The sequence below is a fragment of the Nesterenkonia sp. K-15-9-6 genome (assembly GCF_052656005.1).
Genome location: NZ_JBQYEY010000001.1, coordinates 1 through 115,343, shown reverse-complemented (window position 1 = coordinate 115,343; position 115,343 = coordinate 1). Strand labels below are relative to the sequence as shown.

Annotated in this window: 97 protein-coding genes and 1 tRNA gene (1 of these 98 running past the window's edge); 22 read left to right on the top strand and 76 right to left on the bottom strand. The window is 69.7% G+C overall.

Annotated elements, in window-relative coordinates:
* The 3 genes in view from SD455_RS00490 to SD455_RS00480 are tightly spaced (at most 60 nt apart) and all read left to right on the top strand, a layout consistent with a single transcriptional unit that may run on beyond the window.
* Window positions 1–92 carry the 3' portion of a hypothetical protein gene (locus SD455_RS00490; RefSeq protein WP_445506948.1) on the top strand. The gene continues 553 nt to the left of window position 1, outside the view, so 92 of the gene's 645 nt are visible here — the last part of the coding sequence; its start codon lies beyond the left edge, outside the window; the stop codon is at window positions 90–92.
* Window positions 93–152: 60 nt separating this feature from the next.
* Window positions 153–1,346, top strand: a complete 1,194-nt coding sequence (locus tag SD455_RS00485; protein WP_445506947.1) for a GDSL-type esterase/lipase family protein — start codon at window positions 153–155, stop codon at window positions 1,344–1,346.
* 9 nt (window positions 1,347–1,355) lie between these two features.
* Window positions 1,356–2,444 carry a VanZ family protein gene (locus tag SD455_RS00480; RefSeq protein WP_311024238.1) on the top strand — a complete coding sequence of 363 codons (1,089 nt, stop codon included), beginning with the start codon at window positions 1,356–1,358 and terminating at the stop codon, window positions 2,442–2,444.
* 35 nt (window positions 2,445–2,479) lie between these two features.
* Here SD455_RS00480 and SD455_RS00475 read toward each other — a convergent pair whose 3' ends face one another.
* From SD455_RS00475 to mptB (SD455_RS00450), 6 genes are all read right to left on the bottom strand, one after another.
* Window positions 2,480–3,235 carry a hypothetical protein gene (locus tag SD455_RS00475; RefSeq protein ID WP_445506946.1) on the bottom strand — a complete coding sequence of 252 codons (756 nt, stop codon included), beginning with the start codon at window positions 3,233–3,235 and terminating at the stop codon, window positions 2,480–2,482.
* 62 nt (window positions 3,236–3,297) lie between these two features.
* Complete coding sequence (locus SD455_RS00470) at window positions 3,298–4,278, bottom strand: AEC family transporter (protein ID WP_445507011.1); 981 nt, start codon at window positions 4,276–4,278, stop codon at window positions 3,298–3,300.
* Between the two features lie 74 nt (window positions 4,279–4,352).
* A complete protein-coding gene (locus SD455_RS00465) occupies window positions 4,353–5,225 on the bottom strand; it encodes an SOS response-associated peptidase (protein WP_237089981.1) in 873 nt (290 codons plus the stop codon).
* A 104-nt stretch (window positions 5,226–5,329) separates the two neighbouring features.
* Window positions 5,330–6,694, bottom strand: coding sequence for a glycosyltransferase family 87 protein (locus tag SD455_RS00460; RefSeq protein WP_070160857.1), 1,365 nt, complete (start codon window positions 6,692–6,694; stop codon window positions 5,330–5,332).
* Complete coding sequence (gene mptB / locus SD455_RS00455) at window positions 6,691–8,379, bottom strand: polyprenol phosphomannose-dependent alpha 1,6 mannosyltransferase MptB (protein ID WP_445506945.1); 1,689 nt, start codon at window positions 8,377–8,379, stop codon at window positions 6,691–6,693. Before mptB (SD455_RS00455) ends, SD455_RS00460 begins: the two co-directional genes overlap by 4 nt.
* Window positions 8,372–10,000 (bottom strand): polyprenol phosphomannose-dependent alpha 1,6 mannosyltransferase MptB, encoded by a 1,629-nt coding sequence (mptB, locus tag SD455_RS00450; RefSeq protein WP_445506944.1) that lies wholly within the window; start codon window positions 9,998–10,000, stop codon window positions 8,372–8,374. The genes mptB (SD455_RS00455) and mptB (SD455_RS00450) overlap by 8 nt, the downstream gene beginning before the upstream one ends.
* A gap of 170 nt (window positions 10,001–10,170) precedes the next feature.
* Here mptB (SD455_RS00450) and orn point away from each other — a divergent pair, with 170 nt between their 5' ends.
* The 4 genes from orn to rpf all read left to right on the top strand — a co-directional run bounded on the left by orn (window position 10,171) and on the right by rpf (window position 13,732).
* Complete coding sequence (gene orn / locus SD455_RS00445) at window positions 10,171–10,701, top strand: oligoribonuclease (protein ID WP_085437298.1); 531 nt, start codon at window positions 10,171–10,173, stop codon at window positions 10,699–10,701.
* Window positions 10,702–10,869: 168 nt separating this feature from the next.
* A tRNA-His gene (locus SD455_RS00440) sits at window positions 10,870–10,945 on the top strand.
* Between the two features lie 328 nt (window positions 10,946–11,273).
* Window positions 11,274–12,593, top strand: a complete 1,320-nt coding sequence (locus SD455_RS00435) for an FAD-binding protein (RefSeq protein ID WP_085437297.1) — start codon at window positions 11,274–11,276, stop codon at window positions 12,591–12,593.
* 392 nt (window positions 12,594–12,985) lie between these two features.
* Window positions 12,986–13,732, top strand: a complete 747-nt coding sequence (rpf, locus tag SD455_RS00430; protein WP_445506943.1) for a resuscitation-promoting factor Rpf — start codon at window positions 12,986–12,988, stop codon at window positions 13,730–13,732.
* A gap of 188 nt (window positions 13,733–13,920) precedes the next feature.
* Here rpf and SD455_RS00425 read toward each other — a convergent pair whose 3' ends face one another.
* From SD455_RS00425 to leuS, 4 genes are all read right to left on the bottom strand, one after another.
* Window positions 13,921–16,635 carry a ComEC/Rec2 family competence protein gene (locus SD455_RS00425; protein ID WP_445506942.1) on the bottom strand — a complete coding sequence of 905 codons (2,715 nt, stop codon included), beginning with the start codon at window positions 16,633–16,635 and terminating at the stop codon, window positions 13,921–13,923.
* Window positions 16,632–17,576, bottom strand: coding sequence for a helix-hairpin-helix domain-containing protein (locus SD455_RS00420; protein ID WP_445506941.1), 945 nt, complete (start codon window positions 17,574–17,576; stop codon window positions 16,632–16,634). The genes SD455_RS00425 and SD455_RS00420 overlap by 4 nt, the downstream gene beginning before the upstream one ends.
* A 208-nt stretch (window positions 17,577–17,784) precedes the next feature.
* A complete protein-coding gene (locus SD455_RS00415; RefSeq protein ID WP_445506940.1) occupies window positions 17,785–18,645 on the bottom strand; it encodes a DegV family protein in 861 nt (286 codons plus the stop codon).
* A 142-nt stretch (window positions 18,646–18,787) separates the two neighbouring features.
* Window positions 18,788–21,313 (bottom strand): leucine--tRNA ligase, encoded by a 2,526-nt coding sequence (gene leuS / locus SD455_RS00410; protein ID WP_311024226.1) that lies wholly within the window; start codon window positions 21,311–21,313, stop codon window positions 18,788–18,790.
* Between the two features lie 282 nt (window positions 21,314–21,595).
* Here leuS and SD455_RS00405 point away from each other — a divergent pair, with 282 nt between their 5' ends.
* Window positions 21,596–22,567: an alpha/beta fold hydrolase gene (locus tag SD455_RS00405; protein ID WP_445506939.1), complete on the top strand. Its 972-nt coding sequence runs from the start codon at window positions 21,596–21,598 to the stop codon at window positions 22,565–22,567.
* A 67-nt stretch (window positions 22,568–22,634) separates the two neighbouring features.
* Here the strand turns inward: SD455_RS00405 and SD455_RS00400 are convergent, their stop codons facing one another.
* The 21 genes from SD455_RS00400 to SD455_RS00300 all read right to left on the bottom strand — a co-directional run bounded on the left by SD455_RS00400 (window position 22,635) and on the right by SD455_RS00300 (window position 46,078).
* Complete coding sequence (locus SD455_RS00400) at window positions 22,635–24,626, bottom strand: primosomal protein N' family DNA-binding protein (RefSeq protein ID WP_445506938.1); 1,992 nt, start codon at window positions 24,624–24,626, stop codon at window positions 22,635–22,637.
* A 218-nt stretch (window positions 24,627–24,844) separates the two neighbouring features.
* Window positions 24,845–26,044 carry a methionine adenosyltransferase gene (metK, locus tag SD455_RS00395; RefSeq protein WP_070160294.1) on the bottom strand — a complete coding sequence of 400 codons (1,200 nt, stop codon included), beginning with the start codon at window positions 26,042–26,044 and terminating at the stop codon, window positions 24,845–24,847.
* An 84-nt stretch (window positions 26,045–26,128) separates the two neighbouring features.
* Entirely contained in the window at window positions 26,129–27,442 is a 1,314-nt protein-coding gene (coaBC, locus tag SD455_RS00390) for a bifunctional phosphopantothenoylcysteine decarboxylase/phosphopantothenate--cysteine ligase CoaBC (protein ID WP_344685611.1), read from the bottom strand.
* Window positions 27,443–27,473: 31 nt separating this feature from the next.
* Window positions 27,474–27,737 carry a DNA-directed RNA polymerase subunit omega gene (gene rpoZ, locus SD455_RS00385; protein ID WP_070160277.1) on the bottom strand — a complete coding sequence of 88 codons (264 nt, stop codon included), beginning with the start codon at window positions 27,735–27,737 and terminating at the stop codon, window positions 27,474–27,476.
* Window positions 27,738–27,778: 41 nt separating this feature from the next.
* Window positions 27,779–28,348 carry a guanylate kinase gene (gene gmk, locus SD455_RS00380; RefSeq protein WP_083277509.1) on the bottom strand — a complete coding sequence of 190 codons (570 nt, stop codon included), beginning with the start codon at window positions 28,346–28,348 and terminating at the stop codon, window positions 27,779–27,781.
* Between the two features lie 195 nt (window positions 28,349–28,543).
* Window positions 28,544–28,864, bottom strand: coding sequence for an integration host factor, actinobacterial type (mihF, locus tag SD455_RS00375; RefSeq protein WP_070160275.1), 321 nt, complete (start codon window positions 28,862–28,864; stop codon window positions 28,544–28,546).
* A 142-nt stretch (window positions 28,865–29,006) separates the two neighbouring features.
* Window positions 29,007–29,855: an orotidine-5'-phosphate decarboxylase gene (gene pyrF / locus SD455_RS00370; RefSeq protein ID WP_070160273.1), complete on the bottom strand. Its 849-nt coding sequence runs from the start codon at window positions 29,853–29,855 to the stop codon at window positions 29,007–29,009.
* Entirely contained in the window at window positions 29,852–33,157 is a 3,306-nt protein-coding gene (gene carB / locus SD455_RS00365; protein ID WP_070160271.1) for a carbamoyl-phosphate synthase large subunit, read from the bottom strand. The genes pyrF and carB overlap by 4 nt, the downstream gene beginning before the upstream one ends.
* Window positions 33,150–34,304, bottom strand: a complete 1,155-nt coding sequence (gene carA, locus SD455_RS00360) for a glutamine-hydrolyzing carbamoyl-phosphate synthase small subunit (RefSeq protein ID WP_070160269.1) — start codon at window positions 34,302–34,304, stop codon at window positions 33,150–33,152. The genes carB and carA overlap by 8 nt, the downstream gene beginning before the upstream one ends.
* An 8-nt stretch (window positions 34,305–34,312) precedes the next feature.
* The gene (locus SD455_RS00355) at window positions 34,313–34,813 is read right to left on the bottom strand and encodes a PH-like domain-containing protein (RefSeq protein WP_070160268.1); all 501 of its coding nucleotides are present in this window, start codon (window positions 34,811–34,813) and stop codon (window positions 34,313–34,315) included.
* Window positions 34,814–34,819: 6 nt separating this feature from the next.
* Window positions 34,820–36,145 (bottom strand): dihydroorotase, encoded by a 1,326-nt coding sequence (locus SD455_RS00350; RefSeq protein WP_445506937.1) that lies wholly within the window; start codon window positions 36,143–36,145, stop codon window positions 34,820–34,822.
* Window positions 36,142–37,131 (bottom strand): aspartate carbamoyltransferase catalytic subunit, encoded by a 990-nt coding sequence (locus SD455_RS00345; protein WP_070160264.1) that lies wholly within the window; start codon window positions 37,129–37,131, stop codon window positions 36,142–36,144. The genes SD455_RS00350 and SD455_RS00345 overlap by 4 nt, the downstream gene beginning before the upstream one ends.
* The gene (gene pyrR, locus SD455_RS00340; protein ID WP_311024439.1) at window positions 37,128–37,703 is read right to left on the bottom strand and encodes a bifunctional pyr operon transcriptional regulator/uracil phosphoribosyltransferase PyrR; all 576 of its coding nucleotides are present in this window, start codon (window positions 37,701–37,703) and stop codon (window positions 37,128–37,130) included. The genes SD455_RS00345 and pyrR overlap by 4 nt, the downstream gene beginning before the upstream one ends.
* 127 nt (window positions 37,704–37,830) lie before the next feature.
* On the bottom strand, window positions 37,831–38,241 hold the full coding sequence (gene nusB, locus SD455_RS00335; protein WP_311024218.1) for a transcription antitermination factor NusB: 411 nt from the start codon (window positions 38,239–38,241) through the stop codon (window positions 37,831–37,833).
* Window positions 38,242–38,244: 3 nt separating this feature from the next.
* On the bottom strand, window positions 38,245–38,808 hold the full coding sequence (efp, locus tag SD455_RS00330; protein ID WP_311024217.1) for an elongation factor P: 564 nt from the start codon (window positions 38,806–38,808) through the stop codon (window positions 38,245–38,247).
* Between the two features lie 78 nt (window positions 38,809–38,886).
* On the bottom strand, window positions 38,887–40,149 hold the full coding sequence (gene aroB, locus SD455_RS00325; RefSeq protein ID WP_311024216.1) for a 3-dehydroquinate synthase: 1,263 nt from the start codon (window positions 40,147–40,149) through the stop codon (window positions 38,887–38,889).
* A 27-nt stretch (window positions 40,150–40,176) separates the two neighbouring features.
* Window positions 40,177–40,713, bottom strand: coding sequence for a shikimate kinase (locus SD455_RS00320; protein WP_311024215.1), 537 nt, complete (start codon window positions 40,711–40,713; stop codon window positions 40,177–40,179).
* Window positions 40,714–40,729: 16 nt separating this feature from the next.
* Window positions 40,730–41,974, bottom strand: a complete 1,245-nt coding sequence (gene aroC / locus SD455_RS00315) for a chorismate synthase (RefSeq protein ID WP_311024214.1) — start codon at window positions 41,972–41,974, stop codon at window positions 40,730–40,732.
* Between the two features lie 124 nt (window positions 41,975–42,098).
* Window positions 42,099–42,962 carry a shikimate dehydrogenase gene (locus SD455_RS00310; protein WP_445506936.1) on the bottom strand — a complete coding sequence of 288 codons (864 nt, stop codon included), beginning with the start codon at window positions 42,960–42,962 and terminating at the stop codon, window positions 42,099–42,101.
* On the bottom strand, window positions 42,959–44,500 hold the full coding sequence (gene mltG, locus SD455_RS00305) for an endolytic transglycosylase MltG (RefSeq protein WP_445506935.1): 1,542 nt from the start codon (window positions 44,498–44,500) through the stop codon (window positions 42,959–42,961). The genes SD455_RS00310 and mltG overlap by 4 nt, the downstream gene beginning before the upstream one ends.
* Window positions 44,501–44,590: 90 nt before the next feature.
* Complete coding sequence (locus tag SD455_RS00300) at window positions 44,591–46,078, bottom strand: DUF349 domain-containing protein (protein ID WP_445506934.1); 1,488 nt, start codon at window positions 46,076–46,078, stop codon at window positions 44,591–44,593.
* 100 nt (window positions 46,079–46,178) lie between these two features.
* Here SD455_RS00300 and hisS point away from each other — a divergent pair, with 100 nt between their 5' ends.
* Together hisS and aspS are read left to right on the top strand one after the other, a co-directional pair.
* Window positions 46,179–47,504: a histidine--tRNA ligase gene (gene hisS, locus SD455_RS00295; protein WP_445506933.1), complete on the top strand. Its 1,326-nt coding sequence runs from the start codon at window positions 46,179–46,181 to the stop codon at window positions 47,502–47,504.
* Window positions 47,505–47,666: 162 nt separating this feature from the next.
* Window positions 47,667–49,478, top strand: a complete 1,812-nt coding sequence (gene aspS / locus SD455_RS00290; protein WP_445506932.1) for an aspartate--tRNA ligase — start codon at window positions 47,667–47,669, stop codon at window positions 49,476–49,478.
* Between the two features lie 156 nt (window positions 49,479–49,634).
* On the opposite strand, the gene dtd is transcribed toward aspS, so the two are convergent.
* Window positions 49,635–50,099, bottom strand: a complete 465-nt coding sequence (dtd, locus tag SD455_RS00285) for a D-aminoacyl-tRNA deacylase (RefSeq protein WP_311024208.1) — start codon at window positions 50,097–50,099, stop codon at window positions 49,635–49,637.
* A gap of 233 nt (window positions 50,100–50,332) precedes the next feature.
* Here dtd and SD455_RS00280 point away from each other — a divergent pair, with 233 nt between their 5' ends.
* The gene (locus tag SD455_RS00280; RefSeq protein WP_445507010.1) at window positions 50,333–51,748 is read left to right on the top strand and encodes a replication-associated recombination protein A; all 1,416 of its coding nucleotides are present in this window, start codon (window positions 50,333–50,335) and stop codon (window positions 51,746–51,748) included.
* Window positions 51,749–51,863: 115 nt separating this feature from the next.
* On the opposite strand, the gene qcrB is transcribed toward SD455_RS00280, so the two are convergent.
* From qcrB to ctaE, 4 genes are all read right to left on the bottom strand, one after another.
* The gene (qcrB, locus tag SD455_RS00275) at window positions 51,864–53,588 is read right to left on the bottom strand and encodes a cytochrome bc1 complex cytochrome b subunit (protein ID WP_445506931.1); all 1,725 of its coding nucleotides are present in this window, start codon (window positions 53,586–53,588) and stop codon (window positions 51,864–51,866) included.
* On the bottom strand, window positions 53,585–54,667 hold the full coding sequence (qcrA, locus tag SD455_RS00270) for a cytochrome bc1 complex Rieske iron-sulfur subunit (protein ID WP_445506930.1): 1,083 nt from the start codon (window positions 54,665–54,667) through the stop codon (window positions 53,585–53,587). Before qcrA ends, qcrB begins: the two co-directional genes overlap by 4 nt.
* 76 nt (window positions 54,668–54,743) lie before the next feature.
* Entirely contained in the window at window positions 54,744–55,541 is a 798-nt protein-coding gene (qcrC, locus tag SD455_RS00265) for a cytochrome bc1 complex diheme cytochrome c subunit (RefSeq protein WP_445506929.1), read from the bottom strand.
* A gap of 104 nt (window positions 55,542–55,645) precedes the next feature.
* A complete protein-coding gene (ctaE, locus tag SD455_RS00260; RefSeq protein WP_445506928.1) occupies window positions 55,646–56,293 on the bottom strand; it encodes an aa3-type cytochrome oxidase subunit III in 648 nt (215 codons plus the stop codon).
* Window positions 56,294–56,486: 193 nt separating this feature from the next.
* Here ctaE and trpD point away from each other — a divergent pair, with 193 nt between their 5' ends.
* Window positions 56,487–57,539: an anthranilate phosphoribosyltransferase gene (gene trpD, locus SD455_RS00255; RefSeq protein ID WP_445506927.1), complete on the top strand. Its 1,053-nt coding sequence runs from the start codon at window positions 56,487–56,489 to the stop codon at window positions 57,537–57,539.
* Between the two features lie 72 nt (window positions 57,540–57,611).
* Here trpD and def read toward each other — a convergent pair whose 3' ends face one another.
* From def to SD455_RS00230, 5 genes are all read right to left on the bottom strand, one after another.
* Entirely contained in the window at window positions 57,612–58,208 is a 597-nt protein-coding gene (gene def / locus SD455_RS00250) for a peptide deformylase (RefSeq protein WP_445506926.1), read from the bottom strand.
* 125 nt (window positions 58,209–58,333) lie between these two features.
* Complete coding sequence (locus tag SD455_RS00245) at window positions 58,334–58,735, bottom strand: cytochrome c oxidase subunit 4 (RefSeq protein WP_311024201.1); 402 nt, start codon at window positions 58,733–58,735, stop codon at window positions 58,334–58,336.
* Window positions 58,735–60,459: an aa3-type cytochrome oxidase subunit I gene (gene ctaD, locus SD455_RS00240; RefSeq protein WP_311024200.1), complete on the bottom strand. Its 1,725-nt coding sequence runs from the start codon at window positions 60,457–60,459 to the stop codon at window positions 58,735–58,737. The genes SD455_RS00245 and ctaD overlap by 1 nt, the downstream gene beginning before the upstream one ends.
* A 2-nt stretch (window positions 60,460–60,461) precedes the next feature.
* A complete protein-coding gene (ctaC, locus tag SD455_RS00235) occupies window positions 60,462–61,331 on the bottom strand; it encodes an aa3-type cytochrome oxidase subunit II (RefSeq protein ID WP_311024199.1) in 870 nt (289 codons plus the stop codon).
* A gap of 532 nt (window positions 61,332–61,863) precedes the next feature.
* On the bottom strand, window positions 61,864–62,271 hold the full coding sequence (locus SD455_RS00230; protein WP_070158576.1) for a HesB/IscA family protein: 408 nt from the start codon (window positions 62,269–62,271) through the stop codon (window positions 61,864–61,866).
* A gap of 105 nt (window positions 62,272–62,376) precedes the next feature.
* Here SD455_RS00230 and SD455_RS00225 point away from each other — a divergent pair, with 105 nt between their 5' ends.
* On the top strand, window positions 62,377–62,979 hold the full coding sequence (locus SD455_RS00225; protein WP_070158577.1) for a DUF3043 domain-containing protein: 603 nt from the start codon (window positions 62,377–62,379) through the stop codon (window positions 62,977–62,979).
* Here the strand turns inward: SD455_RS00225 and SD455_RS00220 are convergent.
* Window positions 62,954–64,171, bottom strand: a complete 1,218-nt coding sequence (locus tag SD455_RS00220) for a quinone-dependent dihydroorotate dehydrogenase (RefSeq protein WP_083277233.1) — start codon at window positions 64,169–64,171, stop codon at window positions 62,954–62,956. The genes SD455_RS00225 and SD455_RS00220 overlap by 26 nt on opposite strands.
* A 202-nt stretch (window positions 64,172–64,373) precedes the next feature.
* Between SD455_RS00220 and SD455_RS00215 the strand changes: the two genes are divergently transcribed.
* Window positions 64,374–65,435 (top strand): alpha/beta hydrolase, encoded by a 1,062-nt coding sequence (locus SD455_RS00215; RefSeq protein WP_070158578.1) that lies wholly within the window; start codon window positions 64,374–64,376, stop codon window positions 65,433–65,435.
* Here the strand turns inward: SD455_RS00215 and SD455_RS00210 are convergent.
* From SD455_RS00210 to hrcA, 10 genes are all read right to left on the bottom strand, one after another.
* On the bottom strand, window positions 65,360–66,214 hold the full coding sequence (locus tag SD455_RS00210) for an isoprenyl transferase (protein WP_070158579.1): 855 nt from the start codon (window positions 66,212–66,214) through the stop codon (window positions 65,360–65,362). The two genes, SD455_RS00215 and SD455_RS00210, sit on opposite strands and share 76 nt — an antisense overlap.
* Before the next feature lie 2 nt (window positions 66,215–66,216).
* Window positions 66,217–66,954, bottom strand: a complete 738-nt coding sequence (gene recO / locus SD455_RS00205; RefSeq protein ID WP_070158580.1) for a DNA repair protein RecO — start codon at window positions 66,952–66,954, stop codon at window positions 66,217–66,219.
* A 9-nt stretch (window positions 66,955–66,963) separates the two neighbouring features.
* Window positions 66,964–68,706: a 2-isopropylmalate synthase gene (gene leuA, locus SD455_RS00200; protein ID WP_445506925.1), complete on the bottom strand. Its 1,743-nt coding sequence runs from the start codon at window positions 68,704–68,706 to the stop codon at window positions 66,964–66,966.
* A 289-nt stretch (window positions 68,707–68,995) separates the two neighbouring features.
* Window positions 68,996–69,970: a GTPase Era gene (era, locus tag SD455_RS00195; RefSeq protein WP_070158582.1), complete on the bottom strand. Its 975-nt coding sequence runs from the start codon at window positions 69,968–69,970 to the stop codon at window positions 68,996–68,998.
* Window positions 69,967–71,517: a CBS domain-containing protein gene (locus SD455_RS00190; protein ID WP_445506924.1), complete on the bottom strand. Its 1,551-nt coding sequence runs from the start codon at window positions 71,515–71,517 to the stop codon at window positions 69,967–69,969. Before SD455_RS00190 ends, era begins: the two co-directional genes overlap by 4 nt.
* A complete protein-coding gene (gene ybeY, locus SD455_RS00185) occupies window positions 71,514–72,038 on the bottom strand; it encodes an rRNA maturation RNase YbeY (RefSeq protein WP_085437052.1) in 525 nt (174 codons plus the stop codon). The genes SD455_RS00190 and ybeY overlap by 4 nt, the downstream gene beginning before the upstream one ends.
* Entirely contained in the window at window positions 72,038–73,180 is a 1,143-nt protein-coding gene (locus SD455_RS00180; RefSeq protein WP_311024185.1) for a PhoH family protein, read from the bottom strand. The genes ybeY and SD455_RS00180 overlap by 1 nt, the downstream gene beginning before the upstream one ends.
* Window positions 73,173–73,985: a 16S rRNA (uracil(1498)-N(3))-methyltransferase gene (locus SD455_RS00175; RefSeq protein ID WP_311024183.1), complete on the bottom strand. Its 813-nt coding sequence runs from the start codon at window positions 73,983–73,985 to the stop codon at window positions 73,173–73,175. The genes SD455_RS00180 and SD455_RS00175 overlap by 8 nt, the downstream gene beginning before the upstream one ends.
* Complete coding sequence (gene dnaJ / locus SD455_RS00170) at window positions 73,982–75,106, bottom strand: molecular chaperone DnaJ (protein ID WP_311024181.1); 1,125 nt, start codon at window positions 75,104–75,106, stop codon at window positions 73,982–73,984. The genes SD455_RS00175 and dnaJ overlap by 4 nt, the downstream gene beginning before the upstream one ends.
* A gap of 3 nt (window positions 75,107–75,109) precedes the next feature.
* A complete protein-coding gene (gene hrcA, locus SD455_RS00165) occupies window positions 75,110–76,135 on the bottom strand; it encodes a heat-inducible transcriptional repressor HrcA (protein ID WP_311024179.1) in 1,026 nt (341 codons plus the stop codon).
* Between the two features lie 164 nt (window positions 76,136–76,299).
* Here hrcA and SD455_RS00160 point away from each other — a divergent pair, with 164 nt between their 5' ends.
* Entirely contained in the window at window positions 76,300–77,121 is an 822-nt protein-coding gene (locus SD455_RS00160) for a DUF3097 family protein (protein ID WP_070158587.1), read from the top strand.
* 134 nt (window positions 77,122–77,255) lie between these two features.
* A complete protein-coding gene (locus tag SD455_RS00155; RefSeq protein WP_070158588.1) occupies window positions 77,256–77,717 on the top strand; it encodes a DUF4870 domain-containing protein in 462 nt (153 codons plus the stop codon).
* On the opposite strand, the gene hemW is transcribed toward SD455_RS00155, so the two are convergent.
* The 7 genes from hemW to SD455_RS00120 all read right to left on the bottom strand — a co-directional run bounded on the left by hemW (window position 77,707) and on the right by SD455_RS00120 (window position 86,465).
* Window positions 77,707–78,978, bottom strand: a complete 1,272-nt coding sequence (hemW, locus tag SD455_RS00150; RefSeq protein WP_085437053.1) for a radical SAM family heme chaperone HemW — start codon at window positions 78,976–78,978, stop codon at window positions 77,707–77,709. The genes SD455_RS00155 and hemW overlap by 11 nt on opposite strands.
* A 3-nt stretch (window positions 78,979–78,981) precedes the next feature.
* Entirely contained in the window at window positions 78,982–80,838 is a 1,857-nt protein-coding gene (gene lepA / locus SD455_RS00145; RefSeq protein ID WP_070158589.1) for a translation elongation factor 4, read from the bottom strand.
* A 200-nt stretch (window positions 80,839–81,038) separates the two neighbouring features.
* Window positions 81,039–81,299 carry a 30S ribosomal protein S20 gene (gene rpsT / locus SD455_RS00140; RefSeq protein WP_070158590.1) on the bottom strand — a complete coding sequence of 87 codons (261 nt, stop codon included), beginning with the start codon at window positions 81,297–81,299 and terminating at the stop codon, window positions 81,039–81,041.
* 246 nt (window positions 81,300–81,545) lie between these two features.
* Window positions 81,546–82,625 carry a DNA polymerase III subunit delta gene (gene holA / locus SD455_RS00135; protein WP_139827546.1) on the bottom strand — a complete coding sequence of 360 codons (1,080 nt, stop codon included), beginning with the start codon at window positions 82,623–82,625 and terminating at the stop codon, window positions 81,546–81,548.
* Between the two features lie 146 nt (window positions 82,626–82,771).
* Window positions 82,772–83,770: a MaoC family dehydratase gene (locus tag SD455_RS00130; protein ID WP_085437054.1), complete on the bottom strand. Its 999-nt coding sequence runs from the start codon at window positions 83,768–83,770 to the stop codon at window positions 82,772–82,774.
* A gap of 6 nt (window positions 83,771–83,776) precedes the next feature.
* Window positions 83,777–85,135, bottom strand: coding sequence for a 3-oxoacyl-ACP reductase (locus SD455_RS00125; RefSeq protein ID WP_085437055.1), 1,359 nt, complete (start codon window positions 85,133–85,135; stop codon window positions 83,777–83,779).
* 7 nt (window positions 85,136–85,142) lie between these two features.
* Entirely contained in the window at window positions 85,143–86,465 is a 1,323-nt protein-coding gene (locus SD455_RS00120; RefSeq protein ID WP_445506923.1) for an acetyl-CoA C-acetyltransferase, read from the bottom strand.
* A gap of 117 nt (window positions 86,466–86,582) precedes the next feature.
* Between SD455_RS00120 and SD455_RS00115 the strand changes: the two genes are divergently transcribed.
* Window positions 86,583–88,679 (top strand): acyl-CoA dehydrogenase family protein, encoded by a 2,097-nt coding sequence (locus SD455_RS00115; protein ID WP_445506922.1) that lies wholly within the window; start codon window positions 86,583–86,585, stop codon window positions 88,677–88,679.
* 133 nt (window positions 88,680–88,812) lie between these two features.
* Window positions 88,813–91,506 carry an aminopeptidase N gene (gene pepN, locus SD455_RS00110; protein WP_445506921.1) on the top strand — a complete coding sequence of 898 codons (2,694 nt, stop codon included), beginning with the start codon at window positions 88,813–88,815 and terminating at the stop codon, window positions 91,504–91,506.
* A 186-nt stretch (window positions 91,507–91,692) separates the two neighbouring features.
* Here the strand turns inward: pepN and tatC are convergent, their stop codons facing one another.
* The 12 genes from tatC to SD455_RS00050 form a co-directional block, all read right to left on the bottom strand.
* Complete coding sequence (gene tatC / locus SD455_RS00105) at window positions 91,693–92,457, bottom strand: twin-arginine translocase subunit TatC (RefSeq protein WP_237089886.1); 765 nt, start codon at window positions 92,455–92,457, stop codon at window positions 91,693–91,695.
* Between the two features lie 93 nt (window positions 92,458–92,550).
* The gene (tatA, locus tag SD455_RS00100; protein ID WP_085437056.1) at window positions 92,551–92,811 is read right to left on the bottom strand and encodes a Sec-independent protein translocase subunit TatA; all 261 of its coding nucleotides are present in this window, start codon (window positions 92,809–92,811) and stop codon (window positions 92,551–92,553) included.
* Window positions 92,808–95,159 (bottom strand): helix-turn-helix transcriptional regulator, encoded by a 2,352-nt coding sequence (locus SD455_RS00095; protein ID WP_445506920.1) that lies wholly within the window; start codon window positions 95,157–95,159, stop codon window positions 92,808–92,810. The genes tatA and SD455_RS00095 overlap by 4 nt, the downstream gene beginning before the upstream one ends.
* A 6-nt stretch (window positions 95,160–95,165) precedes the next feature.
* Entirely contained in the window at window positions 95,166–95,570 is a 405-nt protein-coding gene (locus SD455_RS00090; protein ID WP_070158792.1) for an FKBP-type peptidyl-prolyl cis-trans isomerase, read from the bottom strand.
* A gap of 174 nt (window positions 95,571–95,744) precedes the next feature.
* On the bottom strand, window positions 95,745–96,944 hold the full coding sequence (locus SD455_RS00085) for an FKBP-type peptidyl-prolyl cis-trans isomerase (RefSeq protein ID WP_070158791.1): 1,200 nt from the start codon (window positions 96,942–96,944) through the stop codon (window positions 95,745–95,747).
* A 125-nt stretch (window positions 96,945–97,069) separates the two neighbouring features.
* A complete protein-coding gene (gene pafA, locus SD455_RS00080; RefSeq protein ID WP_070158790.1) occupies window positions 97,070–98,554 on the bottom strand; it encodes a Pup--protein ligase in 1,485 nt (494 codons plus the stop codon).
* Window positions 98,555–98,558: 4 nt separating this feature from the next.
* Entirely contained in the window at window positions 98,559–98,771 is a 213-nt protein-coding gene (locus SD455_RS00075; RefSeq protein WP_070158789.1) for a ubiquitin-like protein Pup, read from the bottom strand.
* Window positions 98,772–98,919: 148 nt separating this feature from the next.
* On the bottom strand, window positions 98,920–100,656 hold the full coding sequence (dop, locus tag SD455_RS00070; RefSeq protein ID WP_344685514.1) for a depupylase/deamidase Dop: 1,737 nt from the start codon (window positions 100,654–100,656) through the stop codon (window positions 98,920–98,922).
* A complete protein-coding gene (gene arc, locus SD455_RS00065; RefSeq protein WP_445506919.1) occupies window positions 100,653–102,386 on the bottom strand; it encodes a proteasome ATPase in 1,734 nt (577 codons plus the stop codon). Before arc ends, dop begins: the two co-directional genes overlap by 4 nt.
* Entirely contained in the window at window positions 102,383–103,528 is a 1,146-nt protein-coding gene (locus tag SD455_RS00060; protein ID WP_445507009.1) for a tRNA (adenine-N1)-methyltransferase, read from the bottom strand. The genes arc and SD455_RS00060 overlap by 4 nt, the downstream gene beginning before the upstream one ends.
* Window positions 103,529–103,675: 147 nt before the next feature.
* Window positions 103,676–104,434 carry a site-2 protease family protein gene (locus SD455_RS00055; protein WP_311024152.1) on the bottom strand — a complete coding sequence of 253 codons (759 nt, stop codon included), beginning with the start codon at window positions 104,432–104,434 and terminating at the stop codon, window positions 103,676–103,678.
* A gap of 38 nt (window positions 104,435–104,472) precedes the next feature.
* Window positions 104,473–105,204, bottom strand: coding sequence for an HAD family hydrolase (locus SD455_RS00050; RefSeq protein ID WP_311024151.1), 732 nt, complete (start codon window positions 105,202–105,204; stop codon window positions 104,473–104,475).
* Between the two features lie 101 nt (window positions 105,205–105,305).
* Between SD455_RS00050 and SD455_RS00045 the strand changes: the two genes are divergently transcribed.
* A complete protein-coding gene (locus SD455_RS00045) occupies window positions 105,306–106,235 on the top strand; it encodes a proteasome assembly chaperone family protein (RefSeq protein WP_070158785.1) in 930 nt (309 codons plus the stop codon).
* Between the two features lie 27 nt (window positions 106,236–106,262).
* Here the strand turns inward: SD455_RS00045 and mshC are convergent, their stop codons facing one another.
* The 3 genes from mshC to SD455_RS00030 form a co-directional block, all read right to left on the bottom strand.
* Window positions 106,263–107,555, bottom strand: a complete 1,293-nt coding sequence (gene mshC / locus SD455_RS00040) for a cysteine--1-D-myo-inosityl 2-amino-2-deoxy-alpha-D-glucopyranoside ligase (protein ID WP_445506918.1) — start codon at window positions 107,553–107,555, stop codon at window positions 106,263–106,265.
* 94 nt (window positions 107,556–107,649) lie between these two features.
* Window positions 107,650–108,477, bottom strand: coding sequence for an undecaprenyl-diphosphate phosphatase (locus SD455_RS00035; protein ID WP_070158783.1), 828 nt, complete (start codon window positions 108,475–108,477; stop codon window positions 107,650–107,652).
* 102 nt (window positions 108,478–108,579) lie between these two features.
* Window positions 108,580–108,915, bottom strand: a complete 336-nt coding sequence (locus tag SD455_RS00030; protein WP_070158782.1) for a primosomal protein — start codon at window positions 108,913–108,915, stop codon at window positions 108,580–108,582.
* Between the two features lie 182 nt (window positions 108,916–109,097).
* Here SD455_RS00030 and SD455_RS00025 point away from each other — a divergent pair, with 182 nt between their 5' ends.
* A complete protein-coding gene (locus tag SD455_RS00025) occupies window positions 109,098–109,349 on the top strand; it encodes a DUF5703 family protein (protein WP_237089889.1) in 252 nt (83 codons plus the stop codon).
* 24 nt (window positions 109,350–109,373) lie between these two features.
* Here SD455_RS00025 and SD455_RS00020 read toward each other — a convergent pair whose 3' ends face one another.
* Both SD455_RS00020 and SD455_RS00015 read right to left on the bottom strand, forming a co-directional pair.
* Window positions 109,374–110,555 carry an acyl-CoA dehydrogenase family protein gene (locus SD455_RS00020; protein ID WP_445506917.1) on the bottom strand — a complete coding sequence of 394 codons (1,182 nt, stop codon included), beginning with the start codon at window positions 110,553–110,555 and terminating at the stop codon, window positions 109,374–109,376.
* A 17-nt stretch (window positions 110,556–110,572) separates the two neighbouring features.
* Window positions 110,573–111,892, bottom strand: a complete 1,320-nt coding sequence (locus tag SD455_RS00015) for a M20/M25/M40 family metallo-hydrolase (protein WP_445506916.1) — start codon at window positions 111,890–111,892, stop codon at window positions 110,573–110,575.
* Window positions 111,893–111,964: 72 nt separating this feature from the next.
* Between SD455_RS00015 and SD455_RS00010 the strand changes: the two genes are divergently transcribed.
* Together SD455_RS00010 and SD455_RS00005 are read left to right on the top strand one after the other, a co-directional pair.
* Window positions 111,965–115,027, top strand: coding sequence for an AfsR/SARP family transcriptional regulator (locus SD455_RS00010; RefSeq protein WP_445506915.1), 3,063 nt, complete (start codon window positions 111,965–111,967; stop codon window positions 115,025–115,027).
* A gap of 218 nt (window positions 115,028–115,245) precedes the next feature.
* Window positions 115,246–115,343, top strand: a 98-nt coding sequence (locus SD455_RS00005) for a transposase-like zinc-binding domain-containing protein (protein ID WP_445507008.1), incomplete at its 3' end; no start/stop codon positions are given.

Here is a 115,343-nt window from a genome sequence, read left to right as displayed (position 1 = left end):
CAGTCGGCGCGGTGACCGGACTGGCCGCCGGCTGCCTGCGGTCGCTGCTGACGCGCTCTGACCGTGAGCCGGTGCGAGGCCGCTCCCGCTGATCCGTCCGTCGGGCGGAGCCGGACCCGTCCACGCCGCAGGGCTCAGTAGACTGTCGATCCATGACCGACGTGTCCTGTGATTCTGCGCTGACGTGTCCGATCGAAGCCCTTCACGTCCACGGCGCGGGGGAGCTCGCCCCGGGTCTCCGCGGAGTGGTCCCGCACCGGCTTCCGGCGCCGGCCCGGCGGCAGATCCATGACCCGGGCACAGCGGCTGTGGCCGCCGCGCCGGCAGGAGTGCGGCTGCGGCTGCGCACGGCGGCCCGGCGGCTGATGGTCACCGTGCTGCCCACCGACATGGGGGCCCGGGATGATCCCACTCGCCCGGCTCCGCTGCATGACGTACTGGTCGACGGCTCCCTGCTGAGCTGTCCTGTCGCTCAGCCGCTCGAGCAGCGTGGGTCGGAGCCAGTCCGGACGGCAGAGGATCCCGGGCTGTGGCAGGTGGACGTCTCCGGATCGGCCCCGGACGGACTGCTCCCCGCGGGCGACAAGCTGGTGGAGATCTGGCTGCCGTATGAGGAGCCGGCGGAGCTGGTGGACATCCATGCGGATGCTCCAGTGGCGCCGGCCCCGTCCGACGGTCCGCGGTGGGTGCACCACGGCAGCTCCATCAGTCACGGATCCGACGCCGAGGGACCGTCACGGGCTTGGCCGGCGGTGGCGGCGCAGGCCGCAGGCCTCGACCTGGTGAACCTGGGGCTGGCCGGCAACGCGATGCTCGACCAGTTCACCGCGCGGACCATCCGGGACCTGCCGGCGGATGTGATCACACTGAAGCTGGGCATCAACGTGGTCAACGGCGATGTGTTCCGGCTGCGCAGCTTCTCCCCTGCGGTCCATGGCTTCCTGGACACGATCCGTGACGGCCATCCGACCACCCCGCTGCATGTGGTGACCCCGTTGTGGTGCGGCATCCAGGAGCACACTCCCGGGCCCGTGGTCGCCACTGATCACGCGGGGCATGACGGCGTCGTGCGCCGCGTCTTCCACGCCGCCGGAGACCCTGCCGAGGTCGAGCAGGGTCGCCTGACGTTGACGGTCGTCCGTGCGGAGCTGGCCCGGATCGTGGGCGAACGCGCCCAGGACGATCCCCATCTGCATCTGGTCGACGGGCTGTCCCTCTATGGGCCCCGAGACGCGGAACGGCTTCCCCTGCCGGACGCTCTCCACCCGGACACTGCCACACACGCGCTCATCGGCGAACGGTTCGCGCGGATCCTGCGGAGCTCGTGGCCCGCATGCCGGCGATAGGCTTCCCCCATGGAGCAGCAGGTCATCCTCGGGGCGCTGGCCATCGGCGTCGGCTTCGCCGCCGCGGTCGCGCTGTTCGTGCCGTTCGTCGTAGTCAGCTATCGGGTGCGGGGGCGGCTGAGCGCGACGCGTCTGTTCGTCTGGTTCGCCGCACTGGTCTATTTCTGGGCCATCTGGTCCTATACGTTGCTGCCCCTACCCTCGCCCGAGACGATCACCTGCGCAGGGACCAATCTGGATCCGCTGCGCTTCGTCGATGACGTCCGAGGCGCGCTGGGCCCGCCGCGCGCCACGCTCACCGACCCCGCCGTGCTTCAGCTGGCGCTGAACGTGCTGCTGTTCGTGCCGCTGGGCTTCTTCATCCGGCTCCTGGGGAACCGGGGGATCCCCACGGCGGCAGTGGTGGGTCTGTGTGTGTCCGCAGTCATCGAGACCACTCAGCTGACCGGCGTCTGGGGCCTCTACCCATGTGCCTACCGGGTCTTCGACGTCGATGATCTGCTGATGAACACTCTGGGCGCCGTCTGCGGATCCGTCATCGCGGTGCTCATCCCCCGCGAACGCCGCGGCATCCGGACCCACGTGGAGGCCGTGATGCCCCGCGAGGTCACACGGGGCCGGCGCCTGCTGGCGATGCTCTGCGACGGCCTCGGTCTCCTCCTCTTCGCGGCCGCCGTGACGATTGCTCTGCGGGCTGGCCTCCTGTACGTCCTGGACGACCGCGAGGCGGCCCTCGGCGAGACCCCGACGACGCTTGGCATGCTGTCCGCCTGCGCCGTCTGGCTGCTGCTCATCCTGGGCACCGGCAGGTCGGTGGGCGACGTCGCCGTGCAGCTGCGCTACACCGGCTCCGTCTTCCCCACACCGGTGACCAGGACGCTGCGGGCCGTGACCGGCGTCGTGGGCTTCGGCGTGCTGATGCTCGCACCCGGCCCCGGGACCGCCGCGGCCTGGGCGTTCGTCCTGCTGAGCGTCATCGCCACCCTCACCACCGATCGCGGACGAGGCCTTCCCGGAGTCCTCTCGCGACAGCGCGTCACCGATGCCCGCCGCGAAGCGTGGCGCGGCGCGGCGCCGTCGTCGGACCTCCGACGGTGAGCGGGGCGATCACCCGCGACCCGCCGTGGGTCGGCTCAGGGCCTGCGCTCGGCAGTCTCGATGCGGTCCAGCAGCTCCGCCAGGAAGTCGGCCGCCTTCGCCACGCGTCCGACGGTCAGTTCGGCCCGGGAGTGGGTCAGCAGGCCGTCGCCCTCGACGCGGACCGGGCACCGGTCGGCCCGCTCCTCCTGGAGGAGCCACGTGCGCACATCCCGGGTCAGGATCTCCTGAGCCTGGTCGGCCGGGACGCCGCCGACGACGAACCTCTCGTCGAACTCCGGGTCCCCGATGGCCTCCGGGCCGACCCCGACCGCCTGGGCGGCCTTGCCGAACAGGCCGCGACGTTCGAGGAAGAACGGCGGCATCGGCTGGTGCAGCCCCAGCACCACGATCTGGTGCTTCTCGGTGACCTGGACGCGCTCCCGTCGGCGTGATCCCGAGGACGTGCCCCGAGCAGTCCCCGACGGCCTCTCGGTGCGGTACCGATACTCGAAGGCCAGCAGAGGCCGGCCCCGATGCTCGCCCTCCAGCACGTGCACCGCGGTGGTCCGGTAATCCACGCGGGCCTGACCGGACAACGGCGTCCTGCCGCGTCGTCCGTACCGGAACGGCCTGCCCTCGAAGCGGCGCGTCAGGGATCGATCGGAGGGACGATACGACCATCCTCGCGCCTCCGCCGCGCTGCGGATCCTGTCCCGCTCCTGCTTCTTCGTCCACCACGCCCAGGCCAGGATCCCGATGAGCACCACTGCTCCGAGGATCGGCCACACATCGCCCAGAAGCTCCTGCATGCGCCCCACCTCCGTGGGGACATCCTATCTGTGAGCTGTCTCACATGCCCGGCGGGTCGTGGTCACACTGTCAGGAACCCGGCCACCAGCGGGATGGTCACGATGGAGGCGAGCGTGCCAGCGACCAGGATCGCCGCGGCAAGCCGACCGTCGCCGTCGTACTCCTCGGAGAAGATGAACACCGTGGTGGAGGACGGCATGGCCGCCATGAGGATCAGGGTCATGGCCCACACCGGTCCGAGGTGATCCAGGAACGGCAGCACCGCCAGCCATGTCAGCAGGGGCAGGGCCAGGATCTTCACCACGGTGCCCAGCAGGATGGAGCGCTTCGGCACCCCGCCGCTGCGGATGCCCTCCACCGCCGGATGCATCGCCAGGCCCACGGCGAACAGGGCCAGCGGCACCGCCGTCTGCCCCACCATGTCCACGCTCTCGGTGACCACGCCGGGGAGCCCCAACGGAGTGAGCACCAGCAGCAGCGCCGCCGCCATGGACAGCGCCACCGGGTTGATCAGCACAGCCCGCTTCACGATCGGCCACAGCCGGCGCCGCCACACGGACGGGAAGTCCCGGCACGCACCGCCGGCCCCAGCGTCCGCCGCCGTGCCGACGACGGTGCGCACCACCGGATAGCCGGTCATGTAGACCATGTTGTGCACCAGGTGGATGATGCCGGCGGCCAGTGCGGCCTCCGGACCTACGGCGCTCAAGGTGATCGGAATTCCGAAGTAGCCCACATTGCCGAAGGTCGCCGCCAGGGACGTCGGGGCCGCCCCCTCGCGGGCCCGCGGCCCCAGCAACAGCGCAATCCCGTAGGTCGCGGCAGACAGCGCCAGCGTCACCACGGCGGCGATGATCACCGCTCCGACCGGGAACCCGTGCCCCAGCGGGGCGTCCACCACGGCAGAGAAGACGAACGCCGGCAGACCGAAGTAGAACACGAAGGCGTTCAGGGCGCCCTGGGCCTGCCGGAAGCGGGCGGCGAATCCGGCCAGGAAGCCGACGACGAGCACGACGAACATCGGGGCGATCGTCATCAGCATGGAGAGCACCCTCAGATCCTAGGTCATCAGGACCTCGACGACGGCCATGCCCGCACCTCAGCTCGGCGGCTGGGTCAGAACATCGTGCCGACCGGCCGGATGAGCTCCGGGGAGTCATGGCGGACGTTGCCGACCGCCCGATCCACCTCGTGGATCCTCCAGCCGCGGGCCACCTGGACCGCATCAGTGCGCAGCGCCCCGACGGCAACCTCCATCTCCTGCTTCGACCGCTCGCCGGGGGTGATCCACTCGGCGGCGGACTGCGGGGACATCGCCAGCGGGAGGCGGTCATGGAGTCCCGCCAGCTCGGTGAGCACCGCCTCACCCTGGGCCGCCCCCTCGTCGTCAGCGGCGACCGCCGCGCCGTCGTCCTCTACGGCGCCCGTCGCGCCGTCATCGTCTGCCTCCGCCGGCTGCGGCGACGGGCCGGTGAGGATCGTCACCGAGAGCACCCAAGCGTCCTGTCCCTCGGCCTCCCGCTGCGGATCCTTCCACCATTCGTAGAGGCCGGCGAAGAGAATCAGCGGCGCCTGGGCGTCCTGGATGAAGAAGGGCGTGCGCACCGGCTTCGAGGCGCCCTCATCCTGGGTCACCTGCCATTCGTAGTACCCCTGGACAGGCACCGCGCAGCGTCTCCTGCGCACCGCAGAGCGGAAGCTGGGTTTGGAGACCACCGTCTCCGAGCGGGCGTTGAAGGTCTTCGAGCTGAACGCCGCACTCTCGGCCCAGCGGGGCAGCAGCCCCCATCGGGCGGCGTGGACCTCACGGCGCCGACCTTCGCCCTCCTCGTAGCGCTCCACCAGGATCGGCACCGTCGAGGTCGGGGCGACGTTCCAGGACAGCCGCCACGGCTGCGCGTCGTCGCCGGGAAGCTCCCCACCCAGCGACACCTCGTCCATGCCGCAGCTCTCCAGCGCGTCGACGAGCTCTCCGGCCCGCAACGCCATCACATACCGTCCACACATAGGTCCCCCTCAGCGTCGGCCTGTCGGCAGGAGCCTACGCGTTCCACCGCAGCGACAGAACCCCACCGGAGCTGCGCACCCCGAGGTCACCAGCGCACGTGCAGCGCCGTCCGGAGACCCAGCCCGGGCAGGGCGACGACGTCGGGACGACCGGCGAGCACCCCGGCCAACGGGTCATAGGCCGTGCCGGGAGAGGCGGGTGTGCTGGTCGCGTCAGAGCGCACCACGTCGAGCTCGGGATGCAGAATCTCGCGGACCACCTGCACCATCAGGTAGATGACCGCGGCCATATGCAGCACGATCCCCAGGCCATAGGCGCCCTCGATGAGGTGATGTCCCGCGCCGATCTCCCCACCCGAAGTGATCTTCGCGCTCATCAGCCAGACGGCGGCCCAATGGAAGACCTCGGCGGCCTGCCAGACCACGAACGCACGCACCCGCGGTCGGGCCAGCACCACCAGCGGGATCAGCCACATCACGAACTGCGGGGAGTAGACCTTGCCGAGCAGGATGAAGCTGGCCACGATCAGGAAGCACAGCTGCGCCATCCGAGGGCGCGTCGGCGCCGCCCAGGCCAGGTAGGCCACTCCGAGGCAGCACAGCAGGAACAATCCGTTGGAGAGCAGCGAGAAACCTTCTCCGTCGAGACCGAGCCAGCCGAAGGCCAGCCACATCGAGGAGAAGCTGACCTCCCGCTCGGAGGAGAACCGGTAGAACGTGGCCCACTGGTCGAAGGAGGTCACCATGAACGGGAGGTTCACCGCTGCCCAGGTCACCACGGCCGCCACCAGGGTGGCCGCCGCCGAGCGCAGCCGGCCCGCCCGCAGGCACAGCACCAGGACGGCGCCGAAGAAGAACAGCGGGTACAGCTTCATGGCCGCTCCCAGCCCGATCAGCACCCCTGCCCAGACGGGGCGGCCGCGGCCCCACAGCAGCAGCGCCAGCGCCCCCAGGAACACCGCCCACATGTCCCAGTTGACCGACAGTGTGAGGATGATCCCCGGTGCCAGGGCCACCAGCAGCGCATCGGACCGGCGGCGCCCCGCGGAGAACGCCGTGGCCAGGACCGTGCCCAGCCAGCAGAGCACCACCAGGGCATGGTTGAGGTCGTAGAAGGCCAGCACCCGTTCGTGGCCCTCTCCGGTGCCGGGCACGAGCATCGAGACCAGCCCTGCCACCACACCGATGAGCACCGGATACTCCATCACCTGGTCGGTCGGCACATCGTCCACGAAGGGGAAGCGTCCGTCGGCCAGGCCTCGTTCGGTGAACAGCAGGGAGAAGTCCGAATAGCACATGTGCACGTGCTGCCCCGGGTCGATCCACCCGTTGACCCGACACCACTGCACCGCCAGCACCGAGAGGGCCGCGCCCAGGACGGTGGCACCGAGCAGCAGCCACAGGATCCGGGAGGAGCGTGGCGTGGAACGGGTCTCGGCAGCAGGGGTCACCGTGGTCCTTCGTGTCGGTCGGGAGTCTGGGGGTCGGCGGACCCCTGCACAGCATCGGCCGCGGGGGCCATGGCCGCAGATCGGCTCAATTCTTGCAGGCCCACCCATCCGGCGGCGGCATTCCAGGCCTGTGAGGGTCGCCGCATGTCGAACAGCTCAGTGGTGTTCGGGTCGAAGATCAGCAGGTACACCAGATACACCACCGCGACGCCGGCGGCGATCCCCTGGACCACCGCGGTGTCGATCCACTGGGCCACCGAGAGCTGCCCGACCAGAGAGAGCAGCACCATCACGGTCAGCAGCAGGCTCACCAGCACCAGGGACCGCCCGCGATGGACGTGCACCACGGCGAACAGCGGCAGGATCCACAGCACGTACCACGGCTGGATGACAGTGGAGCTGAGCACCACCACGGTCAGCCCGACGCCGGCCCACAGCACCGGATTGCCCACCCGCGGCCGCAGCAGCATCCACGCCAGCAGCGCCGCGGAGATCAGCCGCGCCCCGGCGAAGATCCACGTCGCCGTCTGGTCCGCGTCCTGGCCCCAGACGACGGCGGCCGCCAGACCGAGCCCGGTGCCGAGCAGCCCCACCGGCGCCACCGGAGCGATCGCGGACCCGGCTCCCAGGGCTGCGGTGATCCAGCCCAGCCCCACGCCGAGCATGAGCCCCGCTCCGACGAGCAGCCCGGCGGCGAGGGCGCCTGCGAACACCCATTCGCGGATCCTGGCACTGTACTGGCCGGTGATCCGAGTGGGGCCACGCAGACTCAGCAGGACCGCGAAGGGCAGCACCGTCATGGCGATGGGCTTCACGGCCACCGCCGCGGTGAGCAGCAGCACGGCATAGAGGCGCCGGCGGCGCAGCGCGCAGCACATGCCCAGCAGCATCAGACCGATCATCAGCGCATCGTTGTGCGCTGCAGGCAGGAACACCAGCAGGCTCAGCGGGTTCAGCACGCACAGCCACAGCGCCCAGGCCGGTTGGGATCCGAAGGCGCGGGCCAGCCGGGGGATCGCCACCAGCATCAGCGCGATGCCCAGTACGCTGAGCAGGCGGAACAGCGCCACCGAGATCTCCGGGATGCCGCCGGAGAGGAACCAGATGAACTGGGCCAGCAGCAGGAAGAGCGGACCATACGGAGAGGGCGACTGGGCCCACAGTCCGTCAGCGCCCTCCATGAACCAGCCCGGCAGCTCGGAGACCCCCGACTCATACGGGTTCAGCCCGGCGTGCAGCACCCGGCCCTGGGCCAGATAGGAATAGACGTCCCGGGAGAAGATGGGCACGGTGAACAGCAGCGGGGTCCCCCACAGCAGCACGGCACGGCGGATGGTCGACGTCGCGCCGTCGTGCCAGCCGCCCACCCGCTGCGACAGGCGCAGCCAGGAGCGCACCAGAAGCATGGCGCCCAGGCTCAGCAGCACCGCACAGATGATGACACCGGCAGTGGTGGTGCGCAGCGGCAGCAGCAGCGGATGCACCGCCAGCACCGACGACGGCGTCATCGCCAGCCAGCCCACACCCCAGGAGCCCACCATGATCATGAGGGAGGCGAGCAGCCCCTGACGCAACGTGTGCGAGGCGGCGGCCTCCTCGCCGCCGATCAGCCAGGCGGTGCCAGGGAACGCGCCGAGCACCTCGCGGGCGCGCCAGGCGGCCCGCGAGATCAGGGTGTCACGCACGGTCCGCCCTCCGGCCGGTCCCCCACCGTGGACGCTGGAGTCTCAGCGGCGGCAGGTTCCAGCCTTCGTAGACCACCCAGCGCGTCCCCCGGTCGAGGATCCCCATCCACAGCATGCACGCCCAGGACACGGCCAGGGACAGGGCCACCATCTGCTGGTCCATCTCCAGGAACTGCCAGATGGAGAGCTGGTCGGAGGCGCCGAACGCCAGGAAGAACGCGACCGTGAACACGACCCATTTGAACTGCCAGTCCCTCCGGATGCCGGTGACCGCGAACAGGGGCAGCAGCCAGAGCAGGTACCAGGGCTGGATGATGGGCGAGAGCACCACCAGAGCGGTGAAGGCCCAGGTCATCCGCTGGACGACGTGCCGCGGGTCGCCTCGGAACATGAGGAGAAGCACGATCACCACGGACAGCAGCCGCCCGATGAGCTTCAAGGTGTCCAGGGTCCAGTAGGTGGGGATGCCCAGCGATCCCAGCACGGTGGAGAGCATCCCGTCGGCGATCCCCAGCGGCGACCAGAAGACGCTGCCGGTCCCGGTGCCGGCCATCACGGCGAGCCAGCCGAAGCCGTATCCCTGGACGACGCCCACGGCGAGCAGCACTGTGGCCGCGATGCCGGCGGTCCAGGCCCAGTACAGGAATCGCCGTCCCCACCCGGCGGCGGGCCCGGCCCAGAGCAGCCCGATGAACGGCAGCAGCACCATGGAGATGGGCTTCATGCCGATGGAGACGACCACCAGCACCGTGGCCAGCACCCCCTGTCCACGCGCGGCTGCGTAGACCCCTGCCAGTGCGAAGCCGACCATGAGCGCGTCGTTGTGGGCCGAGGAGACGAAGCTGATGATCAGCAGCGGGTTGGCCACGGTGATCCACTGGGCGCGGGCCCCGTCGACCCCGTGCAGCGCCGCCAGCTTCGGCACGTAGACCACGATCAGCACGACGCCGGCCACACAGGCCAGCCGGAACAGCAGGATTGCGAGGTCCGGACTCTCGCCGGCCACCCGCATGACCGCCGCCTCGATCCAGAGGAACAGGGGCCCGTACGGCGTCTCGGACTCGGCCCAGAGGATGTCTGTGCCCAGGTGGAACCAGTTGTCCAGGGAGGAGACCCCGGTCGTATAGGGATCCTCGCCTGCCAGGACCAGGCGCCCTTGGCCCAGATACGCGAAGACGTCCCGGGAGAAGATCGGCAGGGTGATGATCTGCGGCAGCGTCCACAGCAGGACCGCCAGGTTGACGGTGCGCAGGCTGGAGGGTCCGAAGTCTCCCAGTGCCCGTCCCAGGCGCAGCCAGGCGCGGAACATCACCCAGCATCCCAGGGTCAGGGCAAGGGTGCAGACGATGACCCCGGCGGGCTCGGTGCGCAGCGGAATGATCCAGGGATGACGGGCGATCGGCGAGATGCTGACCAGCCAGCCGACGCCGAGGGAGCCGGCGAGGACCAGCAGCGAGCCGAGGAACCCTTCGATGAGCGGTCCGCGAGGGCCTGCCGGGCGGTGGCCGGTGCGTCCCATCTCCGCGAGACGGCGTCCGACGCGGAGTGCGGTGTCGCCGAGGGCTCCACCAGGTCTGCGCTGGGCAGAGGCGGAGTCGTCGGCGTCGGCCACGTCGGTCATCCTCACGAAGATATCACCGCCGCTGCGGCCGCTGAGGCGCCGTCCGACGGGGGCGGCGGGGATAGGGTTGAGCTGTGACTGACAACAGGACTGACACCAGGACCGAGACGGCTGCTGAGAAGAAGGCCTCGCCCGCGGGCGGGAGCGCTGCCGGAGACTGGTCCGGACGCATGGTGTGGATCGACTGCGAGATGACGGGCCTTGACCCCGACACGCATGTGTTGGTGGAGGTGGCCGCGCTGGTCACCGACAGCGAGCTGAACATCCTCGGCGACGGCGTCGACGTCGTCATCCGTCCCCCGGAGGGCTCGCTGGATCGCATGGCCCCGGTGGTGCGTCGCATGCACACCGATTCCGGCCTCCTGGAGGAGCTGGAGGGCGGGGTCAGCCTCGCTGAGGCGGAACGACGCGTGCTCGACTACGTCACGGCCTGGGTCCCCGAGGCCGGAGTCGCCCCCCTGGCCGGCAACTCCGTCCACGCGGACAAGGCGTTCCTGCGCCTGGGGATGCCGAAGCTCACCGAGCACCTGCACTACCGGATCATCGACGTCTCCACGATCAAGGAGCTGGCCGCCCGCTGGTATCCGGAAGCTCGCGACGGGGCCCCGGCGAAGACCGGCAACCACCGGGCCCTGGGTGACATCCGGGACTCCATCGAGGAGCTGAAGCACTACCGGCGCACCGTCTTCCGGGCGCTCTGAGAGTCCTCGCAGCCGATGAGGCGAACATCACACCGGCCTGCGACCGGGGTCGATGTCTCATTCACTCCGAAATGTGTGTAGACTGGTTCGCGCTGCTCGAGCGCTCCGGAGGCCCGGATCGGTCGAGCAGAGATCCGAGAAGGGCCGCCAGGCCGGGACCGGAACATGGTGGGCGTAGCTCAGCTGGTAGAGCATCGCGTTGTGGTCGCGAGGGTCGCGGGTTCAAGCCCCGTCGCTCACCCCATGTCACACGAGGTGTGAACTGCGAAGGAAGAACGCATTCCTCCGCAGTTCACACCTCGTCGTCGTTTCGGGACCTTCTTTCCTGAAGGACCGCCCCGCGTTCACCGGACTCCAGTCGCCGGTCGCCGGTCGCTCCAGGGCATCCTCACCGGACATCCTGTAGATTTCATCGTTGTACATGTCGCGCCTGCGCCGTGCCGACTCCCACGCCACACGTGGACCATGGACCCGGGCCCCGTGGGGTCTGCCTCGCCTGTCGAGGCAGTGCGGGACCACGCCGCCGACGGCAGGACGACCACGCCAGAGAGTACAGCGGGAGGGCACAGCACATGAGCGCAGGGCAAGAGGCCGCAGCGGGCCACGACCAGGACGGTCCCAGCACTTCACAGAAAGCATCGGCGGAGCACAACTGGGCCGGAAACCTGACGTACCAAGCCTCTGAGGTGGCGCATCCGCGATCTGTCGACGAGCTCCATGAGGCGATGACCCGGCCTGGACGCAAGCGCCTGCTGGGCTCGCGCCACAGCTTCAACACCATCGCCGACACCACCGGGACCCTCATCTGCCTCGACCAGATGCCCGCCGTGCTCGAGGTCCACGAGGACTCCGTCACCGTCGCCGGTGGGATGCGCTACGGGGACCTCGCCCCCGCCCTGCATCAGCAGGGCTTCGGGCTGAACAACCTGGCATCTCTGCCACACATCTCCGTGGCCGGTGCCGTGGCCACCGGCACCCACGGGTCCGGCGACCGGGTGGGCACTCTGTCCTCCGCCGTGCGATCCCTGGAGATCATGGCCCCGGACGGGTCCGTGCATACACTGCGGCGCGGCGAGCCGGACTTCGACGGCGCCGTGGTGAATCTGGGCGCACTCGGTGCGGTCATCACCGTGGAGCTGGATGTCGAGCCGACCTACGAGGTGGCCCAGACCGTATTCGAAGCACCCCGGTGGGACGCAGTGATGGAGAACCTGGACGCCGTCACCGGCCTCGGGCGCAGCGTGAGCATCTTCACCACGTGGAGCCGCACCGACGTCGCGGACCAGATGTGGGTCAAGGCTCCCGTCCCTGCCCAGGTGGACCAGGCAGAGACCGATGCGCTCGTCGAGCTGCTCGACGCCCGCGTCGCCGACGGGAAGCGCCATCCGCTGCCGGGAGTCTCGGCGGCGTCCTGCTCGGAACAGGGCGGACTGCCCGGGCCGTGGTACGACCGCCTCCCCCACTTCCAGCTGGAGTTCACACCGTCAGCAGGTGCCGAGCTGCAGAGCGAGTACCTGGTGCCCCGCCAGGACGCCGTCGAGGCATTCGAGGCGGTCCGCGGACTCGCCGACCGTATCCGACCGCTTCTGCAGGCCAATGAGATACGCACGATGCGCGGCGACGACCTGTGGTTGAGCCCCGCTTTCGCCGGTGACACCGTGGGGTTCCATTTCACCTGGCACCCCGACCAGAAAGGTGTGACAGCTCTGCTGCCAGCCCTGGAGGAAGCGTTGCCGGCCTCTGCCCGGCCGCACTGGGGCAAGCTGTTCGCTCTGGACGCCACCGCCCTGCGAGCCCGTTTCCCCCGGTGGGACGACTTCGCGCGGCTACGCCGACACTTCGACCCGGACGGGCGGCTCAGAAACGACTTTCTCGCTTCGGTAGGCCTCTGACCTGGGCCGATGAATGCCTGGCTGCACCGGAGGACAGCCGCCGACACCACTCACATGTTTTTCACAGCAAGTCAGATCACGAGACGATAACGAGCCCGGATCCGCGTCATGGCGCGGATCGTCCTCGTTTCACTGCGTGTCGGCCGGGTTGACGCAATCGTTCTGAGACCTTTTACTGGGTGGCGGACATCTTCCGTGATGTTGACGTGATCTGGACGTACCGGATCGGCGACGTCGGCGTCACGGAAGCGCAGGGGCCGACAGACTCCCCGTCACCGTCCGTTCAGTCGGCCCTGTGTACGTGATCGCGATTCGACGTGAAAGAAGCTGGACGGTGACATGACGACGGCCCGGGAGGGTCCGAGTGTCGGGGACTTCGGAGCTACTGCCTTATGCAGACCACCAAGACTTTCAAGAAGATCGTGGGCGGCGGCCTGGCTGCTGCCACCCTCGCCGGCGTCGGCGTCGCTGCGGCGGCCCCCGCCGCCAACGCCTCGGGCGTCTGGGACCAGCTGGCCCAGTGCGAGTCCGGCGGCAACTGGTCCATCAACACCGGAAACGGCTACTACGGCGGCCTGCAGTTCTCCCTGCAGTCCTGGCAGGCAGTGGGCGGCTCCGGCTACCCGCACCAGGCCTCCAAGCAGGAGCAGATCCACCGGGCCGAGAAGCTCCAGGCCATCCAGGGCTGGGGCGCGTGGCCCGCCTGCACCGCCAGCCTCGGCATCTCCGGCAACCCGGGCACCTCCACCTCCTCCGACGCGGGCAGCGACGAGGCCCCGGCCGAGGAGACTCAGCAGGAGGCCCCGCAGCAGGAGGAGGCCCCGGCTGAGGAGACTCAGCAGGAGGCCCCGCAGCAGGAGGAGGCTCCGGCTCAGGAGACTCAGCAGGAGGCCCCGCAGCAGGAAGAGGCTCCGGCTCAGGAGGAGGCTCCGGCCCCGTCCTCCCCGTCTGCCCAGCCGAACACCGAGGTTGAGGTCTCCGACGAGACCTACACGATCGAGGCGGGCGACTCGCTGTCCTCCATCGCCGACGCCCTGGGCATCGACGACTGGCAGGACCTGTGGGGCGCCAACGTCGACGGCATCGACGACCCGAACCTGATCTTCGTCGGCCAGGAGCTCAAGCTCCCGGTCTTCTGATCAGCTCTCTGATCCCCCAGGACAGCGGTTCATCCCGCTGATCCGCCGCTGCCGCAGCTGAAGGCGGCTCCCCGTAGGCTCCTGACCTGTGGGGAGCCGCCTTCAGTGTGTGTCGGGGACGAATGGCTCAGTCGAGGGCGGTCAGGGCAGCACAGCTCAGGGCAGGGCTCCATGGCTCGGTACGAGCATCACCAGCGCGCCGCCAACGCGTCAGCATGCAGGGCTCCCCCACGCAGGGTCAGCACCACACCGCCGTGCAGATCCGTCCGATACACGGCGGCACCCTCAGTCCGGAGAGCCTGCAGGATCGACGGAGCCGGATGCCCGTAGGTGTTGTCCTGTCCCACGCCGATCAGGGCGACACGGGGACTGGTGTGCTCGATGGTCTCGGTGCCGCCGTTGGCGGCTCCATGATGCGCAACCTTGATGACGTCCACATGCTCCGGCATCGCTCCGGTGAGCACCGCCAGCCGTGCGGCGTCCTCCTCGAGGTCCCCGGTCGCCAGCAGGCGCAGCGGATCCTGCGAGCCGCCCGGCGCCTGAGGCTCCGCGTGGGGGTCCTGCAGCTCGAACAGCACGACGAGCGAGTTGTCGTTCGGCTCCGGATGGTGCTGATGGGCCAACCACACCTGCCACTGCACCTCTGCGACATCGTCCGCTCCCCCGCTGTGTCCGACGACGCCCTGCTCGGCCCGCCGCACGGGCACCTCACCGAGCGCCTCGGCAAGCTCAGACTCGTGATGAGGGGCCCAGTCGGCCGTGCCGCCGTGGAGTACCTCGCCGACGTCCCGTCCTCGCACCACTCCGGGGACCCCTCCGTAGTGATCTCGATGCTCATGAGTGACGAACAGCATGTCCACGGTGCCCACACCGAGACTACTCAGGCATCTGTCGGCGGCCTCCGGGTCCTCCCCCGCATCCACGACGGCGGCGGCAGTCGGCCCGGTGCGCACCACGAGCATGTCGCCCTGCCCGACATCGCACATCGCCGCCGTCCAGTCCTCAGGAGGGACGGTGAGGCCTTCCAGGGGCGCCGGGAGCACCATGGCGGCCAAGGATCCCAGCAGGGCGGCAGACAGCCACACAAGGGCTCCTGTGCGTCGCAATGCTGCCACCCCTCCCCGGGAGGCATCTCCGACGCGCCCTCCGTCCTGCGCACTGCCGGCACCACCGGCACCGCCCGCCTCGCGCCCTCCTGCCATGAGCCGCCGGGCCAGCAGGAGCACCGTCACCACGTACAGACACACCAGGACCGTCCCGGTGAGTCCCTCCGGCCACGCAGCCAGGGCACGCGGCAGGCCCGCCGCCGTCCGGCCGATCCACCCGATGGCGGCCGCCGGAAGGGCGCACAGGCCCAGCAGGCCGCCGGCGACCGGCGGCAGCGCCGGGGCCAGCAGCGCGCCCAGCAGCCCGGGCACGGTCGCCAGCGGCAGCAGCGGGGCCGCGAGCACGTTGGCGAGGACTGTATAGGTGGTCACCCCGCCGGCCAGCGGCAGCAGCAGCGGCGTGACGAACAGCTGAGCGGACACAGCCAGCGCCAGCGGACCGGCGACCACCCCGGGCAGCACCCGGGCGAAGGCCTCCTGGATGCGAGCCCCGGTCAGCACGATCCCGGCGGTCGCCGCCGCTGACAGCTGCATGGCAGCATCCACTGCGTACCAGGGATCCCAGATGAGCATGCCCAGCACGCAGACGCAGAGCAGCGAGAACGAGACCCTCCGACGTCCCGCGAACAGGGACAGTGCCCCGAGCGCGCCCATCACGGCGGCCCGCACCACGCTCGGAGCCTGATCGACCAGGCCGACGTAGAGCATCAGACCCGCCAGGGCGAGCACGAGCCCGGGACCCCGCGGCACCCGCAACAGACGCAGCAGCGCCAGCAGTGCCCCCATGACCAGTGCGCAGTGGGTCCCGCTCACGACTGTCAGATGCGTCATCCCTGCCACCTGCATGGCTTCCGACAGTTCGCGAGACTGAACACTTCTGTCACCGAGGATGAGTCCGGGCAGCAGCTCAGGACCGTCGCCCACCGTCTGCGAGGACAGCTCGATGGTCCCGCGGCGAACGTCGCTCCGCCATCCCTCCCAGGTCTCGGCCGCCCGGGCCGCGATCCCTCCGACCTGTGCTGGCGCATCCGCAACCGGCACCAGAGCACCCTCCCCGAATGGGGTCAGCAATGCTGTGCTCCTGCCTCCCGAGTCCGCAGGGGTCGACCGCACCATTCCTTCGAACCGGACGGCACGATCGGCATGATCCCGGTTGAGCCCAGCGGCCTCCGCTTCAGTGAGCAGCACGACGGCCGCGGCGTCCACCTGGCGCCACGTCGGCTCCTCTTCGCCCGAGCGAGCCGCGCCAGAGCCTGATGGAGAGGCTGAGTCGGGTGGGGAGGCTGAGCTCGGACCACGGGGCCGCTGCGCGTAGGCCCGCACGGTCACCGGCACGATGACTCGAACCGTGCCGTCAGGACCGGGGCGGACCGTCTCCCGCGCGGGCCCTGTCGGCTCGAGCTGCACCTGGACAGGAATGTCCTCGCTGACGGTCGTGGGCCATCCGCTCAGGTCGATCTGCCGCTGAGCGCCGGAACAGCTCAGTGCGACGGCGGCTCCTGCGACGCAGCACACCGCCAGCTGCACCGCCGGGGCTGATGACCGTCGTCCCCGTGGCATGAGGTGGCGCAGCAGCACCAGGACCCCGAGCAGCGCCAGACCGGAGATCCCCAGCAGAGCTCCCAGGGCTGCCGAGATCGCAGAGCTGCTGTGCACTGCGGCCCAGGCCACTGCCCAGGCCGTCGCGGCAGCGGGCAGCAGCCGAAGGTCCACCGGGCGCACAGGACCGGCGGCGTTCCCCGGAGGGTCGGTCGCCCGGCCCGCGGGGTCGTCGTCCCGTCGGTGAGCCGCGATCACCAGGTCACCTGATCGGCCACATCCTCCAGGATCGCCGGTCCGATCCCGCGGACCGCGGCCAGCTCCTCGAGCGAGCCGAAGGGACCGTGCCGGGCCCGGTGCTCCAAGATCCTTTCGGCAAGCGCCGGTCCGATCCCCGGCAACTGTTCGAGCTCTGCGGCCTCGGCCGTGTTGAGGTCCACCACCGGTGTCCCGGGCGCACCACCATCGTGGTGACCGGAGTCGTGCGGCCCCAGGGACTCAGACTCTTTCCCCTCGTCGCCGCCGTGGCCGTCCTGGACCCACGACGCCCCCGGCTCGGCGGCGTCGACGTCAGCGTGGGTCGGGACATGGATCAGCGAGCCGTCCACGAGGGGCGCGGCCAGGTTCACGACCTCCAGCGCCGCGTCCTCCTCGGCCCCGCCGGCCTGCTCCACCGCGTCATGGACCCGCGCCCCCGGGTCAAGCTCGACGACGCCCGGCTCCTGGACTGCGCCGACGACGTGGACCACCAGCTGCCCCCCGTCGTGGTCAGCCCCGTCATGGTCAGCACCGTCGTGGTCAGCTCCGTCGTGGTCAGCTCCGTCGTCACCCGTCTCATCCGAGCGCTGCTCGGGCACCTCATCCGGCCGCGTGCCCTGACCAGGGGCGGGGCCGCCCTCCGCACCGGGCGGCGTCTCCCGCGGACGCGCCTCCCCCCGCCCCGCCTCCTGGGCACCCTCCTGGGCACCCTCCTGTGCGCTGTCGAGCGCCGGCGCCTCCGGCAGCGGCTCAGACGAGGACGGGCTGCTGATCAGCCACGAGACGAGCAGCCAGGCGAGCAGCGCCACCACCAGCGCGACCGCCGCTGTGATCCGCAACCGGGTGCGTGCAGGACGTCGCAGAGCGGCCTCTCGTTCCTGCCTGAGGCGCTCCCGGCGAGAGAGCACCGGCGCCTCGTCCCAGAGCCCATGATCCTCCATGCCGTCAGGCTAGGACCACGGCGATGCACCGTTCAGCCGCGCCCCGAAGGATGTGGAGACGTCGGCGTGTCAGTCCCGCAGAGAACCCCGCTGTGGAGGACACCACAGGGCAGGACACCACAGGGCAGGACACCACAGGGGAGGACACGGTGACTCAGGCGCCCTCCGCCGACGCCGGCCTCCTCAGGACCGGGCCGCGCTCGGCCCCTCACCGCGGCGACGGCGTCAGACACACCGCCAACGCCCCCAGGCCGAGATGCGCTGCGAGCGAGGGAGGCAGGTCGACCACCGGCACCGGCCGGGCCGAGAGCCCCGAGACCCGGTCCGCCAGCTCGAGCGCCTCCGGAAGATTGCCGAAGCCGTGGACCACCAGGCGTGGGTCGTCCATCGCGGAGGCCGCCTCCTCCACGCGGGCCATGAGCCGCTCCATCGCTCGCGGCATCGTGCGGGGCCGCTCCACCAGCTGCACCTCGCCGTCTTCAAGCCCCAGAAGAGGCTTCACCCAGAGCAGGCCGCCCACCAGGGAAGCCAGGGCATTGATCCGGCCGCCTCGCCGCAGCTGCTCCAGATTCGGCACCACGAAGAAAGCGCTCGCCCCACGCGCGCACCGCTCGGCCGCGTCAGCGACGGCGTCGATCGACCCACCGCGACCAGCCACAGCGGCGGCGTCCAGCACGGCGTCCCCCAGTGCGGCGCCGGTGAGCTGCGAGTCGACGACACGCACCGGGACGCCCGCGGCCTCGGCAGCCAGACGCGCGGCGTCCACGGTGCCGGAGAGCTTGGAGGACAGGTGCACCGCCACGATGCCCTCACAGCCGGCCGCCTCGGCAGCGCGGAACGCCTGAAGGAGGCGGCCCGGAGAGGGACGGGAGGTGCGCACCGGTGCACCCTGGGCGACCGCAAGGGCCAGATCGCGCTCCAGTTCGGCACCTTCGCCGCCGCCTGCCGACGCCCCGGTCTCCCCCGCGTAGATCTGATCACCGATCATCACGGGGATCGGCACCGAGGTCACCGGGGGCCGGGCGGCGTTCAGCAGGGCCGGGGGCAGCGAGCAGGAGGAATCCGTCACCACTGCGACGCCGCCCTGCCGTCGCCGCGGCCCCCAGAGCCCGGATCGACGGGGTCCGCCGACCGTGAGGGCGTCTTCACAAGACCGGATCCAGGCTGCCAGGCCTTGGTCCCTGCGCTCCCGCGAGACCTGGTCCATCGGGTCAGCCCGTGACGACGTTGACGAGCTTCGGAGCCCGGACGATCACCTTGCGAACCCCGCCGTCGGCCTCGATGTACTTCTGGATCTTCGGCAGCGCCAGTGCGCGGGCCTCGAGATCGTCCGCCGTGATGTCCGTGGACACCTCCAGCTTGTCCCGCAGCTTGCCCTTGACCTGCACCACGGCGGTGACCGTGTCCTCGACCAGCAGAGCCTCATCGACGGTGGGCCAGGTCGAGTTCGCCACGGAGGCCTCATGCCCGAGCATCGCCCACATGTCCTCAGCGGTGTAGGGGGCCACGAGGCTCAGGATCTGTGCGGTGACCTCCGCCCCCTCCCGCACCGCGGCGTCGGCCGCGCCGGCCCCGGAGTCGATCTCCTTGCGGATGGCGTTGACCAGCTCCATGAGCCGCGCCACGACCACGTTGAACTTCTGGTCCTCGAGCAGCTGCTCCACCTCGTGGACGGTGCGGTGGGTGACCGCACGCAGTGCTGCGGTCCCGCTGGTCGGATCCGTGCCGGGGGCGCTGGCCACATCCTGGGCCACACGCCACGCCCGGGCCAGGAACTTCGCCGACCCGGCCGGCGAGACGTCGGCCCAGTCGACATCGTCCTCGGGCGGTGAGGCGAAGACCATGGTCAGCCGGACCGCGTCGACGCCGTAGGCGTCCAGCTGCTCACCGAGGTCGACACCGTTGCCCAGCGACTTCGACATCGCCTTGCCGCCGTTGAGCACCTGGCCCTGGTTCATCAGCGCCTTGAAGGGCTCGTCGAAGCGGATCAGGCCCATGTCATGGATGACCTTGGTGAAGAAGCGTGCATAGAGCAGATGGAGGATGGCGTGCTCCACGCCGCCCACATACTGGTCCACCGGCATCCATCGGTCGGCCTCGGACGAATCGAAGATGCGCTCGTCGTTCTGCGGGTCCAGGAATCGCAGGAAGTACCAGGAGGAGTCCACGAAGGTGTCCATGGTGTCAGTGTCCCGGGTGGCAGGCTCACCGCACGAGGGGCAGTCCGCCGTGACCCAGTCGCTCGCCGCGGCCAACGGGGACTGGCCCTTCGGAGCCAGCTGCTCGCCTCGCAGGTCGGCCGGCAGCCGCACCGGCAGCTCGTCCTCGGGCACCGGCACCTCGCCGCAGCTGGGGCAGTGCACGATCGGGATCGGGGCGCCCCAGAAACGCTGACGGGACAGCAGCCAGTCGCGCAGCCGGTAGTTCACCGTGGCCTGTCCGAGCTGGCGCTCCGCCAGGACGTCCACCGCGCGAGCGATGGCCTCCTGCTTGCCCAGCCCCTCCCAGGCGGGCGAGTTCACCAACGTCCCTTCGCCGGCCGTGGCCGTGCCGGACACCGCGGGATCCTCTTCTCCGGTGTCCACCACGACGCGGACATCCAGCCCCATCGTCCGGGCGAACTCGAGATCCCGCTGATCATGGGCCGGCACAGCCATGACCGCGCCGGTGCCGTAGTCGGCGAGCACATAGTCCGAGGCCCAGATGGGCAGGCGCTCTCCCGTCAGCGGGTGGGCCGCGTACCGGCCCAGGAACACGCCGGTGCGCTCCCGGTCGGCCGACTGACGCTCGATGTCGGAGACCGAGCCCAGCGCCGCGCGGTAGCGCGCCAGCTCCTCCCGGTGCTCCTCGGTGACCAGCTGCTCGGCCAGCGCCGCATCGGCGGCGACCACCATGAACGTCACCCCGTACAGGGTGTCGGGGCGGGTGGTGAAGACCTCGATCGGCTCGACGTCGGCGCCGTCCTCGGCAGGCTCGACCTCGTACCGGACCGTCGCACCGGTGGAGCGGCCGATCCAGTTGCGCTGCATGCTCAGCACGCGCTCCGGCCATCGTCCGGCCAGCTGCTCCATGTCGTCGAGGAGCCGGTCCGCGTACTCGGTGATCTTGAAGTACCACTGGTTCAGGGCCTTCTTGGTGACCTGAGTGCCGCAGCGCTCACAGGCGCCGTCGACGACCTGCTCATTGGCCAGCACCGTCTGGTCCTTCGGGCACCAGTTCACCGGGGAGTCCTTGCGGTAGGCCAGGCCCCGGCGGTGGAACTGCAGGAACAGCCACTGGGTCCACCGGTAGTAGGACTCGTCCGAGGTGTGCAGGCGCCGCGACCAGTCCGCACTGATGGCATAGCGTTTGAAGGACGCCGCCTGGGTGTCGATGTTGGTGTAGGTCCAGTCCGCCGGGTGCGCGTCGTTCTTGATCGCCGCGTTCTCCGCCGGAAGTCCGAAGGAGTCCCAGCCGATGGGGTGCAGCACGTTGTATCCACGCAGCCGCGCATAGCGGGCCGGGATGTCGCCGATGGCGAAGGCCTCGGCATGCCCCATGTGCAGGTCGCCCGACGGGTACGGGAACATGTCCAGCACATAGCGCCGCTCGCGAGTGTCGTCGGGGTCCACCTCGAACGTGCCGTCCTCCTCCCAGAAGGGCAGCCAGCGCGCCTCGATCTCGGCGACGTCATACTGCTGGGGCTTCTCGGAGGCCTGCGCGGCCTGGGCCGCGGCGGAACCGCTCGCGTTGCTCACCTGGGGGCACCTCGTGGTCGTTCGATGGGATCGGGCAAAGGGCATCTCGGGACGTCATGGACGGGGCTCGCCGCGGTCGGCTCACCCAGCACGGTCGCAGGCAGGACCTCGTCCCGCCCCACGATCCCGTCGGGTTCGACCGCCGGCCTCAGAGACGACGTCCGGCCCACCCAGTCTAAGTGACGATGCCGACCTGAGTGACGATGCCGCCGATGCCGACCTGAGTGACGACGCCGCCGATGCCGCCGACGCCGCCGACGCCCGCACCGCTACCCTGGTGAGGTGCCGCCGTCGACGCCTTCCTCCTCTGACCTGCCCGCCGCTCCCTGGGTGCCGCATCCACGTCGCGAAGGGGAACGCCGCACCGTCCCCGTGCGGGTCCGCCTGTCCGACGGGCGCGCGGCGACCGCTGACATCACCCTGTGGCACTACCGTGCCCGGCATCAGGTCCCCGGGCCGGCGCGCCGGCTGCTGGTCATCCATGGCTTCCGAGGCGACCACCACGGGATGCAGCTGATCGTCGACGCCCTGCCCGACCAGGAGCTGCTGGTCCCCGACCTGCCGGGCTTCGGCGCCACCGCCCCGCTGTCCCACGGCGCCCACGACGCCGAGACCTACGCGCGCGTCGTGGAGGCCCTGGCCCAGGCCCTGGCACTCCACGACCAGGACGTCCTGGTCGGCCACTCCTTCGGATCCATCGTCGCTGCGGCGCACACCGCCTGGCAGCAGGGCATCCCGGAGGGCCGACGCTGGGCGGGGCTGGGACTGCTCAACCCGATCAGCGACGACGTCTTCACCGGGTCGCTGCTGCCCGGCGCCGTCGCCGTGGAAGCCTACTATCGGGTCTGCGGCCGACTGCCTGAGCCCTGGGCGCTCTCCCTGCTGCGCTCACCCCTGATCCTTGCCGTGACGAATCTCACCATGATCGTGTCGCGGGACCGGGACGTGGTCGAGCATGTGCGCCGTGAACACCGGGAGCACTTCGGCGGCTTCGCCGACCGGGACACCGTCCTGCAGGCCTACCGGTCCTCCAGCCGCACCACCGTGACCCAGTTCGCCCGCGAGCTGGACCTGCCGACCCTGCTGGTGGTCGGGGCGCAGGATCAGCTCTCCACCCTGCGCGGACGACAGCTCCTCGCCCGACTGCTCCCCCAGGCCCGACTGGAGGTCCTCCGCGGGGTGGGCCATCTGCTGCACTATGAGAAGCCTGCCCCGACCGCCCGGGCCATCCGCCGCTTCCTCAGCGAGCTCTGAAGGTCTCAAGCGTCCGAGTGTCAGCGTCCCGCCAGACACCCCCAGTCCTCGAGCCCTGAGGAGTGCCTCAGACCTGCAGGGCCGCCACGTCGTCCACGGCGATCCGCACGGCCCGATCTCCACGCTGGGCGCTCTGGGTGCGACGCAGCCGCCGCATCTCCTCAACGACCTCGGCGGCCTGCGCATAGCCGAAGAACAGCAAGTACCGGTGACGACCGTCCTCGAGCGGGCTCGGCCCGATCCAGCTGACGCCCTCGGGCAGGTTCGCCGCCCGGATGAAGGCCTCGGCCTCCTCCGGTTCCGCCGTCAGGCTCAACATGCGCTTCGCCGGGGGAAGACCGAGCTCCAGCCGACGGTAGAGCTCCCGACGGGCATAGGTGACCGGGTCCCAGCGCACCAGCGCCGCGGTGAGCTCCTCGGCCTCCGCGGTGACCACCACCGCCCCCGAGCGTGCCGGGTCAGCTCCGTGCGGCCGGACCAGAGACGCCGCACGGAACCAGCGAGCCAGGACCCTGCGCGGCACGTCCAGTCCCTCACGGCTGAGCTGGGCGTCCCCGTCGAGGAGCAGTGCGGCGGCATATCCTCCAGCGGCCACGGGCTCCACCCCGGGAGTGCTCACCACCACGGCCGGAGCCGCCGAGACCTCACGCACCGGGTGGTCCCCGGTGGAGGAGATCACCGTAGTGTTCGGGAAGGCCCGGCCAAGCTCATGCGCGGTGCGGTCCGCTCCCCTGACACCTGCCCGGAAGCGATCGTGCCCGCACTCCGCGCAGCGGTGGCCCCGGTGATGCAGCCCGCACCAGCGACACCTCAGGGTCCGGGACTGCTCATGGTGGGGCGGCAGGCTCAGCGGCCCATGACAGCTGGGACACTGCTGCCGGACGCGGCAGCGCTCGCACAGCACCGCCGGGACGAAGCCGGCCCGTGCCACCTGCACCAGCACCGGCCCGTGCTGCAGAGCCTGCTGGGCCGTGCGGTACGCCGCGGCCGGAAGCCGCGCCCCGCGTGCCATCGGGTCCCGTTCCGTGTGGTGAGAATCGGCGGTGGCCATCATCAGCGGGGAGGCCTCCCTGCGAGACTCGCGGGACGGGGCGACGTCCTGGAGCCATCCGCGCTCCACGAGGCGCTGCACCTCCAGGCTGCGGGAGGTGGACAGGAACAGCAGGCCGCATCCGGTCAGCACCGTGCGCAGCAGCGCCACCTCACGCACGTGATGGTAGGGCGCGCGCGGCTCGGCATGCGAAGGGTCGTCGTCGTCGACCACGATCAGCTGCCGCAGGCGCGGCACCGGGGCGAAGACGGCCGACCGGGTCCCCACCGCGATGCGAGCCTGCCCGTGGCGCAGGCGCAGGAACGCCCGGTATCGGGGTGTGGGGCCGACGTCGGCGGTCAGCCGGGCCACCTGCTCCGCGCCCCACACGTGCTCGAGCGCCTCCGCCACCTGCCCGACGTCGCGCGCATCGGGCAGGACCACCACGGCATCGCCGTCCTGCTCCAGGCAGCGACGCACCGTGTCCAGGATCTGGGCGACCCAGCTCTGCTCCCCATAGCCGGTCAGCGCCAGGGCCGCCTGGCGGGGTCTCGGGGTCTCGGGGTCGAACACCGGATCCGGGGCGGTCAGCCCGGCGAACTCCTTCTCCACCCGGGCCACGCGCGGGGGGATCGCCGCCCGCAGCACATCCGAGGTGACCCCGGCACCGCGCTCAGCCACCTGCCGGGCCAGCTGGAGCACCTCCGGGGACAGCACCGGGACCGCCGAGACCACCTTGTGGATCAGAGAGAGCCGGGACGCCGTCTCCGCCGCCTCACAGCGCTCGACGACGAAGCCCAGCATCTCGCGACCGGAGAAACGGACCTTCACCCTCCCCCCGGGCACGACGGCGGCGTCGTGGTCCCGCGGCACCACATAGTCGAAGGTTCGGTCCAGATGCGGGACTCCGGAGTCCAGCAGCACCCGCGCCACCGGCAGCTCCGGGGCCGCCCCCGCCGGCAGACGCGCAGGCGGCGGCGGAGCCAGGGCGTCGAGGAGCGCCGGCTGGCTGTCCTCCCGCTCCGTCATCGCCTGTCTCCCTCCACGGCACTGGGACCTGTTCACCGGATGATGCTACGCGCCCGGGCTGACAGGCACGAAGTCCCCGGTGGCCGTCTGGTGCCGGTGCAGACACGGCAGAGGCCGCACTGGACACAGAGGCCGCACCGGACACAGAGGCAGGGAGGACAGCACGCGGCCCCCGCCCTGGGGTGGGCGGGGGCCGCGTGCTGCAGGGTCGCCGGGCCTCAGGCGCCGAAGTACGACTTCAGAGCCTCGACACGGTCGAGACGCTCCCAGGGGAAGTTCTCGCCCTCACGGCCGAAGTGGCCGTTGCGGGCGGTCTCGCGATAGATGGGCCTCTTGAGGTCCAGATCCTCGATGATCCCCAGCGGGCGGAGGTCGAAGATCTCATCGATGGCCGCGGAGATGCGCGCCGGATCCACCGTCTCCGTGCCGAAGGTCTCCACATAGATGCCCACCGGACGCGCCCGGCCGATGGCGTAGGCGATCTGGATCTCGGCGCGCTCGGCCAGCCCGGCGGCGACCACGTTCTTCGCCACCCAGCGCATCGCGTAGGCGGCCGAGCGGTCCACCTTGGAGGGGTCCTTGCCGGAGAACGCGCCGCCTCCGTGCCGAGCGAAGCCGCCGTAGGTGTCGACGATGATCTTGCGGCCGGTGAGTCCGGCATCGCCCACCGGACCACCGACCACGAAGGGCCCAGAGGGGTTGATGATCTCGGAGACCGCGGAGATGTCCAGCCCGGAGGCCTCGATCACCGGCGCCACCACGTGCTCCGACATGTCAGCGTGCAGCTGCTCCTGGGCGGTCTCCTGCGTGTGCTGGGTGGAGACCACCACAGTGTCCAGGCTCACGGGTCGCGCTCCGTCGTAGCCGACCGTCACCTGGGTCTTGCCGTCGGGGCGCAGATAGTCCAGCTCACCCGTCTGCCGGACCTCTGTGAGCCGGGCCGAGAGACGGTGGGCCAGCGCGATGGGCGTCGGCATATAGGTGTCGGTCTCGTTGGTGGCGTAGCCGAACATGATGCCCTGGTCGCCGGCTCCCTGGGCGTCCCGGCGATCTTCGGCTCCGCCGCGGGCCTCCATCGAGTTGAACACGCCGGCGAAGATCTCCGGGGACTGCTGGCCGATGCTGACGGAGACGCCGCAGCGGGCGCCGTCGAAGCCGTTGGCCGAGGAGTCGTAGCCGATGTCCAGCAACGTGGAGCGCACGATCTGCGGGATCTCCACATACCCCGAGGTGGTGACCTCCCCGGCGACATGCACCAGGCCGGTGGTGGTGAGGGTCTCCACCGCGACCCGAGAGTCGGGGTCTACGGCGAGCATCGCATCGAGCACCGCATCGGAGATCTGGTCGCAGATCTTGTCCGGATGACCGATGGTCACGGACTCGGAGCTGAACAGCCGCAGTCCCTGCGGCAGGGGCATGTCAGAAGAGGCAGCGCTGGTGTTGGTCACCGGCTCATCCTACGCGAGCGGCCAGCGTCGAGGCTGGCCGGTCAGCCAGCGGCTTCACAGAGCGTAAGGCGATCGCGCCCGGCGGGAGATCAGCTGCGCGGCACGGTCGACCACGGCCTGCGCGGCCTCCTGCTTGGTGCCCACCACATGGACCGGATCGGCATCACCGAGGAGCCCCTGGACGCCGAAGGACGCCAGGATATGGATCTCTGTGTCGTCCTGACCGAACACCAGGTTCCGGCCCACGCGATTCAGCACGAGCAGCTCGCATCCCTTGCGCAGCAGTTTGGCCTGTGCGAGGTCCAGCGGATCGTTCTCCGCGTCGCCGGTCTCGGCGGCGAAGCCGACGATGACGGTGGGACCGGTCCCTCGCTCGGCGCGCCTCCGCACCGTCGTGGCCAGGATGTCCGGATTGCGCTGCAGGTGGATGACCGGGTCCGTGCCGTCGTCGGTCTTCTTGATCTTGGCCTCGGCATAGTCGGCCGGACGGAAGTCGGCGACTGCCGCCGCCATGAGCAGCAGGTCTGCTGCGGCGGCCGCGGACTCGACGGCGGCATGCAGCTCCTCGGCCGTCTCGACGGTCTCCACCGTCAGCCTGTCCTGAGCCGCCGGTGCCGGGACGTCCATCACCCCGGCGATGAGGTGCACCTGCGCACCCGCGGCCAGCGCGGCCTCGGCCAGTGCCAGTCCCTGTTTCCCGGAGGAGCGGTTGCCCAGGTATCGCACAGGGTCCAGCGGCTCGCGGGTGCCCCCCGCGGTGACGACGACGCGCCGCCCGGACAGCGGGCCCTCCGACGGGGTCACGGCGCCCGACGGCGGCCCCGGGTCTGCGTCACCAGGGCCCTCGGCGAGGACCCTGCGGAGGTGCGCGTGGATGTCGTGGGGCTCGGGCATCCGGCCCGGACCCGAGTCGGCGCCTGTCAGCCGCCCGACAGCGGGCTCCATGACGTCGACCCCGCGCCGACGCAAGGTCTCGACGTTGTCGGCGGTGGCGGCGTTGCGCCACATCTCGGTGTGCATGGCCGGCACGAGCACCACCGGCGCCTCGGTGGCCAACAGCGTGGACGTGAGAAGATCATCGGCCATGCCGGCCCGCACCCGGGCCATCAGGTCGGCGGTGGCCGGTGCCACCACGACCAGGTCCGCCTCCTGGCCGAGGCGGACATGCCGCACCTCGTCCACATGAGAGAAGACGGAGGTGCTCACCTTCCGCCCGCTGATGGCCTCCCACGTGGGACGGCCCACGAACTCTTCCGCGGCGGCGGTCGGAACGACGTCGACCTGATGGCCGTCCTCACGGAGCAGTCGCACCAGGTGCACGGCCTTGTAGGCCGCGATGCCTCCGCTGACTCCCAGGACGATGCGCATCAGGTCGATCGGTGCTCTCCGGACCGTAGGGTCAGGATGCCGGGTTCTCGGCGGGGTGGTTGACCAGCAGGTCCTGGTCGATCTCCCGCAGAGCGATGGACAGAGGCTTCTCGTTGAGCTTCGTGTCCACCAGCGGGCCGACGTACTCGAAGAGCCCCTCGTGGAGCTGCGCGTAGTAGGCGTTGATCTGGCGGGCGCGCTTGGCGGCGAAGAGCACCAGGGCGTACTTCGAGTCGCTCTTGCCCATCAGGGAGTCGATCGGCGGGTCGATGATGCCTTCGAGCTGCTCAGTCACGGAAGAAAGGTCCTTGTCGGTCGCGTGTGGTGGGCCGTCGATCAGACGGCGTCCTTCTGGAAGCCCATGAGGGCGACGAGTTCGGCGGCGGCGCGGTCGAGGTCGTCGTTGATCACGGTGACGTCGAACTCCGATTCTGCCGCAAGCTCCATCTTAGCGGTTTCCAGGCGCCTCTGCTGTTCCTCGGGCCCCTCCGTACCCCGCCCTGTGAGGCGAGACACCATCTCGTCCCACGACGGCGGCGAGAGGAACACGAACTGCGCCTCGGGCATGGTCCGCCGCACCTGCCGGGCCCCCTGGAGGTCGATCTCCAGCAGGACGCTGCGTCCCTGGCCCAGGGCCTCCTCCACGGTGGATCGCAGGGTCCCGTAGCGGTGCCGCCCATGGACGGTGGCCCATTCGAGGAAGGCGCCCTCCTCCACCAGGCGGTCGAACTGCTCGGGCGCGACGAAATGATAGTCGACGCCGTCAGCCTCCCCCGGTCGCGGATCGCGGGTCGTCGCAGAGACCGAGAAGCAGACCTGCGGATAGTTCTCTCGGATGTAGCGGCTCATCGTCGACTTCCCCACAGACGTGGGGCCTGCGAGCACGGTGACCTTGGGCTCGTTCACTGCGGTGGACTCCTCGGCGCGGTCCGAGCCGCTCGACGGCGGCCGCGGAACCTCGGTGTGGTCGGTGGGCCGAGGCGGAACAGTCCCGGCCGGAGCAGGACCGACGCACCTCAAGCCTGGGCATCAGGATGTCGTCCATCCTAACGTCCGGACGAGGCCCCGCCGACCGAGACGCGGGGCAGCACACGGGCCGCTTCAGGCCAGCTGAGCCAGATGTCGGGCCAGAGCGGTCCGCTGCTTGACGCCGAGTCCACCGATGCGCCGGTTCTCGGAGATCCCGAGATCCTCCAGCGTCCGGGCGGCCGTGACCTTCCCCACGCCGGGCAGCGCCTCCAGCAGCTCCACAGTCTTCAGCCGGGCCACCGCCTCGGAGGTCTCGGCCTTGGCCAGCACGTCGTCGAAGCTGATCTTCCCCGCTCCGAAGGCCTCCTTCAGCTCGGCCCGCTCGATCCGGGCCGCGAGGGCCTTCTGCCGGGCGATGTCGCGCTCTTCCTTGCTCAGTTCTCGCAGGGCCACGGTGTTCTCCTCTGCTGCGCCGCCTATGACATGTGGCAGAATCTAGCCTCATTTGTGCCCAGGGGCAATAGCCAGTTCCCCCAGATCAGGCGGCGACAGCCCCGGACGCGGCGCGGTCGAGCGTCCAGACGGACCTGGACGGTCAGTCGCCCAGATCGGCCACGGTGCGGTCGATCGCAGCGGTCAGCGAGGCGACGTCGGGTCCGTGCGCGAGGATCCCTCGGGAGGAGTTGACGACCACCTGCCGGTGAGCCGGGCCGAAGCCTCGCCGCAGGTCCTGCGCCGTCGCCCCCTGCGCCCCGTATCCCGGAGCGAGCAGCGGCATCGCCCCTGCGGTCAGGTCGACACCTGCTTCTTCCGCCAGGCCCGCCGTCGTCGCGCCGACCACCAGGCCGATGTCTCCCAGGGCGCCGTCGTCGACCACGTCGTTCTCCGCGGCGGCCCGAGCGGCGATGCCTGCGGCCACCGTCCCGTGGGCGTCCCGTGCCAGCTGGACCTCCCGCCCTTCGGGGTTCGAGGTCAGCGCCAGCACGAACAGCCCGGCGCCATGGCGGCGGGCCGCCTCGACGGCGGGGCTCAGCGAACCGAAGCCCAGGTACGGGGAGACGGTGAGCGCATCGGCGGCGAGGGCGGCGTCGGGGTCCAGCCACGCCTCGGCGTAGCCGGCCATCGTCGAACCGATGTCGCCCCGTTTCGCATCGGCGATCACCAGCAGCCCCTCCCGGCGGGCGGCCTGCTGCAGCTCGGCCAGCACGCTCAGGCCCGCAGGCCCGAACCGCTCGAAGAAGGCGACCTGCGGCTTGATGATGCCGACCCGACCCACCGCGGCATCCAGCACGCGGCGGCCGAACTCCCGGAGCCCGGCGACGTCGTCGGCCAGGCCCCACTGAGTCAGCAAAGCGGCGTGCGGATCGACGCCGACGCACAGCCGACCGTGGCGACGGATCGCCTCGGCCAGCCGTGCGCCGAACTGCGGAGGGCGCTCGCTCATGAGGAGAGCTCCGCGAGCCGTGCCGCGTGGTCCTGCAGGGAGGTGACCGACCAGCTGAACTGGCGCAGCGCCTCGATCGCCAGGACCGCGGCGCCGAACTCCGCCACCGTGGTGATCACCGGAGTGCCCACCGACGTCGCCGCCGCACGGATCTCGTAGCCGTCGCTGCGGGCGTCCCCACCCGAGGGCGTGTTCACGATCAGGTCGATCTGCCCGGACTCCACGAGGTCGAGGATGGTCTCCCCCTCCCCCGGGGCGTCGGCGATCTTGCGCACCACCGAGGGGTTCAGGCCGTTGCGCCGCAGCACGTCCGCGGTGCCCCCGGTGGAGACGACCTCGAAGCCGAGGTCCACCAGGCGCTTGACGGTCATGATGACGGCGCGCTTGTCCCGGTTGGCCACCGAGACGAAGACCTTGCCGGAGGTCGGCAGCGGGTTGCTCGCCGCCTGCTGAGACTTCGCGAAGGCCGTGTCGAAGTGCTTGTCGATGCCCATGACCTCACCGGTGGAGCGCATCTCCGGACCCAGCAGCGAGTCCACCACACGCCCCTCAGGGGTGCGGAACCGGTTGAACGGCAGTACGGCCTCCTTGACGGACACCGGGGCGCCCGGGGGCAGCAGGGATCCGTCACCGAAGGTCGGCAGCAGCCCGCCTGCCGGGTGGCCGGAGCCCGCCCGCAGCTCGCTGATCGAGACGCCCGTGCCGATCAGCGCGGCGGCCTTGGCCAGCTGCACGCCGGTGGCCTTGGAGACGAACGGCACCGTGCGTGAGGCCCGCGGATTGGCTTCGATGACGTAGAGGACGTCGGAGGCGACGGCGAACTGGATGTTGATCAGGCCACGGACCCCGACGCCGGCGGCGATCGCGGCGGTCGCCTCCCGGACCCGCTCCAGCACGTCCGGTCCCAGGGTGATCGGAGGCAGGGCGCAGGCCGAGTCGCCCGAGTGGATCCCGGCCTCTTCGATGTGCTCCATGACACCGCCCAGGTAGAGGTCCCGGCCGTCGAAGAGGGCGTCGACGTCGACCTCGATCGCGTCCTCCAGGAACCGGTCCACCAGCACGGGATGCTCCGGGGTGACCTCGGTCGCGTTGGCGATGTACCGGGCGAGTCCAGGCTCGTCGTAGACGATCTCCATGCCGCGTCCGCCCAACACATAGGAGGGCCGCACCAGCACGGGATAGCCGATGCCGTCGGCCACCCGCTTGGCGTCCTCGAAGCTCACGGCCGTGCCGTTCTTCGGCGCGATGAGCCCGGCCTGCCGCAGCACCTGGTCGAACTCGCCACGGTCCTCCGCCAGATCGATGGCCTCCGGCGACGTGCCCAGGATCGGCACCCCGGCGTCGGCCAGCTGCTGGGCGAGCTTCAGCGGCGTCTGACCGCCGAGCTGGACGAACACCCCGTGGACGCCGCCGGTCCGCTCCTCGGCGGCGATGACCTCCAGGACGTCCTCCAGGGTCAGCGGCTCGAAGTAGAGCCGTGTGGAGACGTCGTAGTCGGTGGAGACGGTCTCCGGGTTGCAGTTGACCATGACGGTCTCGTAGCCCGCATCCCGCAGCGCCATGGTGGCATGCACGCAGGAATAGTCGAACTCGATGCCCTGGCCGATCCGGTTCGGCCCCGAGCCCAGAATGATGACCGAGGGCTTCTCGTGGTCGCTGATCTCATCCTCACGGTCGTAGGACGAATAGTGGTACGGCGTGTAGGCCTCGAACTCGGCCGCACAGGTGTCCACCGTCTTGAAGACCGGCCGGATGCCCAGTGCGTGGCGCACACCCCGCACCACGGCGGGGTCCATGTGGCGCAGGGCGCCGATCTGCTCGTCCGAGAAGCCGTGCCGCTTGGCGGTGCGCAGCACCTCCGGGCTGAGCTCACGTGCCTCAGCGATCGTCTGGGCGGTCTCGTTGATCAGCTCCAGCTGGTCCAGGAACCACGGGTCGATGGCGGTGATCTCGTGCACCTGCTCCAGGCTGGCCCCGGAGAGCAGCGCACGCTGCACCTGGTGGATACGCTCGGTGGTCGGCGTGGCCATCTTCTCCAGCAGCTCGGCGAGCTCCTCCTGGCCGGCGGGGGTGAAGTCGAACTCCGAGCCCCGCTGCTCCAGGGACCGCTGGGCCTTCTGCAGCGCCTCGCTGAAGTTCCGCCCGATGGCCATCGCCTCACCGACAGACTTCATGGTGGTCGTCAGCGTGGTGTCGGCGGCCGGGAACTTCTCGAAGGCGAAACGTGGGACCTTCACCACCACGTAGTCCAGCGTGGGCTCGAAGCTCGCCGGGGTCTTGCGGGTGATGTCGTTGGGGATCTCGTCGAGGGTGTAGCCCACCGCGAGCTTCGTGGCGATCTTGGCGATGGCGAACCCGGTCGCCTTCGAGGCCAGCGCTGAGGAGCGCGAGACCCGGGGGTTCATCTCGATGACGACCACCCGCCCGGTCGCCGGGTCCACTGCGAACTGGATGTTGCAGCCGCCCGTGTCGACGCCGACCTCGCGGATCACGTTGATCGCGATGTCGCGCAGCTTCTGGTATTCCCGGTCGGTCAGCGTCAGCGCCGGGGCCACGGTGATGGAGTCGCCGGTGTGCACACCCACCGGGTCGAGGTTCTCGATCGAGCAGACGACCACGACGTTGTCGTTGGCGTCGCGCATCATCTCGAGCTCGTACTCCTTCCACCCGAGGATCGACTCCTCCAGGAGCACCTCCGTGGTCGGGCTGTACTGCAGTCCCGTCCCGGCGATGCGCCGCAGGTCCTCGGCGTCGTAGGCGAGCCCGGACCCCAGCCCTCCCATGGTGAACGACGGCCGCACCACCATCGGGTAGCCGAGGTCCTCGGCCGCCTCGAACGCCTCCTCCATGGAATGGACGATCCGCGAACGGGCGGACTCGCCGCCCGAGCGCTCCACGACGCCCTTGAACTTCTCGCGGTCCTCACCGAGCTCGATAGCGGCGATGTTCGCCCCGATCAGCTCCACGCCGTACTTCTCCAGGACGCCGTCCTTGTCCAGCGCGATGGCGGTGTTCAGCGCCGTCTGCCCGCCCAGAGTGGGCAGGATCGCGTCGGGACGCTCCTTCTCGATGATCTTGGCGACGACGTCGGGGCTGATCGGCTCCACATACGTGGCGTCGGCGAACTCCGGATCGGTCATGATGGTTGCCGGGTTGGAGTTGACCAGGATGACGCGGATGCCCTCTTCCTTGAGCACGCGCAGGGCCTGGGTCCCCGAGTAGTCGAACTCTGCCGCCTGGCCGATGACGATCGGGCCGGAGCCGATGACCAGCACGGAGTTGAGGTCTTGACGCTTAGGCATTGTCCTTCACTTTCATCAGCTCGACGAAGCGGTCGAAGAGGTAGGCGGAGTCGTGAGGTCCGGCGGCGGCCTCCGGGTGGTACTGCACCGAGAAGGCCGGGATGTCCAGGCAGCGCAGCCCCTCCACGACGCCGTCGTTGAGGCTGGAGTGGCTGACCTGCACGCGGCCGTATCGCGACTCCGGGGCGGTGGTGGTCTCCCCGACGGGTGCGTCCACCGCGAAGCCATGGTTCTGCGAGGTGATCTCCACCTTGCCGGTCAGATGGTCCATGACCGGCTGGTTGATCCCGCGATGCCCGAAGGGCAGCTTGTAGGTGCCGAAGCCCAGCGCGCGGCCGAGGATCTGGTTGCCGAAGCAGATCCCGAAGAACGGCACTCCGGCGTCGAGGACCTCCCGCAGCAGGCCCACCTGGGTGGCTGCCGTGGCAGGGTCCCCGGGGCCGTTGGAGAGGAACACGCCGTCGGGCGAGACGGCCTCGATGTCCGCGAAGGACGCCGTCGCCGGCAGGACGTGGACGCGCAGCCCGCGCTCCGCCATGCGGACCGGCGTCATCGTCTTGATGCCGAGGTCGAGCGCGGCCACGACGGCGAGGGGCTCCCCCTGCCAGCCGTGGTCGGACGGCTCCACGACGTAGGCCTGCTCCGTGGTGACCTCCTCGGCCAGGCGTGCGCCCTTCATCGACGGCTGGGACCGGACCTCGTCGACGAGCTCCGCCACGGGACGCGAAGCGGCCTCCCCGGAGAAGATGCCGGCCTTCATGGCGCCGGCGGTGCGCAGATGACGGGTCACCGCACGGGTGTCCACTCCCTGAATCCCGACGACGTCCTGCGCGACGAGCTCCTCGTCCAGGCTGCGTCGGCTGCGCCAGTTCGAGGGACGCCGCGCGGCGTCACGGACCACATAGCCGGCCACCCAGATCCGGCGGGACTCCGGGTCCTCGTCGTTGACTCCGGTGTTTCCGATGTGCGGGGCCGTCTGCACGACGATCTGACGTGCGTACGACGGGTCGGTGAGGGTCTCCTGGTAGCCGGTCATGCCGGTGGCGAAGACCGCCTCCCCCAGACGGGAGCCTCGGGCCCCGTAGGCGGTCCCCTCGTGGACGGTGCCGTCCTCGAGGACGAGGAGGGCAGGATCGATGGTGCTCATAGGTGGGTTCACTCCTCGGTCAGTCTCTTCAAGTGGCTCAGCAGCTGCTCATGGGCCTCGGCGTGCCGCGCACGGAAGGCCGTCTCCACGGACTCCTCCCCCAGCTTCCAGCCGATGATGAGGGCGCCGTCGCGCTCGACGAACTTACCCACCACCCCGCGGTCGGTGCGCGTATGGGTCAGCTGGTCTCGGGTGATGAGATAGTTCCGCGCTCCGGCACGGAACACGGCCACACCCTGGTCATGGACCTCGATCCGACCGTCGGTGCGGATCCCCAGGCCGTGCACGGCCACGCGGTCCAGGTAGTCCGAGGCCTTCACCGTGCCGATGACCATGCCCTCGCCGGCGGCCAGCGGCTCGGCGTCGATGATCTCCGGCACGATCGTGGCCGGCTCCGGCAGCCCGGCCTGTCGTCTCTTGCGTCCTCGCCAGCCCCACCAGAGCATCAGGGCCGCGACCACGATGATCGCGAAGGACACATAGAAGTAGTTCAGATAGACCTGCGTCATGCGGGGTCAGTCCGCCTCTCTGCCGGTGAGCGAGGTCTGCAGCGCACCGTCGGCGACGACGCGGTGTCCCGCCAGGAAGGTGGAGTGGACCCGGCCCGGCAGCTCCATGCCGGAGAACGGGGAGTTCCGGCCCTTGGTGGCATGCTCCTCAGGACGCACGGTGCGGCGCGCCTGCGGGTCCACCAGAATCAGATTCGCAGGCTCGCCGACGGCCAGCGGGCGGCCCTGGTGCCCGTGGCGTGCGATCTCCGCCGGACGCACCGAGGTGACCTCCGCGAAGCGCCGCCAGTCCATCATGCCGGTCTCGACCATCGTGTGCTGCACCACCGAGAGCGCCGTCTCCAGCCCGGTCATCCCCATCGCGGCCTGGTGCCACTCGCACTCCTTGAGCTGCGTGGGGTGCGGGGCGTGGTCGGTGCCGACGACGTCGATCGTGCCGTCGGCCAGCGCCTCGCGCAGCGCCTGGACGTCCTCAGCCGTGCGCAGCGGCGGATTGACCTTGTACACCGGGTTGAAGCTGCGGACCATCTCCTCGGTGAGGATCAGGTGGTGCGGAGTGACCTCGGCGGTCACGTCGATTCCCCGCTCCTTGGCCCAGCGGATGATCTCCACCGACCCCTTCGTGGACACGTGGCAGACATGGAGACGCGACTCCACGTGCTGAGCCAGCAGCACGTCACGGGCGATGATCGCCTCTTCGGCCACTGCCGGCCAGCCGGGAAGCCCCAGCACCGAGGACACACAGCCCTCATTCATCTGAGCACCCTCGGTGAGCAGCGGCTCCTGGGCGTGCTGGGCCACGAATCCGTCGAAGGACTTCACATACTCCAGTGCCCGACGCATCAACACCGGGTTGTGCACGCAGATGCCGTCGTCGGAGAACATCCGGACCTGGGCGGAGGACTCGGCCATCGCGCCCAGCTCAGCCAGGTTCTCACCGGCCAGCCCGACCGTGACGGCCCCCACGGGATGCACCTCGGTCCAACCGGACTCCAGCCCCAGACGGTGGACCTGTTCGACGACGCCGGCGGTGTCCGCCACCGGTGAGGAGTTCGCCATGGCGTGCACGGCGGTGAAGCCGCCCAGGGCGGCCGCGCGGCTGCCGGTCTCCACGGTCTCGGCGTCCTCGCGCCCGGGCTCGCGAAGGTGCGTGTGCAGGTCCACCATGCCGGGGAGCGCGATGAGGCCGGTGGCGTCGATGGTCTCCAGCGGCACGCCCTCCCGCGGCGCGGCCGTGTCGGCCCCGAGAGTGGCGATCTTCCCGTCCCGCAGCACCAGGTCGGCAGTCGTCTCCCCGAGGATCTTGGCACCGAGGATCAGGTGGTCGGTCATGCGGAACTCCCGTCGTCGTGACTCTGTGAAAGCAGCAGGTGCAGCACCGCCATGCGCACCGAGACTCCGTGCGAGACCTGGTCGAGCACCCGGTTCAGCGGAGAGTCGGCGGCGGCTGCGGAGATCTCCACGCCTCGGTTCATCGGCCCAGGGTGCAGGATCATGGCTCCGTCCCCTCCGGGGCCGTTGAGACGTTCCACCCGTGCGAGGCGCTCGTCGGTCAGGCCCCACCGGCGCGTGTACTCCGCCGGTGTGGGGAAGAAGGCTCCGCCCATGCGTTCGGCCTGCACGCGCAGCATCATCACGGCGTGCGGTCCCGAGGCCAGCGCCTCGTCGAAGCTGTAGTGCACGCTGACGGGCCACTGCTCCACACCCACAGGCAGCAGGGTCGGCGGAGCGACGAGGCCGACCTCGGCGCCGAGAGTGTTCAGCAGCCACACGCCGGAGCGGGCGACCCGAGAGTGCAGGATGTCCCCGACGATCAGCACCCGCATACCGGTCAGGTCCGTGCCACGAGGCCCGTGGCCCCGCCCAGCGGCCCAGCCTCGGCGCAGCGTGAGCGCATCCAGCAGCGCCTGTGTGGGATGCTCATGGGTGCCGTCTCCGGCGTTGACCACCGCGCAGTCCGTCCAACCCGAGGCCGCCAGCTGTGCCGCGGCGCCGGAGGCCCAATGGCGCATCACGATCGCGTCCGCTCCGATGGCCTCCAGGGTCTGGACTGTGTCCTTCAGCGACTCGCCCTTGGAGACGGAGGAGCCCTTCGCCGAGAAGTTCATGACGTCCGCGGAGAGGCGTTTCGCGGCGGCTTCGAAGGAGATCCGCGTCCGCGTGGAGTCCTCGAAGAAGAGGTTCACCACGGTGCGGCCCCGCAGCGTGGGGAGCTTCTTCACCTCGCGGGTGGCCACCGCGCTCATCTCCTCGGCGGTGTCGAGGATGCTCAGCGCGTCGCTGTGGGACAGGTCCGCGGTGGAGAGCAGGTGCCTCATGGGCGTGGCCCCCTCTCGATGAGCACGGCCTCGTCCTCGGCGGCGACGCCGTCGACGTCGGCCAGGCGCACCGAGACGCGTTCGTCCCGGGAGGTCGGCAGGTTCTTGCCCACGTGATCGGCACGGATCGGGAGCTCGCGGTGGCCGCGGTCCACCAGGACGGCCAGGCGCACCGCACGGGGGCGTCCGAGGGCGGAGAGGGCGTCCAGCGCGGCGCGGACGGTGCGGCCGGAGTAGAGCACGTCGTCGACCAGGACGACGGTGGCGTCGTCGACGCCGGCCTCGGGCACCCGGGTGGGCTCCGGGGTGCGTGCGCTGCCGGTGCGCAGATCATCCCGATACATGGTGATGTCGAGGGAGCCGACCCCGCGCACGGGGTCGAAGGCCCCGTCGATGCGGGCGAGCCGTTCACCCAGGCGACGGGCCAACGGGACACCCCTGCGGGGGATGCCGAGCAGCAGGAGACCGTCGACGCCGCGATGGGCCTCGACGATCTCGTGCGCGATGCGCGTCAGTGCCCGCTCCACATCAGGGGCGGACATGACCTGTGAGGTCTCTGGTGTGGTCACCAGGCGACTCCTTCCTCGCCTCACGGGACGATCATTAAAGGAGACAGCAGGATATTCAGCTGTTCGGATCCACTCTAGCGGATCCCGGGAACCTCTCCCCGGTGACGCTCCGCGGAGACCGGGAGCAGAGTCAGTCCAGAAGGGTCGGCTTGAGCTTCTGCAGGCGCCCCAAGACTCCGTTGACGAAGGGCGGGGACTCATCCGTGGAGAGTTCCCGCACCATGGCCACGGCCTCGGCGACGGCGACGCCGTCGGGGATGTCGTCGTTGTAGAGCAGCTCCCAGGCGCCGATGCGCAGCGCCATCAGGTCCACGCGCGGCATGCGCTCCAGGCTCCAGCCCCGGGAGTAGGTGGTCAGCAGCTCGTCGATCCGCTCGCGGTGGGAGACGACGCCGTCGAGGACGGTGACGACGTAGTCATCGACCACGAGATCGGCCTTCTCCCGGCGGACCCGGAGGACTTCGAGCGGCTCGGCTCCACGCTGCTCCGCCTCGAAGAGGACCTCCAACGCACGGCGGCGCGCCTTGCTTCGACGGGCCACGGGTCAGTCCGTCACACGGCCGAGGTACTCGGAGGACCGTGTGTCCACCTTGACCTTCGTGCCCTGGTCGACGAAGAGCGGCACCTGGATCTCGTGGCCGGTCTCCAGGGTGGCGGACTTGGTCCCGGCCGAGGAGCGGTCGCCCTGCAGGCCCGGCTCCGTGTAGGTGATCTCCAGGACCACCGACGGCGGCATCTCCAGGTACAGCGGCGTGCCTTCGTGCAGCGCGATGCTGACCTCCTGGGACTCCAGCAGGAAGTTCGCGGCATCCCCGACGACGGAGCCCGGAACGGTGATCTGGTCGTAGTCCCGCAGGTCCATGAACACGTAGTCGTCGCCGTCGGCATAGAGGTACTGGTAGTTGGTGCGGTCCACCGTGGCGAACTCCACCTTGGCGCCGGCGTTGAAGGTCTTGTCCACGACCTTGCCGGAGGTGATGTTCTTCAGCTTGGTCCGGATGAACGCTCCGCCCTTGCCAGGCTTGACGTGCTGGAACTCCAGGGTGTTCCAGAGCTGGCCCTCGAGCTTGAGGACGGAACCGTTCTTGATGTCGTTGGAGGTGGCCACTGATTGCCCTTCTTCACATCGGATGCGGGTGTCCGCGCGCCGGTCGGCACACGGCACGGCTGTGCGCGGTTGTCGATTCTACAGGGAGACCGTGGTGCCCTCGTCCGACTCCGCGATCTCCTGGTACGTGGCGAAGAGGATCGAGGCGTCAGGGATCTCCACGGTGGCGGGCTGACCCTGCCCTGCCAGGAGCACGAACCGCAGCTGATCGCCGCGGTTCTTCTTGTCCCGGCGAATGCCTTCGAGCAGCTGGTTCCAGCGGTCGTCCCGGTAGGTCACCGGCAGGCCCAGAGACGTCAGCACCGACCGGTGGCGGTCGGCCGTGGCGTCGTCCAGGCGCCCCAGGCTGCGAGCCAGCTCCGCGGCGAAGACCATGCCCACCGAGACCGCCGCCCCGTGGCGCCACTGGTAGCGCTCGGCCAGCTCGATGGCGTGGGCCAGGGTGTGCCCGTAGTTCAGCGACTCGCGCAGCCCGGACTCCTTCGGGTCTTGGCCGACCACCGAAGCCTTGACCCGGATGGCCCGCTCGATGAGCTCACGCAGTTGATGCGAATGCGGATTCTGTGCCTGTTCGGGCGACGATTCGATGATCTCCAGGATCTTCTCGTCAGCGATGAAGCCGCATTTGACCACCTCGGCGAGACCGGCGACGAGCTCGTTGCGCGGCAACGTGAGCAGGGTGTCCAGGTCAGCCAGCACTGCGGCGGGCTGGTGGAACGCGCCCACCAGGTTCTTGCCTTCGGACGTGTTGATGCCGGTCTTGCCCCCGACGGCGGCATCGACCATGGCCAGCAGCGTGGTGGGCATGTGGACCACTCGCACCCCGCGCAGCCAGGTGGCGGCCACGAAGCCCGCGACATCGGTCACCGCTCCCCCACCGACGGCGACCACGGCGTCGGAGCGCGTGAAGTCGTTCTGGCCCAGGACCTGCCAGCAGAAGGCGGCCACCTGGATGTGCTTGCCCTCCTCCGCGTCCGGGATCTCTGCGACCACCGCCTTGTAGCCGGCATTCTCCAGGTCCTCGCGGACGACGTCGCCGGTGGCGCGCAGCGCGCGGGGGTGGATGACGAGCACACGCTCGGCCTGGGATCCGATCATCTGCGGCAGGCGCCCGAGCAGGCCGTTGCCGATGACGACGTCGTAGCCGAGCTCCTGGCCACCTGTGCCGCGGCCCTCGCCGACGGTGATGACCGTGGGCTCAGCGCCCGTCGCGGGGCCGCCGTCGGGCGTGGTGCTCTCGAGGGAGGCACCCTCAGAGGAGGCGCTCTCGGGGGCGGGGTTCTCGGGCGCAGTGTTCTCGGGTGCAGTGTTCTCGGGCGCTGGGTCTGCCTGCGGACTCATGGAGTGAGGTCTTCTCCTCGGGGTGTGTCAGTGGACGGCACGGAGTGCCGAGACGATGGTATCGACTCGTTCGTCGATCGTCCCCTCGGCAGGCGGAACGACGACGTCCGCGCATTCACGATACAGGGCCTCACGCTCTGCGTAGATCCGACGCCAGGAGGACACCGGGTCGTCCCCGAGGACCGGGCGTGTGGAGCCGTCGCCGAGACGCTGCCGCGCCTGCTGCTCGGTGAGGTCCAGCATCACGACCAGCTGACTGCTCAGGGTCTCACGGGTCCGCGGGCTGAGGATCGAGCCGCCGCCGAGGCTGATGACGGACGGGCGTGGCGAGTCCAGCAGTTCGGCGACCACCTTCTCCTCCTCCGCGCGGAAGGCCTCCTCGCCGTGCGTGGTGAAGTACTCGGCGATGCTGCCATGACGTGCGACGAAGAAGTGGTCAGTGTCGACGTGCGGCCGGCCCAGCCGACGGGCCAGCGCCGATCCCACCGTGGACTTGCCGGAGCCCATCGGCCCGATGAGCACGATGTTGCGCGCCAGATCCTGGGTGCGTCCAGTTCCCACCATCAGTCTCGCTCCGCTGTCAGTCCTGCATCGCGGCAGGCGCCTGCAGCGGATCGCCGTCGGTGCCGGCACGCTGCGGGTCGGAGCCGAGCTCCGGGAGCCCGGAGAGGTAGGACTCCAGGTTCCGCCGCACCTCTGGGAGGCTGTCGCCGCCGAACTTCTCCAGCACGGCCTGGGCGATCACCAGGGAGACCATCGCCTCGGCCACGACGCCGGCGGCCGGGACGGCGCAGACGTCCGAGCGCTGGTGGTGGGCGGTGGTCGGCTCGCCGGTCGCCGTGTCCACGGTGCGCAGGGCCCGCGGCACCGTGGCGATGGGCTTCATGGCGGCCCGCACCCGCAGCGGGGTGCCGATGCTCATACCCCCTTCGATGCCTCCCGCCCGGTTGGTGGCGCGGCGCACCGCGGAGCCGGCGGGCTCGATCTCGTCATGCGCCTGGGAGCCGCGCCGCCGCGCCGTGCGGAAGCCATCACCGACCTCCACCCCCTTGATCGCTTGGATGCCCATCAGCGCACCGGCGAGCCGGGCGTCGAGGCGCCGGTCCCAGTGGACGTAGGACCCGAGCCCGGGAGGCAGGCCGTCGACGACGACCTCGACCACGCCGCCGAGGGTCTCGCCCGCCTTGTGAGCGTCGTCCACCTCCGCGACCATCCGCTCACTGGTGGCCGGATCGGTGCAGCGCAGCGGATCGGCGTCGAGACGCTCGACGTCGCTCGCCGACGGGGTCTCCACCTGCTCAGGGACCTCCACGGACCCGATCGCGGTGGTGTGGGAGACCGTGGTGATACCCAGGTCCTGGAGGAACGACTGCGCGACGGAGCCCAGCGCCACCCGCGTGGCGGTCTCGCGCGCCGAAGCACGCTCCAGGACCGGGCGGGCCTCCTCGAATCCGTACTTCTGCATGCCCGTGTAGTCGGCGTGGCCGGGACGCGGCCGTGTCAGCGGGGCGTTGCGGGCGAGTCCCTCGAGCTCGGCGGGGTCGACCGGGTCCGCCGACATGACCTTCTCCCACTTCGGCCACTCCGTGTTCCCCACCTCGATGGTCACCGGAGCGCCGATGGTCAGACCGTGCCGGACTCCGGCCAGCAGCCTGACCTGGTCCTTCTCGAACTTCATGCGGGCTCCGCGCCCGTAGCCGAGACGACGACGCGCCAGGGCGTCCTGGACCGCCTCGGTGCTCAGCCGCACCCCGGCGGGAAGGCCCTCGATGATGCCGACGAGGGAACGGCCGTGTGATTCTCCGGAGGTCAGCCAGCGCAACATGGCCTCCATGATGCCATGTCCCGGGGGCGCACGACGGCGTCATCGGACGTGATTCCGCCTGGTGGACGCCTCGTGGACGCCTGGGGGGGGCGACCCGGCGCGCCGGGCGCCCCGGCCCGCCGGCTCAGAAGGGCAGCGTCTCCCGCATGCGGGAGACCATCCGCTCGTGCTCCACTGCGGGCAGATCCGCGGCCGGATGCGGGGTGCCCGCGCTGAACCGGTGCACCTGCTCGACCGCCTGGTGGAGCAGCATGGCCAGCCCGGAGACCACCTGTCCGCCGGCACGCTCCCAGGACTCCGCCAGCGCAGAGGGCCAGGGGTCATAGGCCACATCCAGCAGCGGCAGGCGGCGCCCCAGACGAGGCAGGTGCGCGGAGAGGTCGTCCGCGGCACGAGGCGGAAGCGTCGAGACCACCGCGCCGAGCTCCTGGCCAGCGACGTCTCGCGGCAGAGCCTCGAGGGGCTCCCGCCGAAGGCAGAGTCCCAAGGCCTCGGCCACCGGCTCGAGCGAGGCCGCCCGCGCCGCCGAGCGGGCATAGGAGGAGACCTCGGTGAAGCCCAGCTCAGCCGCCGCCGCCAAGGCGGCCGCCGCCGTCGAGCCCGCACCGATCACGCCGAACCGGCCCGAGGCCGCCAGGAGGCCGGCCTCCTGGAGCGCGACGACGATCCCGTCCACGTCAGTGTTGTCGCCGACGAGCCCGTCAGGCCCGTGGACCACAGTGTTCAGCACCCCCAGAGTCTCGACCCGGGGCGAGACGACGTCCATATGCGGGACCATGGCGGACTTCAGCGGCATGGTCACGGACCAGCCGACCCAGCCGGGCTGCGCCCCCTCCCCCGTCAGGAAGTCCGGCAGACCCGCGACGTCGACGTCGCGGCGCGAGTAGGCGATGTCCACCCCCAGCACCGCGTAGGCGGCCCCGTGCAGCGCCGGAGAGAGGGAATGGCCGATGGGGTGCCCCAGCACCGCGGCTCGGGAGGGGGTCACTCGCCCTCCTCCACCTCAGCCTCGGCGGCCTCCTCCTCGGCCGGGCTGCAGACGCCGGGGTTGTCGTCGCAGTATTGGTTGAACACCGCGACGTCGTCCAGATGCTCCGCGTAGGTCTCGTTGAAGCGGGTCTCGCCGGTCTCGACGTTCACGGTCACCCAGTAGTAGTAGTCCGTGTCGGCGGGGTCGACGGCGGCCTCCAGCGTGCCGGGCGTCGGCGCGGCGATGGGGCCGGGCGGCAGTCCCTCGTGCACGTAGGTGTTGTACTCGTTCTCCGGGTTCAGCCGCTCGGACTCCGGGAAGTGCAGGTCGCCGGACAGGCCGAGGCCGTAGTTCACGGCTGCATCGATCTGCAGCAGGCCTCCGGTCTCCGTGTTGTCCGGGTCCAGCCGGTTCTCGATCGCACTGGCGATCACCCGGTAGTCCTCCGGCTCGGAGTGGTTGGCCTCTCCGGTGATGAGCGACGCGATGATGACTGCTCGCCACTGCTCGTCCTCGTCGGTGATGCCGGCATCCTCGAACTCCTCGAACGTCCGGTCCACCATGGCCTGCAGGATCTCTGTCGGCTCCGGGTCCTCCTCCAGGCTGAAGCGGTACTCGCCGGCCGCCAGATAGCCCTCCAGGGTCTCCGCCTCCTCGGGCAGGCCGAAGTCAGCAGGGTCCTCTGCGGCCTCGCGGAAGTCGGCCTCGGGGATCCCTGTGGCGTCAGCGACTGCGGAGAAGACCTCATCGATCCGCCATCCGGCGTTGACCCAGACGACTCCCTGAGCCTCCCGGTCCGGGGTCAACGCGCTGACCGCGTCGGCGGCCGGCATCTCCTCGCGGACCTCGAACTCTCCGGCCTGCAGGACTCCGAGATCGTCCGCATTGCGCAGCGCGTCGCGCAGCGCCTCCTGGCTGGCGATGATCCCCTCCTCAGCGAGCCGTCGGCCGACGACCTCCCAGCCCTCGCCCGGGTTCACCTCGAACGTGACCGTGTCTCCGGCTTGGGTCTCGTAGTCCTCGGGGCCGGAGAGCAGCCCGCCGAACACCGCGTTGAAGACCACGGCGAAGATGACCACCAGTGCGGCGAAGCCTCCGAACACGAGTCCGAGCGTGAGGTTGCGGCGACGCCGACGTTCGCGACGCCGCGTGAGGATCTCTCGGCTGGTGCCCGTGTCGAGCGGGGTGACGGTCTGATATCCCCGCCCGTAGCTGGAGGACGTGATCAGCAGCGGTGCGCCGTCCGCATCGTGCTCCACGTGCTCCTCCAGCACGTGCTCCTCCGGGCCGAGGATGTCCTCGGCCGGAGACACTGGGGCGACGGGCGCGTCCTGGACAGACTCGGCCTCCCCGGAGGTCGCCGCGCGAGGTGCCTCCGATACGCCCTCCCCCGCGGTGGCGCCGGCCGCTCCGATGGCCTGCTCGAAGGGAACCCGCCCCGAAGGCGTCGCCTCCGCGGCCTGCCTCTCCTCCTCAGCCCTGGCACGCTCCCGGGCCTCGCGGATCTCACGGCGGCGCCGGCGGGAGCCCGCCTGATGCGGCATGTCATCGCTCACGCGGGGGTCCTCACTGGTGTCGGCGGCACATGTCGATGCGATTGTAATCTATTCGTGATCCGAGTTCCGGGAGGCCGGCGGACCGGAGGATCAGGCCGATTCCTCGATCATCCGACGCCAGCTGCGGCGGGCCTCCAGAGCCTCCTCCGCCTCGGCGATGGTCCGGGCGTCGCCGTGGGCACGCGCCCGCTCGAGCTCCTGCTCCAGGCCGGCGATGGTCTCGTCGAGCTGGTGCAGCATCGAGTTCTGGCGCGCCACCGTCTCGGGATCCGTGCGCCGCCAATGGGCCTCCTCGGCCTCCCGGAAGGCGTCCTGGACCCGCTTCAGAGCCCCTTCCATCCGCTTGACGTCGCCCCGGGGCACTCGCCCAGCCGCATCCCAGCGCTCGAGCAGCGCGTGGTAGCGGTCGCGGATCGTCTCGGGGGCGGTGAACGGCATCAGCGCCTCCAGCTCCTTCAGGAGCTGCTCCTTGACCTCCAGGTTCGCCTGGTACTCAGCGTCGATCTCGGCGTTGGCCGCGTCCCGCGCAGCGAAGAAGACGTCCTGCGCCTTCCGGAAACGCGCCCACTGGGCGTCGTCGCTGCGGCGTGCACCTCGGCCTGCCGCTTTCCACTCGTCCATGAGGCGGTGGTAGGCCTTCGTGGTGGGTCCGAAGTCCGTGCTGTGCTGGAGCTCCTCGGCGCGGACGATCAGCTCCTCCTTGATGCGCTTGACCTCAGAGTGCTCCTTGTCCCGGCGGCTGAAGAACGCCCGACGCTCCTTGTCGAATGCGCTCCGGGCGGCCCGGAACCGCTTCCAATAGGGGTCCTCCTGAGCTTTGGTCAGGCGCGGCGGCTTCTTCTGCTCCGCCTTCCACGCCTCGAAGAGCTCGCTCATGCGTTGCTGGGCCGATTTCCAATGCTGGGCGGCGGGATCGGTGGCGGCGATCGCCTCCGCCTCCGCCACGATCCCCTCCCGGACCTGAAGGTGCTCGGCCACAGCCTGCTCGGCCTGTTCCTTCTCCCGTGTCGCCAGGGCCTCGATGCCGTGGGCCAGCTCGTCCAGCATGCCGCGCAGAGCGGCCACGTCGCCCACCCAGGCTCCGCCGTCGAGCTCCGCGAGGAGCGCCTCCCGGCTCTCTCGGAGGGCCTTGGCCCCGTCGGCGGACGCCTCGACCCGGGCCTTGAGCAGCAGCGCGCGGTCAAAGAGGTCGTCGAACTTCCGGGTGAAGTACTGCAGAGCCTCCTCCGGCGTCGCGCCGGGGTACTGGCCGACGTAGACCTCATCGGCGGCCGGCTGCGCGGTGCTCCGGATCTCCTCCGGCTGCTCCGACTGCTCCCGGGGGGCGACTGCCCCTGCCTGATCTGCCGGCCCTGCCTGATGTGCCGGCCCTGCCTGCTCAGCGGCAGGAACCTGCTCGGCCTCAGGCGTCGGCGCGGGCGTCTGGGCCGAAGACGCATCCTGCGCGGCGGAAGGTTCGGGCGCGCCCGACGCCGTCGGCGCCTTCGCGTAGACGTGGCCGTCGTCGTCGACGCGGGCCATCTGCCGCGCCTCGTCGAGAGTGGTCTCGTGGTGTCCGGGTCTGACTGCGGGACTCATGGCCACCACCCTACCGGCACCGCACACGACCTGCGACGCGGCCGCTATGATGGACCGGTCTGTCGACCCCGTCACCTCCAGTGAGGAGCGCCCACCCCGCATGGCACGCACAACGTCCCTCTCCGGCTTCACCGAGTGGCTCCCCGACGAGCGTCTGGTGGAGCTCCATGTGCTCGACACCCTGCGGGAGGTCTTCGAGCGGCACGGGTTCGTCTCCATCGAGTCCCGAGCCGTGGAGACGGTGGACACCTTGCTGCAGAAGGGAGAGATCGACAAGGAGATCTACGGCGTCTCGCGGCTGCAGGCCGACGAGGACGCCGAGGCTCGCCTCGCACTGCACTTCGACCTCACGGTGCCCTTCGCTCGGTATGTGGTGGAGAATGCAGGCCACCTCTCCTTCCCCTTCCGTCGCTACCAGATCCAGAAGGTCTGGCGCGGAGAACGCCCTCAGGAGGGCCGGTCCCGCGAGTTCACCCAGGCAGACATCGACATCGTCGGTGACGGCTCGCTGCCCTTCCGTTGCGACGTCGAGCTGGCTGTGGTGATGGCGCGCGCGCTGGAGTCGCTGCCGATCGGCGACTTCCGGATGCGGATCAACAACCGCAAGCTCTCCGAGGGGTTTTACCTCGCGATCGGCCTGGAGGACACCGCCGCGGTGCTGCGGGCCATCGACAAGCTCGAGAAGATCGGCCCGGAGAAGGTCGCCGCCGAGCTGGCTGAGACGGCCGGCGCGACGGAGGAGCAGGCGCAGAAGGCGCTGGCGCTGGCACAGATCCGGACCGAGGACCTCAGCTTCGTGGACCAGGTCCGGGCTCTCGGCGGGGAGCACGAGCTGCTGGAGGCCGGCCTGACCGAGCTCGCCGAGGTCATGGGTGAGCTTCAGCGCCGCGTCCCCGGGCGGGCCGTGGCCGACCTGTCCATCGCCCGCGGGCTGGACTACTACACAGGGACTGTCTACGAGACCGTCCTGGTCGGTCATGAGTCTCTCGGGTCGGTCTGCTCCGGCGGCCGCTACGAGTCCCTGGCCTCCAAGGGGAAGCGCACCTTCCCGGGGGTCGGGCTGTCCATCGGCGTGACCCGCCTGCTCTCGCGCCTGCTGGCTCAGGGACACCTGACCGCCAGTCGCTCGGTCCCCAGCGTGGTCTACATCGCGCTGCGCACAGACGAGGACTGGGGATCCGCCCAAGACGTCGCCGACCAGCTGCGGTCGCGCGGGATCAACGTGGAGGTGGCGCTGCGGGCCGAGAAGTTCGGCAAGCAGATCCGTCACGCGGATCGACGCGGCATCCCCTTCGTCTGGTTCACCGACGAGGACGGTCGCCACGAGGTCAAGGACATCCGGTCCGGGGACCAGGTCTCGGCCGATCCGCAGACCTGGACGCCGCCGCAGGAGGATCTGTCCCCGCGGGTGGTCCCCGCGGGCTGACCCCGGTCGCCGACGCTCCGTGTCGGCGCAGCAGAGCACACGACGACATCAGCACACATCCAGACAGCTACAGACATCGGCCCATCAGGCCCCAGGACAGAGGCAGCACCGAGGTCGGCCGGCAGAACCCGGACCGACAGCGGGCCCTCCAGGGAGGACATCGTGCTTCGCACACACCACAACGGCGCACTCCGCGCCGAGCACATCGGACAGACTGTCACGCTGACGGGCTGGGTCGCCCGCCGTCGCGACCACGGGGGCGTGGCGTTCCTCGACCTGCGGGACGCCTCAGGCGTCGCCCAGGTCGTCGTGCGGGACGAGGAGGACTTCGCCCCGCTGCGCAATGAATTCGTCCTGCAGATCCGCGGGACGGTCGAGCGCCGCCCGGAGGGCAACGAGAACCCGAACCTGGCTTCCGGCGAGGTGGAGGTCATCGCGGACGAGGTCACGGTGCTGAACACTGCCGACCCGCTGCCGTTCCAGGTGGACGAGCACGTGGAGGTCGGTGAGGAGGCGCGCCTGCGGCATCGCTATCTCGATCTGCGCCGCGAGGCACCGCAGCGTGCCCTGCGGCTGCGCTCGGAGGCCAACCGTGTGGCCCGGGAGTTCCTGCACACGCAGGACTTCACCGAGATCGAGACGCCGACGCTGACCCGGTCGACGCCGGAGGGTGCGCGCGACTTCCTGGTCCCCGCCCGCCTGGCCCCCGGCTCCTGGTACGCACTGCCGCAGTCGCCGCAGCTGTTCAAGCAGCTGCTGCAGGTCGGCGGTTTCGAGAAGTACTACCAGATCGCCCGCTGCTATCGGGACGAGGACTTCCGCGCCGACCGTCAGCCGGAGTTCACCCAGCTGGACATCGAGGCCAGCTTCGTGGACCAGGAGGACATCATCGCGCTGACGGAGGACCTGATGCGGCGGCTGTGGCGCCTCATCGACGTCGAGCTTCAGGCTCCCCTGCCGCGGATCACCTATCGGGAGGCGATGGCGCGCTACGGCACCGACAAGCCGGACCTGCGCTTCGGCCTGGAGCTCGTGGAGCTGACCGACTACTTCGCGGAGACGCCGTTCCGGGTGTTCCGGGCCCCCTATGTGGGCGCGGTCGTGATGCCCGGCGGTGCCGACCAGCCGCGCCGCACCCTCGATGCCTGGCAGGAATGGGCCAAGCAGCGCGGGGCCAAGGGTCTGGCCTACGTGCTCGTCTCGGAGGACGGAGAACTGGGTGGCCCGGTGGCGAAGAACCTCTCTGACCAGGAGCGCGCCGGCCTCGTCGAGGCGGTGGGCGCGAAGCCCGGCGACTGCATCTTCTTCGCCGCCGGAGAGGTCAAGACCTCCCGCGCCCTGTTGGGAGCGGCTCGCGTAGAGATCGCCGAGCGCACCGGCCTGATCGACCACGACGCCTGGTCCTTCGTGTGGGTCGTCGACGCCCCCATGTTCGAACCCGCCGCCGAGGCCACCGCGGCAGGCGACGTGGCCGTCGGCTCCGGCGCCTGGACCGCAGTCCACCACGCCTTCACCGCCCCGAAGCCGGAGTTCGCCGAGACCTTCGACCAGGACCCCGGTGAGGCGCTGGCCTACGCCTACGACCTGGTCTGCAACGGCAACGAGATCGGCGGCGGCTCCATCCGTGTGCACCGTCGCGAGATGCAGGAGCGGATCTTCGCCGTGATGGGCATCGCCGAGGAGGAGGCCCGGGAGAAGTTCGGATTCCTGCTGGACGCCTTCAAGTTCGGTGCGCCTCCGCACGGCGGGATCGCCTTCGGCTGGGACCGCGTCGTGGCCCTGCTGACCGGTGAGGACTCGATCCGCGAGGTCATCGCCTTCCCGAAGTCCGGCGGCGGATTCGACCCGCTGACCGCCGCACCGGCGCCGATCACTGCCCAGCAGCGCAAGGAGGCCGGAGTCGACGCCCGTCCCGAGCCGAAGGACGGGGCATCGGACGGCACCCCGAAGCAGACGGTGGAGGCGGCGTCCTGACCCAGGACATGACCCTTCCTGCGTCCGCCTGTCCTCTGGCGACAGCATGACATCAGGCCCGGCCGGAGTCTTCTCCGGCCGGGCCTGATGCTGTGCAGGTCCCCGTGTGAAGGATCCGTGTGAAGGATCCGCGCGAGTGCGCGGGCTGAACTGCGGTCAGCTGCGTCGGGGTCGCTCCAGCTCCTCGGTGTCGAGCAGCAGTGTGACGGGGCCGTCGTTGACGAGTTCCAGCTCCATGTGGGCTCCGAAGATCCCGGTGTGCACGACGGCGCCCAGAGCCCGCAGATGGTGGACATAGCGCTCATAGAGGGGCTCGCCCACCGCCGCCGGGGCGGCGCTGCTCCATGAGGGCCGTCGCCCCTTCCTGGCGTCCCCGTAGAGGGTGAACTGACTGACCGCAAGCACGGGGGCCTGTGCCTGTTCGGCGGAGAGCTCCTGGTCCAGGACGCGCAGCCGCCAGGTCTTCTCCGCGAGCAGGCGAGCCTGGTGATCGGTGTCGTCATGGGTGACGCCGAGGAGGACCACCAGACCCTCTCCGTCGAACCCGTCGACATGCTCACCGCCCTCGGCATCTCGGGCGCGGACCTGGGCACGGGAGACTCGCTGGATCACGGCACGCATGGACACCATTCTGGCACCTGCGCCGAGGTTGTACGGGGTATATCAGGGCGCATCGGGGCGGGCGCGCCGCGGCAGTGCTTGCCCGGGCCGTCACGACGGTAGAGTGGATCCGACCGATTCGAACATGTCTACGAGGAGCTCCGGTGACCGACCCTCTGACCGGCGATCTGTTCTCGGCCGCATCCCACCAGGAGGAGGGCGGTCGACGACGGCACGTGCCGTTGGCCGTCCGCATGCGTCCACGCCACCTCGACGAGATCGTCGGGCAGCAGCACCTGCTGGAGCAGGGCTCCCCACTCCGCGTGCTCGCGGAGGGCTCGCGGGGTCCCGCCGGTGCCTCGTCGGTGATCCTCTACGGCCCGCCGGGCACCGGCAAGACGACGCTGGCCCATGTGATCGCCCGTGGCGAGTCCCGCACCTTCGTGGAGCTCTCGGCCATCCGGGCGGGAGTCAAGGACGTCCGCCGCGTCATGGACCAGGCCCTCGAGGACCGAGACCTGCGGGGCAGGACGACCGTGCTGTTCCTGGACGAGATCCACCGCTTCAACAAGGCCCAGCAGGACGCCCTGCTTCCCGGAGTCGAGAACGGCTGGGTGATCCTGGTCGCCGCCACCACCGAGAATCCGTCCTTCTCCGTGGTCTCCCCCCTGCTCTCGCGGTCCCTGCTGCTGACCCTGCGTCCGCTGACCGACGAGGACCTCTCGGGACTGATCGACCGGGCATTGGCCGAGGAGCGCGGCCTCGACGGCGCCTTCACGCTGGATCCGGAGGCGCGCGGGCACATCCTGCGCATGGCCGGCGGCGACGCGCGCCGCGTGCTGACCACTCTGGAGGCTGCCGCCGCGGTGGCTGCCGGGCGGGCGGAGCAGCATGCACCCGCCCGGACCGACGACGCAGGTTCGGACGAGGACTCCCCCGAGGCGGACCCAGGCGACTCCGACTCCCCCGAGGCGGACTCGCCCGAGGAAGACTCCCCCGAAGCGCGCGGGGCCACGCCAGGACCTCTCGGGACCATCACGATCACCTCCGAGGACGCCGAGCAGGCGATGGACCATGCCGTGCAGCGGTACGACCGCGACGGGGACCAGCACTATGACATCGTCTCCGCGTTCATCAAGTCCCTGCGCGGCTCGGACCCCGACGCCGCACTGCACTACCTGGCCCGTATGGTCGTCGCCGGAGAGGATCCCCGGTTCATCGCCCGTCGTCTGGTGATCGCGGCCGGTGAGGAGGTCGGCATGGCCGACCCCAGCGCGCTGCAGACGGCAGTGGCGGCGGCCCAGGCCGTCCAGCTGATCGGGATGCCCGAGGCGCGCATCCTCCTCGCGGAGGCGACGGTGCACATCGCCACCGCCCCGAAGTCCAACGCCTCCTACCGTGCCCTCGACGCCGCCATCGCCGACGTCCGCGCCGGCAAGGGCGGGCCGGTCCCGCTCCATCTGCGGGACGCGCACTACGCCGGGGCTCACCGTCTGGGGCACGGACGCAGCTACGTCTACGCCCACGACGAGCCCCATCATGTGGCGGCCCAGCAGTATCCCCCCGATGACCTCGTCGGAGTGGACTACTACCGACCCACCGGGAACGGGCAGGAACGCGCCGTCGCCGAACGACTCGACCGCCTGCGCGCCATCACCCGCCGCAGCTGAGGCGCCCCAGCAGACGACGGCGGGGCCGCACCTCCCCTAGGAAGTGCGGCCCCGCCGTCGTCAGCTCCGGGGCAAGGCGCTGAGCGCCGTGGGTCCTCTCGGACCCACGTGCGATTCAGTGGCTGGCCTCGATGGACCGACGATCCGTCGCCTCAAGACCGCCCTCGTGGCCGTCGCCGTGGTGGTCGTGCTCCAGTGCCTCGAGGTACTCCTCGCGGCTGACCGGCTCGACACGGTCCTGGAAGAACCAGTGGTTGAGCTTGGCGCGGAGCTTCTCCGTCCGCGTGATCCGCCCCTTCGCGTTCGGCTGCGGACCGGACGGCGCCGGGGACTCGAAGGCCACCAGCGTGTACAGCTCGTAGTCGGACGGACGAGTGTGCTTCTCACGGAACTCACCGTGCGGGAGCATCTCGATGACGCCGGCCTCGTGTCCGTGCAGCGCGGTCTCCCGGTCCTTGCGCTGCAGGGACAGGCAGATGCGCTTGGTGAGGATGAAGGCGATGATCGGGCCGACGAAGATCAGCACACGCGACCAGTAGGTGATGTCATTCAGCGACAGGTGGAAGTGCGTGGCGATGAGGTCGTTGGAGCCCATGCCCCACATGATGCAGTAGAAGGTCACACTCGCCGCGCCGATCGCCGTCCGGGTGGGGGCATTGCGTGGGCGGTCCAGAAGGTGATGCTCCTTCTTGTCCCCGGTGATCCACGCTTCGATCCACGGCCAGATGAACATGACCAGGAACATGATGGCGATCGGGATCATCGGGATCAGGACCGGAGTCGCCACGGAGTTCCCACCCCACGGGGTCGGGATGACGAACTCGAGCGGGAGCTCTCCCAGGAAGCCCGGCATCAGGCGCAGCACCCCCTCGAAGGGTCCGATGTACCAGTCGGGCTGGGCACCGGCCTGGACCGGTGACGGATCGTAGGGGCCGTAGTTCCACAGCGCGTTGATCTGGAACGTCCCGGAGATGACAGCCAGGATGCCGAAGACGATGAAGAAGAAGCCACCGGCCTTGGCCGCGTAGACCGGACCGACCGGGTAGCCGACGACATTGCGCTCCGTGCGTCCCGGGCCGGGGTACTGCGTGTGTTTGTGGGTGACCACCATGAACAGGTGGACGGCGATCAGCACCAGGATCAGCGCCGGGATCACCATGATGTGCAGCACGTACAGACGCGGGATGACCTCGCCCCCAGGGAATTCTCCCCCGAACAGGAAGAACGACATGTACGTCCCCACCACGGGGATGGCCTTCATCATGCCGTCGATGATGCGCAGACCGTTGCCGGAGAGGACCTCGTCCGGCAGCGAGTAGCCGGTGAAGCCGGCGCCGAGGCCCAGGATCAGCAGCGCGCAGCCGACGACCCAGTTGAGCTCACGCGGCTTGCGGAACGCCCCGGTGAAGAAGACGCGCAGCATGTGGATGGACATGGCCATCACGAACAGCAGCGCCGCCCAGTGGTGCAGCTGACGCATGAAGAGGCCACCGCGCACGTCGAAGGAGAGCTCCAGCGCCGTCGCGTAGGCCGTGGACATCTCAAGACCCTGCAGCGGCGCATACGAGCCGTCGTATCGCGTGCTGGCCATGGAGGGATCGAACCAGAACGTCAGGAACGTGCCGGAGAGGATGAGGATGACGAAGCTGTAGAGCGCCACCTCGCCGAACATGAACGTCCAGTGGTCCGGGAAGATCTTCCGACCGAACTCACGGACGATCCCCGTGCCGCCGACCCGCTGGTCGACATAGTTGGCGATGCGTCCGGTGCGCGTCTCAGGCTGGTACTGGTCTGCCTCGAGGTACTGGGCCTCGGTGTACTTCTCTGTGCTGGCGCTCATGCGTTGTAATCACCCTCGGGGTCGGTGGAGCCACGCTCCCAGTAGGTCGGGCCGACAGGCTCGGTGAAGTCGCTGCGGGCGACGAGGAAGCCCTCCTCGTCCACGGTGATGGGCAGCTGAGGCAGCGGACGGCCGGCCGGGCCGAAGACCACCTTGAACTCCTGAGCCGCATCGAAGGTCGACTGATGGCAGGGGCACAGCAGGTGGTGCGTGTGCCGCTCGTAAAGAGCCACCGGGCAGCCGACGTGGGTACAGACCTTGGAGCAGGCGATGATGCCCTCGTGGGTCCAGTCCTCGCGGCCGGGAGTCACCTGCTGGATGTCATCGGGATTCATCCGGACGACGAGCACCACGGACTTGGCCTTCTCGGATAGGCGGTCCGCGTGGCCGGACACTTCGCGCAGGGTCTCGGGGATCACATGCATCGCCGAGCCGATCGTGATGTCAGCCGCGCGGATCGGGGTGCCGGTGGGGTCACGGACCAGGCGGACGCCCTCCTCCCAGAGGGAGTGCCGCATGCGCTCGACGCCGAAGTCCTCGGAGCGGTCCAAGTCCCGGAACGGGAGGATGAAGGGCAGCGGCGCCAGGACCGCCGCACCGATGAGGGTGTTGCGGATCAGGGGTCGACGCTTGATGCCCGACTCCTCGAGCACATCCGTGATGATCTGCTCCGCTTCCTGGCGCTCCGCCTCCTTGCGCAGCGGCTTGCGGTCCTCGACCAACTCGTGGTCGGGCATCAGCGTCTTGGCCCAGTGCACCACGCCCAGGCCGATGCCGAGCATGGCGAAGCCCACTCCGACGCCGAGCAGGGTGTTCTGCAGGCGCAGTGCCTGGAGGTCCTCGCTGAGCTCCACCGCGAAGTAGCCGATGAAGAAGATCACGGTGCCGATGATCGAGATGAGGAACAGCGTGGCCACCTGGCGCTCGGAGCGCTTCTCGGCCTTGGGGTCCTCATCTGCCACCCGCGGGCGGTGCGGCGGCAGACCGGGGTTGTCGATGGCGTACCTGCCCGACTCCCCGTCACCGGCTGTGATGACGGCCCCCGACTCATTCGGGTCGCCGTGACCGTGCTCGCCCATATGGTTCTCGTCCTTTGCTTGAGTGATTGCGTAGTAGGTGCGTGTGCGGCGTCTTCGGCTCACCGCGGCCGGCGGCTCACGAGGAGCGGGACGTCAGCCAGACCATCGAGGCGATCAGGATCGCCAGTCCCCCCGTCCAGATGAACAGGCCTTCGGAGACCGGGCCGAGGAAGCCGAGCGAGAAGCCGCCGGGAGTTCCCTGGGAGTCGTAGGTCTTCAGGAAGGCGATGATGTCGCGCTTGTCCTCCGGCGGGATGTTGGCGTCGTTGAAGACCGGCATGTTCTGCGGACCGGTCTGCATGGCTTCATAGATGTGCCGCTCGTCCACCCCGTGCAGCGACGGGGCGTACTTGCCTTCGGTCAGTGCCCCGCCGGCCGCCGCGGCGTTATGGCACATGGCGCAGTTGATGCGGAAGAGCTCTCCGCCTCGGGCAGGATCACCCTGGTCCACATCGGTGTACTCCTCGGCGGGCACAGCCGGCCCTGCCCCGAGGGAGGCGACATAGGCGGCCAGCTGCATGGTCTGCTCGTCGTTGAACTGCCGCGGCTTCTCCTGCGCCTGCGGACCGTGCATCTGCATCGGCATGCGCCCGGTACCGACCTGGAAGTCGACGGATGCGGCGCCGACGCCGATCAGCGACGGCCCGGCATCGGTCCCCTCGGCGTTGATGCCGTGGCAGGTGGCGCAGTTCGCCACGAAGAGGCGCTCACCCTCATCGACGTCCGCGGCGGAATACCCGTCCGCCTCCTGGCTGGCCTGAGCCTGGTTGATGGTCGTGGCCGCGGCATACAGGCCTCCTGTGATCAGGAGACCCAGGAGGAGCAGTGCCACGCCTGCGAAGGGGTGGCGGCGCTTCTGTGAGAGTGCCTTCACGTGCCGGTTCCTAACTTCTCGGTGCGGGCCCGCCTGCGGTGGCTGCGGGCGAAGGTGCGGATGATGGATGGTCGTCGTCCGTCGAGCGTGGAGCGGCACGCCTGTCAGACGAACATCGGCAGGATGTAGACGATGCCGAACAGGGCGATCCAGACGACGTCGACGAAGTGCCAGTAGTAGGAGATGACGACGGCCGCACTGGCCTCCTTGTGGGTGAACTTCACGCTGAAGTACGCCCGGGCGATCACGTACAGGAAGGCGATGAGCCCGCCGATCACATGGAGGCCGTGGAAGCCGGTGGTGATGTAGAAGGCGGAGCCGAAGGAGTTGGTCTGGACCGCCACACCGTGGCTGACCAGCTCGGCGAACTCGAAGGTCTGGCCGGCGATGAAGATCGCGCCCATGATGAACGAGAGGATGTACCACTCGACCATGCCCCAGTTCTTGATGTTCATCAGGGAACCGGTGCGGCGGGGCTGGTGACGCTCGGCGGCGAACACTCCGAACTGCGCCGTCACGGAGCTCGCCACCAGGATCACCGTGATGATCGTGGCCAGGGTGATGTCGAGTCGCGAGCTGTACTCCGCCCACATCTCGGGCTGCGTCGAGCGCAGGGTGAAGAACATCGCGAACAGGCCGGCGAAGAACATGAGCTCGCTGGTCAGCCAGACCATGGTGCCCACGGACACCATGTTCGGGCGGTTCGGCAGCGTGCGCGCCGGAGCATTGGGGGCTTGGGTTGCAGACGTCACGAAGACATTATTGCCTGAATCGTCGCCCGTTCGCCATCGACGAAGCGGGTGTGGCGCCTCCCCCAGTTCCTTGTCAGACCGGCGATCCCCGTCATTCCCAGGAAGTACCAAGGTCAAGGCCCGTGAGAATGTGTCAGAAATTTCTACGAAATGTAGAGAAACGGCGTGTCGGGGCCCGGGATATCCTGGTCCGGTGACTGAGACCTCCCCCGCCTCACAGCCCACCTGGCCGCATCTGCTGGACGCACTGCTCCACGGTGAGGATCTCACCGCGGAGACCTCCGGCTGGGCCATGGAGCGCCTCATGGGAGGCGATCTGACCGATGCGGAGATCGCCGGGTTCCTGATCGCGCTGCGGGCCAAGGGAGAGACGGCAGAGGAGCTCGTCGGGCTCTCGTCCACGATGATGGCCAAGGCTGTGGAGATCTCCATCCCCGGCCCCACCCTCGACATCGTAGGAACCGGCGGCGACCGTCTGGGCACGGTCAACATCTCGACGATGTCCTCCCTGGTGGCTGTCGGGGCCGGCGCCCGGGTGGTGAAGCACGGCAACCGCGGCGCCTCGACGACCGCCGGGGCGGCCGACGTCATCGAGGCGCTCGGCGTGGACCTCGCCATGAGCCCCGAGCGTGTGGCCCAGGCGGCCACCGAGGTCGGCATCACCTTCCTCTTCGCCCAGAGCTTCCATCCCTCGATGCGCTTCGTGGCCCCGACGCGTCGACAGCTCGGCGTCCGCACGATCTTCAACTTCCTGGGCCCGCTGTCGAACCCCGCTCACGTGGACGCCCAGGCGCTGGGCTGTGCCCACCGCGGCCTGGCCCCGAAGATGGCCCAGGTGCTGGCCGCGCGGGGGACCCGGGGTCTGGTGTTCCGTGGCCAGGACGGACGGGACAAGATCACGACGTCGTCCCCGACCGACATCTGGGAGGTGCGGGAGGGCATCGTGGAGCACCATGAGATCCGCCCTGCCGACTTCGGAGTCGCCCAGGTGGAGGTGGACGCGCTCCGCGGAGGCGACGGAGACGACAACGCCGAGATCGTCCGGCGGGTGCTCCGTGGGGATCGGGGGCCTGTGCGGGACGCCGTGCTGATCAATGCCGCAGCCGGGCTCACTGCCGCCGACGAGAGCGCCGAAGGCCCCGTGCTGGACCGTCTGCGCGCGAACAGGGACCGCGCCGCCGAAGCCCTGGACTCAGGAGCCGCCCACAGCGTGCTCGAGAGCTGGGTGGAGTTCAGCCGCGACTGAGCCGGGCTGCCGGCTCCCACGTCTGGTCCCGACGGCTGCTCGCGGCAGCTGGTCCCGCTGACTGACCGTCGGTCAGTCCTCGTCCTCAGGCTCACCGTGGCCGAACGGGTCCGGATCGACGCCGGGCATCCAGGTGTTCCCCTCCTGGGTCCACCCCTCCTTCTTCATCGCCTTCTTCCAGCGGCGTGCCCACTTCTGATCGAGACGATTCACGTAGAGATACCCGTCCAGGTGGTCGTACTCATGCTGCATGATGCGGGCGAACCAGCCGGTGGCCTCGAGCCGTCTGAGCTGACCGTCCTCATCGAGCCCGGAGATCTCCACGTGGTCGCTGCGTTTGAGCGGGAAGCCGTATCCGGGCACCGAGAGGCAACCCTCGGTCTCCTCATCGGGGTCGGGCGCGGTCTTCGAGACCTTGCCGATGAGCCGCAGCGTGGGGTTGATGAACGCTCCCCGTGAGGGTGCGTCGCCGGAGTCGGCGTAGGCATAGGTGAAGATCCGCAGCCCGACGCCGATCTGCGGGGCGGCCAGGCCCACCCCGTGGGCGGCATCCATGGTCTCGTACATGTCCTGGACCAGTTGACGCACCGTGTCGTCGATGGCCTCGACCTCTGCGGCTCGGCGATGCAGCACCGGCTCGCCGTGGATGGTGATGGGACGGATGGTCATGGAGAGATCCTAACGGTGGAGGCACGCACGCCGACGCCCGCCGGGCCTTGAAGGCGCCGACGGGCGTCGCGCGGCATGCGGGGCGACATTCGCCCTGGAGGGGCGCTCAGCCCCGCCTGATCGGGTCAGTGGGCGTAACGCTTCCGGTTGTATTCCAGCACCCAGCCGGTCACGAAGAAGATGGCCGGGATGGCGCCGATGAACACCACCCACCAGTCGAAGGCCATGCCGAAGAACACGAAGGCGCAGGAGAAGCCCAGGCCGAGAGGCCACCAGCTCCACGGCGCGAAGTCCCCGTAGTTGCCGGCCTGCTGATGGATCTCACCCTCGGCGTTGTCGGCGTCCATGACCTCCGAGTGCTTCGCCGTCAGGCTCAGGTAGAACCAGAGCATGAAGCCCAGTCCCGCGGTGAGGAGCAGCAGGGGGAAGCCCGCGAGCTCCTCGAAGCCCGTGATGAATCCGTAGATGAAGGCCACCACCAGGACGAACACACCCAGGAGGCCGAAGAGTCCAGCGTTCGTCTTCATCAGATACCTGCCTTGTCCTTCTGATCAGCGGGACCGAACACCTTGCCAGCCGGCGTGTGCAGGCTGTGGCGGTCGGAGAGCTCCGGGTGGTGCAGGTCCAGCGCCGGACGCTCGGACCGGATCCGCGGCAGCGAGTAGAAGTTGTGCCGCGGAGGCGGGCAGGAGGTCGCCCACTCCAGGGAGCCTCCGAAGCCCCACGGGTCGTCCACGTGGACCTTGCGGCCCTTGCGGTGCGTGATCCAGACGTTCCAGAAGAACGGAATCAGGGAGGCGCCCAGGATCATCGAGAAGACCGTGGAGAACTGGTTCATGGCGGTGAAGCCGTCCTCGACCATGTAGTCGGCGTACCGGCGAGGCATGCCCATGACGCCGAGCCAGTGCTGGATCATGAACGTCCCGTGGAAGCCGATGAAGAGCATCCAGAAGTTGATCTTGCCCAGACGCTCGTTGAGCATCTTCCCGGTCCACTTCGGCCACCAGAAGTAGAATCCGGCGAACATCGCGAAGACCACGGTGCCGAAGACCACGTAGTGGAAGTGCGCCACCACGAAGTACGTGTCGGAGAGGTGGAAGTCCAGGGGCGGCGAGGCCAGGATGATGCCGGTCAGACCACCGAACAGGAAGGTCACCAGGAATCCGAGGCTCCACAGCATGGGCGTCTCGAAGGTGATCGATCCGCGCCACATGGTGCCGATCCAGTTGAAGAACTTCACCCCGGTGGGGACCGCGATGAGCATGGTCATCAGCGCGAAGAACGGCAGCATGACCGCACCGGTGACGTACATGTGGTGCGCCCAGACGGTCACCGACAGCGCCGCGATGGCGATCGTGGCGTAGACCAGACCCTTGTAGCCGAAGATCGGCTTGCGGCTGAACACCGGCAGGATCTCCGAGATGATCCCGAAGAACGGCAGGGCGATGATGTAGACCTCAGGGTGCCCGAAGAACCAGAACAGGTGCTGCCACAGGATGGCGCCGCCCGACTCCGGGTCAAAGATGTGCCCGCCGAAACGTCGGTCCAGCCCCAGGCCGAACAGCGCCGCAGCCAGCGGCGGGAAGGCCATGAGGATCAGGATCGCGGTGATCAGGGTGTTCCAGGTGAAGATCGGCATGCGCCACATGGTCATGCCGGGAGCACGCATGCAGATGATCGTGGTGATGAAGTTGACACCACCCATGATGGTGCCGAAGCCGGACAGCGCCAGGCCGAAGACCCAGAGATCCCCACCCACACCGGGCGAGTAGGTGGTGTCCGACAGCGGCGCGTAGGCGAACCAGCCGAAGGACGCCGCCCCTTGCGGGGTCAGGAAGCCGGAGACGGCGATCAGCGACCCGAAGAGGAAGAACCAGAACGCCAGTGCGTTGAGCCGGGGGAACGCGACGTCGGGAGCGCCGATCTGCAGCGGCATGATGACGTTGGCGAAACCGGCGAACAGCGGCGTGGCGAACATCAGCAGCATCACCGTGCCATGCATGGTGAACAGCTGGTTGTACTGCTCCTTGGTCTGCAGCAGCTGCATGCCGGGCTCGAAGAGCTCGGCGCGGATGATCAGCGCCATCACGCCGCCGATGCAGAAGAACAGGAAGGAGGCGATCAGGTACATGTACCCGATCGTCTTGTGGTCGGTCGTCGTCAGCCAGTTGACGACGATGCGCCCCTTCGACCGGGGTACGACGCGCGACTCGACCGCGCGTTCGTCAGCGGTGTATTCATAGGTCGCCACGATCAGTCCCCTTCGGTCGCGGTCACGTCGTCGTGAAGGTTGATGTTGCGGTCGTACTCGTCACCCAGGTGGCCCTCGGGCAGAGTCTGCAGGTAGTCGCGGAACTCCTGCTCGGAGACGACCTCCACGTTGAACAGCATCTCGGAGTGGTACTCACCGCAGAGCTCGGCGCACTTGCCGTCGAAGCTGCCCTCCTCCTGAGGAGTCAGGTGGATCTCGGTGGTGCGTCCGGGGACCATGTCGCGCTTCTGCAGGAAGGCGGGGATCCAGAACGAGTGGATGACATCGCGGGAGTTCAGCTCGAACGTGACCGACTGGTCGACCGGGAGGTACAGGGTCGGCAGCGTGTCGCGCACGCCATCCTCACCGGTCAGGTGAGCCTGGGTGCCGGCGAAGTAGCGCTCGTCGCCGTCGTAGCTGTAGTTGAAGTCCCAGGCCCACTGCTTGCCCCGGACGTCGACGACGAGGTCCGGGTCCTCGTTCGGCTCATCCACGGAGCGCTGCACCTGGTCGGTGTAGAAGAACAGGACGCCCACCATGACCAGCGGCACGATGGTGTACATGATCTCGAGCGGGATGTTGTACGCCAGCTGGCGCGGGTAGCCCGTCTCACCCTTACGACGCCGGTAGGCCACCATGCACCACAGCATGAGGCCCCACGTCAGCAGACCGACAGCCAGCGCTGCGATCCAGGAGTTGACCCACAGGTCGGTCAATTCAGCAGTGTTGCTGGTGGTCTCACGGCTGCCGGGGAGCCAGCCACGCTGGACCTGCTCCGAACAGCCGGTCAGCACCAGTGCCGCCGCGGTGGCCAGCACCATCCCTTTGACGGCGCGCTGGCCTCGGCTGCCGGTTCGTTTCTGCGAACTCACAGACGGCCCTTCCTCTTCCTCGGTGTGCGAATGCGATCGGCACGTTATGGGGCCGTCCTGTGGACTGCTGGTCGCACGGGGACGAGCTGCGCTGGACGGCCTTGGACGCTTCGACGACAAGATTACTACCAACTGTAGTAGTTCGCCCCCCACCCGCCTCGGCTATGACACGGCGGAGACCGCTGTGACCGCCGCCAGCATCCTCCGGAGACCTCCGTGGTGACCAGGGCAGATGCACGAGAACTCCGCTTCTACGCCGCGTAGAAACGCGGGAGAGGCGGAGTTCTCGGGAGCTCGGAGACGACGGCCGGCTCAGCCGTCCCCTGCGTCGGCCCGTGTCACAAATATGACGCCGACGTCGGCGTCGACCACCAGCATGCTGATCGGTCAGCCGAGTCGACGTGGCTCAGGCGCGTCGCTCAGTGGAAGGAGTCGCCGCAGGCGCAGGAGCCCGTTCGGCCGACGCCCGCACCGCGCTGGCGCGCGGCCCGGGTCCCTGCGGCCTCTCTTACACGGAGTCTCCTGCGCAGTCTCAGTGGAAGGAGTCGCCGCAGGCGCAGGAGCCTCCGGCGTTCGGGTTGTCGATCGTGAAGCCCTGCTTGGAGATGGAGTCCTCGAAGTCGATCGTGGCGCCCTCCAGGTACGGCACGCTCATCTTGTCGACCACGACCTGTACGCCGCCGAACTCACGCAGCGCGTCACCGTCGAGGAGGCGCTCGTCGAAGTACAGCTGGTAGATCAGGCCCGAGCAGCCGCCGGGCTGCACGGCCACACGCAGGCGCAGGTCCTGACGGCCCTCCTGCTCGAGCAGCGAAGCGACCTTCTGGGCGGCCGTCTCGGTCAGCTCGACCTGGTGAGGCTTGTGCCCCTCCACGGTTCCTGCGATCTCCTGGGCCTCCGGAGCGGCCTCCGCGGTGGTGTCCTGGGTGGGAGTGGTCATCCGTGCACCTCTTCCGATCTCGACGGGTGTCGGTCTGGGTCGGTCTCTGGGTCTCACCGTATCAACGCCGGAGGAGTCCGCGATCATTCCCGGTAGACTGGCACGGTGCTAGGACGAAAGAAGAAGCAGCAGGAAGAGGCCGAGGCCGCCCACCGCGACGCCGAACAGGCCGAGCAGGAGGCGCACAAGCGCCTCCCCCAGCCCAAGGGGCAGCCCACGCCCCGGCGGAAGGACCAGGTGGCCGCAAGGAAGCGCCCACTGGTGCCGGACGACCGACGCGCCGCCAAGCAGGCCCAGCGCGAGCACATGCGCCAGCTGCGGGAGAAGCAGCGCGTGGCCATGGAGACTGGCGACGAGCGCTACTTGCCTGTGCGGGACCGGGGCCCCCAGCGCCGATTCGTGCGGGACTGGATCGACGCCCGCACCGGGGTCGGCGAGTGGATGCTGATCGTGGTGCTGCTGTTCCTCTTCGTCTCCCTCGCCGTGCCTGAGCAGATGCGCATCATCATGAGCCAGTTCCTGTGGCTGCTGGTGCTCGTGGTGCTCATCGAATGCTGGTGGGTGGCCCGCAGCGTGCGCCGGAAGATCGAAGAGCGCTTCGGGGAGAAGGAGAAGGGGATCCGCTTCTACGCCATCATGCGCGCACTGCAGATCCGCCGTCTGCGCCTCCCCAAGCCGCTGGTCAGCCGCGGCGAGTTTCCCGCCTGAGGCGTTCCGGCGCCATCGCGGCCAGTCCACGGTTGATGCGCCGGACCCACAGCGGTCCCTGATAGATGAAGGCGCTGTAGCCCTGCACCAGGTCCGCGCCGTGCCGGAGCCGCTGGGCGACGTCCTCGGCGCTGACCACTCCCCCGACGGAGATCACCGTGGTCTCCTCCGGCAGACGCTCACGCAGCCGACGCAGCACCTCGACGGAGCGTGCGGCGAGCACCGGCCCGCTCAGTCCGCCCGCCCCGGCCTTCTCGACCGCCTGGCGCGACGAGCGGAGCCCTTCCCGGGAGATCGTCGTGTTGGTGGCGATGACGCCGTCGAGCCCCAGATCCGCCACGAGGTCGGCGACGGCGTCGACGTCCTCGTCAGCCAGGTCCGGCGCGATCTTCACCAGCAGCGGCACGTGACGCCGGGCTACGGAGTCAGCTTCCCGTCCGACGGCCTCAAGGAGCGGGCGCAGCGCTTCGATGTCCTGCAGCTGGCGCAGACCCGGGGTGTTCGGCGAGGACACATTGACCACCAGATAGTCGGCCACCGGCGCCAGCCGGCGAGCAGACAGCAGGTAGTCCTCCACTGCATCCTCGAGTGGGACGACTTTCGTCTTGCCGATGTTCACCCCCACCACGGGAGCGTGCCTCCCAGCGGACTTCAGGTTCTCGATCCGATGACGCACATCGTCGAGTCTCCCCCGGACCACCTCGGCGCCGTCGTTGTTGAAGCCCATGCGATTGATCAGGGCACGGTCCTGCAGGAGCCGGAACAGCCGGGGCCGAGCGTTCCCTGACTGCGCCTGGGCCGTCACGGTGCCGATCTCCACATGTCCGAAGCCCAGGGCCGCCAGCGGCAGCACCGCCACGGCTCCCTTGTCGAAGCCTGCGGCCAGGCCGAAGGGCGACGGCCAGCGGCGTCCCAGGACGTGGCGCTCCAGCTCGGGCGCTGGCCGAGTGGCCTTCTCCAGCAGGCGGGTGGCCCCCAGCGACTCCGCGAGGCGCAGCCCACGGACCACCAGGTGATGCGCATCTTCGGGGTCCATGCGGGAGAACACCCGGCGGAACAGGAACGAGTACAGCGGATCCGGGGCCTCGGCCGCGGTGGCCGCGCGTCGCGCGGCCCGAGTGGGTTCCGAGGGCGTGGCGGCGGAGGGGGCGGATGCTGCGGGATTCTCAGCGGCGATGTTCTCTCCAGGCATGTTCCTATCCTATGTCGGCCACCGCGCAGGACGGGCCGCCCCTCAAGCCCGGCGGCGCATGTCAGCGGCGGCTCCCTAAGATGGTGGAATGGCGCACACGCACGACACAGCACCACACGACTCAGCACCACACGACTCAGCACCACACGACTCAGCACCGCACGACTCTTCGCCCGACCCCTCCCTCGGGTCCGAGGGCCTGATGGAGGACGCTCCGGACGGAGACTGGGTTCCCGACATCCTGCCGGGATGTGTCAGGCGCACCCTGCCGCTGGGCGAGGACGAGGAGGGACCGCTCAGCGCCACGCTGGTCCGTTACGACGGAGCCCCCAAACACGACACCGCCCATGACACCGCCCACGACGGCGGTCCGCTCGCGCCGGTGCTGCACCTGCACGGCTGGTCCGACTACTTCTACAACACTCCGCTGGCCCGCTGCTTCGCCGCCGCGGGTCGGCCCTTCTACGCGCTGGACCTCCGCCGCTACGGACGCAGCCTGCGCCGCTGGCAGACTCCGGGGTACATCGATGACCTCGTCGAATACGACGCCGACCTCGAATCCGCCCTGGAGGTCATCCGGTCCGAGCATCCTCAGGCCCCGGCACCCCTGATCCACGGCCACTCGACCGGCGGACTCGTCGCCGCACTGTGGGCGCACCGGCACCCCGGCCGCGCCTCGGGCCTGATCCTCAACAGTCCGTGGCTGGAGCTGCCCGGCGATGCGGCCGCACGGGCCGCCGTCGAAGGTCTGCTCGCGCCGCTGAGCCATCTGAATCCCCGGCGCCCGCTGCGGCTGCCGCGGGTGGACAACTACTGGCAGTCCCTCTCGGACCAGGCCCACGGAGAGTGGAGCCTGCACCCGCTCTGGCGGCCCCGTCAGTCCTTTCCCATGCCGGCCGGATGGCTGCGTGCAGTCCTGGCGGGGCACCGTCAGGTCCACGACGGGCTCGACGTCCAGGAGCCGGTGCTGGTGCTGCTGTCGACTCAGACGGTGTACAGCCGCCAATGGAAGGATCAGCTGCGCGAGTCCGATATCGTCCTGGATGTGGAGCTGCTGGCGCGCCGTTCCGTCCGGCTGGGCGGCCGCGTCACCGTGGTGCGACTCGCCCGGGCGATGCACGACGTCTTCGCCTCTCCCGAACCGGTCCGGCTGCAGGCCTTCGACGAGGTGCGCCGGTGGCTGCGGGCCTACGCCCCGGAAGCCGAGTCGGCCGACCCCGCCGATCCTGCCGAGGGGGCCACCCGGTCCACGGCCGCACCGTAGCGGCGATCCCGTTGAGCATAGAGCTCGATGGCATGCCACAGCGTGGTGCGGTCCACATCGGGCCACAGCACATCGAGGAAGACCATCTCGGCATAGGCGGACTGCCACAGCAGGAAGTTCGAGATGCGCTGCTCCCCCGAGCTCCGCAGGAAGAGGTCCACGTCCGGCAGATCGGGCTCGTCCAGGTGCGCCGCGATGGTGGATTCGCGGATGCGGGCCGGATTCAGCTCCCCGGCCGCGACCTTCTCGGCGATGCGCCGTACACCGTCGGTGATCTCGGCCCGGCCTCCGTAGTTCACGCACATCGTCAGAGTGCACCGGTCGTTGCCCCGGGTCTGCTCCTCGGCGGCCTCCAGCTCCTTGATCACCGAGCGCCACAGCCGCGGGCGCCTCCCGTTCCACCGGATGCGCACGCCCCAATCGTGCAGGACGTCCCGCTGGCGACGCAGCGCGTCCCGCGAGTAGTTCATGAGGAAGCGCACCTCCTCTGGCGAGCGGCGCCAGTTCTCCGTGGAGAAGCCATAGACGGAGACATGCTCGACGCCGATCTCCACCGCTCCCGCCATGACCTCCATCAGCGAGGCCTCGCCGGCCCGGTGGCCGTCAGTGCGCGGCAGTCCGCGCTGGTTCGCCCACCGTCCGTTGCCGTCCATGACGACGGCCACGTGACGGGGGATCAGTTCTGTCGGCAGCGTCGGAGGTCGTGCGCCGTCGCGATGGGGCCAGGGGTCCGAGTACGGGCGCCGGGCGGCGCTGCGCTGTGAAGCCATGGACTCCATTATCACCCGAGCGAGCTGAGTCTCCGCTCCAGATGATGCTGGACGTAGCTGGTCACCACGGAGGAGGCCTCATGACGTGCCTCCGGAGCGGCCGCCGATGCGCTCTGCCACGATCCGTGCTGCAGCGCGTGGAGCAGATCCGTGGTCGCCGGAGCCAGAGTCCGCGTCCCGGGCGGACGACAGTCCGGGCAGACCGGCCCCCCGAGGCCCGCATGGAACCCCGGCTGGGGGCCGGGCCGGCCGCAGGCCACACAGGCGGTCCAGGTCACAGCCCATCCGGCGGTGCTCAGAGCCCTCAGAAGATAGGAGTTCAGCACCAGGTCCGGAGCGTGCACCCCACGGGCCAGGGCAGAGAGCGCCCCGTGCAGCAGCCGGAACTGCGGCCGACTGTCCTCGGGATCAGACTCGGTCAGCCGTTCGGCCGCCTCCGCCATGACGTGCGCGCTGGTGTACTTCTCATAGTCGGCGACGATCATCGCCCCATACGCGCCCTTCGACACGGCCTGCGTGACGATGTCCAGGCTGCGCCCATGGACGAGCTGCACGTCGGCCACCATGAACGGCTCCAGGGTGGCGCCGAACTTCGACGACGTCCGGCGCACACCCTTGGCCACGCCGCGCACCAGACCGTGCTCGGCGGTGAGCATCGTGATGATGCGGTCCGCCTCCCCCAGGTTGCGGGTGCGCAGGATCAGGGCGTTGTCGCGATAGCTGCGCGAGGCGAAGGTCGATCCGGCCACGGATCGAGTCTACGACTCCGTGTCGCGGATCGCTCGGTTCACCGCCGAGACCACCGCCTGCAGGGAGGCCGCCGTGGTGTTGTGGTCGATGCCCACGCCCCACAGGACGCGTTCCCCGATGGCGCATTCCACGAAGGCCGCCGCCTGGGCGTCGCCTCCCTGACTCATCGCGTGCTCGGTGTAGTCGAGCACCCGGACGTCGACGCCGTCGCGGCCCAGGATCTCCACCAGCGCCGCGACAGGGCCGTTGGCTTCGGCGTGATGCTCGACCACCGACCCGTTGGTCTGCAGCTGCAGGTCCATGGAGAAGGCGCCCTCCGCCGTCGAGGAGGTGCGGACCTCCCCGATGCGGTAGTGGCCCCAACGGCGGGCCGCGCTGTCCACCGGCAGATACTCGTCCCGGAAGACCTGCCAGATCTCCTCCCCGGAGACCTCGCCGCCGTCGGCATCTGCACGGTGCTGGATGACCTGGGAGAACTCAACCTGGGCACGGCGCGGCAGATCGATCCCGTGCTCCGACTTCAGCAGGTAGGCCACCCCACCCTTGCCGGACTGCGAGTTCACCCGGATGACCGCCTCATAGCTGCGGCCGATGTCCTTCGGGTCGATGGGCAGGTACGGCACAGCCCAGGTGACGTCGGCGACGTCCTGTCCCTGCTCCTCGGCCCTCCGCTCGATGTGTTCGAAGCCCTTCTTGATGGCGTCCTGGTGAGAGCCGGAGAAGGCGGTGAACACCAGATCGCCGCCGTACGGGGAGCGTTCCGGCACCGGCATCTGGTTGCAGTGCTCGACGGTGCGGCGGATGTGGTCCATGTCCCGGAAGTCGATCTGAGGGTCCACACCCTGGCTGAAGAGATTCATGCCCAGCGTGATCAGGTCCACGTTGCCGGTGCGCTCACCGTTGCCGAACAGGCATCCCTCGATGCGGTCCGCCCCGGCCATGTAGCCCAGCTCGGCGGCGGCCACGCCGGTGCCCCGGTCGTTGTGCGGGTGCAGGGAGAGGATGATCGAGTCGCGGTTGCGCAGATTGCGGTGCATCCACTCGATGGAGTCCGCGTACACGTTGGGCGTGGCCATCTCCACCGTGGCCGGCAGGTTCACGATGACCTTCTTCTCCGGGGAGGCGCCGAAGACGTCGACGACCTCGTCCGAGATGTGCGCGGCGAACTCCAGCTCGGTGCCCGTGAAGGACTCCGGCGAGTACTGGTAGACGACCTCAGTGCCCGAACGCATCTGCTCTTCGTACTTGAGGCAGAGGCGGGCACCCTGGGTGGCGATGTCCACGATGCCGTCCTTGTCCTGGCGGAAGACGACCTCGCGCTGCAGCACCGAGGTGGAGTTGTAGAGGTGGACGATGGCTCGTGGGGCGCCGTCGATCGCCTCGAAGGTCCGCTCGATGAGGTGCTCCCGGGCCTGGGTGAGGACCTGGATGTAGACGTCATCGGGGATGCGGTCCTGCTCGACGAGCTGCCGCACGAAGTCGAAGTCCGTCTGCGAGGCCGCCGGGAATCCGACCTCGATCTCCTTGTAACCCATCGCGACCAGCAGGTCGAACATCCGGTGCTTCCGCTCCGGAGACATGGGATCGATCAGCGCCTGGTTGCCGTCACGGAGATCGACGGCGCACCACCGCGGAGCGGAGGTGATGACCTTGTCCGGCCAGGTCCGATCCGGCAGGGAGACGGTCATCTGGTCCTGGAAGGGCACGTACCGGTGATACGGCATCGGCGAGGTCTGCTGCAGAGTGCGCATGGTTCATCCTTGGGTCGAGAGAGTGCGGTCGAGAAGCCGAGGCGCCGGTCAGCAGGACCGGGGTATGAGACTCCGCAACGGGGTTCGGCTCGTCAGGATGCTGCGCCGTGGATGATGTGCTGCACGCGCGACAGCTGGTCCCCGCTGCGGCGGAGAAGCTGTAGTAGTCGCGGTGCGGTCGTGAAGGTCAGCACGTCTCTCACGCTAGCACGTCATCTGCGCGCTGCCCATGACCTGACGCCGGACGTTCCAGAGTATGGACCGGCCGGACGCCTGGTGCCCCGGGCCTTCAGAATCCCAGACGGCCCAGCTTCTTGGCGTCCCGCTGCCAGTCCTTGCTGACCTTGACGTGGAGATCCAGATAGACGGGCGTCCCGAGCAGCTTCTTGATGCCCTCGCGGGCCTGTGTGCCGATCTGTTTCAGCCGCGCGCCCCGGCGGCCGATGATGATCGCCTTCTGCGAGTCACGCTCCACGTGGATGCTGACCCGGACGTCGAGCAGCGGGCGGTCCTCCGGGCGGCCCTCGCGGGGGACCATCTCCTCCACGACGACGGCGATCGAATGCGGCAGCTCGTCGCGGACGTCCTCGAGAGCGGCCTCCCGGACGAGCTCCGCGACCATGACCGCCTCGGGCTCATCCGTGAGGTCCCCCTGCGGGTACAGGGGCGGGGAGAGCGGCATCATGGCCGCCAGCTCATCGGCGACGACGTCGACCTGGTCCCCCGCGACCGCCGAGACGGGGATGATGGCGGAGAAGCCGTCGGCCTGGCGGCCCTCGCCGGCGAGGTGCTCACGGCCCAGCTGGTCCACGGCCATCAGCTGCTCGGCCAGGGCATCCCGCGGCACGGTGTCGGTCTTGGTCACCAGGGCGACCACCGGCTTATGCGGGACCTTGGTCAGCTGCCCGGCGATGAACCGGTCCCCCGGGCCGATCTTCTGGTCCGCCGGCAGGCAGAAGCCGACCACGTCGACCTCGGAGAGCGTGTCGATGACCAGATCGTTGAGCCGCTGGCCCAGCAGCGTCCGGGGCCGGTGCAGACCCGGGGTGTCCACCAGGACCAGCTGGGCATCCTCCCGATGGACGATCCCGCGGATGGTGTGGCGCGTGGTCTGGGGCTTCGAGGAGGTGATCGCCACCTTCGAGCCGACCAACGCGTTGGTCAGCGTCGACTTCCCGGCGTTGGGGCGCCCCACGAAGCTGGCGAATCCCGCGCGGTGGTTCTCATCATGCTCTGCGAAGGTGATCTCTGCGTCGGTGCTCACCGCTGCTCCTGCCGGTCGGTCCTGTGGTCCTGGTCGTGTGGGTCGTGCCGGTCCTGCGCGTCCTGCTCTCCGGCGTCGTGCTGGTCGGCGTCGTGCTGGTCGGCGTCGTGCTGAGCGGCGTCGTGCTGAGCGGCCGATCCTGTGGCGGTGGTCGGTCCGGGGGTGGGTGCCTCCGCGCCGGCCTCCCGACGATCCTGGGCCTCATGGGCGAAGACCTCGGGGGCGTCCTCGGTGCCGAGCCCGGCCCGGGCCCCGCGGCGACCTTCGACCTCCCAGGCGAGCACATGGCTCACCCGGTTGCGTCGACCCTCGAGACGGTCGGCCCGCAGCACGACCCCGTCGATCTCGACCTCGGAGCCCGCGATCGGCACTCGTCCGAGAGTCTTGGCGAGCAGCCCGCCGAGCGTGTCGACCTCGTCCTCGTCGTCGAGGTCGAGGTCGAAGAGGTCGGCGAAGTCGTCCACCGCCATGCGGGCCGCGAGGCGACGGCGTCCGTCCTCGAGCTCCTCCACCTCGGCGGACTCGACGTCGTATTCGTCGACGATCTCCCCCACGATCTCCTCGATCAGGTCCTCCAAGGTCACGAGACCGGCGGTGCCGCCGTACTCATCGACCACGACGGCCACATGCGTGGACTCCCGCTGCAGCTCGGAGAGGAACTCGGAGACCATCTTGGACTCGGGCACGTACCGCACGTCACGCTGGACCTCGTCCACCGTGATCGTGTCCGCGGTCCGGCCGCGGAACTCATCGGAGACCTCGCCGGCGCGCAGCTGGTGCTCCAGGAATGCCACGTCCTTGAGGTACACCATCCCCGTGATGTCGTCGGCGGATCCGCGCACCACCGGCACACGCGAGTATCCGGACCTCAGGAACAACGTCATCACCTCCGGCAGCGTGGCTCCGGTGTCCACGGTGACCATGTCCGTGCGCGGCACCATGACCGCCCGGACCCGAGTCGCGGAGAGGTCGAAGACGGACTGGATGAGCTCTGCCTCGGCGTCCTCGAGGATGTCCGTCTCGGAGGCACGGGCCACGAACTCTCGGAACTCCTCGTCGTCGAAGAACCCCTGGTATGCGTCATCCGTGCCGGGTGCGATGCGGGCGCCGACGCGGGCCAGCACGACCGGGACGGGGCCGAGCGCCAGCCGCAGCCCCCGTACCAGTCGGGCGGTGGCGGCAGAGACCACCAGGTGATGTGCCCGCCCGAGTCGGCGTGGAGAGAGCGTGGCCAGCACGACGCCGCCGGCCAGCAGCACCAGCGCGGCGACGAGGGCTGCCAGGGCGACGTCATCGAGGAGGAACAGCACCGCCACCGTGACCAGCACGACCGCCGCGCTGGCGAAGATCCACCGCCACAGCTGCAGCGCCACGGTGTGCGGCACCGGCTCCAGCAGGATCTTCTGGACGGCTCGCGAGCCCTGCCTCTCTGCGATGTCCTCCGCCTCGCGCCGGGAGAGACGCATGAAGGCGGCCTCGGCGGTGGAGAGCACCGCGGCGACGGCGGCGCACAGCAGACCCGCCAGGGCGAGCAGAACGCTGCTCATGGTCCGTCGACGGTCGGGGTCGGGGCCCGTCGCCCGAGGAACTCTTCCAGGAGCCGTGCCTGGAGCGCGAACATCACCTGACGTTCGTCCTGCTCGACATGGTCGTGTCCGAGCAGGTGCAGGACCCCGTGGACCGTGAGCAGGGCGAGCTCGTCACCGGTCCCGTGTCCGGCCGCCTCCGCCTGCCGCCGCGCCACCTCAGGGCAGATCACGATGTCACCGAGCATGCCCTCGGCCACGGGCTCCTCGGCGGTGCCCGGGCGCAGCTCGTCCATGGGCAGGCTCATCACGTCGGTGGGACCGGGCAGGTCCATCCAGTCGAGGTGCAGCTGCGCCATCCGGGCCTCGTCGACGAGGGTCACGGTCAGCTCGACCTCCCGAGAGAGATGCAGCCGGGCATAGAGCATCCCGGTGAGGCGCCCGAGCATCTCCTGCACGTCCTCCGCCAGCGCGGAGGAGCCGGACTCATCGCTGATCGCCACACCCGCCGGCCGCGTGCAGGCAGATTCCGAGGACGGCATCAGCGCTCGTCCTCGGCCATGGCGGTCCTCTCGCTGCGGGGCCGCCGTCGGTCCTGCGGGCTCCGACGAGCGCCCTGGGGCCCACCGCCTGTCCCCGTGGAACGTCGGCTGTCCTGCCGCTGCTGGAAGGACTCATAGGCGTCGACGATCCGGCCCACGAGCTGATGCCGGACGACGTCCTGGGAGCCCAGGCGGGAGATCGTGATGCCCTCGACGCCGTCGAGGATGTCCAGCACGGTCCGCAGGCCCGAGTCGGTGCCATGCGGCAGGTCCACCTGGGTGATGTCTCCGGTGACCACGATCTTGGAGTTGAAGCCCAACCGGGTCAGGAACATCTTCATCTGTTCGGCGGTGGTGTTCTGGGCCTCGTCGAGGATGATGAAGGAGTCGTTGAGCGTCCGGCCACGCATGTAGGCCAGCGGAGCCACCTCGATGATCCCGGACTCCATGAGCCGCGGGATCGACTCCGGGTCGATCATGTCGTGCAGCGCGTCGTAGAGAGGGCGCAGATAGGGGTCGATCTTCTCGTTGAGGCTGCCCGGCAGGAACCCGAGCCTCTCCCCCGCCTCGACGGCGGGCCGCGTGAGGATGATGCGGTTGATCTCCTTGGCCTGCAGGGCCTGTACGGCCTTGGCCATGGCCAAGTAGGTCTTGCCGGTGCCGGCGGGTCCGATCCCGAAGACCACGGTGGCCTCGTCGATCTGATCCACATAGGTCTGCTGGTTCGCCGTCTTGGGCCGGATGGTCTTGCCCCGGTGGGACAGGATATTGGTGGTGATCATCCGGGCGGAGGCTCCGGCCTGGTTCGCCCGCACCATGGTCGCGACCTGCTCGACGATCTCCTCGCCCACCGTGGTGCCGGAGGCCGCCAGGCTCTTGAGCTGCGAGAGGATCTCCACGATCTGCCGGACGTCCTGCTCGGGGCCCGCGACCGTGATCAGCTGGTCCCGCAGGCCGATGGACGCCGCCGGGCAGATGCCCTGGAGGATGCGGATCGCCAGATCCTGCGGGCCGAGGGCACGGAACATCGTGTCGGAGTCGGCGAAGTGCACCGTGCGTTCGATGCTGCCCACCGGAGAGGCCGCGGCGCCGGCGGCCACACCGGAGGTGGAGTCGGCGGGGGTGAAGGGAGTATCAGTCATCGGTGCTCAGTCTACTGGTGATGTCGTCGGGAGCTTCCTCGCGCTCCCACCTGCCCAGCAGCACCTGTACGCCGGCCAGGGCGGCCGGCCCTGCCGTCGACGAACGCAGCACAGTGCGCCCCAGGCGCGCCACCCGAGCACCTGCGGCGACCAGCCGCTCGATCTCGCCCCGCGAGATCCCTCCCTCCGGGCCCACCAGCAGATGCAGCTCCTCGACGTTGGAAGCATCGACGTCCTGCAGCGCGCCGGCCAGAGTGTGCTCGTCAGACTCATGGAGCACCACGACGGCCCGCCGCGGATCCGCGGCAGCTGCCGCCGCATACTGCGCGGTGGTGTGCAGCTGCTCCACCTCGGGGACGGCGGTGCGGCGCGTCTGCTTGGCCGCGGCCCGGACCGTCGAGACCCACTCCGCGTGCTTCTTCGCCTCCCGACCCGCCTTCCAGCGGGCCACGGAGCGCTCGGCCTGCCACGGCACGATCCGGTCCACGCCGAGCTCCGTGGCGGACTCGATCGCCTGCAGGTCCCGACGGTCCTTCGCCAGCGCCTGGACCAGCACAAGACGGGGACGCTCGTCGGGCTCTTCCTCGACGGCGGAGACCTCCACCGTCAGCACACCGGCCCCCGTCTCGACCACCGATCCGGTGACCCGCAGCCGGCGCGTGTCGGAGAGGTGGACCTCCTCCCCGACCTCGAGGCGCATCACCGTGGCCGCGTGGTGGCCCTCCGCGCCGTCGAGCCGGACGTGGTCGCCGCAGGAGACGCCGTCGAGCCGTCCCGGCGCCAGGTGGAACAGCGGAGCTGTCACAGGCTGTCCCAGGCCTCGCGGAGTTTGGCGAACATCCCCCGGTGCTCCGTGGTGGACTCCCCCAGCTCCTCGTCACGCTCGGCGGCCAGCTCACGGAGCAGCTCGCGCTGGCGATCAGTCAGCTTGGTGGGGGTCTCGACCTTCAGATGCACCTTCAGCGCACCGCGGCCGCCGCCGCGCAGGTGCGCGACACCGCGGTCCCGCAGCGTCAGCACCTCGCCCGACTGCGTGCCCGGCTTGACCTCGATCTCCTCGGTCCCGTCGAAGGTCTCCAGACTGACCGTGGTGCCGAGGGCGGCGGCCGTCATGGGGATGGACACGGTGGCGTGCAGGTCGTTCCCGCGTCGGGTGAAGACGTCGTGGGGCCGGACGTCCACCTCGATGAACAGGTCGCCGTGCGGCCCGCCGGCCAGTCCGGCCTCCCCTTCCCCGGCGAGGTGGATGCGGTTGCCCTTGTCCACGCCGGCGGGGATCTTGACCTTCAGCGTGCGGCGTTCGCGCACCCTGCCCTGTCCGTCGCACTCCTGACACGGGTCCTCGATGATGCTGCCGAAGCCGGAGCACCGGGCGCAGGCTTCGGTCTGCAGGACGGTGCCCAGGATGGAGCGCATGGGCCGCTGGACCTGGCCCTGACCGTGGCAGTCGGGGCAGGTCGTCGGGCTGGTCCCCTCCCGCGTGCACGAGCCATGGCAGACAGAGCACGTGACCGCCGTCTCGATCTCCACCTCCTTGGTGGTGCCGAACACGGCGTCCTTGAGATCGATGCGCACGCGGATGAGGGAGTCTTGGCCGCGCCGGGTGCGGGAGGCCGGACCCGAGGCTCCGGCGCCGAAGAACGTCTCGAAGATGTCGCTGAAGCCGCCGAAGCCCTGGCCCCCTCCCCCGAATCCGCCGCCGAAGGGCGACCGGCCGTTCTCGTCACCGGTGGCGTCATAGTTGCGGCGCTTCTCCGGGTCGGAGAGCACCTCATAGGCGCGTCCGATGAGCTTGAACTGATCGGCGGCGTCCTCCGAGGGGTTCACATCCGGATGCAGCCTGCGCGCCTTCTTCCGGTACGCCTTCTTGATCTCATCGGTCGACGCCTCTCGGCTCACGCCGAGCGCCTCGTAGTAGTCAGTCACTTCTCACCCTTCAGAGAGAATCCGGGACAGGTACCGTGCCATGGCTCGCACCGCCGACATGGTGGAGCCGTAGTCCATGCGTGTGGGCCCGACGACACCGAGCTTCGCGGCGTCGCCGCCGTCGCCGACCGCGTACTCCGCAGCGACCACCGAGGTCTCGGACAGCGAGTCATGGCTCGTCTCATGACCGATCCGCACGGAGAGGCCACGGCGGTCCTGCTCCATCTCGGTGAGCAGGCGCAGCAGGACCACCTGCTCCTCGAGGGCCTCCAGGACGGGACCGAGCGAGGGGCCCAGGTCGCGGTCAGACCTGGCGAGGTTAGCAGTGCCGGCCATGATGATGCGATCCACCCGTCCGGACTCCAGCACCGCCTCCACCGTGTGGGCGACGATCGCGAGGCTGGAGCGCAGCGACGGCTCGACCGAGCCGAGCAGGCGGTCCACCGGCAGCGGCAGCGCCGAGGCGGACCGGTTGTGGAGCTCCCCGGCGAGCCGCTGACCGAGCACCTGCAGCGAATCGTCGTCCACAGGCTCCGGCAGTGTGGCCATCCGCTGCTCCACCTTCCCGGAGGAGAGGATCACGACCACCAGCACCTTGAGCGGCCCCATGGACAGGACCTCGATGTGCCGGATGCGCGCCGTGGACTGCTGGGGGTGCTGCAGGACGGCGACCTGGTTGGTGAGCATGGCCAGCAGACGCACGGTCTGCTCCAGCATGGCGTCATGGTCGTCTGCGGCCTCCACCAGGGTGTCCATCGCGCGACGCTCGGCCCGCGACAGCGGACGGACCTCGGTGATGCGGTCCACGAAGAGCCGATACCCCTGGTCGGTGGGGATCCGGCCCGCGGAGGTATGTGGGGCCGCGATGAGGCCCTCGGCCTCCAGGAAGGCCATGTCATTGCGGATGGTGGCCGGAGAGACCTCGAGGTTGTGGCGATCCACCAGCGCCTTGGACCCGACAGGCTCCTGGGTCTGGACGTAGTCCTCCACGATCGCACGCAGCACCTGCAGGCGACGGGTGTCAGACATCGCTGGTCTCCTCTCCCGGCGGCGATTGGCACTCTCCTGCGACAAGTGCCAATTCTAGCGCGTGTCGTCGGGATCCGCCGAAGTCGGCGCCGCCGCTGCTAGGCTCCCGGGCTGTGACATCTCCTCACTTCCCCACCGACTGGTCCGCCTGGGGCCCCGCGGACATGGCCGAACGGCGTCGCGCCCAGTACCGTGAGGTTCCGCCGCTCCCCGCCGACCACGGCACCGTGGTGGAGGAGACCGAGTCGGGGTGGGTCGGTGCCGTGGTGGGTGTGGAGGCGGCCGGCGGCATCCGCGTGGTCCGCCTGGAGGACCGCCACGGCCGCAGCCGGGCCTTCCCACTGGGGCACGGGTTCCTGCACGACGGCGCCCCGGTGGAGCTGGTCCCGCCGAAGCCTCGCACCGCCCCGCAGGGCCCCCGCCGCACCGCATCGGGCTCGCTGGCTGTGGAGGGCGCCCGGGCACGAGTCGCCCGGGCCTCCCGGATCTGGGTGGAGGGCACCCATGACGCCGAACTGGTCGAGAAGGTCTGGGGCGAGGACCTGCGGCTCGAGGGAGTCGTCGTCGAACCTCTGCACGGCGCAGACGACCTCGTCGGGGCCCTGCGGGAGTTCGGACCGAGCCGGGACCGTCGAGTGGGTGTGCTGCTGGACCACCTCGTCCCGGGCTCCAAGGAGAGCCGCATTGCGGCCGAGGCCATGTCCATGCCGGGGGCGGCCGGCAACGTGACAGTACTGGGCCACCCCTATGTGGACGTCTGGCAGGCGGTGAAGCCCCAGCTCGTGGGACTTCAGGCCTGGCCCGACATCCCTCGGCACATCGACATCAAAGTGGGCACCCTCCAGGCACTCGGCTGGCCGCATTCCGGGCAGCGGGACATCGCCGCCGGCTGGAAGCGGATCCTGGGGACGGTCTCCAGCTACACCGACCTGGAACCGGCCCTGCTGGGACGGGTCGAGGAGCTCATCGACTTCGTCACCGGCTGACGCCTGCGCCCGGCGGCTCCGCGGGGGTGTCGCCGGCAGCCCACGTCCAGGAGGGGGCGGTAGAATCTGCCTCATCCGTGCAGGCCCCCCGGGTCCGCACGACCGCCATCCCACGAGCATCAGAGAGGGGCGCCGTGCCACAGTCCGAGCCGCCACATCCGCAGCAGCCGAACTCGGGCGACCGTCACCGGCCTGCGGACCGACGCCGCCAGCACGCCGGGGACTCCGAGCGCGTCGAGGGCTCCGCCGACGCGGCGCTGCCACTGACCCCTTCGGAGGACCGTCGCTGGGCGACGCTGTCCCACTTCGGCGGGCTCATGGGCTGCGTGCCGTCGCTGATCATCTACCTCGTGTTCCGGGACCGAGGTCCGTTCACCGCACAGGAGTCCAAGGAGGCCCTGAACTTCACCCTGCCGCTGACCGTGGTGATGCTCGTCTGCTACGTGCTGGCGCTGATCCCCGCCATCGGGTGGATCTTCGGACTGGCCGCCGTCTTCCTGTGGGTCGTGATGACGATCTCAGGTCTCGTGGCGGGCATCGAGTGCAACAAGGGTCGCCCCTACCGGTACCGGATGAACCTGCGCCTCATCCACTGAGGCGACGGGTCACCGCATCGGCCAGCAGGCGGCCCTGCAGCGTGAGCACCACCCGTCCGCGCGGGCTCCGTTCGTCCGGGTTCAACGGTCCCTCCTGCGCCAGCCCCTCGTGGACCAGGGCCCGCAGGACTCCGTCGTCGAGGCGTCGAGCCCCAGGCAGCGCCTCATGCTCGGCCACGTCGAGGCCCTCGGCGATCCGCAGGCGCAGCATCAGGTGCTCCAGCGCCTGTGCGTCGTCGTCGAGAAGCTCCCTGCCGTGGCCCGGGGTGATGCCCTGGTGGAGCCGCTGGGCGTAGGCGGCGGGGTGCTTGACGTTCCACCAGCGCAGTCCGCCCAGGTGGGAGTGGGCGCCCGGCCCCGCACCCCACCAGTCGGAGTCCCGCCAGTAGTTCAGGTTGTGCTGCGACCGGGTCGACTCATCCCGCGAGAAGTTCGAGACCTCGTACCACTGGTGTCCGGCCGCGCTCAGCAGCTCGTCGGTGAGCAGGTACTTGTCCGCATGGTCATCCGGATCCACATCGGGCAGCTCGCCGCGGCGGACCTTCGCCGCCATCGCGGTACCCTCCTCCACGATCAGCGAGTACGCCGAGACATGGTCCGGATCCATCGCGACCGCAGTCTCCAGGCTGGTGCGCCAGTCCTCCAAGGTCTCTCCCGGCGTGCCATAGATCAGGTCCAGGCTGACCTGAAGGCCCTGGCTCCGGACGGCGTCGACCGCACGGGTGACATTGGCAGGATCATGGGTGCGGTCCAGTGTGCGCAGCACCTTCGGCACCGCCGACTGCATGCCCAGACTCACCCGGGTGAATCCGGCCTCGGCCAATGTGGCGGCGGTAGCTTCGTCCACGGTGTCGGGGTTCGCCTCCGTGGTGACCTCCGCCCCCGGGGCCACCCCGAACAGGGACCGGGCGCGCTCCAGGATGCGGGCCAGGGACTCGGCCGGGAGCAGCGTGGGGGTGCCGCCGCCGAAGAAGATCGTGCGCAAGGGGCGCTCGGGCGCCCCGGAGCGTGCCAGCAGATCCGCGGCGAACTCCAACTCCCGGATCAGCGTCTCCGGGTAGGACTCCCGGGACGCACCCGGACCGAGGTCCTCAGCCGTGTAGGTGTTGAAGTCGCAATAGCCGCAGCGCACCGAGCAGAAGGGGATGTGCACGTACAGCCCCAGCGGCGCTGAGGCGCGCCCGCCCAGCCCGGCGAGCACCCGCGCGGGCAGCGCGCCGTCGGCCGGGACCGGATCGCCCACCGGAAGCGTGGCAGGCACTGCCTACTTCTTGCCCTTCTCGCCGCCACCCTCGTCGGAGGACAGAGCAGCGATGAAGGCCTCCTGAGGCACCTCCACGGTGCCCACCATCTTCATGCGCTTCTTGCCCTCCTTCTGCTTCTCCAGCAGCTTGCGCTTGCGGCTGATGTCTCCGCCGTAGCACTTCGAGAGCACGTCCTTGCGGATGGCGCGGATGTTCTCACGCGCGATGATGCGCGAGCCGATGGCCGCCTGGATCGGAACCTCGAACTGCTGGCGCGGGATGAGCTCCTTCAGACGGGAGGCCATCCTCACTCCGTAGGCATAGGCATGGTCGCGGTGGGTGATCGCGGAGAAGGCGTCCACCTTGTCCCCCTGCAGCAGGATGTCGACCTTCACCAGGTCGGCCGCCTGATCACCCTCGCCCTGCCAGTTCAGCGAGGCGTAGCCCTTGGTGCGGGACTTCAGCTGATCGAAGAAGTCGAAGACGATCTCCGCCAGGGGAAGCCTGTACCGCAGCTCCACACGTTCCTCGGAGAGGTAGTCCATGCCCTCCATGGTGCCGCGACGAGCCTGGCAGAGCTCCATGACAGCTCCGACGAACTCACTGGGGACGATCACCGTCGCGGCGACCACCGGCTCACGGATCTCCGAGACCTTGCCGTCGGGGAACTCGCTGGGGTTGGTCACCACGTGGACCTCGCCGTCCTCCGCCGTGACGTCATAGATGACGTTCGGCGCGGTGGAGATCAGGTCGAGGTTGTACTCGCTCTCCAGACGCTGGCGGGTGATCTCCAGATGCAGCAGGCCGAGGAACCCGACGCGGAACCCGAACCCGAGAGCCGCCGAGGTCTCCGGCTCGAAGCTGAGGGCGGCGTCGTTGAGCTGCAGCTTCTCCAGCGCCTCGCGCAGCACCGGGAAGTCCGAGCCGTCGATGGGGAACAGCCCCGAGAACACCATCGGGCGGGGCTCGTCATAGCCACCGATGATCGCGTCGGCAGGCTTCGCCTGCGAGGTGACGGTGTCACCGACCTTGGACTGACGCACGTCCTTGACGCCGGTGATCAGATAGCCGACCTCTCCGACGCCGAGCCCCTTGGTCGGCTCCGGCTCCGGGGAAGAGACGCCGATCTCGAGCAGCTCATGGGTGGCTCCGGTGGACATCATCTTGATGCGCTCGCGATGCCCAAGACTGCCGTCGACGACGCGGACGAAGGTCACCACGCCGCGGTAGGTGTCGTAGACCGAGTCGAAGATCATCGCGCGTGCCGGTGCCTGCGCGTCGCCCTCCGGGGCGGGGATCTCCTCGACGATGCGGTCCAGGAGCTCCTCCACGCCTTCACCGGTCTTGCCCGAGACGCGCAGCACATCGGCGGGGTCGCCGCCGATCAGGTGGGCGATCTCCTCGGCGTACTTCTCGGGCTGGGCCGCCGGCAGGTCGATCTTGTTCAGCACCGGGATGATCGTCAGGTCATGCTCCATGGCCAGGTACAGGTTCGCCAGCGTCTGGGCCTCGATGCCCTGGGCGGCGTCCACCAGCAGCAGCGCCCCTTCGCAGGCGGCCAGCGAGCGGGAGACCTCATAGGAGAAGTCCACGTGGCCGGGCGTGTCGATCATGTGGAAGGCGTAGGTCTCGCCGTCGTGCTCCCAGGGCATGCGCACCGCCTGGGACTTGATGGTGATGCCCCGTTCACGCTCGATGTCCATGCGGTCCAGGTACTGGGCCTTCATCTCGCGGGGCTGGACGACTCCCGTCAGCTGCAACATGCGGTCCGCGAGTGTGGACTTGCCGTGGTCGATGTGCGCGATGATGCAGAAGTTCCGGATCACGCCAGGATCGGTCGCGGCGGGCACCAGAGGAGTGCGGGCCTTCGGAGACACGTGCGAGTGGTCCTTCCCTCGGGGACGGGATGTCGGGCTGACGCTCCATTCTTCCATGAAACGGGCGCAGCACCGTGCGGAGGACGGACTCGGCGCCCGGAAGACGCGACCCGGACGCCGCGGGCCCCGCCGCACCATGTGCGACGGGGCCCGCGGCACCCGACTCCGCGGCTGCGGAGACGAGCGTGATCCGGGATGGATCAGAGCGCGTTGACCTTGGCGGCCAGACCGGACTTGCGGTTGGCGGCCTGGTTCTTGTGGATGACGCCCTTGGAGACGGCCTTGTCCAGCTTGCGCGCGGCCTCGCGGTGCGCCGCCAGCGCGGCGTCCTTGTCCTCGGCCGCGACGGCCTTGCGGACCTTCTTCACCGCGGTCTTCAGCTCGGACTTGACGGCCTGGTTGCGCAGGCGAGCCTTCTCGTTGGTGAGGATGCGCTTCTTCTGAGACTTGATGTTTGCCACGTGTTGTCTTTCTGTCTGGGTTCACTGTGTGGTGAGGGCTGCATCCCTGCTTGGGCGGCAGAAGACAGACTGAGTGGCGTGGGGTTGCCATGGCGAATGCGCGACGTCATCAGGCAGAGGGGCCTGACGCCGCGCAGAGAGCTCTCTGCCGCAGGGAGTGCCGACCGCGAGGGCCGTAGACACTGCCTATAGATCGTAGCAGAGAACACGGGGCTCGTCTCACCTGGGGCGGTGCCGACGCTGGACTCACCGCCCGACGGACCCGGCGATGATCCCGATGGCGCGCTCCACGGCGTACTCGGGCGTCCGGGAAGCTCCCTTGGCCTCCGCGTCGGCGCGTGCCACCGCTTCCACGGCGGCCGCCGCCCGGTGGGACTGCCAGCGTCGGGCCGTCTCGGCGGCCTGACGCAGCTGCCAGGGAGGCACGCCGAGGTCCGAGGCCAACCGGTCGGCGCTGCCCCGATGGTCCACCAGGGCGGCGATCTGGCGCCCCTTGCGGGCCAGCGCGGCAGTCACGGCGATCGGCGAGACTCCGGTGGCCATCGCGTGGCGGTACAGCCGGGTGGCGGCGTCACGCCGCCCGTCGAATGCCGCGTCGGCGACCTTGAAGGCCGTCGCCTCCACCCGGCCGCCGTGGTACCGGTCAACGTCCTCCTCCGTGATCGCTCCCGGCACGTCCCGGATCAGCTGCTGGCAGGCTCCGCCGAGGTCCGACAGGGAGGATCCGGCGGCTGCCACGAGTGCTCGGGCGGCGTCGGGCTGGATCTCCCGACCCGCGGCACGGAACTCGCGCCGGAGGAAGTCCATCTTGTCCGTGTCGGACTTCGCCGCCGCGCAGTCGACGACGACGGCTCGCCCGGACATCGCATCCAGGAGCTTCTTGCCCCGGTTGCCGCCCGAATGACGCATCACCACGGTGACTTCGGCGTCAGGGGCCTCCCCGAGATAGGAGAGGGCGTCCTCCAGGAAGGCGTCGTTCATCTGCGCGAGATCCTCCGCCAGGATCAGGCGCGCCTCGCCGAAGAGCGACGGTGAGGCCACGGTGGCCAGCTCGCCGCGGGCTGCCGCACTGACGTCGAGCCGGGTGTACTCCAGGTCAGGGTGAGCACTGCGCAGCGTGGCTTTGATACGGTCCATCGCGCGGGACGCCAGATAGTCCTCAGGTCCACGCAGCAGCATCAGCGGCGCAGGTTCGACGAGACGGAAGTCCTCACCGGCGCGTGGTGACGCACCCTTGCGCCCGGCGGAGCCTCCGCCCTGGGTGCGCTGCCCCGCCCCCCGTCGCCCTGCTCCTCGCTGTCCTGCCCCGCGCTGTGCCGCTGCCATGTCTCCATCCTAGGCGGTGTCCAGGACTCGGACGAGGTGACCGCGCTCGCGACGCGGCGGCCGCCCCACGCAGGGTCGACAGCGGCCGGGCCCCGTCGATGTCTCGACGGGGCCCGGCCGGTGTCTGCGTACCTGCGGGTTGCGGATCAGGCAGGACTGGCGAGCTCTCCGGTGAAGTGTCGGCGCCCCTTGCGCGGATCCCATCCGGTGAAGGTCTCCACAACCTGACCTGCGGAGGCATCGACGCCTCGGCGCTCGGCGTGGAAGGCGACGGTGCAGGGCAGGCGCATCGGTGCCTCGAAGGTGATGCGCCACCGGTGCCCCGCGTCGTCGGGCTCACGCCCCTCCAGCATCCGGCCGGCGGCGTACATGCCATGCACGATCGCCCGGGGCATGCCAAGCATGCGGGCGCTGACGGAGCTGATGTGGATCGGGTTCCAGTCTCCGGAGACGGCGGCATAGCGGCGGCCCATGTCGGCGCCCAGACGCCACTGTCCGGTCTTGGCGGGCGGAATGAACTCCTCACGCTCCGACGACTCCGGCTGCCTCTCAGGCTCACCGTCGCCCGGGCGACCGGCCAGGTGCGCGCCCCGGCTCAGATAGGTCGACACCCCCCGCCACAGCACCTCCGACTCCGCGGGGCGCCCGACGTCCGCGGCGTCCGCGAGCACCTCCACGACGGCGTCGAACTGTGTGCCGCGCCGGTGCGGGCGCAGACCTTCGGTCCAGGCCTTGATCTGCACCGGCTCGTCCACCGTCACCCGGCGACGATGCTCCACCGCATTGCTCAGGTGGACCATGCCCATCAGCGGCAGCGGAAACGCCTCCTCGGCGAGCAGACCCATCTGGACCGGGAAGGCCAGGATGTGGGCCAGCACCGAGGGCAGGCCCCGACGGTGCACGCCGTCGAAGGGCTCCCCGCCGAAGAGCAGGCGGTACTGCTCCAGCTGCTGGGCCGAGGCACCGGGATGCCGCGCGACCACGGCGTGCCCCGGCAGCTCGTCCGCGGCTCCCGAGGATCGTGGGGCCACGGCCGAACGGGCGGACTCCCAGCCGGCGTGGACGTAGATGTCCTTCAGCGCGGGCAGCTCGATCCGACGGACGTCGACAGGACCTGTGCTCTGCTCCTCGATCCGATCAGTCATACCGGCTCAGGCCCCCACCAGGTTCTGACCACAGACACGCAGCGTCAGTCCGCTGGTGCCGCCGGCCGCAGGGGACGCCAGGTACGCGATGGTCTCCGCGACGTCGTCGGGACGGCCTCCCTGGTTGAGGGAGTTCAGGCGTCGGGCCACCTCACGCGTGGCGAACGGGATCTTCGCCGTCATCTCCGTCTCGATGAACCCGGGCGCCACGGCGTTGATGGTCCCGTGACGAGCCTCCAGCTGAGCCGAGCTCGCCGCCACCATGCCCATCACCCCAGCCTTCGAGGCCGCGTAGTTGGTCTGCCCCCGGTTGCCCGCGATGCCCGAGGTCGAAGCCAGGGAGACGATGCGCGGCCCGGACGTGCCCTCCGGCCGGTTGAACAGGTCATCGGCCAGCAGCGCGCGGTTCATCCGCAGCTGGGCCTCGATGTTGACCGCGATGACCGAGTCCCACCGCGCCGGGTCCATGTTGGCCAGCAGCTTGTCGCGGGTGATGCCGGCATTGTGCACCACGATGTCCAGCCGGCCATAGTGCTGCCGCGCGTGGGCCAGGATGCGTTCCCCGGCGTCGTCGGCCGTGATGTCCAGTTGCAGGGCCGTGCCGGAGACACGGTTCGCCGTGGCGGCGAGCTGCTCGCCCGCCGCGGGGACGTCCACGACGATGAGCTGGGCACCGTCGCGATGCAGCACCTCCGCGATGGAGGCGCCGATCCCTCGGGCCGCGCCCGTGACCACCGCGACCTGACCCTCCAGGGGGCGATCCCAGTCCCCAGGGAGCACACCGTTGACGGAGTCCACGGTGAGGAACTGCCCAGAGACGAAGGCCGACCGCCCGGAGAGCAGGAAGCGCAGCCCTCCTGCCACGGAGGGTGCGCCGGCGTCGAGGTCCTCAGCGAGGACCAGTCCGTTGGCCGTCGCGCCGGCCCGCATCTCATGGGCCAACGACCGGGTGAGGCCCTCCACGCCCTTGCGTGCGGCCCGCAGCGCCGGGTCCGAGGCGGCATCAGGGCTGCGGAAGACCGTGACGACCCGCCCGGACGGTGCGACCTGCTTCAGCATCCGACCGAGGCCGAGTGCGGTCTCGCTCAGGTCCGCCGGAGTGGAGATCGCGTCGAAGCAGGCGATCACGGCCGAGACCCGCTCGCGGGGCTCCACATGCCGGCGGACGTCCAGGTCCCACGTCAGCAGCAGTGAGGCGATCTCATCCGAGACCGTCCCTGTGCCCACGACGACGACGGGCCCCGGCACCACGGGCGCGCCGGGTCGATGCCGTCGCAGCCTGGCCGGCTGCGGCAGGCCCAGGGCGGAGGTCAGCCGGCGCCCCAGCGGCGTATTGGCGAACTCGGTGTAGGTATCGCGTGCCATGGACTGCTCACCGCCCTTCCAGAATCGCGGTGATGCCCTGCCCGCCTGCGGCGCAGACCGAGATGAAGCCGAGCTTGCCCGGCTTGCCGTGCAGCATCTTGGCCAGGGTGGCCACGATCCGTCCGCCCGTGGCGGCGAAGGGGTGGCCCGCGGCCAGGGATGAGCCGTGGATGTTGAGCCGGCTGCGGTCGATGCGCCCCAGAGGCGCATCGAGGCCGAGCTTCCCGCGGCAGAACTCCTCGTCCTCCCAGGCGGCGATCTGCGCCAGCACGGTCGAGGCGAAGGCCTCATGGATCTCGAAGTACTCGAAGTCCTCGAAGGTGAGGCCGTTGCGCTCCAGCATCCGGGCGGCGGCATAGGCGGGAGCCATCAGCAGCCCCTCGGCACCGTCCACGAAGTCCACGGCGGCCTGCTCATAGTCGACGAAGGTCGCCAGCTGCGGCAGGTCGTGGGCCTCGGCGTAGTCCGCCGAACCGAGCAGCACGGCGGAGGCGCCGTCGGTCAGTGCGGTGGAGTTGGCCGCCGTCATGGTGGCCTCCTCCCCCAGATCGCGTCCGAAGGCGGGGGCGAGCTTCCCGAGCTTCTCCAGCGTGGAGTCAGCACGGAGGTTGGTGTCCCGCTGCACACCCTTGAAGGGGGTGACCAGGTCGTCGAAGAAGCCGTCGTCATAGGCGGCGGCCAGGTTCTGATGGGAGGCCAGGGCGAGCTCATCCTGCTCCTGACGCCCGATGCCCCAGGCGTGGGCGGTCACCGCCATGTGCTCCCCCATGGACATCCCGGTCCGGGGCTCGTTGACGCCGGGAGCCTGCGGGGCCAGGTGCCCGGGACGGATCTTCGCCAGCGCCTTGAGCCGCTGTCCCGGCGTCTTGGCCCGGTTGGCCTCCATGAGAATCCGGCGCAGGGCGTCGGTCACCACGATCGGGGCGTCCGAGATGGAGTCCACCCCGGCCCCGATGCCGGACTCGATGCGGCCCAGCCGAATCTTGTCCGCCAGCGAGCCGATGGCCTCCATGCCGGTGGCACAGGCCATCTGGACGTCGGTGGCCGGCGTGGCCGGATCCAGCGGAGTGCCCAGCACGGACTCCCGCACCAGGTTGAAGTTCTTCGAATGCTTCATCACCGCGCCGCCGGCGACCGACCCGATCCGCTGTCCCTGCAGCCCGAACCTCGCCACGAGGCCGTTGAGGGCCGAGGTCAGCATGTCCTGGTTCGATGCGGTGGCATAGGCGCCGTGAGCGCGGGCGAAGGGGATGCGGTTGCCGCCGATGACGACGACGTCGCGCGTCTGGACGGTGCGTGTCTGGGCGCTCGTCCGGTCAATGGTGGTCACGAGGGGTTCTCCTCCAGTCGGTGGACCAGGACTTGTCTTTATTACTGCTCAGTATCTTAGACTATCTGTGTTGATCATCACTGTCACACTCCCCACGCGGGCGTAAGGAGTCGGACCATGAGTCAGACCACGAGTCACACCACCACTGACACTACTGAACACGAGGTGTCCTCACCATCCCTGGACACCGGTCTCCTCGAGGAGGTTCTGCTCGGACGGTGGGCGGACACCCGCCGAGTCTCTCGCGCCCTCGCCGCCGAGGACCGGTTCCATAAGATCGAGGGCCTGACCAAGGAGCAGCACCGCGAGCGCGTGCTCGGTCAGCTCCACGAGCTCGTCGCCGCCGATGCGGTCCACCGCGCCTTCCCGAAGGAGTTCGGGGGCCAGGACGCGCCGGGCGGGAACATCGCCGCCTTCGAGGAGCTCGTCACCGCCGACCCCTCGCTCCAGATCAAGGCGGGCGTCCAGTGGGGACTGTTCGGCTCCGCCGTGCTGCATCTCGGCACCGAGGAGCATCACCGACGCTTCCTGCCGGGCATCATGGACCTCAGCGTGCCGGGCGCCTTCGCGATGACGGAGATCGGCCACGGCTCGGACGTGGCCTCCATCGGCACCACGGCGACCTACGACCCGGCCGCCGATGAGTTCGTGCTCCACACGCCGTTCACGGCAGCCACCAAGCGGTTCCTCGGCAACGCCGCCGTGGACGGCAAGGACGCGGTCGTCTTCGCCCAGCTCATCACAGGGGGCGTGAACCACGGGGTGCACTGCTTCTACTGCCACCTGCGGGACGACCACGGCCAGCCGCTGCCGGGCATCACCATCTGGGACGACGGCCAGAAGGGCGGCCTCAATGGGATCGACAACGGTCGGATCGCCTTCGACTCGATCCGGATCCCGCGCACCTACCTGCTCAACCGTTATGGGGACGTCGCCGCCGACGGCACCTACACCTCCTCCATCGAGAGCCCCGGCCGCCGGTTCTTCACCATGATCGGCACCCTGGTCCAGGGGCGCGTCTCGCTGTCCGGCGCCTCAGTGGCGGCCTCCAAGCTGGCCCTGATCGGCGCCGTCACCTACGGCAACCAACGGCGCCAGTTCAACGCCTCCTCCCCCGTGGAGGAGGAGGTCATCATGGACTACCAGCTGCACCAGCGCCGGCTGATCCCTCGCCTGGCCACCACCGTCGCACTGACCTTCGCCCAGGAGAAGCTCCTGGCGAAGTTCGAGGACGTGTTCTCCGGCGCCGACGACTCCGACGAGAACCGCCAGGAGCTCGAGACGCTGGCCGCGGCCATCAAGCCGATCGCCACCTGGCACGCCCTGGACACGCTGCAGGAGGCCCGTGAGGCGTGCGGTGGAGCAGGGTTCATCGCGGAGAACCGTTTCGCGACGCTCCGCGCGGACCTCGACATCTACGTCACGTTCGAGGGTGACAACAACGTGCTGCTGCAGCTGGTGGCCAAGCGGCTGCTCAGCGACTTCGCCGCCGAGTTCAAGGACGCCGACGTCGGGGCGCTGTCCCGGTACGTGGCCTCGCAGGCCCAGTCGACGGTGCTGCACCGCTTCGGCCTGCGGCGGGCGATCCAGTCCGTGCAGGACACCGGCGACGAGCGTCGCAGCGCGAACTGGTTCAAGCAGACCGAGGTGCAGCGGGATCTGCTCACCGACCGGGTCCGGCAGATGGTCACCGATGTGGCCGGGGAGCTGCGGAGCGTGGCCCGCAAGCCCGCCGCCGAGCAGGCCGCCACCTTCAACGAGCACCAGCACGAGATCATCCAGGCGGCGACGGCCCACGCCGAGCTCCTCATCTGGGAGTCCTTCACCGAGGCGCTGGACGGAGTGGAGCACGCGGGGACCCGTCAGGTGCTGACCTGGCTGCGCGACGTCTACACGCTGACCAGGATCGAGGAGAACCTGGACTGGTATCTGCTCAACGGCCGGATCTCCTCCCAGAGGGCCCGCACGCTGAGCCCCTACATCAACCGGCTGCTGGCCCGCCTGCGCCCGCTGGCGCAGGACATCGTGGACTCGTTCGGCTACACCGCCGATCATGTGCGCATGGAGGTCGCATCCGGTGCCGAGCAGCTGCGTCAGGAGGAAGCGATGGAGCACTACCGCGTGCTCCGCGCCTCTTCGGACGCACCCGTGGACGAGAAGATCCTGCTCAAGCGGCGCCAGCAGGAGCGTCGGGGGCGACGCACGGAACGCTGAGGCTCGGAGACGGGGCGGGCAGGGCCGCACAGAGCCGGACTGGGCTGCACAGAGCCGGACTGGGCTGCACAGGGCCGGACCGGGGTCGCGACCCGGCTTTGCCCGCCCCGTCGGATGCGGCTTGAATGGGGTCATGACGATCACTGACACTGACGCATCCCCCGGAGCGGAGACCCCGTTCCCCCGGGCTGCGGAGGAGAACCTGACCAGGGACGAGGCCGCGTCCCGCTCTGCGCACCTGACGGTGGACGCCTATGAGGTCGACGTGGACCTCTCGGGCGCCGCCGCCGAGGGCGCCTCGACCTATCCCGTCTCCACCCGGATCCTGTTCCGCAGCGCCTCGCCCGGGGCAGAGACGTTCCTCGACTATCTGGGCGCCGCGGTGGAGGAGGTCATCCTCAACGGCGCTCGCCTGGACCCGGCGGACCATGTGGGCTCCGCACGGATCCGACTCCCCGAGCTGGCGGCCGAGAACGTGGTGGAGATCCGGTCCTCCTCCCGCTACTCCCGCTCCGGGGAGGGCCTGCACCGCTTCGTGGACCCCTCCGACGGGCAGGTCTACCTGTACACGCAGTACGAGCCCGCCGACTCCCGGCGCGTGTTCCCCGTGTTCGAGCAGCCGGACCTGAAGGCCACGTTCCGCTTCTCCCTGATCGGCCCCCAGAGCTGGGAGCTGCGGTCCAACGGCGCGGAGGTCTCCCGGGAGTCGGTCTCCGGCACCGCCGCAGGGCTCGACGGTGAAGGCCTGGTCCGCGTCAGCTTCGCCGAGACGCGACGGATGTCCAGCTACATCACCGCGCTGCTCGCCGGACCGTACCACCGCGTGGACGGCTCCTGGGCGGGCGGGGTGGAGGGAGAGTCCCCGATCGAGGTCCCGCTGGCGGTGCTCTGTCGAGCCTCCCTGGCCGAACACCTCGACTCCGAGGAGCTCCTCGAACTGACCCGCTCAGGCTTGGACTTCTTCCACGCCGAGTTCGCCTTCACCTACCCGTGGGGCAAATACGACCAGGTCTTCGTCCCCGAGTACAACCTCGGCGCCATGGAGAACCCGGGCCTGGTCACATTCACCGAGAAGTACGTCTTCGACACCGACGCCACCGACGCCCAGCGCGAGACCCGAGCCAACACGCTGATGCACGAAATGGCTCACATGTGGTTCGGCGACCTCGTCACCATGCGCTGGTGGGACGACCTGTGGCTCAAGGAGTCCTTCGCCGACTACATGGGGTCACTGGCGGTGGACGAGGCCACCGACTGGACCACCTCCTGGATCTCCTTCGCCAACGGCCGGAAGGCCTGGGCGTATGTGCAGGACCAGCTGCCCACCACGCATCCGATCGTCGCAGACATCACCGACCTGGAGGCGGCCGACCAGAACTTCGACGGCATCACCTACGCCAAGGGCGCTTCGGTGCTCAAGCAGCTCGCGGCCTTCGTCGGCCGCGAGGCCTTCCGCGAGGCTGCCCGTCGGTACTTCGTCCGGCATGCCTTCGGCAACGCGAGCCTGGACGACTTCCTGTCGGTGCTCGGCGAGGTCTCCGGCCGCGACATGACCAGCTGGGCCGCGGCCTGGCTGCAGACCGCCGGCGTGCCGGAGCTCGCCGCATCGGTGGACGACGCCGGCCGCGTCGTGGTCGAGGAGCGCGGCACTGATCCCGCCACGGGTGGACCGATCAGCCGTCCGCACGTCGTGGAGGTCGGCGTCCACGTGCTCGACGAGACCACCGGGACCCTGCGGCGCACCGGATCAGAACGCATCGCCCTCGAGGGCCCCCGCGTGCTCCAGGAGCTGACCCTCCCCGCTGCGGGTGCTCCGCGGCTGCTGCTGCCCAACGAGGAGGACCTCACCTACGCCAAGCTCAGCCTGGATCCGGAATCCGTGGCGGCAGTCCTGACCCACCCCGTCGAGGACCCGCTCGCGCGTGCCACCGTGTGGGCCGCCCTGTGGTCCATGGTCCGCGACGGCGAGCTGCCCGCGGCCCGGTTCCTGGAAGCGGTGATGACTCTGGGCCTGCAGATCGAAGAGGTCGTCGTCGTCCAGGCGCTGCTGCGGCAGAGCGACCGTGCCCTGGAGGCCTTCACGCCGGCGGAGGAGCGGGAGCGGCTGCAGGAGCAGTTCGCCGCCCGCCTGGCCGAGTTCATCGCCGAGTGCCACGGCGGTGACCGCCAGCGCGCAGCGGCCCGCACCCTGGCCACGATCTCGCGTCGCACGCCCGCACAGCTGGACCTGCTGGCGGCGCTGCTCGACGGCGAGGCCGCCTCCCTGGGGATCACCGGCCTGGCGCTGGACGAGGAGCTGCGTTGGGCGTTCCTGCAGGCGCTCACCACCCACGGACGGGTGGAGCGCAACGCCCTCGACGCCGAACTGGCCGGCCGCACCACGGCGCGCGGACGGATCGCCCACCGGCTCGCACTGGCGGCCCGCCCTCGCCCCGCGGTGAAGAAGGAGGCCTTCGCCCAGGCGATCTCCGGCCGGGACGACGACGGCGAGGAACTGTCCAACGATCACCTCACCGCCACGGTGGAGGGCTTCCGCTGCGGTCCGGCCGAGCTCGTGGACGCCTATGAGGAGGACTACTTCGCCGCCGTCGTCGACGTGTGGGAGCGGATGAGCCAGGGTCAGGCCACGCGTGTGGTCGCCGGGCTGTTCCCCGGCACTCAGGACCTGACGGCCGGAGAGAAGCCTCAGGAGCACCCGACGGCCCGCCGCACGGCCGACTGGCTCGCCGCCCATCAGGACGCTCCGGCGGCGCTGCGGCGGTTGCTCATCGAGGAGCAGGACCATCTGCTGCGCAGTCTGCGCGCCCAGCAGTCGGCGCGGCGGTAGACCGGGCTCAGCAGAACCGGGCTGGGCTGGGCGGGACTGGGCAGAACCGGGCTGGGAGGACCCTGGGCTGACCAGTCCTCGGCTGATCAGTCCTCGCCCCTGCGGCCCGCAGAAGATCGTCTCTCCGTGAGAGATCGCCCCCTGATTCGGCGACGATCTCTCACGGAGAGACGATCCGCACCCCGCTCAGGTGCGGGTGATGAGATCCTCGGTGGCGGCCTCGCGAGCGGCCACCCGCTTCTCCCGGCGCTTGTCATTGAGCAGACACAGCACGATCGCGACCCCGAAGAGGACCACGAGCGGACCGGCGATGAAGAACATGGTGATCGCATCGCCGCCGGGGGCCGCCATGGCCGAGATCAGCGCGATGAACATCAGGGTCCCCCGCCAGCTCTTGAGGACCCGACGCCCGGTGATCAGCCCCATCATGTTCACTCCCACCAGGATCACCGGGATGACCATCGCGACCCCGAAGGCCAGGAAGAGGTGCAGCACGAAGGTGAAATAGACGTCCGGAGCGATGATGTTCGACGTGCCCTCGGGGTTCAGGGTGAAGAAGAATCGGATGGCCTGCGGCAGGACCACGTAGGCCAGGCCGATGCCGATCACGAACAGCGGCACCGAGGCGGCGATGAACCCCAGGGCGTAGCGCTTCTCCTTCTTCTGCAGCCCGGGCATGATGAAGGCCCACAGCTGGTAGAGCCACACCGGCGAGGAGATCACGATCCCGACGAACAGCGAGATGCGGATCATCAGGTCCAGCGGCTGGCCGACCGTGTTGAAGGCGATCTCGGTGCTGCGGTCCACATCGTCGAAACCGATGACCGGCGCGCTCAGCAGCGCGAAGATCGTGTCATAGAGGAAGAACCCCGCGACGGCACCGACCACGATCCCCAGGCAGGCCTTGATGAGCCGATTGCGGAGTTCGCGCAGATGCTCCTTCAGGGGCATCTTCCCCTCAGGGTCTCTGCGGCGTCTCGACTTCCTGCGACGTCGTGGCGATGAGGTGCGGGGAGCGTCGTCGTGCGTCCCTGCCATCGGTCCTCAGGCGTGGTCGCGGCGGTGCTGTGAGCTGCCGCGCGGGGTGTCGGTGGGGTCCACCACACGGCCCTCCACCGCGGGACGCTCGGCGTCGCCGGTCTCGGGGTCCTTGGAGTCAGACTCGTCCTGCATCGTGCGGACCTCGGATTTGAAGATCCTCATCGACTGACCCACGGACTTGGCCAGCTGTGGAAGCTTCGGCGCACCGAACAGCAGGATGATGAGCAGGGCGATGATGGCGATCTGCCAACCGGTGATGTTCATGGAGTGCGTCCTTTCGTCTGGCCCCCAGGATACTCCACCGAGCTGGACACACCGTCGCCCAGGGCCGCCAGCCCCCGTTCGGCTCGACGCACGACCTCCCCGGCAAGCTCCTCCGGCTGCAGCACGGTGACGTCGCCCCCGGAGCGCAGCGCCAGATCGACGGCGATGGACCCGCTGCGCAGGGCGACCTCCACCGTCCGCGCGCCGTCCTCTCCCCAGACCTCCCGCACGGGCGCCCAGGCATCAGCGTCGGCCGCCGCCGAGGGGGCGAAGCGCAGGATCACGAGCTCGTCATCGCGACGACGAGGGACCTCCGGGCGGCGCGCAGGCTCGGTCGCGAGCGCGCGGGCCTGATCGCTCAGCGGCGTGTCCGGCATCGGCGTCAGGTCCAGCACCCGGCCGAGCAGGAAGTTCCGCTCCCCCTCCACCGACCGGCACCAGGCCCGCAGGTAGGTGCGGGCGCCGTCGTGCAGCAGCGTCACGGGGTCCACGACGCGACGGGTCCGGCGGTTCTGGACATCTTCGTAGAGGAGTTCGACGGCGTGCTCGCCGTCGAGGGCCTCGCGCAGAACGGCCTCGTGGCCGAACTCGTCGGCGCTCTGCCAGGCCACACTCAGCTCGGCGGCAGTGGCGTCGAGCTCAGCCGGAACGATCGCACGGATCCTGTCGCGCAGGCGCGCGGCGGCCTGCCGGACCGGCTCGGTGTCCGGATCCTGGGAGGCGATGAGACCCTCCAGGGCGATCAGCACCGAGAGCGCCTGCGGTGCGGTCAGCCGCAGCGGACGCCCCAGCGTGTCCTGAAGCCGCGGGCCCGGCAGGGCGATGCGGATGACCGGGTCCTCTGCCAGCAGCTGCTTCTCGAACACGCGACGCGTCAGCGGAAGCTCTGGGTCGATGTCGATGTAGTGCCCGAACTGCGCGGAATCGAAGGCGGCCGACTGCTGCAGGGAGAGAAGATCCCGGTGCAGCTGACGAGGCGTGATGCTGTAGCGCTCCAGCAGATCGCTGGCCCGTGCACCGCCGGTGGCGTGCAGGTAGGCGGCCATCGACATGACCCGGGCGATCTTCGCTCCGGCGTCGTTGGTCGTCGAGGTCCGCGGCGCCCTCAGCTCCTCCGCCGGAACCGGGCTGTCCCGATGCGCCCGGCGCACAGCTTCCAGGTGACGCCGGACCAGCGCCGTGAGTCGCTCCCCGGAGAGCACCCGGACCCGCGGCAGCGCGACGGCGATCTTCCCCAGGAAGCTGTCGTGGAGCGTGGTCTCGACCGTAAGTCGGACAGCTTCGTCGTGGGACGCCTCAGAAGACACAGGATCGTGACGCGCATGCGGCAGGAAGGTGGCCGCGACGTCGGCGTCGGCCTCCAGCTCCACCGTCTCCGTCCCGTGGGCCGGGCCGAGGGTCTCGAGCTGCTCGCGGGTCACCTGCGGGGGGTCGATGCGGCCGTCGGCGATCTGCTCCAGGACGGTCCTGATGGAATCGTCCGGCGCCGTGAGCCGGGTGATGTCGCCACGGATGCGGTCCAATCGGTAGACACGGACGGCGTCGCGGTCAAGATCGTGGCCCACCAGATACCAGCCGCCGCGGGAGCCTACGCCCAACGGCACCGTGCGGCGCTGTTGGGCGCGATGCCGGCCTCGCGGACTGTAGGTGAACGCCACTGCCGCAGTCGTCAGGGAGTCGGCGAGGGTCCCGAGGTGGTCGAGCACGTGGTCGTCGGCCAGACCCAGTCTCACCGATGCCGGAGGCGGCAGAGCGCCGGGCACCTGGGCGGCCTCCGGATCGGCAGTCGAAGCGGCCGCGGCACGGTCGCCCGCCGGCTCCGAGGCCTGCAGGGCCGTCAGCGCGCCGGCGGCCTGCCGTATGGCCGCCTGTGCCCGGGTCCCGCTCCACAGCAGCTCGGCGTGCCGCAGGGCGATGACCTCGTCTGCCGGAATCCGCAACGGGGGCAGCCCGTGGGCCTCCGGATCGATGACGTAGCGGAAGTCGTGGTCACCGCCGTGGCCGTCCCGCCCCTCGTCCTCGGAACCCAGGGACGTGATGTCGATGCCGAGCCGCCGCAGCGTCCGCTTGTCCCGGTTGAACTGCTGCTCGAAGGCCTCCCGGGAGGTCTCGCCCTCGGGACGGTAGTGCTCGACCCGCTCCCGGATCTCTGCCTTGGAGAGGCCCACGGGGGCGGCGTCGATCAGCGTCGCCGCCAGCGAGAGCGCGCGGCTGACGCCGGTGTCGGCGAAGGCGTCCTGTCGCTCCGCCTCAGGAGCATGCGGCGTCGTCCCGTAGACGAAGCCCCCCTGCCCCTCGGCGCCGATCCGGTCCGGCCCGCCTCGGCTGCGGTGGCGATACCCGACCACGGCGGATCAGCCGGCTCGACGGACGCGGACCAGGTCGACCACGAAGATCAGGGTCTCGTTCGGCCCGATGGCCGCACCGGCGCCACGCTCGCCGTATGCCAGGTGCGGCGGGATCTCCAGACGCCGCCGAGCGCCCTCCTTCATCCCGATCAGCCCCTGGTCCCAGCCTGCGATGACCTGTCCGACGCCGGCCGTGAAGTCCAACGGCTGGCCACGGTTCCAGGAGGCGTCGAACTCCTCGCCGGTGGACCAGGACACCCCCACGTAGTGGCACGACACCTGGTCGCCCGGCTCGACGGCGCGGCCGCCGCCGGGGATGAGCTCCTCGACGACGAGCTCCTCAGGCGGAGTGTCTCCGGGGAAGTCGATCTCCGGGCGTGTGCGGTCGTAGGTGCGCTGACCGAAAGACATAGGTGCTGTTTCCTCTCCGACAGGGATCTTCTGCATCCAGCCTATCGGAGACCGCACAGCAGAGACGGCACACGCCCCGGGGCCGGACCATCAGGTCGGGCCCCGGGGCGTGGGATCGTCAGGGTCGGGTCCTCACGGAGCGCCCGTCACGCGCCGGCGGCCGCGGGGCCCCTCTCACTCGTCGTCGTCGCCGGCATCGTCCTCAGCGTCGTCCTCAGCCTCATCCTCAGCGTCGCCCTCAGCATCGGCGTCGTCGGCTCCGCTCTCCGCGGCGCCCTGCTCCTCGAGCATCTCCTGGAGCTCCTCAAGCTCCTCCTCGCTGAGCTCCGGCTGCTCGGGCATCTCCTGCTGCGTCTGCTCCGGCATGGGTGCGGCCTCGATGACGTCGACGACGAAGATCAGGGTCTCGTCCTGGAGCTCGTGGCCCTCGGACTCCCCGTAGCCCTCCTCCGGCGGGATGACCAGCAGCACGCGGTCACCGACATGCTTGCCTTCCAGACCCTCGGCCCATCCGGCGACCAGGTTGTCCAGCGGGAAGCTCGCGGGCGGTGCCGGCGGGGTCTCCTCCCCCTCGGCCTCGTCCTCGGAGTCGTCGGCGTCATCGGCCTCATCGTCCTCATCGGCCTCATCGGCCTCATCGTCCTCCGCGGCCCCGGCGGTCACACCGGGCCAGGCCGAGTCGAAGACCTCGCCGTCGGACCACTTCCACCCGGTGTAGCGGACCACGACCTGGTCGGTGGCGCCGATCTCTTCGCCGTCGCCGGCGATCAGCACCTCGCTCGCGGTCTCCTCGGGGGCGTCCTCGTCGTCGCCGGGCGCCTCGGCGAGCTCGGGAGCCTCGCCCTCCACAGACGTGATCTCCGGGAGGTCGCCGCTCTGCTCCTGCTCCTCACCGGTGGCATAGGCGGGAACCTGATCATCGATGCGCAGGATGATCAACGAGTCGACGCCGCCCGTCTCCGGCGTTCCCGGCTCGTAGAGGGCCAGATCGGAGCCGACGGTCGCGCCCGTCTCCATGAGCGAATCGTAGATGAACTCGCTCTGCTGCTCGATCATCGGCAGGAACAGCAAGGAGGGCAGATCCTCGCTGAAGTTCTCCTGCTGGACGGCACCGCTCGAGGGGTCCACCGTCGCCGAGGAGACGTGCAGGATCTGTTCCGGATCCAGTTCCTCGCCATCGCCCTGGGAGAGGATCACCGAGGACTCCTCGTCCGCCTCGACCGGGTTGCTGATCAGCACCTCCGGGACGCCTTCATCCGTGAAATGCAGGTCGATCCCCGACAGCGCTGAGGTGTCGCCGAGGCCGTCGCCGGAGCAGGCGGCCAGCAGCAGCACGGCAGGGGCGGCCAGGGCGGCGTGATGCTTCTTTCGCACGAAGGGTGTCCTCCAGTGTTGATCGGGGCAGACGGTGGTCCCGCCAGTGTTCTCGCCAGGGTGAACTGTACAGGTTCCCGCTGGACGGCCGCGTGCCGTTCCTCCGTGTCGAGCCCGTGCGCCGATCACACCAGCGGGGGCTCGGGCGGTGCCGCGGGCTGTGTCCGCACGTAGCGCTCGCTGAGCGCCAGCGGCACCGACTGAGCCTCCCGCTCGGCGGGGTTCAGCTCGAGCAGCTCGCCGCCGAGGCGAGCCAGCAGCGTCTCGATCCGAGGGTCCTCGGTCACGAAGGGATCCTTGACCATGACCGCCTCCAAGGGGCGGTCCACCAGCTTGTGGTGGACCCAGTCCACGGTGTGGCCGACGCCGTGGGCACGAGCCGCTGAGAGGAAGCGCCCCCGGACGACGGCACGCGTCGTCGCGGGCGGGTCGGTGATCGCCCGACGCAGGCGGGCGTCGTCGAGCAGCCTCTCGGCGCGGCCCCGTCGGACCAGCAGGTGGAACAGGCCCCGTTCCGGGTGGATGTCATGGTAGGCGAAGTCGATCTGATCCAGCCGGGGCGCCCCGAGGTCGAGCCCTGAGCGGGCGGCGACCTCGTCGATCAGCCGCTTCTTGATGGCCCAGTCGATCTCCCGGTCGATGAGCGAGTGATCGCCGGTGGCGACCGCCTCCACGGCTCTGCCCCAGAGGTCGAGGACCTGCTCGACCCTGTCGTGGTGGGCTCCGTGCCGGGCGACGAAGCGGCGCGCCTTCTCGAGCAGAGCGGCCTGCACGTCCACAGCCGTCACGCGCTTGCCCTCGCGGGTGCGCACCGTCGCGCGCCCGGAGAGGTCGTGGCTGATGTGGCGGATCGCGCTGATCGGGTTCTCCAGCTCGTGGTCTCCCAGCGGCTGGCCGGCCTCGATCATGCGCAGGACGAGGTCTGTCGCACCGAAACGCACCAGCTGGGTGGTCTCCGACATGTTCGAGTCGCCCACGATCACATGCAGCCGCCGATGCACCGACGCATCGGCATGCGGCTCGTCCCGGGTGTTGATGATCGGACGGGACCGGGTGGTGGCCGAGGAGATGCCCTCCCACATGTGGTCGGCACGCTGCGAGAAGGCGTAGTGCGCCGGTGCGTCCTCCGTCGCGGGGACGATGCGCCCGGCACCGGCGATGATCTGGCGGGTCACCAGGAAGGGCAGCAGCACGGTGGACAGTCGCCGGAAATGCGTGGTCCGAGGGATCAGGTAGTTCTCGTGCGAGCCGTAGGAATTGCCCTGCGAGTCGATGTTGTTCTTCAGCAGGTAGACCGATCCGGGAAGCCCGTCGGCGCCCATCGCCGCCTCGGCCCGCTGGCCGAGGTCATGCATGATCAGCTCCCCCGCCCGGTCCGAGGCGATGAGGTCGAGCAGGTCATCACATTCGGCGGTGGCGTACTCCGGATGGGATCCGACGTCGAGGTAGAGCCGGGACCCGTTCGGAATGAAGACGTTCGAGCTGCGCCCCCAGTCGATCACCGGACGGAACAGGTACCGGGCGGCCTCGTCCGGCGCCAGTCCGCGACGTCCCTGGCCGTGGTGCGCCAGGCCGAACTCGGTCTCCACGCCGAAGACGCGACGCTCCATGCTGCTACTGACCGCCCTTCTGGACGAATCCCTTCACGAACTCCTCGGCGTTGCTCTCCAGCACCGAGTCGATCTCGTCGAGCAGGCTGTCGAGCTCTTCCACCCGTGCCTGAGACTGGGCGTTTCCGCCGGCAGGGGCCGGCGCTCCACCGTCCCCGGGGGCTCCCGGGGTGTCCTGCTCGGTCTGGCCGGGACGGCGCTGCGGCTGAGTGGCCATGATGTCTCCCTTCCTCGTCCCCGGACCCGGCGCCGAGCACCAGGGGTCCGGGACCTTCTCCGCACGGCGGGGCGCCGTGCGACGGACTGACTTCCGAGTCTACGACTGCCGGCGGCTTCTGCGTGTCCCGCCGGGCCTGACGGGGCGTTCAGGACTCCAACAGACGGCGCAGCCCGGCCACCAGGTCCTCAGGGGCTTCGGCGGCATACAGGACAGGCTCCGCGTCGGCACGGGAGCCGCGGGTCGGCTCCGCCATCGTCAGACGCGTGACGCGTCCCAGCGGATCGGGACGCAGCAGGATCTGGTCCCAGCTGGCGCCGACCACGTGGTCGGCATGCTGGGACACGAGCTGGCCGCGCAGCCAGGCCCGGGTCTCCTCGGGCGGGTGCGCCGCCGCCCAGGCGACCTGATCGTCGGTGAACAGCCGCCGCATCCGCCCGGCCCGGGCCAGCTTGTGGTAGAGCCCGCGCTCCGGCCGGAGGTCGGCGTACTGCAGGTCGATGAGCTTCAGCTGCGGGGCATCCCAGTCCAGCCGGTCCCGCCGACGGTAGGACTCCATGAGGGTCAGCTTGGCCACCCAGTCCACGCGGTCCGCGGCCAGGGTGAGGTCGTTCTCGAGGTCCTCCAGCAGAGTCTCCCAGGCCTCGAGCACCTCCGCGGTCTCGGTGTCCGGGGCGGTGTGGGCCGACTTCGGTCCGGACTTCTCGGCCGCCCGGGAGGCCGCGGCCCGCAGGTAGAGCCGCTGGATCTGCAGGGCGGTCATCTCGCCCCGATTGGTGCGCACCGTGGTGGTGAGGCTCGGGTCATGCGAAACGGCCTTCAGCGCATCGACCGGGTCGTGCAGGCGCAGCTGGGGAGCCCGACCGGACTCGATCAGGTCCAGGACCAGCGCCGTGGTGCCCACGCGGAGCCAGGCCGAGTACTCACTCATGTTCGCGTCGCCGATGATCACGTGCAGGCGCCGATGCCGGTCGGCGTCGGCGTGCGGCTCATCCCGGGTGTTGATGATGGGGCGCCGCACCGTGGTCTCCAGACCCACCTGCTCTTCGAAGAAGTCGGCCCGCTGAGAGATCTGGAAGCCGCTGCGAGAGGCTCGCTGACCGATGCCCACGCGACCGGCTCCACAGATGATCTGCCGGGTCACGAAGAACGGGATCAGCCCGGCGACCAGCTGATCGAAAGGCACCTCCCGGGGAACCAGGTAGTTCTCGTGGGCGCCGTAGGACACGGATTTGCCGTCGGTGTTGTTCTTGTAGAGCAGCAGCTCCGGGCTGCCATCCTCGCGAGCGAGCCGCTCCACGGCCCGCCGGACGATCACGTCCCCGGCGACGTCATAGAGCACCGCGCGCTTGGCGCCGATCGTCTCCGGCGCGGAGTACTCGGGGTGGGCGTGGTCCACGTACAGCCGCGCCCCGTTGGTCAGCACCAGGTTCATCAGCAGCTGCGGCTGCCCCTCCCGGAGCTCGAAGAAGTCGCCGCGCCAGTGCGCCGATCCCGGCGCATGGAACTCCGAGTCCCCACTGTCCTCCTGTCCTTCCGAGAGGTCTGCGGGACTCGCCGTCGAGGCGGTCCTCGGCGTGGCCCGCACCGGGACGTCGGCCGGGGAGGGGTCTCCCCCGCTGACCCCCTCGAGGGCCTCGCCGGTGTCGGTCAGCTGGCTCGGATGCGCCGCCGAACGGGGCAGCACCCAGCCGCGGGCGTCCACCAGGGGGGACTCCGAACGGTAGTCCCACTCCGTGCCGGCCACCGCGCCGCCGTCCTCCGTGACCGCCGCCGCATAGGCGTTGACCAGCTCGATGGACAAGGCCACGTGGCTCGCCCGGGGGTTGTTCGGGGCGTGGATCCCGTACTCGGTCTCCATGCCGATCAGACGCCGTACGCTCATCGGGCTCCTCCGGCCAGTCGTTCGACCCGCACCACCGGGGACGGGGCGGCGCCGAGCACCCGCGCCCATTCCTGGGGGTCCGCGGTGTTCACCAGGTCCTCCTGGTCACGCAGCTCGGCCTCGGCCGCTGCCAACAGCTGCTCCTCCGAGAGCCCCTTGGCCTCCACACTGCGGTCAGCGGCGAGGAACTGCTTGATGGCGGACTTCTTGGCCCGGTCGACGATGTTGCTCAGCACCGCTCCCGAGATGAAGTCCGCGGCGGTGAAGTCCGTGGTGGCGCCGTCCGCGTGCACCAGGCGGAGACGCGCCGCCGAGTCCTGCGGATAGAGCCGGTCGACGACGGCGTCGACCATCGCCTCCACGGCCTCGGCATGCCCGCCCTTCTCCGCGACATAGTCGGCCCGCAGCGGCAGCCGACCGCCCAGATGGATCCCCAGGATCTCCCGGGCGCCGGCGGCGCCGGGACGGCGGACTCGGATCTTCACGTCCAGGCGCCCGGGGCGCAGGATCGCCGGATCGATCATATCCTCCCTGTTGGAGGCGCCGATGACGATGACGTTGTCCAGGGACTCGACGCCGTCGATCTCCGCCAGAAGCTGCGGGACGATCGTGGTCTCCACGTCCGAGGAGACGCCGGTGCCGCGCGTGCGGAACAGCGCCTCCATCTCATCGAAGAACACCACCACCGGGTGTCCCGCCGAAGCCCGCTCCCGCGCCCGAGAGAAGATCACCCGGATATGACGTTCCGTCTCGCCGACGTACTTGTTCAGCAGCTCGGGCCCCTTGATGTTGAGGAAGAAGCTGCGGGCCGACGTCGTCCCGGGGGCCCCCGCGCCGTCTGGCGCTTCGACGCCCTGCAGCGAGGAGGCCACGGCCTTGGCGATCATGGTCTTCCCGCAGCCCGGAGGGCCATAGAGCAGGATGCCCTTAGGCGCGCTGAGCCCGTGCTCGCGGTAGAGGTCCGCGTGCAGGAACGGCAGCTCGACGGCGTCGCGGATCTGCTCGATCTGCTCGGAGAGACCACCGATGTCCGCATAGGAGACGTCCGGCGTCTCCTCCAGCACGACGTCTTCGACCTCGGAGAGCGGCACCACCTCGGTCGCGGTGCCGGTGCGCAGGTCCACCGTGACGGCGTCGCCGACCCGCACCGGAGTCTCGTGGTCACCGGCGAGGCGCACCAGACGCTCATCTTCGCCCCGGATGAAGACCACCAGACGACCGTCCGGCAGCACCTCCTTGACCCGAGCGAGCTCCCCGGTGTCCTCGGCCGGCAGCACCGCCACCACGGTGAGGTGCTCGTTGAGCAGCACCTCAAGCCCGGGCCGCAGCTGCTCGGGGTCGAGCAGCGGGGACACGCTGACCCGCATCTTCCGGCCGCCGTGCAGGATGTCCGCCCCGGGTCCGGTGGCCGCGTCGATCTCCCGTCCCTCGACCAGCTCATGGGCCGGCCGGTAGCCGATCACGGTGCCGAAGGTGAAGGGTGCCTGGCCGTCGGCGTGCAGCGCGGTGCGCAGCTCGTCCATCTGGTTCCGCGTGGTCTCCAGCAGTCGAGCCATCCGCTGGTTCGTGCTCCCGGCGGTCTGCAGCTGCTGCTCCAGCTGGCGGCTGCGCTGGCGCAGCGAGTCGAGCTGCCGGTGGGCGCGCTCCAGGCGCTCCTGCAGCTGCTCGGCCGTGGCCTCTGCCGGCGAGGACTCTCCAGTGGGCGGTCCCTGTGCGGCGTCTGGGCTCATGTCTCCTCCTGCTCCACGGCCCCGCCCCGGGGCCCGCGGCCGGTCTCGGCTGTGTCCGCTGTGTCCTGGGCGGCGTCCTGCACAGTGTCCTGCACAGTGTCCTGCACAGTGTCCTGCACAGTGTCCTGTGACGGCTCCTGGGACGGTGCTGGGTCGTCGGCGCCGCGCGCGGCCTCTGCGAGCTTCTGTGAGTGGGCGGCGGCTTTGCGGGCCTTGCGCCCAGTGACGGTGCGCCGTTTGAGCGTCTCCTCGTCCCAGGCGGCGTCCTCCGGGAGCCAGGCCTGCATGTCCTCCGTGGTGACCTCGGACTGCTTCTCCCGCTTCTTCAGCTGCAGCGGCGTCTGGTCGTCGGCCAGTCTGCGGGCCGAGAGCAGGAATCCGGTGTGAGCCACCATGCGATGGTCCGGGCGCACCGCCAGACCGTCGAGATGCCAGGTGCGCAGCATCGTCTCGTGGGCCTCCGGCTCGGTGAAGGCCCCGGAGGCGCGGATCGCCTCAGCGAGCCGAGACAGCTGGGTGACGGTGGCGACGTAGCTGACCCACACGCCGCCCGGAGCGAGCACATGCCGCACCGCGTCGAGGCACTCCCACGGGGCCAGCATGTCCAGGACCACCCGATCCGCCGCTCCGGCGCTCTCCTGGTGGGGCACCTGCTCCTGCATGTCGCCCACCAGGACCTTCCAGCCGGGATGCGGCTGGCCGAAGAACGCCTCCACGTTGCCGCGGGCGATCTCGGCGAAGTCCTCACGACGCTCATAGGAGTGCACCGTGCCGTGATCTCCGACGGCGCGCAGCAGGGAGAGGGAGAGCGCACCCGAGCCCACCCCGGCCTCGATGACGTGCGCTCCGGGGAAGACGTCAGCCACCTGGACGATCTGGGCCGAGTCCTTGGGGTAGACGACGGTGGCGCCGCGCGGCATCGACAGCACGAAGTCGTTCAGCAGCGGGCGGAGCACCTGGTACTCGTGGCCGGCGTCGTTGGCCACCACGATGCCCTCGGGCTGACCGATCATCGTGTCATGGCGCAGCACCCCCTGGTGGGTGTGCCACTCACCTCCGCGCTGCAGGGTGATGGTGCTGGGCTTCCCCTTCCGGTCGGTGAGCTGCACGCGCTGGCCCGGCCGCAGCGGGCCTTTGCGCATGTGCACGCCGATCGGAGCGCCCTGCTCGTCCGCGGGGCCTGTCGGTGCCGACTCGGGGTTGGTGCTCACGGATCTCACTCTCGTCGTGGGGGTCTGGTGGCGCGACGACGGACCGGTGCCGGCGCCGACGCATTCGTCATCTCGAGCCTATCGCTCCCCGGGGCCCTGAGGCCCGCCGGCCCCGCCTCCGCCGTCGTCGTGCCGCTGACGCGTCAGCCGAGCTCGGGCCGTCCGGACCGCATCCCCAGCACCCTGCCAGAGGAAGAAGCACACCATCGTCGCCACGACGACCAGCACGAGGCTGATCCGCGGCGAACCCGTGGCGGCCAGGACCAGGACCGTCGCGGCGAGGGCGACGACGACGGCGCGGCCCGCCCAGCCGGCCGCCAGCATCCCGCGGTCCTGACTCCCCGTGGCCCGCCAGACTGCGGACTCCACGAGGCGCCCGCCGTCGAGGGGATGCCCCGGCAGCAGGTTGAACAGCCCCACCAGGAAGTTGACGAGCACGGTGACCGAGGCGAGCATGCCGAGCACCCCGACCGGCTCCAGGGCTTCGATCAGCGCCCAGCCCACGGCAGCGATCAGCAGATTCGCCGCCGGCCCGGCGAGAGAGACGGCCAACGACTTCCCGGGAGTCGCCTCCCGGGTGAGGAACTGGGTGTGACCGCCCCAGAGGTTCAGCTCGATCTCGGTGGACGGCCAGCCGAAGGCACGGGCGGTGAGCGCATGGGCCAGCTCATGGGCGAGCACCGAGAGCAGCAGCAGCACCGCATAGGCGGCCGCGACCAGGTGGGCCCACACCCCCAGCTCGGGGAAGATGCGGGCCACCTGGGGTCCGAACAGGATCACGATGACCCCGCCGATGAGGAACCAGGAGTACTGCAGCCGCACGGGCGTGCCGGCCACGCGGGCGACCGTGATCCCGCCCCGTCCCGTTCGAGGTCTCATGGTCGGGCCAGCGAGCCGATGGCCGAGCCGGGAGCCACCGAGATCAGCTGGTCCAACCCATCGGCGTCGAGGCCGCGGAGAGTGGGCAGAGTGTGCCAACGTCCCGACTCGGGCAGCGGACTCATATGCGGCACCGCCAGGGTCACGATCCCGGAGTCCGCGGCGGCGGCCGTGCCGGGCACCGAGTCCTCCACCGCCAGGCAGCGTCCGCGCTCCAGAGGCTCCGGATGGTCGGCCGCCATCCGCTCGAACGCCACATGGTAGGCCTCCGGGTCAGGCTTGCCACGGCTGACCATGTCTCCCGAGACGATGAACTCGAGCCTCCCCTCCGGCAGGGCGGCGACGACCTCACGGGCGAGCGGCCCTTCGCTCATGGTCACCAGGGCGCAGCGCACTCCCGCGGAATGGAGGTCCTCCAACAGCTCGCGGGCGCCGGGACGCCACGGCATCTGCTCTCGGACCCTCTCCACCACCTGTCCGATGAGATGGTCGATGATCTGACGGACCGACAGGTCCACTCCGGCACGCTGCAGCACGGCGGCACTGTGCGTCAGAGCCTGGCCCACCAGCGAGTGGGCCTGTTCGTCGCTCCAGGAGCCGCCGTGGGCCGCGACGAGCTCATACTCGGAGGCGATCCAGTAGGGCTCCGTGTCGACGAGGGTGCCGTCCATGTCCCAGAACACGGCCTGGAGCCGTCGGGACGCGCCGGGAGAGGTCTCAGAATGCATGCTTCCATCGTAGGCGTGATGACGCGCGGCACGCCGTCGCGGACGTCACACGCCCACGTCAGCACTTCCCTCCCCCCAGGGCCGGAGCTAGTGTGAGAGCTGTGGATCAGCAGAACCAGCCCGAGGACGCACCCGAGCAGACCGAGGCCCGCGCCGCCCGGTTCGCCCGGCATCTCCGCGAGTCCACCGACGTGGCAGACGAGCGGCCCACCGTGATGGTGCTGGCCTTCGAGGGTTGGAACGACGCCGGCGGGGCCGCCTCCTCGGCCGTGCGTTCCATCACCACGGCCGCCGACGGAGAGCTGGTCGAGCGCATCGACGACGAGGACTACTACGACTACCAGTTCACCCGCCCGCGGGTCCGTCGGACCGGGTCGCACCGGGAGATCGTCTGGCCCGCGACGAAGATCTACCGGGCCCGCCCGCAGACCTGTGAACTGGACCTGCTGCTGGTCAACGGCGTGGAGCCGAGCTTCCGCTGGCAGGCCTTCACCGCCGACATCCTGACCAAGGCCGCCGAGCACGACGTCGCCGCGATCGTGCTGGTGGGCGCGCTGCTGGCGGACGTGCCGCACACCCGGCCCATCCCTGCCGCACTGTCCAGTGAGGACCCCGCTCTGCAGGACGCCCTGGATGTGGACGAGCCGACCTATGAGGGGCCCACCGGGATCGTCGGAGTCCTGGCACACACGGCGAACCAGGCCGGCATCCCCGCGGTCTCGCTGTGGGCGGCCGTGCCGCACTATGTGGGTCAGGCGCCCTCCCCGAAGGCCCAGCTGGCCCTGATGCGGCAGCTCGAAGACCTGCTCGGGCTGACCCTGGACGTCGAGGAGGTCTCCGAGGACGCCGAGGCGTGGGAGCGCGGTGTGGACGAGCTGGCTCAGGAGGACACCGACATCGCCGAGTATGTGCAGCGGCTGGAGGAGGCCACCGACACCCCCAATCTGCCGGAGGCCAGCGGCGAGGCGATCGCGCGCGAGTTCGAACGGTATCTGCGCCGTCGCCGGCCGCCCGAGCCCGGCGACTCCTGACGCCGGCCCGTCGGGCCGGCTCCCGCGTCAGCCGAGTCGGATGCCCAGCATCGACTCGACGACGGCGCGCACCCGGTCCTGCCCGGTGCCGCCGGCGATGTGCCCGGCAGCCCACTGGTCGAGCTGGTCGAGCGCGGCAGGGCCGTTGAGGTTCAGCGACAGTGCCGCATGCAGGGCATACTGCAGGTCTTCTGCGGTGTCCGCCGGACCCTCATGCACGGCGGGAGCACGGCGCAGCGCCTCCTCCCAGCGGGTGAGCCGGGCACGGGCCTGCTCGAGGTGCTCCTCGGTCCAGCTCCAATCATGGCGCCAGTGCTGGCCCAGCAGCGCGATGCGGATCAGCCGCGGATCCACCCCCTGCTCCCGGAGCTTCGAGACGAGCACCAGGTTCCCGCGCGACTTGGACATCTTCTCGCCGTCCAGGCCCACCATGCCGGTGTGCACATAGGTCTCGGCCAGGGGGACGCCGTCGGCCGCCGTGGCATGGGCCGCGGAGAACTCGTGGTGCGGGAAGCGCAGGTCCGACCCTCCTCCCTGGACCGTGAACGGGGCCGGGAGATGACGCCGCGCGATCACCGAGCACTCGATGTGCCAGCCGGGACGACCGTCGCCGAGCGAACCACCCTCCCACCACGGCTCGTCCCGCCGGCGGGCACGCCACAGCAGCGGATCCAGAGGATCGCGCTTCCCGGCCCGCTGCGGATCCCCGCCGCGCGTCGGGAAGAGCTGCTCCATGGTGGCGCGGTCATAGGCGCCGATGCTGCCGAGGCGCCAGTCGGTGCGAGCCTCCGCCGCGGCGATGTCGAAGTAGACGTCCTCGCCATGGTCCACTCCGGCAGGCAGCTCCTCGGCCGGGACGACGACGGGGTACCCCACGCCGAGGGCCACCAGCGACTCCACGTCGGCGACGACGTCGGGAATGGACTCCACGGCGCCCAGGTAGACGTCCGGGGCGACGACGTCGAGGGCCTCCATGTCGGTGCGGAAGAGCTCGGTCTGCTCCTCGGCCAGCGTCTGCCAGTCCACGCCGGTGTCCCGGGCTCGCTCCAGCAGCGGGTCGTCGATGTCGGTGACGTTCTGCACGTACCGCACGTCCAGTCCGCAGGCCCGCCAATAGCGGACCAGCAGGTCGAACTGGACGTAGGTGTTCGCATGTCCCAGATGTGTGGCGTCGTACGGGGTGATCCCGCAGACGTAGAGCGACCCGATCCCGTCCCGCGCGACGACGTCGACGGCGGCGCCACCGGCGGTGTCGTGCAGCTGCAGGGCCTCCGGCAGCGGTGGGAGGGTCGGCACGGCCGGGGAGGTCCAGGGTTTCACGCGGCGGGGTCCTTTCTGCACGGGCAGTCCGGTCAGTGGACAACGTCGGCTCTGGCCAGGGTATTTCCGCCCTGGGCATGCCGACGATCACGGGTCAGGCGTGGATGATGCCCAGGCCCAGCAGCACGAAGACGATCAGCCCCACGATGATGCGGTAGTTGACGAACAGCGTGTACGAGTTCGTGGACACGTAGCGCAGGAACCACCCGATGATCACATAGGCCACGAAGAACCCGACCACGGTGGAGACCATCGTCTGCGCCATCGAGTACGGGCCCTGCTGCTCGCCGAGGGACCCGACGAGCTTGTACAGCCCCGAGCCGAAGACCGCGGGCACGGCCAGCAGGAAGGAGTAGCGGGCGGCGGCCTCACGGGTGTAGCCCATGAGCAGCCCGGCGGTGATCGTACCGCCTGAGCGGGACACGCCCGGAATCAGCGCCAGCGCCTGCGCGAAGCCGAAGAGCACACCGTCGCGGATGGAGAGCTCAGCCAGCGGTTTGCGCTGTCGGCCGTAGGCGTCCGCCACAGCCAGCAGCACGCCGAAGACGATCAGCATGGTGGCGACCAGCCACAGCGTGCGGAAGGTGGTGTCGATCAGCTCTTCGAAGAGCAGCCCGAGCACCACGATCGGGATGGTGCCCACGATGATGAGCCACCCCATCCGGACGTCGGGGTCGCGGTGGGAGAGCCGTCCGGCCAGCGCGGCGAACCACGCCCGCAGGATGCGCACGATGTCGCGCCAGAAGTACACGAGCACCGCGGTCTCGGTGCCGAGCTGAGTGATCGCGGTGAAAGCCGCCCCGGGATCGGCCGCACCGGGGAGGAACTCCCCCACGATGCGCAGATGTGCCGACGAGGACACCGGGAGGAACTCGGTGAGGCCCTGGACCAGCCCCAGGATGATCGCTTCTATCCACTGCACAGGCTGAGCTTAGATCATCCTGGGCGTCCTGCCTGACCACGACGTCGGGTGAGATCCCCCACGGCCCCGCGCGAACCGCCTCGGGACGTGCCCCCGGTCGGGCTACTGCCGAGGCTCGTCGTCGGGTCCGCCCTCGTCGTCGAAGTCGTCGTCCTCATCGTCGTCATCGTCGTCGAGCGACTCCTCGAGGTCATCGTCCTCGTCGTCCTCGTCCAGAACGTCGTCGGAGTCATCGTCCTCGTCATAGAGGTCCAGGGGCGTGACCTCCCCGGTGGCCGCGAAGAGGGCGTCCTCATAGGCCTCGAAGGCGTCGGCCACCCCGTAGAAGGCCGACTCCACCGCCGGGTCCTCCTCGCCGCGGCGGTTGAGTGAAGCAGAGAGATGCTCTTCGAGAGCGTTCGTCAGCGTGCTCAGTGCGACGCGGGGGTCCATGTTCATAGCCCACACGGTACCAACGCCCGAGGGTTTCGGTAAGACCTCTCGGAGAGATTCGGGACATGATCGGCACACCCTTGACGACACGGATGTGACCAGGTGCTAAGGTGCACTCAATCGCAGAGGCGATGCCGCGCTGACATCGCCTTCAGTCGCACATCAGAGAGCGAGCGTGATCGGCCGGAATGTCTCAGCAGTTCTCCGCGATCCCGTCCCCCGCAGCCGCCCGCTACACCACCGACAACGCCTCTGGCCCGAACTGGGAGTACCTGGTGATCACCTGCCAGCCCCGGGAGTCTCTGAAGGAGGTCCGGCGGCGCCTGGCGGACCACGCCGAGTACGGCAAGTGGGAGCTGCGGCGCAGCCGCATCTACACCGGCGGCGTCCGGAAGTACTGGCTGCGGCGCCGCATCATGAAGGTCCGGGCCACACTCTGAGGCCGCGGCGCGGACACCGGCGGGTCAGCCGTCGAGGGGCCCCAGCAACGACGTCGCCAGCGTCCGATGCGCGGACTCGTCGTCCGACGGATGGTGCACCCCCGCCAGCACGTCACGATACAGCCGACTCAGCTCGCTCCCCCGGCGATACTGGCCTCCGCCGCTGACGTGGAGCGCGGCGTCCACCGCCGCTCGAGCCGTACGGGTCGCCGTGGTGCGCAGAGCCACCAGCCGCGGGAACCACAGGTCACCATGCTCGACCCTGTCCTCGATCTCGCGGGAGAGCTGACGCAGCTGAGCGTCCAACCCCAGCTGCTGCAGCTGGGCCTCGGCCAGCCGGTATCGGATGTCCGGGTCCTGGCTCAGCGACTCCCCCGTAATGCGGCTCCTCCGGTCCTCCGCCAGTCGGGCGGCCAGCTGCAGAGCACGGTCCCCCAGCCCTGTGTACACCGCCGAGAGCAGCCCCAGGAAGGACGAGAAGATCGCGAACACCAGCGGATCCCGGTTCGGCCCCTCGGGAAGACGCCGCACGATCCTGTGTGCGGGCACCCGGGCACCTTCCAGGACCGTGGTCTGGGACTGCGTGGCCCGCATGCCGAGGGTGTCCCAGTCGTCCAGGCTCCGCCAGCCCGGCGCCTCCCGCTCAAGGAAGCCGAAGATCAACGGCGCATCACCGCCCTCGACGTCTCTGCCGAACAGCCCCAGGCGAGTCCACACGGGCGCCAGCGTGGTGAAGATCTTCGTGCCGGTGAAGCTCACTGCGCCGTCCTGGACCACCCGGGCCTCGGTCGCTGAGTCGAAGAGCACCGCGTCGTTGCCCGGTTCCGAGATCCCGAAGGCGAAGATCTCCCCTGCTGCCGACTCCCGGAGCACCGGGTGGAACTCCTCATGGCCGCTCGCGGTCATCTGCCGGGCCACGGCGACCCAGACATGATGCATGTTGACCGCGAGCGCTGTGGCCGGCGCATGCGCGGCCAGCAGCCGTTGAGCGGCGACCAGCGTGGGCAGGTCCCAGCCGAGGCCCCCGTCGGCTTCGGGCACCAGAGCGCGGAGGTATCCGACGTCCATGAGCTCCGCGAGGTCTTCGTGGCAGAACTCGTTGCGCTCGTCGTAGCCGGCGGCGCGCTCGTGGATCCGTGCCAGCAGCTCGGGGGTCAGGACGGCCGCGACGCGGTCACGCACGGCGGCGTCGGGGTGGGTGGCCATCGTCATGTCCTGTGCCCTCACTGCGCGGCGAGGAACCGGTGCAGGACCCGGACGCCGAAGATCAGCGAGTCCACCGGCACCCGTTCATCGACTCCGTGGAACATGCCGGTGAAGTCGAGCTCGGCCGGCAGCTGCAGCGGCGCGAAGCCGTAGCCGGCGATGCCCAGTGCCGAGAGATGCTTGTTGTCGGTGCCGCCGCCCAGCATGTAGGGCAGCACGACGCCGTCGGGGTCCTCGGCGCGCAGGGAGGCGACCATGTCCTCCACCAGCGCCCCGGAGAACGGGACCTCCAGGGAGGGCCCGCCCTTCTGCAGCTCGAACCGCACCTTCTCTCCGGCCAGCTCGTGCAGCGTCGCCGCGACCTTCTCGTCCTGCTCGGGCAGGGTCCTGGCGTCCACGAGGGCCTCGGCCGTCCCAGGCACGACGTTGTGCTTGTAGCCGGCGTCGAGGGCTGTGGGGTTGGAGGTGTTCTGGAGCGTGGCGGCGATGAACTTGGCCGTGCTGCCGGTGGCCTCCAGCAGCGCCGAGGGGTCCTCCTCGTCGAAGGGGATGCCGGTGAGCTCGGAGAGCTGCTCCATCAGCGCCCGGGTCGTCTTGGTGTACTCGATCGGCCATTCGTGGGCGCCGATGCGGGCCACCGCCTCCCCCAGGGTGACCACGGGGTTGTCGTGCTGGACGGCCGAGCCGTGTCCGGCGGTGCCGGAGGCGATCATCTTCGTCCAGTGCAGGCCCTTCTCTCCGGTCTGGATGAGGTAGGCCCGGGTGCCGGCGATCTCGGTGGAGAACCCGCCGACCTCGCTGATCGCCTCGGTGGCGCCGGCGAAGATCTCCGGGTGGTTCTCCACCAGCCATCCGGCTCCGTAGGTGCCGTTGTCCTCTTCGTCGGCGAAGAAGGCGAAGATGATGTCCCGCACGGGCCGGTGGCCCTCGCGGTGCATGCGGAGCATGGCGGCCAGGATCATGGCGTCCATGTCCTTCATGTCGACCGCGCCGCGGCCCCAGATCATGCCGTCGACGACCTCGGCGGCGAAGGGGTCCACCTGCCAGTCCTCCGCCTGGGCGGGGACGACGTCGAGGTGGCCGTGGACGACGAGGGCCCCGGCCTCAGGGTCGGTCCCGGCCAGTCGCGCCACCACGGAGGCCCGACCCGGCGCCGACTCGAGGATCTGCGGCTCGAGTCCTGCACGCCGCATGATCTCGGCGCAGTACTCGGCGGCCGCCCGCTCCCCGTTGGAGCGGCCGTTGCCCCAGTTGGTCGTGTCGAGGCGGATCAGGTCCCGGCAGAAGTCGACGACGTCCTGCTCAGCGAGGGCTGCGGGGTCGAGTGCGTCAGTCATGGCACCACCTTATCGCCCGCGTCGTCGTGCGTCCGGCAGAAGGTATGGTGCTGTCATCCCGATGGTCGGCTCGTGAGGTGGAGATCTCCGGTGGTGGTGTTCGACGTCCTGGGGCCCGTGCAGGTGCGTCGGCCCGACGGCCCCTCCTGGACGCCGACCGGCCTGCAGGGGCTGCTCCTGGGGCTGCTGCTCGTCCACGCCGGCCGGCCGGTGTCCGTGGACGAGATCATCGATGCGCTGTGGGGCGGACTCACCGACTCCCGAACCACCCACCGCCTGCAGACCCATGTGCACCGCCTGCGGCGCGCGCTGGGCCCAGGCGTCGCCATCACGGCGGAAGGCGGAAGCTATTGCCTTGCGGCGCAGGGCTGCGACCTGGACTCGGACCGTTTCCGTCGGCTCATGCGGGAGGCCCACCAGGTGATGGCCTCAGATCCGGCCCGTGCCGTGGACCTGCTGCGCACCTCCCTGGACCTGTGGACGGGACGCCCCTACCAGGGGCTGGACCATCCGCTGCTGACCGGGGAGGCGGAGCGCCTGGAGGAGCTGCGGCTCTGCGCTCTGGAGGATCTGCACCACACGGAGATCGTGCGCGGGCGCACCGACGCGGTGACGGCGGAGCTCCCGGCGCTGCTGCGGGAGCATCCGCTGCGGGAACGCCTCTATGAGATCCAGATGCTCGGGCAGGCGCTGACGGGCCGCCGCGCCGATGCGCTGGCCACCTACCGGAAGGCCCGGCGCACCCTGGCCGAGGAGCTCGGCGTGGAGCCCGGCGTCCGCCTGCGCCGCCTGGAACAGGATGTGCTCGACGGCCGGGACCTCAGCGGCGTCGCCCCTGCGCCGCATCAGGCCGGAGAGGCTGTTTCCGGAGCCGCCGACGGCGTCGCCGACCCGCCCGAGGCGCACGTGCAGGTCCAGCAGGTCAGCAGGCCTTCGGAGCTGCCGGGTCCCCCGGCCCGGCTCTGCGGCAGGACGGACGAGTTGGCTCTGGTGGATCACGCCGTCCGTTCACGGGCAGGGGTCATCGCCTTCACCGGCGTCGGCGGAGTCGGGAAGACGACCCTGGCCCTGCACTGGGCGCACACAGCAGTGAACGCCTTCCCTGACGGTCAGCTCTACGCCGCACTGGGCGGCTTCGGCCCGGACGCTCCGCTGCCCCCGGAACGCGTGCTCGGCGGGTTTCTCCGTGCGTTGGGCCTGGACTCCAGGGAGCTGCCCGAGTCGACGGCAGAACGGGCCGCCATGTTCAGGTCCAGGGTCGCGGGACGTCGGATGCTGATCCTGCTCGACGACGCGGCGACGGCAGATCAGGTCCGTCCCCTGCTCCCCGGCACGGACCACTGTCAGGTGGTGATCACCAGCAGAGATGCGTTGTCCGGACTCGCCGTCACCGACGGCGCTCTCCGCGTGCCCGTGAGGCCCCTGCCGACGGCCGAGTCGCGGCATCTCCTCACCGAGGAGCTCGGCGGCGACGCGGCCGCCCTCTCACCGGACACCTTGACGGAGGTCGCCGAGGCGTGCGGCGGCATCCCACTGGCCGTGCGGCTCGCCGCTGACCTCGTCCGTGATCAGGCAGCAGACCGGCTGCAGGACCTCCTCGCGGAACTGCGCGCGCCCGACGGCCGCCTGGGCGCACTCTCCCGCCGTTCCGGCAGCGGGTCATTGCGGGAGGTCCTCGCCCGGTCGGTCCACCGGCTCGACGACGATGCGCACCTGGTGCTGCGCCGTCTGGGCGATCTGCCGGGGCACAGCCATGACCTGCGGAGCGTCCGCGTCGTCACGGGGTTGGAACGGCGAGCCGCCGCCCGTGCGGTGGACTCGCTGGTGCGCGCACATCTGGTCGACAGGCTGCCACCGCGGCGGCTGATGCTCCACGACCTGGTCCGCGACTATGCCCGCGAACTCGCAGCAGTCCAGGACGGGGGCCGACCCCTCGGCGAGGCGTTCGCCGCGTACTGCGAGCAGCAGCTCAGGACCGCCCGGTCAGCGCAGGCGATGGTCACTCCGGTCGATCATCAGGATCCCCGCACGGTGGCTCCGCTCTTCGACGATCGCGCCTCGGCTGCGCGCTGGCTGGACTGCACCCTCGAGACGCTGCTGGCCACCGCCGAACGTGCGGCCGCGCACGGCCCCCTGGACTTCGCGCCGCAGCTCTCCGCCCTGCTGCGTCGTCACCTGGACGAGCATCATCGTCACGATGAGATGGAACGCCTGCACCGGGCCGCGCTGCGCGCCGCCCAGGCCCAGGGGAGCCCCTCCGGGGAGGATACGGCCCAGCACAACCTGGGCATCCTGGCGCTGCGCCGCGGGCGGCCATCCGTGGCGCGGGAGCACCTGCGGGCCTCCCTGGAGATCGCCGAGCGGATCGAGGACGACGAGAGGTCCGCAGCCTCCCGAAACTTCCTCGCCGGCGCCTATGCCGCAGAGCGCGACCTGGGGAAGGCGGTGCATCATCTCCAGGAGTCCATCGGCATCTACCGCCGGCTGAAGCTCCCGACGGTGATCCACCCGCTGACGAACCTGGCCACCATGCGCCGGTGGACCGGGAGATCCCATCTGGCGATGCCCCTCCTCCAGGAGGCATTGGCCCTCGCCGAGCAGGCCGAGCCCGCCGACCGACCCCGGTACCGTCTGGGCCCCCAGAACGAGATGACCGCGGTGCAGGTGGCACGGCGCGATCCCCAGGGCGCACTGCACGCCGCCGAGGAGGCGCTGGAGCTGTCCCAGCGGCTCGGCAGGTGGCCCAAGGCCTCTGCCACGTTGGCCTGGCGCGGGACCGCCCTGTGGCAGCAGGGCCGGACCGAGGAAGCGGTGCGGCAGATCCGCGACGCACTCGATCTCGCCGAGGCCCACCAGGTGTCTCTGGGCCTCGCCACCGCTCACAACGGTCTGGCGGAGGTGTTCCGTGACCTGGGCCGACTCACCGCGTCCGAGGAGCACCACCGGGCCGCCCTGGAACACGCCGGCGTCGCCTGGGAGGAGGAGCTGCGGGCCCACCGCGGGCTGTCCGAGACGTGCCGTCTCACCGGCCGGGTCACCGAGGCCGAGGCGCACCTCGCAGCGGGACTACGGATCTGCGAGGCAGTGGACCACCAGGACACCGCGGACCTGCGCCGGATGCTCTCCGCCGGCTGAGCGGGGGTCGGGGGACGCGCCGCGCGAGGTCGAGGCATGCGTCCAGGGATTCCCACGACGGCCGGGACGTGACGCCGGTCGACCTGCTGATCGCTGGTGCCGCGGCGTCTGACCAGCTCCCTGTGAGGGTTATAGGCCAAAATGTGTGTACAGCGCGGCCGGGGATCGTTGATATAGCGGGGATGTAGGGGCCTGCACATGCTTTGAAAGCATGTGGGGTGACTCCTCCCTCGAATCAGCCGGTCTGTGGTGTATGCGGCACCAAGCTGGTCAAGAACGGCAAGACCAGCGCTGGGCGGACGCGGTGGCGGTGCAA

Excerpts from the sequence above, each read along its gene's own strand:
- SD455_RS00215 (WP_070158578.1), top strand. The coding sequence starts at position 64,374 with ATGGAGGACGCTCCGGACGGAGACTGGGTTCCCGACATCCTGCCGGGA.
- SD455_RS00050 (WP_311024151.1), bottom strand. The coding sequence starts at position 105,204 with ATGCATTCTGAGACCTCTCCCGGCGCGTCCCGACGGCTCCAGGCCGTG.
- qcrA (WP_445506930.1), bottom strand. The coding sequence starts at position 54,667 with ATGGGCGAGCACGGTCACGGCGACCCGAATGAGTCGGGGGCCGTCATC.
- SD455_RS00190 (WP_445506924.1), bottom strand. The coding sequence starts at position 71,517 with ATGAGCAGCGTTCTGCTCGCCCTGGCGGGTCTGCTGTGCGCCGCCGTC.
- SD455_RS00230 (WP_070158576.1), bottom strand. The coding sequence starts at position 62,271 with ATGACCACTCCCACCCAGGACACCACCGCGGAGGCCGCTCCGGAGGCC.
- SD455_RS00345 (WP_070160264.1), bottom strand. The coding sequence starts at position 37,131 with ATGAGGCACCTGCTCTCCACCGCGGACCTGTCCCACAGCGACGCGCTG.
- SD455_RS00130 (WP_085437054.1), bottom strand. The coding sequence starts at position 83,770 with ATGACTGATCGGATCGAGGAGCAGAGCACAGGTCCTGTCGACGTCCGT.
- SD455_RS00220 (WP_083277233.1), bottom strand. The coding sequence starts at position 64,171 with ATGCCTGGAGAGAACATCGCCGCTGAGAATCCCGCAGCATCCGCCCCC.
- metK (WP_070160294.1), bottom strand. The coding sequence starts at position 26,044 with ATGCCCCTGCCGCAGGGACTGCGGCTGTTCAGCTCCGAGTCCGTGACC.
- arc (WP_445506919.1), bottom strand. The coding sequence starts at position 102,386 with ATGAGCCCAGACGCCGCACAGGGACCGCCCACTGGAGAGTCCTCGCCG.
- tatA (WP_085437056.1), bottom strand. The coding sequence starts at position 92,811 with ATGAACATCACCGGTTGGCAGATCGCCATCATCGCCCTGCTCATCATC.
- SD455_RS00475 (WP_445506946.1), bottom strand. The coding sequence starts at position 3,235 with ATGCAGGAGCTTCTGGGCGATGTGTGGCCGATCCTCGGAGCAGTGGTG.
- aroB (WP_311024216.1), bottom strand. The coding sequence starts at position 40,149 with ATGAGTCCGCAGGCAGACCCAGCGCCCGAGAACACTGCACCCGAGAAC.
- ybeY (WP_085437052.1), bottom strand. The coding sequence starts at position 72,038 with ATGCCGTCCTCGGAATCTGCCTGCACGCGGCCGGCGGGTGTGGCGATC.
- hisS (WP_445506933.1), top strand. The coding sequence starts at position 46,179 with ATGGCACGCACAACGTCCCTCTCCGGCTTCACCGAGTGGCTCCCCGAC.
- SD455_RS00465 (WP_237089981.1), bottom strand. The coding sequence starts at position 5,225 with ATGGCGTTGCGGGCCGGAGAGCTCGTCGACGCGCTGGAGAGCTGCGGC.
- SD455_RS00435 (WP_085437297.1), top strand. The coding sequence starts at position 11,274 with ATGAGCGCAGGGCAAGAGGCCGCAGCGGGCCACGACCAGGACGGTCCC.
- SD455_RS00350 (WP_445506937.1), bottom strand. The coding sequence starts at position 36,145 with ATGACCGACCACCTGATCCTCGGTGCCAAGATCCTCGGGGAGACGACT.
- hrcA (WP_311024179.1), bottom strand. The coding sequence starts at position 76,135 with ATGTCTGACACCCGTCGCCTGCAGGTGCTGCGTGCGATCGTGGAGGAC.
- SD455_RS00400 (WP_445506938.1), bottom strand. The coding sequence starts at position 24,626 with ATGACGGAGCGGGAGGACAGCCAGCCGGCGCTCCTCGACGCCCTGGCT.
- SD455_RS00060 (WP_445507009.1), bottom strand. The coding sequence starts at position 103,528 with ATGCGCAAAGGCCCGCTGCGGCCGGGCCAGCGCGTGCAGCTCACCGAC.
- carA (WP_070160269.1), bottom strand. The coding sequence starts at position 34,304 with ATGAGCACCATCGATCCTGCCCTCCTCGTCCTCGAGGACGGCACCGTC.
- SD455_RS00075 (WP_070158789.1), bottom strand. The coding sequence starts at position 98,771 with ATGGCCACTCAGCCGCAGCGCCGTCCCGGCCAGACCGAGCAGGACACC.
- holA (WP_139827546.1), bottom strand. The coding sequence starts at position 82,625 with ATGGCAGCGGCACAGCGCGGGGCAGGACAGCGAGGAGCAGGGCGACGG.
- SD455_RS00020 (WP_445506917.1), bottom strand. The coding sequence starts at position 110,555 with ATGGCCACCCACCCCGACGCCGCCGTGCGTGACCGCGTCGCGGCCGTC.
- pyrF (WP_070160273.1), bottom strand. The coding sequence starts at position 29,855 with ATGAGCGAGCGCCCTCCGCAGTTCGGCGCACGGCTGGCCGAGGCGATC.
- carB (WP_070160271.1), bottom strand. The coding sequence starts at position 33,157 with ATGCCTAAGCGTCAAGACCTCAACTCCGTGCTGGTCATCGGCTCCGGC.
- aroC (WP_311024214.1), bottom strand. The coding sequence starts at position 41,974 with ATGTTGCGCTGGCTGACCTCCGGAGAATCACACGGCCGTTCCCTCGTC.
- coaBC (WP_344685611.1), bottom strand. The coding sequence starts at position 27,442 with ATGCGCATCGTCCTGGGAGTCAGCGGAGGCATCGCGGCCTACAAGGCC.
- SD455_RS00090 (WP_070158792.1), bottom strand. The coding sequence starts at position 95,570 with ATGTCTTTCGGTCAGCGCACCTACGACCGCACACGCCCGGAGATCGAC.
- mptB (WP_445506944.1), bottom strand. The coding sequence starts at position 10,000 with ATGACCGACGTGGCCGACGCCGACGACTCCGCCTCTGCCCAGCGCAGA.
- dop (WP_344685514.1), bottom strand. The coding sequence starts at position 100,656 with ATGAGCGTACGGCGTCTGATCGGCATGGAGACCGAGTACGGGATCCAC.
- pepN (WP_445506921.1), top strand. The coding sequence starts at position 88,813 with ATGACGATCACTGACACTGACGCATCCCCCGGAGCGGAGACCCCGTTC.
- SD455_RS00015 (WP_445506916.1), bottom strand. The coding sequence starts at position 111,892 with ATGACTGACGCACTCGACCCCGCAGCCCTCGCTGAGCAGGACGTCGTC.
- SD455_RS00280 (WP_445507010.1), top strand. The coding sequence starts at position 50,333 with ATGCGTCCACGCCACCTCGACGAGATCGTCGGGCAGCAGCACCTGCTG.
- leuA (WP_445506925.1), bottom strand. The coding sequence starts at position 68,706 with ATGCGCACTCTGCAGCAGACCTCGCCGATGCCGTATCACCGGTACGTG.
- SD455_RS00160 (WP_070158587.1), top strand. The coding sequence starts at position 76,300 with ATGGCCGAACGGCGTCGCGCCCAGTACCGTGAGGTTCCGCCGCTCCCC.
- orn (WP_085437298.1), top strand. The coding sequence starts at position 10,171 with ATGGTGTGGATCGACTGCGAGATGACGGGCCTTGACCCCGACACGCAT.
- SD455_RS00245 (WP_311024201.1), bottom strand. The coding sequence starts at position 58,735 with ATGAAGACGAACGCTGGACTCTTCGGCCTCCTGGGTGTGTTCGTCCTG.
- dtd (WP_311024208.1), bottom strand. The coding sequence starts at position 50,099 with ATGCGTGCCGTGATCCAGCGAGTCTCCCGTGCCCAGGTCCGCGCCCGA.
- SD455_RS00030 (WP_070158782.1), bottom strand. The coding sequence starts at position 108,915 with ATGAACATGGACCCCCGCGTCGCACTGAGCACGCTGACGAACGCTCTC.
- SD455_RS00485 (WP_445506947.1), top strand. The coding sequence starts at position 153 with ATGACCGACGTGTCCTGTGATTCTGCGCTGACGTGTCCGATCGAAGCC.
- SD455_RS00025 (WP_237089889.1), top strand. The coding sequence starts at position 109,098 with ATGTCTCAGCAGTTCTCCGCGATCCCGTCCCCCGCAGCCGCCCGCTAC.
- SD455_RS00470 (WP_445507011.1), bottom strand. The coding sequence starts at position 4,278 with ATGCTGATGACGATCGCCCCGATGTTCGTCGTGCTCGTCGTCGGCTTC.
- SD455_RS00480 (WP_311024238.1), top strand. The coding sequence starts at position 1,356 with ATGGAGCAGCAGGTCATCCTCGGGGCGCTGGCCATCGGCGTCGGCTTC.
- SD455_RS00320 (WP_311024215.1), bottom strand. The coding sequence starts at position 40,713 with ATGGTGGGAACTGGACGCACCCAGGATCTGGCGCGCAACATCGTGCTC.
- SD455_RS00115 (WP_445506922.1), top strand. The coding sequence starts at position 86,583 with ATGAGTCAGACCACGAGTCACACCACCACTGACACTACTGAACACGAG.
- SD455_RS00300 (WP_445506934.1), bottom strand. The coding sequence starts at position 46,078 with ATGAGTCCCGCAGTCAGACCCGGACACCACGAGACCACTCTCGACGAG.
- pafA (WP_070158790.1), bottom strand. The coding sequence starts at position 98,554 with ATGGAGCGTCGCGTCTTCGGCGTGGAGACCGAGTTCGGCCTGGCGCAC.
- SD455_RS00125 (WP_085437055.1), bottom strand. The coding sequence starts at position 85,135 with ATGGCACGCGATACCTACACCGAGTTCGCCAATACGCCGCTGGGGCGC.
- rpf (WP_445506943.1), top strand. The coding sequence starts at position 12,986 with ATGCAGACCACCAAGACTTTCAAGAAGATCGTGGGCGGCGGCCTGGCT.
- SD455_RS00420 (WP_445506941.1), bottom strand. The coding sequence starts at position 17,576 with ATGGAGGATCATGGGCTCTGGGACGAGGCGCCGGTGCTCTCTCGCCGG.
- SD455_RS00180 (WP_311024185.1), bottom strand. The coding sequence starts at position 73,180 with ATGACTGATACTCCCTTCACCCCCGCCGACTCCACCTCCGGTGTGGCC.
- SD455_RS00210 (WP_070158579.1), bottom strand. The coding sequence starts at position 66,214 with ATGGAGTCCATGGCTTCACAGCGCAGCGCCGCCCGGCGCCCGTACTCG.
- def (WP_445506926.1), bottom strand. The coding sequence starts at position 58,208 with ATGACCATCCGTCCCATCACCATCCACGGCGAGCCGGTGCTGCATCGC.
- SD455_RS00355 (WP_070160268.1), bottom strand. The coding sequence starts at position 34,813 with ATGACGCAGGTCTATCTGAACTACTTCTATGTGTCCTTCGCGATCATC.
- tatC (WP_237089886.1), bottom strand. The coding sequence starts at position 92,457 with ATGCCCCTGAAGGAGCATCTGCGCGAACTCCGCAATCGGCTCATCAAG.
- qcrB (WP_445506931.1), bottom strand. The coding sequence starts at position 53,588 with ATGAGCGCCAGCACAGAGAAGTACACCGAGGCCCAGTACCTCGAGGCA.